Raw genomic sequence first — 112795 nt, 5'->3', positions numbered from 1 at the left:
AGCATATTCAGCGTTTTGCCCAGAGCGATGCGCAGCACAAAGCACCGTTCTGGTATTACCTGCCGTTCCTGATTGCGGGAAGCCTGCCGTGGCTGGCGCTGCTGCCCGGCGCGTTTCGCCTCGGCTGGAATGACAGACAAAACGCCGGGGGTGGGTTCTATCTGCTGGGATGGGTGGTGATGCCGCTGCTGTTCTTCAGCATCGCCAAAGGCAAGCTGCCGACCTATATTCTGCCGTGCTTTGCCCCGCTGGCTATCCTGATGGCGCGCTATGCCTGCCTCGCGGCGGAAAAAGGCGCCAGAGCGTTGCGCATTAACGGCGGGATTAACCTGGCGTTTGGCGTCATCGGCGTGGTGGCGGCGCTGGTGGTCTCTCCGTGGGGACTGTCTAAGCATCCGGTCTGGACGTCGGTTGAATTGTATAAAGTCTTCTGTGCGGTGGTAGCGTTCCTCATCTGGGCCGCGGTAGGCTGGTTTACGTTCAGGCAGAGTCAGCAGCGCTGGTGGCTGGCTGCCTTGTGTCCTGCGGGCCTGGCGTTGCTGATTGGCTTTGCTATTCCTAACCTGGTGGTGGATTCCAAACAGCCGCAGTCGCTGGTCGATACCGTGCGCGAGCCGCTTCAGGACAGCCGATTTGTGCTGGCCAATAACGTTGGCCTGGCCGCTGGTCTGGCGTGGGAGCTAAAGCGTAATGACATCACGCTGTTTGGGCAGAGTGGCGAACTGCGTTACGGGCTGGATTATCCCGATGTGAAAGATCGTTTTGTTGGTAAAGATGATTTCGCGCAGTGGCTGGCGGAGCATCGTCAGCAGGGACGCGTATCACTGGTTATCCTGCTGTCAAAACGCGACGACCTTTCGCGGGCTAATCTGCCAGAGCCGGACAGCGTGTATATCCAGGGCCGTCTGGCCTACCTGCAGTATCTGCCTAAGTGATGACCTGGATCTGGCTGATACTGGCAAGCTTGCTAAGCTGCGCAGGGCAGCTGTGCCAGAAACAAGCCACCCGTCCGGCGAAAGCCGGGCGGCGTGGCGCGCATATCGCGCTGTGGCTTGGTCTCGCACTGCTGGCGCTGGGCAGCGGGATGCTGGTCTGGCTGGTGGTGCTGCAACGCCTGCCTGTTGGCATTGCCTACCCTATGCTGAGCCTCAATTTTGTCTGGGTGACGCTGGCGGCGAAAGCATTGTGGCGTGAGAACGTCGCGTCGCATCACTGGCTGGGGGTTGGGTTCATCATCATTGGGATTGTTATCCTGGGAGGGAGCCTGTGAAAGGGGCATTCTGGACCTTATGCAGCGTGCTGTTAGTCAGCGCCGCGCAGTTGCTGCTGCGAAGCGCTATGCAGGCATTGCCACCCGTCAGCGATATCCTGGCGTTTATTTCTGCACTGTGGCACTTCTCGTCCGGCACCGGCGCGTTGCTGCTGGGATTGATAGGGTATGTGGCCTCGATGGGCTGCTGGTATCTGGCGCTGCATCGAATGGCGCTCAGCAAAGCGTATGCCCTGCTGAGTCTCAGTTATATTCTGGTGTGGGGCGCCGCGATCCTGCTGCCAGGCTGGGGGGAGCGCTTCTCCTGGCACGGGCTGGTGGGTGTCGGGTTTATTATTCTGGGTGTGTTAGTGATTTTTCTGCCCCGAACGCCCCAAAGTGAATAATCGACTCGGTGGTCAGGGTATATGGCGTCGTTGTACAGACGGCCAGGCTCAGCGAGCCTATCTGTAACTGGCTGACCGCGTGTGCCTGCGCCGTGCTATCAATACTGACAATCTGCCAGGCACTGCCGCCACGCTGTTTCACAATCGCTTCTTTCCGTGTCCAGATACGCCAGAACGCGGAAAGTTGCTCCTCCGGCGCTACACGCTCCAGCTCATCGTGTTCTGTCATGCTGAAGACGGCATTGGCCAGAGCCTGCCAGTTTTGTCGGGGCCGAATCACTTCAATATCGCAACCGACTTCGCCTTCATCGCTCATCAGTAAGGCGATATCGTCACCGCTATGGCTCAGGTTAAACCACAGCGGACTCCCCTTCGCAAAGGCCGGTTTTCCTTGCTCGCCGTAAATGATGTCGGGGAGCGGGAGAGGAGATAACGTTCTGGCGAGCAGCGTCCTGCCCGCCAGCCAGGAGGCATGTCGGGCACCCTGAGGTGCTCTGTCTGCGAGCGTTGACGCCAGCGGGTCCGCGCAAAGGGTGGAGATTTTTCCCAGTACAAACTGGTACATAGTTACGCCCAGCGTTTAATGATAATCGAGGTGTTGATGCCGCCAAATGCGAAGTTATTGCTCTGCAGATACTCGCAATCGATCTGGCGTGCTTTTCCCATAATATAATCTAAAGCACCGCATTGCTCATCTGGTTGCTTTAAATTGAGCGTCGGGGCAAACCAGCCTTCACGCATCATCTGCACACTCATCCATGCTTCCAGCGCACCGCAGGCCCCTAACGTGTGGCCAAAATAGCTCTTCAGCGAAGAGACAGGCACCCTGTCGCCAAAGATGGCAGCAGTGGCCAGGCTTTCAGCAATATCACCGCGATCGGTGGCGGTACCATGTGCGGAAATATACCCTATGTCCGTGGCGCTTAAGCCCGCCATCGCCAGCGATTGCTCCATGCAAATCTGCATGGTTTCACGCTGTGGCTGGGTGATATGCGCCGCATCACAGTTGGTGGCAAAGCCCACGATTTCGCCATAGATGGTGGCCCCGCGCGCTTTGGCGTGCTCCAGCTCTTCCAGAATCAGCGTGCCAGCCCCTTCACCGATGACGAGGCCATCGCGCTCTGTATCGAATGGCGACGGCGTGGTTTTCGGTGCGTCGTTGCGCTGGCTGGTGGCGAACAGCGTATCAAATACCGCCGCTTCTGACGGACAAAGCTCCTCGGCGCCCCCGGCAACCATGACGGTTTGATAGCCGTGGCGAATGGCTTCCCAGGCGTAACCAATTGCCTGGCTGCCGGAGGTACAGGCGCTCGACGTGGGAATGACGCGCCCCCGCAGACCAAAGAACAGCCCGGTATTGACCGCAGTGGTATGCGGCATCATCTGCACATAGGTGGTGCCGGTGATGTTATTGGTGTGTTTTTCCATCAGCATGGAGGCGAAGTCGCTGACCGGCCCCGTGCTGCCCGTCGACGATCCATAGGCGATGCCGGTTTGACCCTGCGTCAGCACCGCGTCATCGATCAATCCCGCCTGCTCAAGCGCCAGTTCGGTGGCGCGGGTTGAGAGCAGCGACACGCGGCCCATGGCGCGAATGCGCTTACGGGTATAGTGTGCCGGGAGGGTGAAGTCCTCGATGGGCGCGGCCAGCAGCGTTTGCAGACCGTCATACTCCCGCCACTCATTCATGGTGCGCACGGCGTTTTCGTAGCCGAGCAGACGCTGTGAAATGGTCGGCCAGTTCTCGCCAAAGGCGGTCACGCCACCCATCCCCGTAATCACCACCCGACGCGTCATAACATCCCCCCGTTGATCGAGATCACCTGGCGAGTCACATAGCTTGCCCGGTCCGACATCAGATAGCTCGCCAGCCCGGCCACCTCGTCGGCCTGACCCATACGTTGCATCGGGATCATGGACATGGCCTCTTTCAGCGCGGCCTCTTCCATCTCGATCATGCCGGTATCAATCAGCCCTGGTGCGATGCAGTTGACGGTGATTTTGCGCTTTGCCAGCTCAATGGCCAGGGCTTTGGTGGCACCGATAATACCGGCTTTGGCAGCGCTGTAGTTCACCTGTCCACGGTTGCCCATCACCCCTGAAACGGATGACAGGGTGATAATTCGCCCGCCTTTGCGGGTGCTTATCATCGGCATAATGCAGGGATGAATGACGTTATAAAAACTGTCGAGGTTGGTGTGGATGACGCTGTCCCAGTCCTCTTCGCTGAGCGCCGGAAACGCGCCATCGCGGGCGATCCCGGCATTACTGACCACGCCATACCATGCACCAAACGTACTGATTTCCTGTTCCAGAACCTCGCGGCACTGCTCGCGGTTGCCCACGTCAAACGTCAGTAAACGGCCCGTTCCACCGGCCTGAACAATCTCATCCAGCGTCTCCCTGGCGCCGTCAGCATCACGATGGTAATGCACGCCCACGGTGAAACCGTCAGCCGCAAGCTGACGGGCGATTGCGCGGCCAATGCCTTTGCTGGCCCCGGTGACCAGTACGGAACGTGTCATGATGGAGCTCCCTGAATGAAAAGTGAGGTTAATTCGTCCTCGCTGGGCTGGAAGGTATTTACGCGGCCCGTGGCGAGAGGGGCGGTATCTGCCCGGATGATGCATTCAAAGCTGCCAAAACGTTCATCCTGCATCAGGCGTTCAATGGAAATGATCAACGTGGTACCTGCGCCAAAGCGTCCTGCGCCGCAGACCAGCTCGCGCGCACCCAGCACCATGCCAAGCGCACTGTGGGGCAGGCCTTTCTGCAGACGTTGCCATTCAGACCAGACGCCCACGGTCTGGGCCATCAGTTCCAGCGCAAACCAGCCCGGCAGATCGCCGTCAGCGTTCAGGAAGGGGGCAAGGACACCGTGCCCGTTGACCGTGACGCTGCACACCGCGCCGCTGTCGGTGACACGCTCAACGCGCTCCAGCAGCATCATCGGCGCGTCGTGAGGAAGGTAGTCGCTGGGGGATAAATAACTCATGACACTCTCCCCAGCAGAAGGCTGGCGTTGTTACCGCCGAAGGCGAATGAGTTCGATAAAATCACCGGTTTTTTCAGCGCTACGCTCTTGTGCAGTAGGCCACAGGCAGGCAGCGTATCGTCTGGTGCGTAGCGGGCAAAATCCTGCGGCGGCAGCGGCAGGTCACGGGTCAGGATCAGCCAGCTTAATGCCGCTTCGGTGATCCCCGCCGCGCCAAGCGTATGGCCGGTTAAATGTTTGGTGGAGCTGCACGGTACCCGGTCACCAAAGAGGGCGTTAATCACGCTCGCCTCTATGCGATCGTTGAGAGGGGTGGCGGTGCCGTGCAAATTAATATAACCCACGTCATCGGCCATCATTCCCGCCTCATTCAGCGCCTGGGTAATCGCGCGGATCGCCCCTTCCCCCTGCGGATGTGGGGCAGAGATATGGTAAGCATCGCTCGATTCCCCCGCCCCCAGCAGCGCAACCCGATCCGGTTCGCGGGTCAGCACCATGAGTGCCGCCGCTTCACCAATGGTGATCCCCCGGCGGTCGCGGCCAAACGGTTCGCACTGCGTCGGCGAGAGCGACTCAAGGCTGTTAAAGCCGTTGACCGGCATCCGGCTTAAGCTATCTGCACCGCCAACAATCGCCACGTCCACCAGTCCTGCGTCGATCAGACGCTGTCCGCTGATGATCGCCCTGGCGCTGGAGGAGCAGGCTGTCGAGATGGTATACGCCGGACCGTCCAGCTGCAGCCAGTCGGCCAGGAAGCGGGAGGGGTCACCCAGCTCCTGTTGCGGATACTGCCATTGTGGGCTGGGTTCTCCGTTCAGGGAAAGGCGCACGTACTCATCGCCTTCATCCAGCCCCGAGGTGCTGGTGCCAAGCACCACCGCCACGCAGTCGCGCCCCACGCGCGCAATGGCGGCCTCGACGGTGGGCTGAATCTGTGCCAGCGCCGCCAGCAACAGCTGATTGTTACGGCTGCGATGCGCTGACAGGCTATCCGGTATTGGCGGCAGTTCACCCTCAACACCGCCCAGGATGGCATCGGGCAATCCCTGTAGCCATCCGGCGCGAGGACGCATACCGGGAGCTATCCCGGCGTTCAGGTTTGCCGCGATCTCGTCGGCCGAGTTGCCCAGCGCGTTGACCATGCCAACAGCGGAAATGTAAATCATCTCAGTCACCCAGATATTGAATGGTGATGTGGTATTTAAAAACGTGCTGCTCAATGCTGATCGGCTCGCGCTTACCTTTGCGCTGCAGGTAGACAATCTCGGTCACCAGTTTGCCGTCGGGGTTACGCAGTTCGCGTCGGGTGCCAGTATCGTTTAGCGTCCAGCCTTTCGGCAACTGCGGCTGCCAGGCGCTGAGTGGCCAGTGGCTGAGCATCACATCCGCCAGCACCTGGCTGGCGGGTGGCAACTGCGGCATAACGACAGACTGCTCGGTGTGGATCCCGGTGCCATCATAGGTTGCGAGGAACAGGCGGATCCCCACCGAGGAGAGCCCGGCCAGCGTCACTTTTTGCCCGTCAGCGTTCAGCAGAACCAGCAGCGACTGGGTCTGGCCGTTAAACCGGCCGGTCAGTAACTGCTGTGAGCGGATTGCCGGGGTAATGCCAGGCGGCGGCAGCGTCACCCGGGTTCCCGGCTGAAGCCAGGCCTGCGGGCGCGTCCCTTCAGTATCGGTCGAATGGCTGCAGCCTGCCAGCAGCAGCGTCGCGGCCAGCGCGGCGGCGCGGTAAAAAGCGTTCATTATCGTTTTCTCTCGTTCTTAACCGGCATCGCCAGCGGAGCCAGCAGGAAGGCGGTGAAAATGCCGCTTACCAGCACAATACCGAAGCTGCTGATGGCCTGCGTCGCGCTGAACACCAGCATGCCCAGCGTCAGCAGCGTGGTCATCATCGCCAGGGTGATGGCCAGCATCGACGTCAGCGGCGTGCCGCGCGGGTTACTGAAAAATAGCGTGTAGTTGATGCCAATGCCGAGGACCAGCACCAGCGCCAGCAGTGAAAACAGATTAACCGAATGCCCGGCGACGGCCAGCGCCGCCAGCCCGCAGCTGAGCGACAGCACCGATGGCACCAGGCTGATAAGCCCTTTACGCCAGCCAAGACGGATCATCGCGCCGCAGGCAATCACCGCCAGCGCTACGCACAGTAGCCCCGTCAGCAGGGTGCGGTAGAGGGCAAACAGGCTGTCAAAGCTGGCCTTGCGATCGACCCAGACAACCCCTTTATGGCGGGCGGCCAGCTCGCTGAGTGCCGCGCTGTTTTTGACGCCGTCCACCGGAACGAGTACACCACTTTCGCCGCCTGGCAGGGTCAGCCAGAGCAGACGCCAGCCTTCGCTGGCCGGGCTGGCAAGCCAGGCCTCCACGCTGACAGGCATGGCTGCCAGATTCGGTGAGACGGTGTTAAGCCCCGCATTGTGCAGCACGTTCGTTACCGCAGGCGCGGCGTTGTGCAACAGCGCAAGGTCGCTTTTTTGACGCGCCATCGAGTTCAGCGGCAGGGTTCGCCAGCCTGCAAGCTCACCCATTTTTTGTGCCTGCGCCAGCGCCGGGGTGAAGGCCTCCAGCCGCTCCAGCGTTTGCTGGGCCGACGCGCCGTAAACCACAAACCACTTCTGATCGACGCTCTGGCCGGTCAGGGCGGTAATGGTCTTCTCCTGCGCCAGAATCGCTTTCGGTAGCGCCTGCAGCTGGGCAATATCGTCGTCCACCTTCAGGGTGCTAATCCCTGCGGCGGAAAGGAGCGCCAGCGTGACGGGCAGGCCAACAGCAAGCGTTTTTTTACGTCGCCAGGCGGCCAGCCAGCGCGACATCAAACCCCTGGCCGGAACCGGGCGTACCGGCAAACCGCGGCACAGCCAGGGATGCCAGAAGATCACCGTCAGACAGGAAGCGCTCAGCCCCACGGCGGCAAACAGCGCCATCTGGCGGATCCCAGGGAAGGGGGCCAGCATCATAATCAGGTACGCCACGACGGTCGTCAGGAGTGCCAGCAGCAGGGCATGACGTACTTTGTCCAGGCTTTGCCACGGTGAACTTTCGCTACCGTGCACCATCCGCTCGGTCAGGTAATACAGGGTGTAATCTGCCGAAATTCCGATGATGCTCATGCTCATCACCAGCGTCATCAGGTGCAGCTCGCCAAAAAGCAGCAGGGTGGCGACCGTGCCCGCTAGCGCGCCGATGCTAATGGAGACGGCGCACAGCAGCAGCGGCCTAACGGAGCGAAACGTCGCCACAATCAGCAGGAGCACGCCCAGAAGGGTGGTGACACCGAGTGTTGAGATATCTCGTTTGGCCTGCTGGCTGGCGTAATCGCTGTAAAACACCGTGCCGCGAGACAACAGCCGCGCCTGCGGATAGTGCGCTTTGAGCTTCACCTCCAGCGCCTTAAGGGTGGTCACCAGCCGGTGGGTTTGCTGCATATCAAAGGAGGAACCGGCCAGCTCGCCGTGCAGCAGATACCAGGTGTTTCCGGCTTCATCCTGCGTCACCAGCCAGCCGTCCATCAGCCGCATTTTCTGGCCGTTTTGCGCCAGCGCGAGCTGCGAGCCGCGCATCAGCATTAGCGGATCGTTTTGCAGCTCCTTGCCGCTCACGCCGGAAAAGGCCGAATAAAGCTGGGATAAAATCCACTGTGCCTGCGCTTCGCCGCCGTTTTGCAGGCGGGCGCGGGTGGCCGGATCAATCAGGCCATTTCGGTGCTGCCAGAAGAATTCTCCCCAGGCTTTTTGACCGGCGGCGTCCATCGGGCCTTTGACCTCACTGAGCGAGCCACTGTTTTGCAGCAGTTCCAGCCATTGCTGCGCCACGCGCGGATCCGGATCTTTGCCTGGGCTGACCAGCCAGACCAGCTGGCGGTCGAGCCGCTGCATAAATCCGTCGTTAAGCGCCGGGGGAATGGCCCCCAGCGTCTGTTTCGGCAACATGGCCAGCACGCTGCTGTTAAGGCGCGCACCGGGCAGCAGCGACAGCAGCACGCCCAGCAGAACCAGGCATAGCGTGGCCCACAGCAGCGCCGGGCGCAGGGATTTACGGTGCGGCAAAGCGTTGGCGTTCGTCATCGGTCAGGCTGGCGGGCGTCAGCTGGTGGCGGCTGAGGGTGATATCTGTGCGATCGCCCTGTTTGTCGTTGAGACGAACGGACTCCAGATACGTTGCACCGCCCAGATCGAGGGTGGCGAAAATCTTGTCCAACGGCGTCGTTTTTGGGGTGAGCACCAGCGACCAGCGGCCTTCTCCCAGGTCTTTAAAATCGATGCGGAAGTTTTCTTCCAGCACCTTGCGGTCGGCCTGGAACAACGCCCGCAGCAGGTGGTTAAACTGGAACATCTGCGGGTTATTCTCGGCGGTAATGGTCTGCGGCGGCTGGCCGTTGATCGCCTGAACCATTCGTTTGTCGTCCAGCAGCAGCGTCATGGGGAACGGGGCTTTTTGATCCCACAGCAGGCCGCTATCGCGGGCGATCAGCATCTCGCCCTGGGAACGCAGCGGCTGCGGCATATCTTTTATCGTGCGAACCTGCTCGAAGTGCGCGCGCACCACAGGTTGCTCTGTGAAGCGCTGCTGCAACTCATCCAGCGTCACGGCGCTGACCAGCGGGCTGAAGATCAGCGCCAGCAAAGGCAACCATTTCATGGCGTCACTCCCATACGTTCAAACAGTATTGCCGGGCTGACAAAGCACATTTCGCGGGTGGCCTCGTCGACCGCCACCTGGATGGTGTAACCGGTCGTGGTCCGTTTACCGGTCTGCGCGTCGAAGATTTGATAGGCAATGCGCAGCCGATTTTCATACTCTTCAATGTGCGCACGTACCCGGATTCGTTGCTCAAACGTCACCGCATCGCGGTACTTCACACGCGTATCGACAACCGGCCAGACGTAGCCCGAGTCCTTCATCTGGCGATAGCCGTAATCGAACTGATTGAGCAGAGCCTCGCGGGCAATCTCAAAGTAACGGAAATAGTTACCGTGCCAGACCACGCCCATCATATCGACGTCGTGGAACGGGACGGTTAACTCAACTTCCGTCGTAAAGCGGGGATCGGTCAGCACCCTTTACTCCTTCTCGGCGATCTCGGGCAACTGCCAGAAATCGAAAAAATTAAACCAGTCGAGCGGCGACAGTAAGGCGTAATGCTCCAGCCGCTGGGCATAGCGATCGACAGTCTGTTGCAGCGCCTGCTGGCGTTCACCGCGAGGCAGGAGCAGCGGGTCGGCAAACGGTTCGCAGTGCAGGGTAAGCTTCCCCTGCTGGCTGAGGGCAAAAATCAGCACCACCGGACAGCGCAAAATAGAGGCCAGGATAAATGGCCCCTGCGGGAACGGCGCGGGCTGGCCCATAAAATCGCTCCAGATCACGCGCCAGCTGCCGCCGCGCTGTGGCGTGACGGCGATCCGGTCGCCCACGATGGCTACCCACTCTCCGCGATCCAGTTTTTCTTTAATCAGGATAGCGGTCTCCGGGCCGATGTCGGTGACGGGCATCAGGTTAATGCCCGCCTGCGGAGCCATCTCTTCCATGATCTGCTTAAAGCGCTGGGCGTTATCGCTAAAGACCAGCGCGTTGATGGTTTTTCCCCCTTCACGCTGGGCCAGCGCCCGGCAGGCTTCCACATCGCCAAGATGCGAAGCCAGCAGCAGTTTGCCCTGAGGGTCGTCCAGCCCCAGCGCCTCGCTGGCGCCCGGCGCAAATACCAGATCGCGATGAAGGTGCATCTCGCCGCGCCAGCTGGCCACTTTGTTCAGCATGGCTTGACCAAAACGCAGGAAGTGGAAAAAGCTGTGCAGCCGGGGTGGCTGAGGGATCTGCCGCTGCGCCATAACCTGCTTAACGCGCCTCAGCCATTGCCGCGATGCGTGACGCGCCGAACGAGCGGTTAGCCAGTAAACGGCCGTGACCGGCCACAGCAGGAGGGTGAAGGCCTTGCGCCCAAGCAGCTGCCAGACGCGTAACATCAGGCGCATTCCCCACAGCCCTTTCACTTCCTGCTGTTGCGCCCAGTGCTGCGGGCGATGGCGCATCAGTAGGGAGGGGATGCGCGGCAGCATTCCCAGGAACAGACGGGTATGCATCAGCGAGATGCGCACGTTATCTTTTAGCGCATCGAAGTGGGATACACCATCTGCCGGGTAGGTGACACGGGTCGGCAGAAAATAGCTCGTATTGCCCTGCCAGTAGAGACGGACCATCACTTCCGTATCAAATTCCATGCGCTTGCCGAGCGACGTCCGGGCGGCAAGCTGCATGACCGGTGCAATCGGGTAGACCCGAAAGCCGCACATGCTGTCTTTCAGCTGCAGGGACAGGGTCTCAATCCAGACCCATACGTGCGTTATCCAGCGTCCGTAGAGGCGCGCGCGTGGAATAGAGTCATCGTAAACGGGCTGACCGGAAATCAGTGCATCAGGGTGACGTTGCGCCAGCGCCAGAAACCGGGGGATATCTTCAATGGCGTGCTGGCCATCGGCGTCCACCTGGATCGCATGGGTGAAGCCGCGCTCAGCGCAGGCTTTCAGCCCCGCCATCACCGCCACTCCTTTGCCGCTGTTTTTCGCCAGACGCAGTAGCGTGACCTGAGGATGCTGCTCCGCTAAGTGTGCAAGGGTGCGGCGCGTGTGTTCTTCACTGCCGTCGTCCACCACCAGGCACGGGAGTTCAAACGGCGCCAGGCGTGCGAGCACCGTTGCCATCATCGCACCGTGGTTGTAGCAGGGGATCAGCACGCAGGGACGGAACGTTACTGACATAGGCGAATCTTCCCGCTGCTGGCGGTATGGCGCTCGCTGCCCGCATGGCGCTGGTAGCTGAAGCTGAGCATCTGACGTGCGGGGTGCCAGTCAAGGACCAGCGTCACCGTGTTGTCCGGCAACAGTGGGGCGGCAAACTTCACATTCTGAATGCTGTGAAAACGGTAGCCCGGTGCCATCAGGGTGATGGCGTAATGCATGACCCAGTCGAGTTGTGCAACGCCCGGGAGCAGCGGCTGGACGGCAAAATGCCCCTTAAACCAGAGCAGGTCAGGATCAAGATAAAGGGTTATCTCCAGATGCTCCGGCTGGGGCTGGTGGCGTTCGATTTCATGAATCTTCATGAAATAGCTCCTGTAACTGCGCAGTCACACGCTTGTTCATGCTGTTGACCGGGATTTCATCGACGATCCGCCAGTAGCGGGGCACGGCAACCGGTTCAAGGCAGGGGCGAAGGGCGCGACGCCAGGCGGATTCCTGAGCATTTCTACCCACGTTATCTCTGTGCAAACGCGCCGCGTCGCTGAGCACCAACAGCACGCCAATGGCCTGGCGTCCACGGCGCGAGACCGCCAGCGCGGCGGCGTCGCAGATGCCGTCCAGCGCCAGTAACCTCTGCTCAATCTCATCGAGCGAAATGCGTTTATCTTCAATTTTGACCACCCGACCCCGGCGTCCAACGATGTTGAACTGCCCGTCAGCCGCGAAGTGCAGGATATCATCCAGCGCTATCCCTTCTGCCTCGTGGATCAGCGGCGACGTCACGCGATCGCCGTGGAACGTCACGCCGGGGAATGGCTGCCAGAGCGTGGTTTCATCCTGACGGTGACGCCAGGCCATGACTCCCGTTTCGGTGCTGCCGTAGATTTCATCGGGCCAGACGTTGAGCCAGCTCTGAAACGCGGTGATGTCTCGCCAGGGCAGTACGCCCCCTGCGGAGAAGAGCAGGGCAATGGGAGGCGGCGTCAGTGCCGTATCCAGCCGCTTGAGGAACGCCGGGCTGCTGATGAAAAGATAGCGTTTGTCGTGGGACAGGGCTGAGAGCTGCTCGGCATAGTTGAGCAGACGGGCATGTACTGATAGACCGAGCGCCATGGGTAAGACGACGCGAAACGTCAGGCCATACAGGTGATGCAACACCACGGATGCCACGACGCTACAGCCCGTCAGTCGTTCGCCAAACCGGTCAGCGAGTAAACGGGCTTCCCGATCCAGGCTAATAACCGGCTTAATCACCCGCTGCGGCACGCCGGTAGAGCCAGAGGTAAAAAGCTCGATCACGCGCGTATCGTCAATGGCAGGCAGGGGGGAAAAGTCGTTGTTTGTTCGCGGCGTGGAAGCCACCAACCGCTGCCGCCCCGAGAAGTCGAGCGTTGTGTCACTCAGGACGCCGCTGAACATGGCCCGCTGTTCGTTAAGCTGCGCAGCCCGGCTGTGGCCGGGGAGCACGGGCGTTTTACCCGCATGAAGCGTCGCCAGCAGGGCGACGATAAAAAGATAGCCGTTTTCAAAACAGAGCGCCCAGCGCTCGCCTTCCTCCTGACGCAGCATGTCGACCAGCCGCGTGACATCGTGGCGCAGGTCGCCGAGGGTCCAGACGCGTTCGTCGAGCCAGGCGATCGGTGCCTCATCAGGACGCGGGGCATTTAGCCACTGGCTAAGAGGAAGGGGTTTACTCATCGTTCTCTCTTTTCATCACCCGCTGGCGCACCAGCCACTCGGAGGCCATCAGCGTTCCCATCAGGATGTAGGCAATTATCCCGTTCCACAACGTCCACAGGCGCATGTCGGCGTACAACACGGTAAACAGCGCGATTGCCCCGTTGCCGATAAAAAAGCCGCACCAGACTTGAGTGACCTTGCGCGTGTAACGCACCCCGGCAGGAGACAAGTGGGGCTCGCGTATCCGCGCCAGCCGTTCAACCATCGGCATGGATGTCCACAGCGAGCCCCCAAAGACCACCAGCATCACCAGATTGACGACCACCGGATAAAACAGTACCCACTGGTGAGCGTGCAGAAGCGCGCTCGCAACGCACAGAACCACCCCGGCCAGCGTCACGCTCAGGAAAACGTAGCGCAGGGGACCGCTATGTTGGCGCGCCTGATATAAACGCAGCAGCAACACCAGCGCCATCACGGGCAGTATCCACTGTAAATTGTGGCTTGCAAGGCCATAGCCAATCAAAAAAGGCCATGCCAGCAGCATCAGGCCCGTCAGTATCGGGATGAGCGGAATGGCAGGCACGTCAGGCTTCGCGCTGGAGTTGTTCCACAACGTCCACGATGTCCTGAACGGTGCGCACCGCTTTGAAGGTCTCAGGCTTAATTTTATGGCCCGTCTTCTTCTGCAGGTTAACCACCATATCTACGGCATCTATGCTGTCGAGATCCAGGTCTTCATAAAGCCGGGCCTCCGGCGTAATGTCCTCAGGGGCGAGTTCAAAAAGTTTAATAAGAAGCGCAGAGACTTCCTGATAAATCGTTTCTTGTTCTGTCATAGCGGGTCATTCTCAGGCGCGTTGTTGATGGATAAAAGCGGCGAGCGTGGCAACGGAATAGAAGTGCTGACGCATCTCGTCGCTTTCGGCAGAAAGCACTACGCCGTACTGATTTTTCACAGCCAGCCCCAGCTCCAGGGCATCAATGGAGTCCAGACCCAGTCCGTCGCCAAACAGCGGAGCGTCGGTATCGATATCCTCTGGGGTAAGTTCTTCCAGATTCAGCGTAGAGATAATGAGATTCTTAATTTCAAGATAGAGCGCTTGCATCTTTTATTCCTGACAAAGATTGAAGACCGGATATTAATTGCTGCTGCATATGCCGGTTTAACTGCCTTGCCGCCAGCGCAGGTTCATGCTGGCTTGCATCGTAAAAATCATGAATGTTGATGCGTTCGCGTACATCCACGGTAAAAACAGGTTTTTTGGGCGGCACATTGTACCAGCGACTCTGTTTATCCAGCATGCGTTCGCTACAGTGGATCACCACCACGCGCAGGGATCGGTTGCAACGAACGGCGATATTCGCCGCCCCCCGTTGCAGGGTAATGGCTTCACCTGCGCGGGTGCGGGTGCCTTCCGGAAAGATAAGCAGGGTATCCCCCTGTGCCAGACGCTGCTGGCTGGCACGAAGCAGCGTTTCTGCTTCGCTGTTGATCAGGTAGTCGGCTGCACGGATCACGCCGCTGACGAAGGGGTTACGCAGCAACGCGCTTTTCACCAGACAGTCGGTTTCGTTCATGACCGAAGCGAGAATCACATAGTCCAGCAGCGAAGGATGGTTCGCTATCACCAGGCAGCCGCGCTCGGCGCGCAATACGTCCAGGTTGGTGAAACGGTAATCCAGCACGCCGGTTCCGCGAACGACCGCCAGAAACAGCCGAAAACTGGCTGAAATACTGCGTCGCGCCAGTCGGCGGCGTTTCGCGCGATCGCGCTGGAAAACCAGCAGCAGGTTAAACCAGACCAGCGACAGCAGCAGTCCGCCGAGGCCAAACAGCGCGAAGCAGAATCCGGTCATCAGCATGCGCCATAACCGATTGATACGGGACAGGAACCGGCTCATTAGCGTGTCCACTGCCACTGCAAACGCTCGCCCGCAAGGGTAAATCGCTGCGCGTCGCTCAGATAATGTCGCAGGAACTGAAGGCTTTGCGGCAACGCCGGCTCTTCACCTGCGCTTGCGCCCCGGGTTTCACAGCAGAGCGTGTCTCCGGCTTCAATTACCAGCGCAAGGGCGTAAGGCCAGACAGGCATCTGCGGCGGAAGTCCGGTTTGATAAAACTCAGGCAGTTCGCCGTCAAAATCTACCAGCAAAATGCGGGAGTAGCCCGCATGGAGCAAACTCAACACTTCGCACAAACTTTGCTGGAAAGTGTCTATACCGGCAGAAACCGAGGATGAAACAATTGGCTGACCCGCGGTAATAGTGAGGTTGCCGACCGCGGCATTGTGGACGGACATCGCAAAATCGGTGGGAGAGACGGGTTGCTCCGTCGCCAGCGCTTGCAGAATACGATAGTTGCGTTCAAGTTCGCCATGGCGACTGCTGTAGACCACGGCATCAATACGATGTTTGCGAAGCATCGCAAGACCGATATCGACGGCCAGCTTACTGCCAGAATTGAGACGGCGGGCAGTCATCATCGGCAGGTCAGTCAGTTTTGCAAGCGGCGCGGCGGGATCGATGGCTTCAGACTGGCGCGACCATGCCTGCCATGCATCGGCATCGCTGAGTCCTGGCGCTCTTGCCTGCCAGTCGATAATAGAGAGTGTGAATTTCATCTAAGCGCGTCCGCGATAAACCTGTTTCTGTGATGTTTTCTTCGCAAGCGCGATGTTGCAGCGTACATCGTACAGTGTTGTCGCAGGCTTGCGAATAACGTTACTCCTAAAAATTTCCCTTAGAGTAATGCTCCGTTCTACCCCAGATGCTTAACCCGGAAGCCGGCTTTTTGGTCGCCCTGGCCCAAGCAGAATGGCCAGCTTGCTGCCGCCTTTGGTGGTCTCCATCCAGATCTTACACACGCTGGTCAGGGGGACTGAGAGCAGCATCCCGACCGGGCCCAGGAGCCATCCCCAAACCAGTAAGGATAAAAACACCACCAGCGTCGACATACCCAGCCGGTGCCCCATCATGCGCGGCTCAAGAATATTGCCCAGCACCATGTGCACCACGAGGAACAGCGCGCCGACTAACATGCATTCGTAGAAACTATTAAACAAAAATGCCTGAATCATCGGCGGTACGGCAGAGAGCACCGCGCCAATATTGGGCACGTAGTTCAGCAGAAAGGCCAGTACGCCCCACATCAGCGCGAACTGCACGTCCATCAGCATCAGCCCCAGCCAGACAATGACCCCGGTCCATACGCTCAGGAGCGTTTTCAGCGCCAGATATTTGGAAACGCCCTTCAATGCACGGTGTAAGCCGGCAATGTGAATTTGTGGATTATTCAGCGCAAAGCGCAGCTTATAGGGAACGTGGCGGACTTCGAACAGCATAAACACTACCGTCATCACCAGCAGCAGAATGCTGGCCATCGCACCGGATAGCCCCGTCATCAAGGTGGTGGCGTAGGTCATGACTTTCTCTGAATCCATCCGGCGCAACATCCGTTCGGGTGAGATATGCAGATTAAGGGAAGGCACCATCTCCTGCAGCGCCACGATCTTCCGCGTGAGCTCTTTGTTGTACTGCGGCAGCATCGTGGAGAACTCGCTCAGCGAGGCCGCCAGCACGCCGAAAAGCGCGGTCAGGGCAATCAGCATCACGATGACCACGATGGTGATGGCTACCGGGCGGCTGACGCCCCGGCGTAAAAACCAGGTGACCAGGGGATTAAGCACAATGGCAAAAAAGAGCGCCAGCAGGAGCTGAACAATAATGTCGGCGGCAGCATGGATACCCGCAAGGATAACCACCAGACAGGCGAGTTTTAATAAGATGTGGAGTCCTGCTTTGTCGGACGGATTAGGAGTCATGCGCGTTCCTTAGTGTGATGACTCGGTAAGTGTAGTGCCCGGGCTTCGCTTCGTCTGGATCCGTTAATCTGAAAGTCGGTGCTGATTTTCTTATTGCGCCGTGGTAATAGTGAAACACTGTTGTAAAAAATCCAGGTAGAACCCCATGCCCGAACCTGCCGCTGAACCGGCACTGAGCGGACTGCGCCTTAATCTGCGCATCGTTTCCGTCGTTATTTTCAACTTTGCGAGCTATCTGACCATCGGCCTGCCGCTGGCAGTCTTGCCGGGCTATGTCCATGACGTCATGGGTTACAGTGCCTTCTGGGCGGGGCTGGTGATTAGCCTGCAGTATTTCGCCACGCTCCTCAGCCGCCCGTATGCCGGGCGCTACGCGGACGCGTTCGGTCCAAAAAGCATCGTGGTTGTCGGGTTATGCGGCTGTTTCCTGAGCGGCCTGAGCTACCTGCTGGCTGCCTCAGCCAGCCACTGGCCGCTGGTCAGCCTGGCGCTGCTCTGCCTGGGCCGCGTCATCCTGGGTATCGGGCAAAGTCTGGCGGGAACCGGTTCAACGCTGTGGGGCGTAGGGGTAGTCGGCGCGCCGCACATTGGCCGGGTGATCTCCTGGAACGGTATTGTTACTTACGGCGCGATGGCGCTTGGTGCGCCGCTCGGCGTGGCCTGTTATGCGTTTGGCGGTCTGTATGGGCTGGCTATCACCATTATGGTGGTCGCGCTTCTGGCGATCCTCTTTGCGCTGCCGCGCCCGAAAGTGAAGGCCAGCAAGGGCAAGCCGCTGCCGTTTCGGGCTGTGCTGGGGCGCGTCTGGCCGTACGGTATGGCGCTGGCGCTGGCGACCACCGGCTTCGGAGTCATCGCGACCTTCATTACCCTGTTCTATGACGCCAAAGGCTGGGACGGCGCAGCCTTTGCGCTAACCCTGTTCAGCTGTGCGTTTGTGGGCGCGCGTTTACTTTTCCCTAACGGTATTAACCGTCTGGGTGGGCTGAATGTGGCGATGATCTGCTTTAGTGTCGAGATTGTCGGGCTGCTGTTGACCGGAATAGCCATGGTGCCCTGGGTCGCGAAAGTGGGTGTGTTCCTCGCGGGGGCGGGCTTTTCACTGGTCTTCCCGGCACTGGGCGTGGTGGCGGTAAAAGCCGTGCCGCAGCAGAACCAGGGGGCGGCGCTGGCGACCTATACGGTCTTCATGGATATGTCTTTAGGCATTACCGGCCCGCTGGCGGGGCTGGTGATGGCCTGGGCAGGGGTTCCGGTTATCTATCTTGCCGCGGCGGGCCTGGTGGTTATCGCCTTGATGCTGACATGGCGACTAAAAAAATGGCCTCCGGTGCAGGCACCGGAGGCCACGTCATCATCGTGAAGTCTTACTGGATCACGATGGTGTTAATGATGTTTTCAGCAGCCGTCTGCGCTTTCTGCTGGTTTTCCGCAGGCAGGGTGATCTGCAGGGTCAGCAGTTTGTTATCGACCTTGCCCAGCACCACGGAAGAGTAGGCGGTCTGGCCTTTTGCAGAGATGATGCTGTCCAGCTGCTGCAGCGTGTGGCCTTTCAGCTCGATGGATTTATTGGTGACTACCTGCAGCTGCGGATCGCGGCCGCGCTGCTGATCTTCCAGACGTTTGGACAGTACGGCCAGGTCTTCGCTGGTGTCGTCGCCCACAATCACAATGACCGCTTTCTGCCCGGTTGCGTCGGAGTAAACGTGCATATTGTTCGCCTGGGTGCCCAGCTTGCCGCTCTGGTCAGTCATATCGGCTGGCAGAGAGAAACTGAGTTTGCCATCCATCAGATTCACCGGCTGGCCGGTCGCGTTGCTCTCTGCGGATGCGCCCTGAGCAGGCGTTTTCGTGTCGCTGTTATCACAGGCTGCAAGACCCACAACCAGCAGGCCAATCCCGACATATTTAACCAGATTGCGCATTGACTTCTTCCTTTCGATAAACGGCCATAACGGCTCATTCGTTCATCTTATCACAACTGATAAAGCGAACCCTTAACCAGCATGTAATGCCGTGATTTCAGATTTATCTGCCAGCCTTTTCAGCAGCATATTCAGCATTACGCCGTACATGGGCAGGAAGAAAACAATGCTGATGAGCACCTTGAAGCAGTAGTCCACCAGTGCGATTTCCATCCAGTGTTCGGCCATGAAGGCATCCGGGCTGCGCCAGAAGGCGATGAAGAAGAAGGCCAGCGTATCGCTCACGTTACCGAACAGCGTCGAGGCAGTGGGTGCCATCCACCAGCGATGATTCTGACGCAGGCGGTTAAACACATGCACGTCGAGGATCTGCCCCAGCGCGTAGGCCATAAAGCTCGCCGCGGCGATACGGGCAACAAACAGGTTGAAGTGGGTTAACGCCTCAAAGCCCTGCCAGCTTCCCATATAAAACAGAGAGGAAACCACGTACGAGATGAACAGCGCCGGAAGCATGACCGCAAAAATAATGCGGCGGGCCAGCGGTGCACCAAAGATACGTACGGTTAAATCCGTGGCGAGGAAAATAAACGGAAAACTGAACGCGCCCCAGGTGGTGTGAAAACCAAAAATGGAGATGGGGAGCTGCACCAGATAGTTACTGGAGGTAATCACCAGCAGGTGAAAAAGGGAAAGCCAGAACAACGCCTTTACGCGCTGCGATTCAGAAAACTGCGTCATATTGTGACCTTTTTATACGTTGGGGTGAGGGAACCCAATAAAAACCGCAGCATGATACTGCTTTGGCAGGACATTGCAATGGTTAGTTTTTACGCAATCGTTAACCTGGTTTGCATTGACTGCAACGGGGCGTAAACTACAGCCGTTTTTACCTGACCGAGAAGATCATGACCGACCTGTTTTCCAGCCCAGACCACACCCTTGATGCCCAGGGCCTTCGCTGCCCGGAACCGGTAATGATGGTACGTAAAACCGTGCGCAACATGCAGACCGGTGAAACGCTGCTGATCATCGCCGACGACCCGGCCACCACGCGCGATATTCCCGGTTTTTGTACCTTTATGGAGCATGAGCTGGTGGCTCAGCAGACTGAAGCGCTGCCGTACCGGTATTTGATTCGTAAGGGTTAGTCCTCTGCGGCCTGATGCCCTCACCCCGGCCCTCTCCCACGGGGAGAGGGAGAAAGTCATCCTTTCATCCACGCCCGGATCCCGTCCAGGAACATCTGCGTCGCCATCATCACCAGAATCAGCCCCATCAGGCGTTCCAGGGCGTTCACCCCTTTCTCTCCCAGCAGGCGCAGGAACAGAGACGACTGCAGCAGGATAATAAATGTCCCGCCCCAGGCGATCAGCAGGGCAATCACCAGATGGCTCATCTGATTCGGATACTGATGTGAAAGCAGCATCAGCGTGGCCAGAATGGTCGGCCCGGCGACGAGGGGAATCGCCAGCGGCACAATAAACGGCTCTTCACCCGCAGGCAGGCCGCTGCTGCTGCCTTCCGCGCTCGGGAAAATCATCTTAATGGCGATCAGGAACAGAATAATCCCGCCGGAAATCGAAACGGTTTCGGCGCGCAGGTTCAGGAACGCGAGAATTTTTTCACCCGCAAACAGGAAGATGAACATCACCAGCAGGGCGATAAGCAGCTCGCGGATCATGATCGCCCGGCGGCGCTTTGGCTCGGTGTGCTTCAGCACCGACATGAAGATCGGCAGGTTTCCCAGCGGATCCATTATCAGGATCAATAAAACCGCGGCGGAAATGATTTCACTCATGTAAATTATCCCTGAAACTCTCTATGGTTATTATGATGATTAGCTCTTTTTCTGATTGCCGGGCAATCATCGATTAATTTCGCTTGCGACTTTGGCAGCATTTTGTAATGTGAAGCATATCCCAGTTCAATACTGGCTTGCACAAACAGCACACACCCTCTGCAGGAAAAAAATGCTATGAAAAACGTTGGTTTCATCGGCTGGCGCGGTATGGTCGGCTCTGTACTCATGCAACGCATGGTTGAAGAGCGCGATTTCGACGCTATCCGCCCGGTCTTCTTCTCCACTTCCCAGCTCGGCCAGGCTGCACCGTCCTTTGGTGGTACCACAGGCACGTTGCAGGATGCTTACGATCTGGAAGCGCTGAAGGCACTCGACATTATTGTCACGTGCCAGGGCGGCGATTATACCAACGAAATCTATCCAAAGCTGCGTGAAAGCGGCTGGCAGGGCTACTGGATTGACGCGGCCTCTTCGCTGCGTATGAAAGACGATGCCATCATTATTCTCGACCCGGTTAACCAGGGCGTGATCACCGATGGCCTGAACAACGGCGTGAAAACCTTTGTCGGCGGTAACTGTACCGTCAGCCTGATGCTGATGTCCCTGGGCGGCCTGTTCGCGCAGGACCTGGTGGAGTGGGTCTCCGTGGCGACGTACCAGGCGGCGTCCGGCGGCGGCGCGCGTCACATGCGTGAGCTGCTGACCCAGATGGGCCAGCTGCACCAGAGCGTCGCGACCGAGCTGGCAAACCCGGCGTCCGCGATTCTGGATATCGAGCGTAAAGTCACCCAACTGACCCGCAGCGGCGAACTGCCGGTGGATAACTTCGGCGTACCGCTGGCCGGTGGCCTGATCCCGTGGATCGACAAACAGCTGGATAACGGCCAGACCCGCGAAGAGTGGAAGGGCCAGGCCGAGACCAACAAAATCCTCGCGACCGCGAACACCATTCCGGTTGACGGTCTGTGCGTGCGCATCGGCGCGCTGCGCTGCCACAGCCAGGCCTTCACCATTAAACTGAAAAAAGATGTGTCTATTCCGACCGTGGAAGAGCTGCTGGCCGCGCACAACCCGTGGGCGAAAGTGGTGCCAAACGATCGCGATATCACCATGCGTGAACTGACCCCTGCGGCCGTTACCGGCACGCTGACCACGCCGGTTGGCCGCCTGCGTAAGCTGAACATGGGGCCGGAGTATCTCTCCGCGTTCACCGTCGGTGACCAGCTCTTATGGGGCGCCGCCGAGCCGTTGCGCCGCATGCTGCGCCAGCTAGCGTAATAATTTGTTAACTACAGGGGGGTGATTTTCACCCCCTTTTTTTGCGTACTACATGGAGTAAAACGCATATGTCTTATTTTTATCAGGAGTCGTGTAGAGCGTTGGCTATGCTTTAAGGAAGAGTCATTTCTTACCTGAGGTTAGGACGGGCGACAGGATACCCGTTCAGGTCACATTAAAGTCGTCCCAGGCGCTAAAAAAGGACGACATAAAAAACAGGATGAATACCATGTCCGATCGTGTGGATAGAGACGTGATTAATGCGCTTATTGCGGGTCATTTTGCCGACCCCTTTTCCGTGCTTGGGATGCATCATACTGAGGCTGGTCTGGAAGTTCGGGCATTGTTACCGGATGCCACCGAAGTGTGGGTCATTGAACCCAAAACCGGCCGCAAGGTGGGTAATCTTGAATGCCTTGATTCGCGTGGCTTCTTCTCGGGCGTAATGCCCCGTCGTAAAAACCCCTTTCGTTACCAGCTCGCCGTCATCTGGCACGGTCAGCAAAACCTGATTGACGATCCCTATAGTTTTGGCCCGCTCTTAAAAGAGATGGACGCCTGGCTGCTGTCTGAAGGGACTCATCTGCGACCTTATGAAACGCTGGGTGCCCATGCGGACACGATGGACGGTATCACCGGCACGCGGTTTGCCGTGTGGGCGCCAAATGCCCAGCGTGTCTCCGTTGTCGGACAGTTCAACTACTGGGACGGGCGCCGTCACCCGATGCGTCTGCGCCGCGAAACCGGCATCTGGGAGCTGTTTATCCCTGGGGCGCACCACGGGCAGCTCTATAAATTCGAGATGATCGACGCCCACGGCAAGCTGCGCATTAAAGCCGACCCGTATGCCTTCGAAGCGCAGATGCGTCCTGAAACCGCGTCGCTGATTTGTGGCCTGCCGGAGAAAGTCGTTCAGACGGAGGAGCGCAAACAGGCCAACCGCTTTGATGCGCCGATCTCCGTTTATGAGGTACATCTCGGCTCCTGGCGCCGCCACACCGATAACAATTTCTGGCTCAGCTATCGGGAGCTTGCCGACCAGCTGGTGCCGTATGCCAAATGGATGGGCTTTACTCATCTTGAGCTGCTGCCGGTCAATGAACACCCGTTCGACGGCAGCTGGGGCTATCAGCCCACCGGGCTGTATGCGCCAACGCGCCGCTTCGGCACGCGAGATGACTTCCGCTATTTCATTGATGCCGCACACGCCGCCGGGCTGAACGTGATCCTCGACTGGGTGCCGGGTCATTTTCCGTCGGATGATTTTGCGCTGGCAGAGTTTGATGGCACGAACCTGTACGAGCACAGCGACCCGCGCGAAGGTTATCACCAGGACTGGAATACGCTGATCTACAACTACGGTCGTCGTGAAGTCGCGAACTATCTGGTCGGGAACGCGCTGTACTGGATAGAGCGCTTCGGCATTGATGCCTTGCGCGTTGATGCGGTGGCGTCGATGATTTACCGCGACTACAGCCGCAAAGAGGGCGAGTGGATCCCGAACGAATTTGGCGGCCGTGAAAATCTGGAAGCGATTGAATTCCTGCGTAATACCAACCGCATTATCGGCGAGCAGGTAGACGGTGCCGTGACAATGGCGGAAGAGTCGACCGACTTTGCGGGTGTCTCCCGTCCACCGTCATTAGGCGGCCTGGGGTTCTGGTATAAGTGGAACCTGGGCTGGATGCACGACACGCTCGACTACATGAAACTCGATCCGGTTCACCGCAAGTACCATCACGATAAGCTGACGTTCGGGATGCTCTACAACTACACCGAAAACTTCATGCTGCCGCTCTCGCACGATGAAGTGGTGCACGGCAAGAAATCCATTCTCGACCGCATGCCTGGCGATGCATGGCAGAAGTTTGCCAACCTGCGCGCCTACTACGGCTGGATGTTTGCCTTCCCGGGCAAAAAACTGCTGTTTATGGGCAATGAGTTTGCCCAGGGGCGCGAGTGGAACCACGACGCCAGCCTCGACTGGCATCTGCTGGAAGGGGGCGATAACTGGCACCACGGCGTGCAGCGTCTGGTCCGGGACCTGAACCTGACCTATCGCCATCACAAAGCGCTGCACGAGCTGGACTTCGATCCGTACGGTTTTGAGTGGCTGGTGGTGGATGACCATGAGCGTTCGGTGTTTGTCTTTGTGCGTCGTGACAAAGCGGGTAACGAGATTATCGTCGCCAGCAACTTCACGCCAGTACCGCGCCAGCACTATCGCTTTGGCATTAATCAGCCGGGTAAATGGCGCGAAATCCTGAATACCGATTCCATGCATTACCACGGCAGCAATGCCGGTAACGGTGGTCTGGTACAAAGTGATGCCATCGAAAGCCACGGGCGGCCAAACTCCCTGAGCCTGACGCTGCCGCCGCTTAGCACTATCTGGCTGGTGCGGGAGGGAGAATGACGCAGCTTACGGCAGGTAAACCCGAACCGCTCGGGGCGAGTTTTGACGGAAAGGGGGTGAACTTCACCCTCTTTTCCGCTCACGCTGAGCGGGTAGAACTGTGCGTGTTTGATGGTGAAGGTAACGAACACCGTTACGATTTACCGGCGCGCACGGGGGATACCTGGCACGGTTACCTGGCCGGAGGGCGGCCAGGAATGCACTACGGCTTTCGCGTACAGGGTCCGTGGGACCCCGCGCAGGGTCACTGGTTTAACCCTGCCAGGCTGTTGATTGACCCGTGCGCGCACCGCGTGGACGGTGAATTTAAAGACGACCCGCTATTCCACGTGGGCTACGGCGAGCCCGACCACCGCGACAGCGCGCCCGTCGTGCCAAAAAGCGTGGTGGTGAACGATCTCTACGACTGGGAAGACGATGCCCCACCGCGCACGCCCTGGGGCAACACCGTCATTTATGAAGCTCACGTCAAAGGGCTGACGTACCTGCACCCGTCGATCCCCAAAGAGATGCGCGGCACCTACAAGGCGCTCGGGCATCCGACGATGATTGCCTACCTGAAACACCTCGGCATCACTGCCCTGGAACTGCTGCCCATTGCCCATTTTGCCAGTGAACCTCGTCTGCAGCGGCTGGGGCTGAGCAACTACTGGGGCTACAACCCGCTGGCCATGTTCGCGCTCGAACCCCGCTATGCCGTCCATCCTGAAAAGGCGCGGGACGAGTTTCGCGATGCGGTGAAGGCGCTCCATGCGGCGGGTATTGAGGTCATTCTGGACGTGGTGCTGAACCACAGTGCGGAAAGCGATCTCGACGGCCCGACGCTCTCCATGCGCGGAATTGATAACCGTAGCTATTATTGGATCAGGCAGGATGGCGATTACGAGAACTGGACCGGCTGCGGTAACACGCTCAATCTCAGCCATCCTGCGGTCACGCATTTTGCTTATGAATGCCTGAAATACTGGGTAGAAACGTTCCACGTCGACGGTTTTCGTTTCGACCTGGCACCCGTGATGGGGCGCACGCCAGCGTTTAGCCAGCAGGCGCCGCTGTTTGAGGCGATAAAAAACTGTCCGGTGCTCTCGCAGGTGAAGCTCATCGCGGAGCCGTGGGATATCGGTGAAGGCGGTTATCAGGTCGGGAATTTCCCGCCCCTGTTTGCCGAGTGGAACGATCACTACCGCGATGCCGTGCGTCGCTTCTGGCTGGAACGCAATCTGTCGCTGGGGGAATTTGCCGGACGCTTTGCCGCGTCCAGCGATCTCTTTAAGCGTGACGGTAAACGCCCGTCGGCCACCGTCAATCTGTTAACGGCGCATGACGGTTTTACGCTCCGGGACTGCGTTTGTTTCAATCAGAAACACAATGAGGCAAACGGCGAGGAGAATCGCGATGGCACTAACAATAACCATAGCTTCAATCATGGTATAGAAGGGTTAGGCGGAAGCCTTGACGTTATCGAGCGGCGACGCGCCAGCGTTCATGCGCTGCTGACAACGCTTTTATTGTCGCAGGGCACGCCGATGCTGCTGGCGGGCGACGAGCATGGTCACAGCCAGCACGGTAATAACAATGCATATTGCCAGGACAACACCTTAACCTGGCTCGACTGGGGAGAAGCGAACAGCGGTTTGATCCACTTCACCGCGGCGCTAATCCATCTTCGCCAGCACATCCCCGCGCTGACTGCCGACAGCTGGTGGGAAGAGGGTGACGGAAACGTTCGCTGGCTGAATCAAGACGCGCAACCACTAAGCGCGCAAGAGTGGCAACACGGCGTACCCCGCCTGCAAATCCTGCTTTCGGATAGATGGCTGGTCACGCTGAACGCGACGGATGACGTCGCAGAGATTGTTTTACCTGAAGGGGAATGGCGCGCCGTTCCTCCCTTTGCCGGAGCGGATAATCCGGTAGTAATGGCTGTCTGGCACGGGCCTGCGCACGGAGTGTGCGTATTCCAAAGATGATAAAAAAGGAGTTAGTCATGGTTAGATTAGAGAAGAACGATCCCTTAATGTTGGCTCGCCAGCTACCATTAAAAACGGTTGCCCTGATACTTGCGGGTGGGCGTGGTACCCGTCTGAAAGATTTGACCATCAAGCGCGCCAAACCGGCTGTTCACTTTGGTGGTAAGTTCCGTATTATCGACTTTGCCCTCTCCAACTGCCTGAATTCAGGTATTCGCCGCATTGGCGTCATTACGCAGTATCAGTCGCACACGCTGGTGCAGCACATCCAGCGCGGCTGGTCATTCTTCAGCGAAGAGATGAACGAATTTGTCGATCTCCTTCCTGCTCAGCAGCGCGTTCACGGCGAGAACTGGTACCGCGGGACGGCGGATGCGGTGACGCAGAACCTCGACATCATTCGTCGCTACAGCGCGGAATACATCGTGATCCTCGCCGGGGACCACATCTACAAGCAAGATTACTCCCACATGCTTATCGACCACGTCGAAAAAGGGGCGCGTTGCACCGTGGCGTGTCTGCCGGTGCCCGTTGCTGAAGCGACGGCGTTTGGCGTCATGCACGTGGATGCAGACGACAAAATTATCGACTTCGTTGAAAAACCGGTGAACCCGCCAACTATGCCGGGAGATGACACCAAATCGCTCGCCAGCATGGGGATCTATATCTTTGATGCTGATTATCTTTATGAGTTGCTGGAAGACGACGACAAAGACGAAAACTCCAGCCACGACTTCGGCAAGGACATCATCCCGAAAATCACCAAAGCTGGCATGGCGTATGCACATCCTTTCCCGCTGTCCTGCGTGCAGTCAGACCCGAATGCGGAACCTTACTGGCGCGATGTGGGAACGCTGGAAGCATACTGGAAAGCGAACCTCGACCTGGCCTCCGTCACGCCTGAACTGGACATGTACGACCAGAACTGGCCGATTCGTACCCACATGGAATCGCTTCCGCCGGCTAAATTCGTCCAGGACCGATCCGGCAGCCACGGTATGACGCTGAACTCGCTGGTGTCCGGCGGGTGCATCATTTCAGGCTCGGTGGTGGTGCAGTCGGTGCTTTTCCCCCGCGTGCGGATAAATTCATTCTGTAATATCGATTCGGCAGTCTTACTGCCGGATGTCTGGGTAGGGCGTTCGTGTCGTCTGCGTCGTTGCGTTATCGACCGTGCCTGCGTCATTCCTGAAGGGATGGTCATTGGCGAAAACGCGGAAGAAGACGCGCGTCGTTTCTACCGTTCGGAAGAGGGGATCGTGTTAGTCACACGGGAAATGTTGCGGAAGCTGCAAATCAAACAGGAGCGATGATGCAGGTTTTACACGTATGTTCTGAGATGTTCCCGTTGTTAAAAACGGGCGGTCTGGCAGATGTTCTTGGTGCATTACCGGCAGCGCAAATCGCCGGAGGAGTGGATACCCGAGTCCTGCTGCCCGCCTTCCCGGATATCCGGCGTGGTATTCCCGATGCAAAAGTCGTGACGCGTCGTGAGACCTTCGCCGGACGCATTACCCTGCTGTTTGGACATTACAATGGCGTAGGGATTTACCTGATCGACGCGCCGCACTTATACGACCGGCCGGGCAGCCCGTATCACGATACGAACCTGTTCGCCTATACCGACAACGTGCTGCGCTTTGCGCTGCTTGGCTGGGTTGGTGCAGAAATGGCGACGGGGCTGGATCCGTTCTGGCGCCCGGATGTGGTGCACGCGCACGACTGGCACGCCGGGCTTGCGCCGGCGTATCTTGCCGCGCGCGGCCACCCTGCCAAATCGATCTTTACCGTGCATAACCTGGCGTATCAGGGGATGTACTATGCCCATCACATGAGTGAAATCGATCTGCCATTATCGTTCTATAACATGCATGGGCTGGAGTTTAACGGGCAGATCTCGTTCCTGAAAGCCGGACTCTACTACGCCGATCATATTACCGCCGTAAGCCCAACCTACGCCCGCGAAATTACCCAGCCTGAGTTTGGCTACGGTATGGAAGGGTTGCTGCAACAGCGCCATCGTGAAGGGCGCCTGTCGGGTATTTTGAACGGTGTGGATGAACAGATCTGGAGCCCGGAAACCGATCTCCTGCTGGCAGCACGCTATGGCCGCGATTCCGTGGAAGACAAAGCGGAAAACAAACGCCAGCTGCAGATTGCAATGGGCCTGAAGGTTAACGACAAAGTGCCGCTGTTTGCGGTAGTGAGCCGCCTGACCAGCCAGAAAGGGCTGGATCTGGTGCTGGAGGCGCTGCCCGGTTTACTGGAACAGGGCGGACAATTGGCCCTGCTCGGCGCGGGCGACCCGGTGCTGCAGGAAGGTTTCCTTGCCGCTGCGGCGGAGCATCCGGGGCAGGTGGGCGTGCAGATTGGTTACCACGAGGCATTTTCGCACCGCATTATGGGCGGCGCAGACGTCATCCTGGTGCCAAGCCGTTTCGAACCCTGCGGTCTGACGCAGCTTTACGGCCTGAAATACGGCACCCTGCCGCTGGTACGCCGCACGGGCGGGCTGGCGGATACCGTATCCGATAGCTCTCTGGAAAACCTGGCGGACGGTATCGCCAGCGGGTTTGTCTTTGAGGACAGTAATGCCTGGTCGCTGCTTCGGGCGATTCGGCGTGCTTTCGTCTTGTGGTCCCGTCCATCGCTGTGGCGTTACGTACAACGTCAGGCGATGTCCATGGACTTTAGCTGGCATGTCGCGGCGCAGTCGTACCGCGATCTCTATCAACGCTTGATGTAACGAGGCGAAGTTACTGATATGAACGCTCCATTTAGCTACTCTTCACCCACGCTCAGCGTTGAGGCGTTAAAGCACTCCATCGCCTACAAGCTGATGTTCACCATCGGGAAAGATCCGGTTATTGCCAACAAGCACGAGTGGCTGAACGCCACCCTGTTTGCGGTGCGCGACCGTTTAGTTGAACGCTGGCTGCGCTCAAACCGCGCCCAGCTCTCGCAGGAAACGCGTCAGGTTTACTACCTGTCGATGGAATTTTTGATTGGCCGCACGCTGTCCAATGCGCTGTTGTCGCTCGGTATTTATGAGGACGTCAAAACCGCACTGGAAGAGATGGGGTTAGATTTAGAAGAACTGATCGACGAAGAGAACGACCCGGGCCTCGGCAACGGCGGTCTGGGGCGTCTTGCCGCCTGCTTCCTCGACTCGCTGGCGACGCTGGCGCTGCCGGGCCGCGGCTACGGTATTCGCTACGACTACGGCATGTTCAAACAGAACATTGTCGACGGGCGTCAGAAAGAGTCCCCGGACTACTGGCTGGAGTACGGCAACCCGTGGGAGTTCAAACGTCACAACACGCGTTACAAGGTGCGCTTTGGCGGACGTATCCAGCAGGAAGGCAAAAAATCCCGCTGGGTAGAAACCGAAGAGATCCTGGCCGTGGCCTACGACCAGATTATTCCCGGCTACGATACCGATGCCACCAACACGCTGCGTCTGTGGAGCGCTCAGGCCAGTAGCGAAATTAACCTCGGTAAATTTAACCAGGGTGACTACTTTGCGGCGGTGGAAGATAAAAACCACTCCGAGAACGTGTCCCGCGTGCTGTACCCGGATGACTCGACCTATTCCGGTCGCGAGCTGCGCCTGCGTCAGGAGTATTTCCTCGTCTCCTCGACGATTCAGGATATCCTCAGCCGCCACCATCAGCTGCACAAAACCTACGCCAACCTGGCGGAGAAAACGGCGATCCACCTTAACGACACTCACCCGGTGCTCTCTATTCCAGAGCTGATGCGCCTGCTCATCGACGAGCATAAGTTCAGCTGGGATGACGCATTTGAAGTGACCTGCCAGGTGTTCTCGTATACCAACCACACGCTGATGAGTGAAGCGCTGGAAACGTGGCCGGTGGATATGCTCGGCAAAATCCTGCCGCGCCATCTGCAGATTATCTTTGAGATCAACGACTACTTCCTTAAGACCCTGCAGGAGCAGTACCCGAACGATACCGGTCTGCTGAGCCGCGCCTCCATCATTGATGAGTCGAACGGTCGCCGCGTGCGCATGGCCTGGCTGGCGGTGGTGATTAGCCACAAGGTGAACGGGGTGTCTGAGCTCCACTCGAACCTGATGGTGCAGTCGCTGTTTGCGGACTTTGCGAAGATCTTCCCGACGCGGTTCTGCAACGTGACCAACGGCGTCACGCCGCGCCGCTGGCTGGCGCTGGCCAACCAGCCGCTCTCTGAAGTGCTGGACGAGAATATTGGCCGCACCTGGCGGACCGATTTGAGCCAGTTGAGAGAACTTGAACAACATATTGATTTCCCGACGGTGAATAAAGCCGTGCGGGAAGCCAAGCTGCTGAACAAAAAGCGTCTGGCAGTCTGGCTGGCGATGCACCTCAACGTGGTGGCAAACCCGAAAGCGCTGTTTGATGTTCAGATCAAACGTATTCACGAGTACAAGCGTCAGCTGATGAACGTGCTGCACGTGATCACCCATTACAACCGCATCAAGGCCGATCCAACGGCGGAATGGGTACCGCGCGTGAAGATCTTTGCCGGTAAGGCGGCCTCCGCCTACTACATGGCGAAGCACATCATTCATCTCATCAACGACGTGGCGAAGGTGGTCAATCAGGATCCGGACATTGGCGACAAGCTGAAGGTGGTGTTCATTCCGAACTACAGCGTAAGCCTGGCGCAGCTGATCATCCCGGCGGCGGATCTTTCCGAGCAGATTTCCACGGCAGGTACGGAAGCGTCCGGCACCAGTAACATGAAGTTTGCCCTTAACGGTGCCCTGACCATTGGTACCCTGGACGGGGCGAATGTCGAGATGCTGGAACATGTGGGGGAAGAAAATATCTTTATCTTCGGTAACACGACAGAAGAGGTGGAGGCGCTGCGCAGGAAAGGCTACTCGCCGCGTAAATATTACGAAGAGGATGAAGAGTTACGTCAGGTGCTGACGCAGATCGCGACCGGCGTGTTTAGCCCTGAAGAACCGAGTCGCTATCGCGATCTGGTGGATTCGCTGATTAACTTTGGCGATCACTACCAGGTGCTGGCGGATTATCGCAGCTACGTGGACTGTCAGGATAAGGTGGACGAACTTTACCGTCAGCAGGAGAAGTGGACCAGTGCCGCGATGTATAACATCGCTAATATGGGGTATTTCTCGTCTGACAGGACCATCAAAGAGTATGCCGAGACGATATGGCATATTGATCCGGTAAGGTTGTAAAAACAAAGCCGGGTGGCGGCTACGCCTTACCCGGCCTGGTCGATCCCGTAGGCCCGGTAAGCGGTAGCGCCACCGGGCTTTTTTTCACGTCAAGACGCTAACGACAACTCACGCTTCCCCGCATTCTGCAGCAACCACTGCGCCACGCGAGACTGCTGTTCGGCGTTGAGCCACATCCCTTCTTTGGTACGACGCCAGATAGCATCGTCCAGGCGGCGAACCCATTCGTGTTCGACCAGATAACGCAGCTCGGCTTCGTACAGCTCGTGGCCGAAATGTTCACCCAGATCCGCAATCTCTTTCGCGTCGCCCAGGAACAGCTCGGTATTGCTGCCGTAGGTACGGGCATAGTGGCGTGCCATCCCTTCGGTGATGAACGGGAAGCGACGACGCAGCTTCGCGGCGTAATCATCGCGGTTGTCGCCGATATCTCCGCCGGGCAGTACCGCGCCTTTCGTCCATGCCGGGCCAATGCCTTTGTAGTACGGCGCCAGTTTTTCCAGCGCGTGCTCGGCCAGCTTACGGTAGGTGGTGAGCTTGCCGCCAAATACCGACAGCAGCGGCGCCTGGCCGTCTACGTCATGAATATCAAGCGTGTAATCACGGGTGATGGCCTGCGGTGAATCCGATTCGTCGTCGCACAGCGGACGCACGCCGGAGTAGGTCCAGACCACGTCATCGCGCCCCAGCTGTTTCTTAAAGTGCGCGTTGTACACTTTGAGCAGGTAGTTAACTTCGCTCTCGTCGATCTCGACGTTTTTCGGATCGCCTTTGTACTCCACGTCGGTGGTGCCGATGATCGAGAATTCGTCCATCCACGGGATCACGAACACAATACGTTTGTCTTCGTTTTGCAGAATGTAGGCCTGTTTCTGCGTATGCACGCGCGGCACCACAATATGGCTGCCTTTGATCAGGCGAATGCCGTACGGCGAAGGCAGATGCATGCCGTCGTCAAAGAACTGTTTCACCCACGGACCGGTGGCGTTCACCAGGCCGCGCGCTTTCCAGCTGAATTTTTCGCCGGTATCGATATCTTCCGCTTCGACAATCCACAGGCCGTTTTCACGACGGGCAGCGGTCGCGCGGGTGCGGGTTTTTACCTCGCCACCTTTCTTCTCGACCATCTGCGCATTCGCCAGCACCAGACGCGCATCGTCCACCCAGCAGTCGGAATATTCGAAACCGCGCACGATTTCAGGCTTAAGGACCGATTCTGAGCCAAAACGCAAACCGGTCGAGCCCGGCAGGCTGGTGCGTTTACCCAGATGATCGTACATAAACAGACCGATTCGGATCATCCACGCCGGACGCAGATGCGGGCGATGGGGCAGGCGGAAGCGCATCGGAATAGCCAGATGCGGCGCCATTTTCAACAGCACTTCACGTTCGGCCAGTGCTTCACTGACCAGGCGGAATTCGTAGTGTTCCAGGTAGCGCAGGCCACCGTGAATCAGTTTGGAGCTGGCGGACGACGTCGCACAGGCGAGATCGTTAGCTTCCAGCATCAGTACGGATAAACCGCGTCCTGCGGCATCGACCGCAATACCGGCACCGTTGATGCCACCGCCTATCACAATCAGATCTTTGGTTTCCATAACACCCTCATGCACTTTCGTTAAAGCTCAGAAATGTTCGATATCGCTCATAATAGCAAAGGAACGCGCTTTTGGTAACATCAAAAAAACAATTTAGAGTGATATGGATAACATAATGGCGTTTACCCGCCGCCAGGACGTACACTACGGGGTAAAATAGTGCGGTCTGATGCCCTCACCCCAGCCCTCTCCCACGGGGAGAGGGGGATCCGTTTCCCTCTCCCTCAGGGAGAGGGTAGGGTGAGGGGAAAACGCACCACACCCGAATATAAGATGAGAACACCATGGATCAGTTTGAATGTATTAACGTAGAAGAAGCCCACCAGAAGATGCACCAGGGAAAAGCGGTGCTGGTGGACATCCGCGATCCGCAGAGTTTTGCGATGGGCCACACGCCAGGCGCGTTCCATCTCACCAACGACACGCTGGGCGCGTTTATGCGCGATAACGACTTCGAGACGCCAGTGATGGTCATGTGCTACCACGGCAACAGCAGCAAAGGTGCGGCGCAGTATCTGCTTCAGCAGGGTTACGACACGGTGTACAGCGTCGACGGCGGTTTCGATGCCTGGCATCGTCATTTCCCGGCAGAAGTGGAATACGCTTTTGAGCGCTGATCCCGCTATACTGTCCCCTTTTGTGTGGAAATAAGCGACCGCTGCCCATGTTGATGATCACCTCTTTTACCAACCCGCGCGTTGCCCAGGCGTTTGTCGACTATATGGCGACGCAGGGCGTTATCCTGACCATCCAGCAACATCATCAGACTGACGTCTGGCTGGCCGACGAGAGCCAGGCCGGGCGGGTAAACCAGGAGCTGGCGCGTTTTCTTGAGAACCCCGGCGACCCTCGCTATCTGGCGGCAAGCTGGCAGTCCGGCCAGACGGACACCGGGCTGCACTACAGCCGTTTTCCTTTCCTTGCCACCATCCGCGAACGCGCAGGCCCGTTTACGCTGCTGTTGATGGCCGCCTGCATCATCGTCTTCATTATCATGAACGTGGTGGGCGACCAGAGCGTGATGATTGCCCTGGCGTGGCCGTATGACCCGTCTCTAGAGTTTGACGTCTGGCGCTACTTTACCCACGCGCTGATGCACTTCTCGGTGATGCATATCCTCTTTAACCTGCTCTGGTGGTGGTATCTCGGCGGTGCCGTTGAGAAGCGTCTGGGGAGCGGCAAGCTGATCGTTATCACCATTATTAGCGCCCTGCTGAGCGGCTACGTGCAGCACAAATTTAGCGGCCCGTGGTTTGGCGGGTTGTCCGGTGTCGTGTATGCCCTGATGGGCTATGTCTGGCTTCGCGGTGAGCGTGACCCGGAAAGCGGCATCTATCTGCAGCGCGGATTAATAACCTTTGCGTTAATATGGCTAATTGCCGGATGGTTTGATCTGTTTGGTATGTCTATCGCCAATGGTGCACACGTCACCGGGCTGGCCATCGGGCTGGCGATGGCCTTTGCCGACACGCTCCATGCGCGAAAACGAACATAATTCTCAGGGATAATTGATGAAACAAACACAACGCCATGACGCCATTATCGAACTGGTCAAAAAACAGGGATACGTCAGCACCGAAGAGCTGGTGGAGCAGTTTGCCGTCAGTCCACAAACCATCCGTCGTGACCTGAACGACCTGGCCGATCAAAACCGCATTCTGCGTCACCACGGCGGCGCGGCCCTGCCGTCCAGTTCGGTCAACACCTCCTGGCATGACCGTAAAGCCACGCAGACGGCAGAGAAAGAGCGCATTGCCCGCAAGGTTGCCAGCCAGATCCCAAACGGGGCGACGCTGTTTATTGATATCGGCACCACGCCGGAAGCGGTCGCCCATGCGCTGCTGAATCACGAGAACCTGCGCGTGGTCACCAACAACCTGAACGTGGCCAATACCCTGATGCAGAAAGACGATTTTCGCATCATCCTCGCGGGCGGAGAACTGCGCAGCCGCGACGGCGGGATTATCGGCGAAGCGACCCTCGATTTTATCTCTCAGTTCCGCCTCGACTTTGGCATTCTGGGGATCAGCGGCATCGACAGCGACGGCTCGCTACTGGAGTTTGATTATCACGAGGTGCGCACCAAGCGCGCGATTATTGAAAACTCGCGCCACGTGATGCTGGTCGTGGATCACTCGAAGTTTGGCCGTAACGCGATGGTCAATATGGGCAGCATCAGCATGGTGGATGCGGTCTATACCGACGTGATGCCGCCGGCAGGCGTCATGCAGGTAATTAAGGATAATAATTTGCAGTTAGAGTTGTGTTGAGACGCCTTTCTCCCTCTCCCTGTGGGAGAGGGCCGGGGTGAGGGCATCAGGCCGCACAAAACCTAAACGCCATACCCCATCATCTTCAACAGCTGCTGCGCATGCTGCACCGCATCCTGACGATGCGCCACGCCCAGCTTCTGATACAGGTTGCGGATATGCGTTTTGATGGTGGTCGCCGCCACCGCCAGCTCGCCGGCAATCTGCTCATTGCTGTAGCCCGAATAGATCAGCCCCAGAACCTGCCACTCGCGCTGGGTGAGCGGGCTGGTGCGGATAAGTTCTGGCACTTCCGGATGGTTCAGCAGACGTTCAACGAAGTTCTCATCGAAATGCGCAAACTTGTGGCGATGGTGCTGGTTAATCTCGCGCAGAATGCGCTGGGCGCGATGCTGATCAAGCTCCGGCAGCGTATTGAGCTGAATAAGCTGACGCAGCTGCTGGGCCATCACTTCACCTTCAATCACAAAGTGGCTGATAAACCCGGTGCGGTTAGCCAGCTGTAGCGCTTCCAGCAGCACGCGCTGCGCGTCGTTTTTACGGCCCGCCTGCCAGTAGAGCTGGTTAAGCAGCAGCAGGTTGCGGTTCAGGTCGCTCATCAGGCGCAGGCTGCGCGCGTTCTCGTTCAGCTCTTCCAGTACAATCTCTGCGGGTTCTAAATCACCGAGCAGGATCTGCGCGCGGGCAATGTTGCGCCACTGGCTCTGCAGGAAGTGGTTGTTGGCAAATTCCGGCTTTGGCGTCTGACGCAGCCAGTTGGCGGCGGATTTTTTGTCGCCGGTCATCTGCCAGTAAATCACCCGGACCTTATCGGCGTTCGATACCCAGTCGCTATGATACTGACCGTTGCCGAGCAGGTTTTCCAGGCGGTTAAGATGGTTGCGGGCGTTATCGAGATCGCCGCGCGCCAGCGAGCACTGCACCAGCAGCGCCAGACACTGCAGCTGCTGCTGCGGCTGGAAACCGGAGAGGACGTTCACACCCTGACGGGCGCAGCTTTCGGCTTCATCCAGACGCGACCAGGCCCACAGTAGCTGAGCGCGAATACGCAGCAGGAACTCGTGCATCGGCAGCTGTTCAAGGTGTTGTTCACGAATCAGCTGGAACGCTTTTTCCTGGTTTTCCCAGGCGGCCTGCAGGAAGCCCTGAGCGAACAAAATTTCGCTTTGCTGGATCAGGCTCCACAGCGCGTAGTGCCAGACATCATGGCGACGCGCCATCTGTTCGGTTTGTTGCATCAGCGACAGGGAGCGCGTTAGCTCGCCTTTGCAGTGCAGTACTTCGCCGTGTACCGACGTGGCAACGATCCGGCTGTAGAAGTTGGCCAGCGGCAGTTCATCCAGTGCGACCATCGCCAGGCGTTCAGCCTCGTCCGGGTCGCCGTCGTTAATCGCCACCTGAGCCCGCAGGGCGTTGAATTCACCGTGCAGGGGCGTATCCATGTTGCTTTCCATCTCCTGCTCCGCGCGGGCCAGCAGAGTGTTCACTTCGCTGTAGCGATGCTGGCTCTGCATGAGCCAGGCCTGAAGCAGGACCAGGCGCGGGTTCTCCAGCAGGCTTTCCCACGGCAGCGCTTTCAGGGACTCTTCAAGCAGCGTCAGCTCGCTGTGGTTAAACAGGCCCCAGGCATGGTTGAGAAGGATATCGCGCAGCATGCTGGCGTCACCGGCGGCCAGCGCGTGGTGAATGGCCTCGCTTGGGAAGCCCTGTGCCATCCAGCTTTGGGCGGCAGCGCGGTGAATTTCCGGCAGTTCAACCGCCAGTTCCCACTGGCAACGCTGGCGCAGGAAGCTGCCAAACAGCGGGTGATAGCTAAACCACTCGCCGGGGTCGTCCATGCGCGTCAGGAAGAGGCCCTGACGTTCAATCTCTTCGAGCTGTAGCTGACCGTTTTCACACCCCGTCACGCGCACGATCAGCGCATCGTTCATGGAACGCAGTAGCGAGCTTTTCAGCAGGAAATTACGGGTCGACGGATCGACGCTGTCCAGCACCTCATCCACCAGGTAATCCGAAAGGTGGCTGGCGTTGATGCCAGCCAGGCGGCGCGCAGACTGATGTGCCGGGCTGTTGTTTTGCCGGGCAGAGAGGGCGATGAGCTGCAGCGCCGTGGCCCAGCCGGCGACGTCATCGCACAGACGGCTGCTTTCGGCGGCCTCAATCGGTGATGTCAGGCGGCAGTCAAAGAACTGCTTCGCTTCCTGGTGGGTAAAGGCCAGCTGCTGGCTGCCCACTTCAAGAAGCTGGTCGCGCACGCGCAGGTTGGCAATACCCAGCTGCGGCAGGTTGCGGGACAGCACCACTAAAGTCAGGTTTTCCGGCTGATGGCGCAGGAAGAAACGCATCGATTCATGAATAACCGGGTTAGTGATGAGATGGTAATCATCAATCACCACGTAAAGCGGGCGATGCCATTCGGCCAGTTCAATAAACAGCTGAGAGAAAAGGGAGGACAGGCTGGCGTACTGGCGCTTTTGCACCATCACCTCACTGGCGACGCAGTGTCCATTGGTTGCCTGCTGAATAGCGGCAATCAGATAGCTGGCAAAGCGCTCCTGCTGGTTATCGCCCTCATCAAGAGAGTACCAGCCAAGATCGCTCTTACCTGCGGCCCATTGCGAAATGAGCGTTGTTTTTCCATAACCTGCAGGGCTCGTAACCAGCGCCAGTCGGAAATTATGCGCGCCGGAAAGTTTAGCCAACAGACGCTCGCGGACCACGGTATGGTCAAGGCGAACCGGGCGACTTAATTTTGACGGAATCAACATAGGTTTCACTTCACTGTGGGGAACGAGAGATTTTATTTTTTTTGCGCTTCGTAATTAATGGATATAAGTTCGGCCAATAAGTTAACTATTGCAAGTTATGTCTGGGTTTTATGGCGCTGAATTTGCACTCTGTCACAAAACATTCCCATAATGGCGGAACTTTCCCAAAAAGGCTTACATGCCGCGTGGCTGCTGGCTTGTCAGGATGCATTGCCGTTGCGCTGTAACTGGTTTCAGAAAGGTATAGTGACGTCAAATTTAATAAAGTTTGGGTAATGTTATGCGAGCTTAATAGTCCTGTAAGGTATTGCTTAATTGCAGATATATTACTCTACGTAAGTAATTATTTCCCGGTGGTTTAATTTCCCTCGAAACTGCATTTCATTTCTTTGACATTCTACGCGGTTACTTTTTTATCTTCAGGGCACACTCCAGCTATGCTCTTAGAGTGGCCTCGATCACACTTTTCTGCTCATCCCCGCTACTCCTCCCTGTCTAATCCCCTGCGGGAGGAGGAAGAGGGGAAATGAGCCAGGCACACTAGCGCCAACTTGTGTTTTCTTTCTAAAGGATGCCGATCCCCTATGTCACAGCCTACCTTCAACAAAGCTCAATTCCAGGCTGCCCTGACGCGTCAGTGGCAGCGTTTTGGCCTTCATGCTGCAAACGAAATGACGCCTCACCAGTGGTGGCAGGCAGTGAGCGGTGCGCTCGCAGAGCAACTGGATGCTCAACCTCTGGCAAAACCGGTAAAAGGTCAGCGCCATGTAAACTACATTTCGATGGAATTCCTGATTGGCCGTCTGACGGGCAACAACCTGTTGAACCTTGGCTGGTATCAGGAGGTGGGGGACGTGCTGAAAGAGCACGACATTAACCTGACCGACCTGCTGGAAGAAGAGATTGACCCGGCGCTGGGCAACGGTGGTCTGGGGCGTCTGGCGGCCTGTTTCCTTGACTCCATGGCGACCGTCGGCCAGTCGGCGATTGGCTATGGCCTGAACTATCAGTACGGTCTGTTCCGTCAGTCATTTGCCGATGGTCATCAGATGGAAGCGCCGGACGACTGGCACCGCAATACCTACCCGTGGTTCCGCCATAACGCGCAGCTGGATGTGCAGGTAGGCATTGGCGGGAAAGTCACGAAGCAGGGCCTCTGGGAACCGGCGTTCACCATCACTGGCGAAGCCTGGGACCTGCCGGTACTCGGCTACCGTAACGGCGTGGCGCAGCCGCTGCGCCTGTGGCAGGCGAAGCACGCGCATCCGTTTAACCTGACCAAATTCAACGACGGCGATTTCCTGCGCGCCGAGCAGCAGGGTATCGACGCCGAGAAGCTGACGAAAGTGCTCTACCCGAACGACAACCACCTGGCGGGTAAAAAACTGCGTCTGATGCAGCAGTACTTCCAGTGCGCCTGCTCCGTGGCGGACATTCTGCGTCGCCATCACCTGGCGGGCCGTAAGCTGGCACAGCTGCCTGACTTCGAAGTGATTCAGCTCAACGACACGCACCCAACCATTGCCATCCCTGAACTGCTGCGCGTGCTGATCGACGAGCACCAGCTGAGCTGGGATGACGCCTGGGCGATCACCAGCCGCACCTTCGCTTACACTAACCACACCCTGATGCCAGAAGCGTTGGAGTGCTGGGATGAGAAGCTGGTGAAAACGCTGCTGCCGCGCCACATGCAGATCATCAACAAGATTAACGACCAGTTTAAAACGCTGGTGGATAAAACCTGGCCGGGCAACAAAGCGGTCTGGGCGAAGCTGGCGGTGGTGCATGACAAGCAGGTACGCATGGCGAACATGTGCGTGGTGAGCGGCTTTGCGGTGAATGGCGTGGCGGCGCTGCACTCGGATCTGGTGGTGAAAGATCTCTTCCCGGAATACCACCAGCTGTGGCCGACCAAATTCCACAACGTGACCAACGGCATTACGCCGCGTCGCTGGATCAAGCAGTGCAACCCGCTGCTGGCCGGTCTGCTGGACAAAACGCTGAAGAAAGAGTGGGCCAACGATCTGGACCAGCTGATCAACCTGGAAAAATACGCTGATGACGCGAAGTTCCGCGAGCAGTACCGCGCCATCAAACGGGAAAACAAAGTTCATCTGGCGGCGTTTGTGAAAGCGCGTACCGGGATTGAGATCAACCCGAATGCGATTTTCGATATTCAGATCAAGCGTCTGCACGAGTACAAACGCCAGCACCTGAACCTGCTGCACATTCTGGCGCTGTACAAAGAGATCCGTGAGAACCCGCAGGCCGACCGCGTGCCGCGCGTGTTCCTGTTCGGCGCGAAAGCGGCACCGGGCTATTACCTGGCGAAAAACATTATCCTCGCCATTAATAAAGTGGCGGCGGCGATCAACAACGATCCGAAGGTTGGCGACAAGCTGAAGGTGGTATTCCTGCCGGATTACTGCGTCTCTGCGGCTGAAATGCTGATCCCGGCGGCGGATATCTCCGAGCAGATCTCGACCGCAGGGAAAGAAGCGTCCGGTACCGGCAACATGAAGCTGGCGCTGAACGGTGCCCTGACCGTCGGTACGCTCGACGGGGCCAACGTCGAAATCGCCGAGAAGGTGGGGGAAGAGAATATCTTTATCTTCGGCCACACCGTGGAAGAGGTGAAAGCCATTAAGGCCAAAGGCTACGATCCGGTGAAATGGCGTAAGAAAGACAAAGTGCTCGATGCGGTACTGAAAGAGCTGGAAAGCGGTAAATACAGCGACGGCGACAAGCACGCGTTTGACCAGATGCTGCACAGCATGGACAAACACGGCGGTGACCCGTATCTGGTGATGGCAGATTTCACGGCCTATGTGGAAGCGCAAAAACAGGTCGACGTGCTGTATCGCGACCAGGACGCGTGGACCCGGGCGTGCATTCTGAACACCGCCCGCTGCGGCATGTTCAGCTCTGACCGTTCAATCCGTGATTATCAGGCCCGTATCTGGCAGGCAAAACGCTAAGGAAGCGCGATGGAGAGTAAACGTCTGGACAGCGCCGCGCAGGCGGCGGGGATCAGCCTCAGTTACATTAATGCTCACGGCAAACCGCAGTCTATTGGCGCCGACACCAAAAGACGTTTGCTGGACGCCATGCACAAAACCGACGCGAAAGCGTCGGCTGCACCAGTCCCGAACGTGAAGGTTTTCACCTCGGGTAAAAAGATGCCGCTGGCGGTGGAGGGGCGCGGCGAGTTTAGCTGGCTGCTCACCACCGAAGACGGCCAGCAGCACAAAGGCCACGCCACCGGCGGCAAAACCCTTAACCTTCCGGCGAAACTGCCGGAGGGCTACCACACCTTAACGCTCACCCAGGATGACCAGCGTTTCCATTGTCGGGTGATCGTCGCGCCAAAACGCTGCTATGAGCCGCAGGCGTTGCTTGAGGGCAAAAAGCTGTGGGGTGCCTGCGTACAGCTCTATACCCTGCGTTCCGACAGCAACTGGGGCATCGGCGATTTTGGCGATCTGCAGAAAATGCTGGCCTCTGTGGGGGAGCGCGGCGGTGCGTTTATCGGACTCAACCCGATCCACGCGCTCTATCCGGCCAACCCGGAGAGCGCCAGCCCGTATAGCCCCTCATCCCGCCGCTGGCTGAACGTGATTTACATCGACGTTAATGCGTTAGACGACTTCAAAAACAGCAAAGAGGCACAGGCGTGGTGGAAACTCAGCACCACGCAGCAGGCCCTGAAGCAGGCGCGCGACGCGGACTGGGTGGACTATTCTACCGTCACGGCGCTGAAAATGGCCGCGCTGCGTCTGGCGTGGAAAGGCTTTTCGCAGCGCAATGACGAGCAGATGGCCGCGTTCCGCCAGTTTGTCACTCAGGAGGGCGAGAGCCTGTACTGGCAGGCGGCATTTGATGCGCTGCATGCGTATCAGGTGAAAGAGGACGAAATGCGCTGGGGCTGGCCGGTCTGGCCGGAAGCGTATCAATCCGTCGACACCCCTGAAGTGAAGGCATTCTGTAAAAAATACGCGGATGAAGTGGATTTCTACCTGTGGCTACAGTGGCTGGCGTACAGCCAGTTTGCCGCCTGCTGGCAGGTGAGCCAGGGCTATAAAATGCCTATCGGCCTGTATCGCGACCTGGCCGTCGGTGTGGCAGAGGGCGGTGCGGAAACCTGGTGCGACCGTGAACTCTACTGCCTGAAAGCCTCCGTCGGCGCGCCACCGGACATTCTTGGCCCGCTCGGCCAGAACTGGGGCCTGCCGCCGATGGATCCGCACGTGATGGCGGCGCGCGCGTACGAGCCGTTTATCGACCTGCTGCGCGCCAACATGCAGAACTGCGGTGCGCTGCGTATCGACCACGTGATGTCCGTGCTGCGCCTGTGGTGGATCCCGTACGGTGAAACGGCGGATCACGGGGCGTACGTGCAGTATCCGGTTGACGATCTGCTGTCGATCCTGGCGCTGGAAAGCAAGCGTCATCAGTGCATGGTGATCGGCGAAGATCTCGGTACCGTGCCGGTGGAAATTGTCAGCAAGCTCCGCGACAGCGGCGTTTACTCCTATAAAGTGCTCTATTTTGAAAACGACCATGAGAAAACCTTCCGCGCGCCGAAAGCGTACCCTGAACAGTCAATGGCAGTCGCGACGACGCATGACCTTCCTACGCTTCGTGGCTATTGGGAAAGCGGCGATCTGACCCTTGGCAAAACGCTGGGTCTGTATCCTGATGAAGAGGTCCTGCGCGGTCTGTATCAGGATCGCGAGCTCTCCAAACAAGGGCTGCTGGATGCGCTGCACAAGCAGGGTTGTCTGCCGAAACGGGCCGGGCACAAGGCATCGCTGATGTCCATGACCTCCACGCTCAACCGCGGTTTGCAGCGTTACATTGCCGACAGCAACAGCGCCCTGCTGGGTCTGCAGCCGGAAGACTGGATTGATATGGCGGAGCCGGTGAACATTCCGGGCACCAGCTATCAGTACAAGAACTGGCGTCGCAAGCTCTCCACAACCCTTGAGAAGATGTTTGCCGATGACGGGGTGAACAGGCTGATTAAGGATTTGGACAAGCGCAGAAGAGCAGTGGGTAAGAAGCGGTAGTTTCACCCTCACCCTAACCCTCTCCCAGAGGGAGAGGGAATAGATTGTAGGCCGGGTAAGCGTCAGCGCCACCCGGCTTTTTTACATCAAACCACCATATTCAACAGCAGCACCCCGACCAGACCGCACACCGAAATAATGGTTTCCAGCGCGGACCAGGACTTGATGGTTTCACCGATCGTCAGGTTGAAGTACTCCTTGAACAGCCAGAAGCCCGGATCGTTTACGTGAGAGAAAATCACGCTACCGGAACCGACGGCGATAACCATCAGCTCAGGGCTCACACCCGTGGTCGCAATCAGCGGGGCAACGATACCGCCTGCGGTGATCGCCGCAACGGTCGCAGAACCCAGCGCAATACGCAGAACCGCGGCGATAGACCAGGCCATCAGAAGCGGTGACACGTTGGTTTCATGCATCATGGCAGCGATGTATTTATCCACGCCGCTGTCGACCAGAACCTGCTTGAACGCACCGCCACCGCCGATGATCAGGAGCATCATGGCAATGATTTTGATGGACGAGGTCAGCGTGTCGTTGATCTGATCCATGGAGCGGCCACGGTTCAGACCGAAGGTGAACATCGCGATCAGGACCGCAATCAGGGTGGCCATCACCGGGTCACCCAGGAACTCGGCAACGGACAGGAACGGATGACCTTTCGGCAGGATCATCTCCGCCACGGCGCGCATCGCCATCAGAATTACCGGTACCAGAGAGGTCCAGACGCTGACGCCAAAGCCAGGCATCTCTTCTTCGGTGAAGGTTTTCGCGCTGTACAGACCTTCCGGGATAGGCTTATCAATGCCTTTCAGGAAGCGGGCATAAACGGGGCCTGCCAGGATTACGGTTGGGATCGCCAGAATCGTACCGAACAGCAGGGTTTTACCCATATCTGCATGGAAGATAGTCGCGATAGCGGTTGGGCCCGGGTGCGGCGGCAGGAAGCCGTGGGTAACGGACAGCGCCGCAGCCATTGGCACACCCACGAACAGCAGCGGGATGTTGGCCGCGGCGGCGATGGTGAATACCAGCGGCAGCATCAGCACGAAGCCCACTTCATAGAACAGCGCAAAACCGACGGTAAAACCGGTTAATACCACCGCCCACTGAATGTTCTTCTTGCCAAATTTTTCGATAAGCGTGGTGGCAATGCGCTGGGCACCACCGCAGTCCGCCAGCATTTTGCCGAGCATGGCGCCGAAGCCCATGATCAACGCCAGGCTGCCGAGCGTGCCGCCGACACCGGCTTTAATCGAGCTGATGACTTTCACCAGCGGCATCCCTTGCATCAGACCGACTGCAAGTGCCACCAGAACCAGAGCGATAAATCCGTTCATTTTGAAACGGATCATCAAGAGCAGTAATAACACAACACCGATAGCAACGATGACTAATGGCATGATTTACCTGGCCTTTGAATTGTTATGGGTAACGTCATTGTTTCAACGACAAATTCCGATTGTCCCAACTGGGAACAGAGTGTTAACGGCACTCATACTGATGCCTTCGAAACCATTAAGTTTAGTCGGCTGTTATAAGGATGCTGAGTGCCCACGAGAATGATACGGGTAACATGACGCGATTGAGAATCACCCTGGGAGGCTAAATTTGAATTATGAGACGCAGGTCAACATATAGAGGGGGAGCGGGGGGAAAACAAAAGCCGGGTGGCGGCTTCGCCTTACCCGGCCTACGATTCGGATGCAGTAACTGTTTTGTAGGCCCGGTAAGCGCAGCGCCACCGGGCAATACAGACGGGCACTGAATTAGTAGTAAGAGTGCTCGCCGCGCTGGTGTTCAGTCAGGTCGCGCACGCCTTTCAGTTCCGGGAACTCGTTCAGCAGCTGCTTCTCGATCCCTTCTTTCAGGGTCACGTCGACCATGGAACAGCCGTTACAGCCGCCGCCGAACTGCAGGATCGCCAGACCGTCGTCGGTGATTTCCATCAGGGAAACACGACCGCCGTGGCCAGCCAGCTGCGGGTTGATCTGGGATTGCAGCAGATATTCAACGCGTTCCATCAGCGGGGCATCGTCAGACACTTTACGCATTTTCGCGTTTGGTGCTTTCAGGGTCAGCTGAGAACCCAGCTGATCGGTGACGAAGTCGATCTCCGCATCTTCAAGATAAGGTGCGCTCAGCTCATCAACGTAGGCGGTGAGCTGTTCAAATTTAAGGGCAGTGTCAGTTGCTTCCACGGCGTCCGGAGGACAATAAGAAACACCACATTCTGCATTCGGAGTGCCTGGGTTAATCACAAACACGCGGATCTGCGTCCCTTCTTCCTGATTTGCCAGCAGTTTGGCAAAGTGCGCTTGTGCAGAATCGGAAATACGGATCATAGCTTTGGCCTAATAGTTGACTAAATTACCTGGGTATAATCATACGCCCATTGAAGAAGGGCTACAAGGTACGGCACAGACACCATACCTGAACCGACGCGGCGCCGCTTCGCAAAAGCAGTCGGGAAAGTTCAGCAACGGTACTGCCTGTGGTGACGACATCATCCACAATCGCGATATGGAGACCGTCGACCGGCAATTCAAGGCGAAAGGCATTTTTGAGGTTTCTTTTGCGAAGCCGGGCGCTGAGCTGATGCTGGATGGCGGTGGCGTGAACACGCGTGAGCGCGCTGGCGTCATACCGACAGCCGAGCCACCGGGCGAGGGGGCGGCAGATCAGATCGCTCTGGTTATAGCCGCGTCGCCAGTGCCGGCGTCGGAATAAGGGCACATTCACCACCCTGTCGATTTTCGGCAACCCACGATGACGACGCGCCTGCAAAACCGCCAGCAAGAGCAGGCGGGCAAGGGGCCGTGCCAGCGAACTCTGGCCGGAAAACTTCAGCGCGTGAATGAGCCTGCTCAGCGGCGGAACATAATCATCCACGGCGACAAGCGCGCTCCATGGCGGGGATTTTTTCAGGCAACGGCCGCAGGGCAGAACGGGGTTTGTTGCCGGTAAACCACACTGTGGGCAGGTCGCGATTCGCCCTACAAGCGATCGCGTGCAGACGGAGCAGACGCCCCATCCGCTGAGTGCAAGTGGCATTTGGCATAGCCAGCACGAGCCGGGCACTGTTAGCATGTGCAACCTCCATGTGAAAAGAGAGAACAGTAACTGATGAAGACGCTGTGGTGGCAGACTGCAGGGACAGGAAATTGCCATCTTGTGCTGCTGCACGGATGGGGCCTGAATGCAGAAGTATGGCATTGCATAAGTGAGGAACTTGCCTCGCATTTCACGCTGCATCTGGTGGATTTACCCGGTTTTGGCCGCAGCCGCGGTTTTGGGGTGATGTCGCTTGATGAGATGGCCCGGCAGGTTCTGGACGCTGCGCCGCAAAATGCTATCTGGCTCGGCTGGAGCCTGGGCGGGCTGGTGGCGAGCCAGATTGCCCTGTCGCAGCCCGAACGCGTGAGGGCGCTGGTGACCGTGGCTTCATCGCCATGCTTTAGTGCGCAAGAGGCGTGGCCAGGCATAAAACCTGACGTGCTGGCGAGCTTCCAGCAACAGCTGAGCGAAGATTTCCAGCGGACCGTAGAGCGGTTCCTCGCCCTGCAGACGATGGGCACGGAAACGGCGCGTCAGGATGCCAGAACGCTGAAACAGACCGTGCTTTCCCTGCCGATGCCGGACGTGGAGGTGCTTAACGGTGGGCTGGAGATCCTGAAAACGGTTGACCTGCGTGAGCCGCTGACCGCGCTGGCAATGCCGCATCTGCGCATCTATGGGTACCTCGATGGCCTTGTGCCGCGCAAAGTGGTTCCGCTCCTGGATGCACTCTGGCCGGACAGCGAATCGCAGGTCATTGCCAAAGCCGCGCATGCCCCGTTCATCTCTCATCCGGTCGAATTTTGTTCAGCGCTCATTGCGTTAAGTCAACGTTTCGACTGATTATTTTCCATCCAGCCTGGAAAAAGTAACACACCGCAACCATACTCCAGTTGTCGTTGCGGTTGTTCTGCCTACGATAATCAAAACAACAATCCTATGGAGAGTCAGGCTATGAAACTTGTTACAGGTATTGTCACTTCTCTGGTTATTGGGTCACTTTCATTTGGCGTCTTTGCGGCAAAAGAGCTGGAAAAAGATAAAGTTGCCGGAATGAATCTGACCAAAGTTGGTGAGATTTCTACGTCTGACACCACCGCGCCGATGGACGCAAGAAGAGAGCTGTCGAAGAAAGCGGATGAGCTGGGTGGGACGTACTATGTCGTCACCAGTGCTGAAAAGCAGACCAAAAACGTGCGCGCAACGGCGGACGTCTATAAGTAATACGATAAAGCCGGGCATCACTGCCCGGCTTTATTAGCGCAGTGCCCACCACTCCCTGAGGCAGGCTTTTCCTTCCGGACAGCTTTTACAACTGCCGGAGAGGCAACCGTCCGCGTCTTCCTGAATCCGCACGGCTTTCCCCATGGCTTCAAGCCTTTCCAGCATGGCATCGATCATCGGCTGCGGCGTATGCAGGCTGAGGCTCAGCTGTTTCGCCTCCATCCGCCCCTGTAGCGCCAGCAGGTCTCGAACCTGAATCAACGATGCCATTGCGTACTCCTTAGTGACAGTCGCCCGCCGGGCTGCTGCAGCAGGTCGCGGCGGTTTTACGATTAGCCAGCAGGTCGATATCGACGCGGCTGCGCGCGCGCCGTAACAGGCCGAGAACGATCGCGTTAAACAGAACCACCGCGAGGATGCAGACCAGGCTGTAGCGCGGGTGCTGGCTGAAGTTAACGGTCTGATAAAAGAGCGTCGCCAGCGAGTAGGCAATGTTTAACCCCCACAGGATGGAGAAGCCCATCCAGCCGCGGCTGGACTCGCGGGCAATCGCCCCCATCACGGAGATGCAAGGAATGTAGAGCAGAACAAAGATGAGGTAGCTATAGGCCGCGGACGCGCTGCCAAATTTCTCGCTCATCACGCCCATGGCTCCCGTTGCCATTTCGCCGTCGCCTTTGCTCGCTTCAATTGGGTTGGCCAGCACGCTCAGGCTGAAGGTGTCTTTCAGGCTCTGCCAGGTTTCCTCTACGGCACCCAGCAGTTCATGACCGAGATGAAACTCTGCCGGATTAAACTCCTGCTCCTGAATGTTCTCTGCGGTGTAGAGCGTGTTCAGCGTGCCGACAACGACCTCTTTTGCCATTGCACCAGTAAACAGCCCGACGGTTGCCTGCCAGTTATCCTCATGCACGCCAATCGGTTTGAAGACCGGCGTGATGACGCGGCTGACGGAGGCGAGGGCCGAGTCGTTGATGTTATCTGCCGCCTGCCCGCTGAGGGTAAAGCTGTTCAGCGCGCTCAGGAAAATACTGACGATGACAATCACCTTACCGGCGCGTAGCACAAAGCCTTTCAGGCGCTGCCAGGTCTGGATCGCCAGGCTTTTCAGGTGCGGCACGTGGTACACCGGGAGCTCCATCACAAACGGTGAGGCCTCACCGCGCATGATCGTATGTTTCAGCATTAAGCCGGTCAGGATTGCCATCACGATGCCCAGCACATACAGCGAGAAGACTGCCAGCGCGCCCTGCTGACCAAAGAAGGCTGCCGCAAAGACGGCAAAGATCGCCAGACGGGCACCGCAGGACATGAACGGCGCCATCATGATGGTCATCAGACGTTCACGCGGCGCATCAAGGGTGCGCGCACCCATCACCGACGGGACGTTACAGCCAAAGCCGACAATCAGCGGAACGAAGGATTTACCCGGCAGGCCCAGCGCCTGCATCAGACGATCCATCACGAACGCGGCGCGCGCCATGTAACCGGAGTCTTCCAGGAACGAGAGGAACAGATACATCATGCCGATCTGCGGCACCAGCGGCAGAACGGTGTTGATACCGCCGCCGATCCCCTGCGCGAGGAAGATGGTTAGCCATTCCGGGAAGTGCAGGGTGTAACCCACCCACTGAATACCGTGTACGAAGACCGCGACGGAACCCGCATCGAAAATGGGCTGGAGTGCGCCACCGATGTTAATGGCGAGCAGGAACATCACGTACATCACCAGCAGGAAAACGGGCAAGCCGAGGAAGCGGTTTAGCACAACCTTATCTACCGCCGCCGTAAAGCGGCTGGGTTCCGCAGTGAGGGCGTTACTGACAACGTCGCAGATCGAGGCGATGGCCTGGTAACGCGCATCGGCGATGTGCAGCGCCGGGTCGTCCAGCTCGTCGCTAAGACGGGCCACCGTCACGTCCAGTTTATCAGCCGCATGTCCGGCGTAAGCGCGGCTGTAGATATCCCCTTCCAGCATCTGCAGGCCGAGCCACAGCCGCTGTTTCGCAGGCATGCTGTTGTCCATCTCCTGCGCCAGCATATTGGCTTCGCGCAGGAGGGGCTTCGCGTAATGCACCAGCTCAACGTCGCGATTGCCCGCGTGACGGTCAATGGCCAGCTTGAGTGCATCAATACCGCGAGCGCGCGTCGAAACCAGCGGAACGACTGGGCACCCGAGACGTGCGGAGAGGGCATCGACATCGATGCGCAGCTTTTGTTTCTCCGCAATGTCGAGCATGTTGAGCGCCACGATGCAGGGGATCCCCAGCTCCAGCAGCTGCAGCGTCAGATAAAGGTTACGCTCGAGGTTCGAGGCATCGACCACGTTGATCAGCAGGTCCGCGTCGCCGCCAAGAATATAGTGACAGGCAATTTGCTCATCGAGCGAGGTTTGTGACGAAATGGTGGTTAAGGAATAGGTGCCGGGAAGGTCAACCAGCGTGACCTGGTTGTCGGTTGTTGTGAACTGGCCTTCTTTACGCTCAACCGTCACGCCCGCCCAGTTACCCACGCGCTGGCGTGCCCCCGTAAGCTGGTTAAAAAGCGTAGTCTTGCCGGAATTAGGATTGCCAATTAAGCCAATAGTTAACTTTTTCATTTTTTAGACTCACTGAAACCGCTGGCTTGTTATCGGGATAAAGCTTCGACTTCTATTAATGCGAGGTCTTTCTTACGCAGTACCAGATTCACGCGTCGGGTTTCGATGTGAACCGGATCGCCTAACGGCGCCACGCGTACCACCTGGAATGACGAGCCGGGCAGCATGCCCAGTGACAGCAGCTTCTGCCGATAGGCAGGGCTAATTTCGCGGGTAAAACCGGTAATCTTCCATGCACTGTCTGGAGTGAATTGCATAATGCCTGATTCCACGAAAGGTTAAATTATCTACTATGGGATGATAATGAGAATAGTTTTTATCAGCAATATTAAAACTGTGACGGAATGTTGTTTGCGGTATTAATTTACGGCCTGTTTGACCTTGCTCAATATTTGCTGAAATGACGGGAAAACGAAATGGGGGTATTTGTTAACGGGGTGATAACTAGTGGTTTAAATATGGCTACATCCTATTTATTTTAATTCCCTGCGGCCTGCTTGCCGGGCGGCACTGCGTTTGCCCGGCCTACAAAACCGCAGGCCCGGTAAGCGCAGCGCCACCGGGCATTTACAACCTTAGCGTTTCTTACCCATTGCGGCTGCCAGCGCATCCATCATCGCGCTGTTACCTGCAGGCTGGGCATCACGTCCGCGCGGTTTTGCGGCTTTAGCGGCAGGACGCTGTTGCTCGCGACCGCCACCGTTAGCGCCGCGGCGCGCGTTGGTTTCACCCGGCTGCTCGTCCAGACGCATGGTCAGGGCGATACGCTTACGCTGCAGATCCACTTCCAGCACTTTGACCTTCACGATGTCGCCCGCTTTGACCACGGTGTGTGGATCTTCAACGAACTTATCGGCAAGGGATGAAATATGCACCAGACCATCCTGATGTACGCCGATATCCACGAATGCGCCAAAGTTGGTAACGTTCGTCACCGCGCCTTCCAGCACCATGCCCGGCAGCAGATCGTTCATGGTCTCGATGCCGTCGGCAAAGGTCGCCGTTTTGAACTCAGGACGCGGATCGCGGCCCGGTTTTTCCAGCTCTTTGATAATGTCGGTGACGGTTGGCACACCAAATTTGTCGTCGGTGAAATCAACGGCTTTCAGGTTGCGCAAGGCGCTGTTGTCGCCCATCAGGTCTTTCAGCGCCTGCTGGGTCGCGGCCAGAATGCGTTCCACCACAGGGTACGCTTCAGGGTGAACGGTGGAGGCATCCAGCGGGTTATCGCCGTGGTTGATGCGCAGGAAGCCCGCACACTGCTCAAAGGCTTTTGGCCCCAGGCGGCTCACCTTCAGCAGCTGCTGACGGTTCTGGAACTGGCCGTTCTCATCACGCCAGGCGACGATGTTCTGCGCCATCATGCGGGTTAGGCCCGCTACGCGGGTCAGCAAAGGAACGGAAGCGGTATTGAGGTCAACGCCGACGGCGTTTACACAGTCTTCCACGACCGCATCCAGCTTGCGCGCCAGCTGAGTCTGGCTCACGTCGTGCTGATACTGGCCCACACCGATAGATTTCGGGTCGATTTTCACCAGTTCCGCCAGCGGATCCTGCAGGCGGCGAGCGATAGAGACCGCACCGCGCAGAGAAACGTCCAGGTCCGGGAATTCCTGGGCCGCCAGTTCAGATGCGGAATAAACGGATGCCCCGGCTTCGCTGACGATCACTTTCTGGGCCGTCACTTTCGGGAACTGTTTCTGCACGTCGAGGTAGAAACGTTCGGTTTCGCGGGACGCCGTACCGTTGCCGATGGCGACCAGCTCCACGTTGTACTTCTCGCACAGCGCGGCCACCACGACGGCCGCTTTGGCTGCCTGGCCGGTGTGCGGATAGATGGTGTCGGTAGCAACCAGTTTGCCGGTGCCGGCAACCACGGCCACTTTCACGCCGGTGCGCAGACCCGGATCGAGACCCATGGTCGCGCGCAAGCCGGCAGGGGCGGCCATCAGCAGGTCGTGCAGGTTACGGGCGAAAACGTTAATCGCTTCATCTTCGGCGCGCTCGCGCACGGTGCCCATCAGCTCGGTTTCAAGGTGCATCAGCACCTTGATGCGCCAGGTCCAGCTCACCACGCCTTTACGCCAGCTGTCTGCCGGGGCGTTGTTCAGGCGCAGGCCGAGATGGTCGATGATGATCTGCTCGCAGTGGCTCTCTTTCGGCGGCTCGTCAAACTGCGGGTCGGCGTTCAGGGAGAGCTGCAGCACGCCTTCGTTGCGGCCGCGGAACATCGCCAGCGCGCGGTGAGAAGGGGTGGTAGAAATCGGTTCGTGGTGATCGAAGTAGTCGCGGAATTTCGCCCCTTCTTCCTCTTTACCCGCGACGACGGTAGAGACGATGTGGGCATTCTTCCACAGGTAATCACGCACTTTGGCGAGCAGGGCAGCGTCTTCGGCGAAGCGCTCCATCAGAATGTAGCGTGCGCCATCGAGTGCGGCCTTGGTGTCCGCGACGCCTTTATCGGCATCGACAAATTTGGCGGCTTCGGTTTCCGGATCGTGTGACGGCTCGTTCCACAGCAGGTCTGCCAGCGGCTCGAGACCCGCTTCAATCGCAATCTGCCCGCGCGTGCGGCGCTTCGGCTTGTACGGCAGATAGAGGTCTTCGAGTTCGGTTTTGCTCAGGGTGCCGTTAATGGCGCTTTCCAGCTCGCCGGTCAGTTTGCCCTGTTCGCCGATGGATTTGAGGATCGCCTGACGACGTTCTTCCAGTTCGCGCAGATAACCCAGACGGGTCTCAAGGTTACGCAGCTGCGTGTCATCCAGACCGCCGGTGACTTCCTTACGATAGCGCGCAATAAACGGCACGGTGTTCCCTTCATCAAGCAGGCGAACGGCAGCTTCTACCTGTTCGGCTCTGGCCTGAATATCACCCGCAATAATGCGGCAGAGCGAATCTTTCATCATGGCTTTATCATCTGTTGAGTCAAAAAATCAGGGGATAGTTATACGGGCTGACACGGCAAAATGCCAGCCGGGGAGGGCGCTCTCAGACTATTTTACGTAGACGATCTCATTGACGTACCAGCTGGCTTCACCGGCGGGGGTCTGAACGACGGCCAGGTCGCCCACCTCCTTTTTCAGCAGCGCGCGGGCCATCGGGGAGTCGATGGAGATGTAATCCTTACGACCAAAAATTTCATCGTAGCCGACAATGCGAAAACGCAGGGTGTCACCGTTATCGTTTTCAATCTCAACCCATGCGCCGAAGAACACTTTGCCCTCCTGCTGCGGGGAGTAATCGACAATTTTAAGGTTCTCAAGACATTTGGTCAGATAGCGTACCCGGCGGTCAATCTCACGCAGGCGTTTTTTGTTGTACTGGTAGTCAGCATTTTCGCTGCGATCGCCCAGGCTCGCCGCCCAGGTAACCTTTTTGGTCACTTCAGGACGCTCTTCGCGCCACAGGTAATCCATCTCTTTTTTGAGTTTTTCGTACCCTTCGCGGGTGATCAGGGGCGTTTTCATGGGGCGACCTTCAGACTCGACATCATTGCAAACCTTGCGCACATTACGTATCAAATAGAATAACAGACAGCGTTAATAATGATTTATGTGATGAAATGTGCAGATAAGCTGCTGTTAAATATGCTTTGTAACAATTTCGACTAGAATTTATACCAGAATTAGCTGGTCGAATACGTGCACTTTTTTAGAATACGCTGTTATTAGACTATCCGAACCTTTGGGAGTACACACAATGCAAGAGAACTACAAAATTCTGGTCGTGGATGACGACATGCGCCTGCGTGCGCTGCTGGAACGTTATCTGACCGAGCAGGGCTTCCAGGTTCGTAGCGTCGCGAACGCTGAGCAGATGGATCGTCTGCTGACCCGTGAATCTTTCCACCTGATGGTTCTCGACCTGATGCTGCCTGGCGAAGACGGGCTCTCTATCTGTCGCCGTCTGCGTAGCCAGAGCAACCCGATGCCGATCATCATGGTGACGGCGAAGGGCGAGGAAGTTGACCGTATCGTAGGCCTCGAAATCGGCGCGGATGACTATATTCCAAAACCGTTTAACCCGCGTGAACTGCTGGCGCGTATTCGCGCCGTGCTGCGTCGTCAGGCGAACGAACTGCCTGGCGCACCGTCGCAGGAAGAAGCCGTTATCGCATTCGGTAAGTTCAAGCTGAACCTCGGCACCCGCGAGATGTTCCGTGAAGACGAGCCAATGCCGCTCACCAGCGGCGAGTTCGCGGTACTGAAAGCGCTGGTGAGCCACCCGCGCGAACCGCTTTCCCGTGACAAGCTGATGAACCTGGCGCGTGGTCGCGAATACTCCGCAATGGAACGTTCCATCGACGTGCAGATCTCCCGTCTGCGCCGCATGGTGGAAGAAGATCCGGCGCATCCTCGTTATATTCAGACCGTTTGGGGTCTGGGCTACGTGTTTGTCCCGGACGGCTCTAAAGCATGAGGCGAATGCGCTTCTCGCCGCGAAGCTCGTTTGCCCGCACCCTGTTACTGATCGTCACCTTGCTGTTTGTCAGCCTGGTGACGACCTACCTGGTCGTGCTGAACTTTGCGATTTTGCCTAGCCTCCAGCAGTTTAATAAGGTCCTGGCATACGAAGTCCGTATGCTGATGACCGATAAACTGCAGCTGGAGGACGGCACGCAGTTAGTGGTTCCTCCGGCGTTTCGCCGTGAAATCTACCGTGAGCTGGGCATTTCCCTCTACTCCAATGAAGCGGCGGAAGATGCGGGTCTGCGCTGGGCGCAGCATTACGAATTCCTCAGCCAGCAGATGGCGCAGCAGCTGGGCGGCCCGACGGAAGTGCGCGTTGAGGTCAACAAAAGTTCGCCTGTTGTCTGGCTGAAAACCTGGCTGTCACCCAATATCTGGGTCCGCGTCCCGCTGACCGAAATCCATCAGGGCGACTTCTCGCCGCTGTTCCGCTATACCCTGGCGATTATGCTGCTGGCGATAGGCGGTGCCTGGCTGTTTATCCGTATACAGAACCGACCGCTGGTCGACCTGGAACACGCTGCGCTGCAGGTCGGTAAAGGAATTATTCCTCCTCCGCTGCGTGAGTATGGCGCCTCGGAGGTCCGTTCGGTGACGCGTGCGTTTAACCATATGGCGGCCGGCGTGAAGCAGCTGGCGGACGACCGTACGCTCCTGATGGCGGGGGTGAGCCATGACCTGCGTACGCCGCTAACGCGTATTCGTCTGGCGACGGAGATGATGGGGGAAGAGGACGGTTATCTCGCCGAGTCCATTAACAAGGACATCGAAGAGTGTAACGCCATCATCGAGCAGTTTATTGACTACCTGCGCACCGGGCAGGAGATGCCGATGGAGATGGCCGATCTGAACGCGGTGTTAGGAGAAGTAGTGGCCGCGGAAAGTGGCTATGAACGTGAAATTGATACTGACCTTCAGGTGGGTGAGATTCAGGTGCGCATGCACCCGCTCTCCATTAAGCGCGCGGTGGCTAACATGGTGGTCAACGCGGCGCGCTACGGTAATGGCTGGATTAAGGTCAGCAGCGGGTCTGAACTCAACCGCGCCTGGTTCCAGGTGGAAGACGATGGCCCGGGGATTAAGCCGGAGCAGCGTAAGCATCTGTTCCAGCCGTTTGTGCGAGGCGACAGCGCGCGCAGCACCAGCGGTACAGGCTTGGGCCTGGCAATTGTGCAGCGTATTGTTGATAACCATAACGGGTTGCTGGAGATTGGTACCAGCGAGCGGGGCGGTTTGAGCATTCGCGCCTGGTTGCCGGTGCCGGTCACGCGGGGACAGGTGAAAGAGAGTTAATCGGGGTGCGGCCTGATGCCCTCACCCCGGCCCTCTCCCACCGGGAGAGGGAGAAAACATTAAAAAAGGCAACTTTCGTTGCCTTTTTGCTTTTACCTACAGCTTCGGTCCCGCACTCACCAGCGCTTCACCTGCCGGGGTATCGGTATACTTCTCAAAGTTTTCAATAAACAGCTTCGCCAGCGATTCCGCTTTCTCACGCCACTGCTCCGGCGAACCGTACGTATTGCGCGGGTCGAGGATATGCGTATCCACGCCCGGCAGCGACGTTGGGATGGCCAGGTCAAACATCGGCAGCGTGAAGGTTTCGGCGTCGTCCAGAGAACCATTCAGAATGGCGTCGATAATGGCGCGGGTATCTTTGATGGAGATACGTTTGCCGGTGCCGTTCCAGCCGGTGTTTACCAGGTATGCCTGCGCACCGGATGCCTGCATGCGTTTCACCAGCACTTCAGCGTACTGCGTCGGGTGCAGCGACAGGAAGGCCGCGCCAAAGCAGGCGGAGAAGGTCGGGGTTGGCTCCGTCACGCCGCGCTCGGTACCGGCCAGCTTGGCGGTGAAACCGGAGAGGAAGTGGTACTGCGTCTGGCTGGCGGTCAGGCGAGACACCGGAGGCAGCACGCCGAAGGCATCCGCCGTCAGGAAAATGACCTTCGTGGCATGGCCCGCTTTTGACACCGGCTTGACGATATTGTCGATGTGGTAGATCGGGTAAGAGACGCGGGTGTTTTCCGTTTTCGACGCATCGTCGAAGTCGATGGAGCCGTCGGCACGCACGGTGACGTTTTCCAGCAGCGCATCGCGACGGATGGCGTGGAAGATATCCGGCTCGGCCTCTTCGGACAGGCGAATGGTCTTCGCGTAGCAGCCGCCTTCAAAGTTGAATACACCGTCGTCATCCCAGCCGTGTTCGTCATCGCCAATCAGACGACGTTTCGGATCGGTAGACAGCGTCGTTTTCCCGGTGCCGGAAAGACCAAAGAACACCGCCACATCGCCTTTTTCACCGACGTTCGCCGAGCAGTGCATGGAGGCGATGCCCCGCAGCGGCAGCAGGTAGTTCATAACGGAGAACATCCCTTTCTTCATTTCGCCACCGTACCAGGTACCGCCGATCAGCTGGATACGCTCGGTCAGGTTGAAGGCAACAAAGTTTTCGGAGTTCAGACCCTGCTCTTTCCACTGTGGGTTCGTGCATTTCGCGCCGTTCATCACGATGAAATCAGGGTTGAAATCCTGCAGCTCTTCGTCGGTTGGGCGAATGAACATGTTTTTCACGAAATGCGCCTGCCAGGCGACTTCGGTAATAAAGCGTACGGAAAGACGGGTGTCGGCGTTAGCGCCGCAGAAAGCGTCGACAATGAACAGACGCTTGCCGGAAAGTTGATGGGTGACGAGCCCTTTCAGGTGCTGCCAGGTTTCCGGAGAGAGCGGTTTGTTGTCGTTCTTCCCTTTGCCCTTGTCAGCCCACCACAGCGTATCGCGGGTGGTTTCGTCTCGGACGATATACTTATCTTTCGGCGAACGACCGGTAAAAATACCGGTATCGACGGCGATAGCACCAAGATCTGTCAACACACCACGCTCATATCCTTCCAGTGCTGGATTGAGCTCTTCCTGATACAGCGTATCGTAGTCGGGGTTGTAGACGATTTCCTGGACGTCGTGAATACCATAAGCCTTGAGATTTTGCGGGGTTAAACCAGTAACACGCATATCACTGCTCCTTAGCCAATATGTACTGCCTGAAATTGTAGGGTTTTTCTGAGGTTGTTAACCGCGACGGGGCTCATAGATTTACGCATCTGGACAAAACCCTTACTAACGGAAAACGCTGCGACTCCAGTCACAGTGCAGGCGGATTATCGCAGGAATCGCTTTTTGGTTGGGGAAAATGTTCCGAAAAGGTTAAAGGCTGGTGATTTTATCGGAAAGAATGTGAATGTAATCGCATACACGTAAGAAAATTACGTAAGAGTTACATTGTGAAAACGATTCAGCTTGGGGCCGTTGTTTCATCCTCTCCCTAACCCTCTCCCACAGGGAGAGGGTTAGGGATAAGGGTAACGGTCAGAGGTGATTAGTGAACCTGCGGATCCGCCGGGGAGGCGTTGTTGCGGATCTCCGCGATATCCATCGAATTGAACACGTAGTGCGTACCGCAGTAGTCACAGTGCATATCAATTTCGCCGTCTTCCGCCATGATGCTGTCGATCTCTTCGTCTGGCAGGGTTTTCAGTGCGCCAGCGCAGCGCTCGCGTGAGCAGGTGCACTTAAACTCCACGGACTGTGGGTCGTAGACGGTCACTTCTTCTTCGTGATACAGACGCCACAGCACGTCGGTCGCCGACAGGTTGAACAACTCTTCCGCTTTGATGGTTTCGGTAAGCGTTGCCAGGTGCTCGAAATCATTGGTCTGTGCGTCCTGCGCAGGCAGTACCTGCAGCAGCATACCGCCCGCAGCAGGTTGGCCATCCACTTCACCGGTGCGGATAAACAGACGCGTTGGCAGCTGTTCAGAACGCATGAAGTAATCTTCCAGACAGGCGGCCAGGGTATCGCCTTCCAGACCCACCACGCCCTGATAGCGTTCACCTTCCTCCGGGGAGATGGTGATCACCAGGTAGCCATTACCCACCAGCGTTTTGAGGTCTGCATTCTCAGGCACGTCGCCCTGAACGCGCGCCACGCCGCGCATTTGCTGCTGGTTATTGCCGTTGATAACCGCCAGCGTCATCGGCCCGTCACCCTGCAGCTGCACGGTGATATCACCAGCAAATTTCAGCGTCGCCGTTAGCAGGCTGGTGGCAACCAGCAGTTCGCCCAACAGGGTCTTCACCGGCAGCGGGTAGTTGTGGTTTTCCAGAATCTGTTTCCAGGTTTCGGATACGGTGACCAGTTCGCCACGCACGGCGAATTGTTCAAACAGATAGCGGTGTAATTGGTCGTGTTGGGCCATAATAGTCTCTCGTGCAGGTGAGGCTTAGTCAGTCTCACCGTGTTTAAATTTCATCAGATCGCGGCGCTCTTTTTTATCCGGTCGCCGGTCCGGGTGGGGCATGGTCAGCGCGTTCATTTTGCGCGCCAGCGCGGTCTTCTCGCGCTTTTCAATGCTTTCCGCCGTCTCTTCATAAAGCTGTACGGCTTCTGCTGCAGGCCGTCGTTGTTCGGTAATGGCTTTGATCACTACCGTACGTTCATCGTTGCCCTGACGCAGCGTTAAGATGGCATTCAGTTCGACCAGCTTGCTCGGTTTGCTGCGCTGGCCGTTGTAATGCACTTTTCCGCCGTCAACCATCTCGCGGGCAAGGGCGCGTGTTTTATAAAAACGCGCTGCCCACAGCCATTTATCCAGTCTTACCCCGTCTGAGGGTTTTTCTTTCATGGCGTCTCCTTCACGGTCAGTGAGGGGATCATCTGGCGATAGTCGTTCAGTCCCGGATGGCGCAGATAGCTTTTTTCAGCCAGGCCAGAGTCAGGATTGGTGACGCCCAGACAATAGCGAATGCCAAACGTTGCCGCGGAATCCAGAATGGGCTCACTGTCATCAATGAACAGCGTGCGTTCTGGCTGCAAACCCGTCTCTTCCTTCACCGCATGCCACAAACGCTGATCCTCTTTCGGATAACCAAATGTGTGGGTGGAAAGTAATAAATCAAGGTGCGACGCAAGCCCCGTATGCTCCAGCTTCACGGCCAGGTTATGTGGATGCGCGTTGGTCAGCAAAATGCGGCGCTTACCGCTCGCTTTCAGCGCATCCAGGAACGGAACCGTATCCTCGCGTAAAACGGCACGTGGACCCTGGGCGGTGGTCATAGCACAAATATCCAGACCGAGGCGCTCGCTCCAGTAGTCAAGACAGTACCAGTTTAGCGTATGTTGCACGGCGCTATATTGCGAACGAATGAATGCCTGCGCTTCTGCCGGGGAGATCCCCTGTTGCTCGCTATAGGTTTCAGGAACCAGCTTTTGCCAGAAATAGTTATCAAAGGCGAGATCGAGCAGCGTGCCGTCCATGTCCAGCAGAACGGTATCGACCTCCTGCCAGGCGATATCAAGATGCATAAGGGGGAACTCCAGCCAGAAGAAACGTGCGCGACAGGGTAGCACATCTTGTCGCGCAACGACGTTATCAGATCAGGCTCTCAGAGGAGGGGATCAGCTTAGGATTGAGGCAGTTTTCGTAATATTGCTGGATCTCGGCAAGCCGTGTGCGTGAGCGATGATAGCGGCGCAGAGCCATAAAACCGTTCCAGAAAATGGCGGTCAGCATCGCGATCATCAGCAGTGAGGTGCCGATATAACGCCACAAACCTGCGCTATCCGGCATCCGGTGCAGGCCGATATGGCGGGTGCCGTTGGCGTCGGTATAAATACTCGTGACAATCCCTTCGGCGCTGAACGGCGTTTGCATTAGCATTTGTGCCAGACGCTGGAATTGGCTCCACTGCTCCTGAGCCGGGTAGTCATAAAGCGCAACCTGCGGGTAAGGCTGATCGACCAGGTCGCTGCCTTCATCGCTGACAATCACAAATCCGCCCGGTGCCGGGCTGTTCAGTGCCTGAGCCGCACGGGTGGTTTCGCGCATCATGAACGGCGATGTCGAGGTGGCGACCAGGTTATCCAGCGATTCAGCGCTAACCGGGCGCAGCAGCACGTTAACGCCATCCAGGTGTCCCGCCTCGGCGCGTTTCACCAGCGAGTCCCAGTCTTTACTGTTCCCCAGGTTTACCAGCGCGTTTTTAAGACGTATGCATTCGTCCTGCGAGGAGCAGAGATCCTGTGTTTTCAGGACGATGTCACCAAAATCATCCAGCAGGACCATACCTGATTTCTGAATGGCTGACCGTAGCGCAGGGCTGACACGCGAATCATCGTCCGGTTTCGGGTGCAGTTGGCGGTTCACCGTCTGGGTAAGGGCCGTGGCTTTATTGACCACTTCGGATTCCGGCAGCGGCAGCGGCGGTGCATCGTTCCAGATAATTTGCGAGCAATCGAACGGCATGAACGGCGAGTTCTGGCGCGTGTTCCACGCCCCTGGGGTGTGAATATTGCACATCCCGGTTCCCTTCAGGCGCAGCGTGTCCCCCACGCGCACACCGGCTTCATCCAGCTTGTTGACGCTGGTCGCTTCAATGGTTTGCGCCCCCTTGATCCACGACAGAGTGAATTTGATGGGCATATCCAGCGGCACGAAAAGCAGCAGCATGATAAAGACCAGCGCGGCGCCTCCGGCAATGACCGTACTGCGTAGCCAGTGCTGAAGGGGGAAGTTTTTCACTTCATCATGCAGGGATAAGAAGCGCCCCTGACGCACAACGTGGCGGTCAAGGTAGATATCAATATCGGTTTTCTGACCTAAGTCCTGCGCAATCCACGGTTGCCAGTGGCGCGGGTAGATAAGGTCGATAATACCGAGCGAGATATTGTTGAGATGTTCCTGATCGTTTTCGCCAAACAGGCCCCAGCGCTTTGGCGTACCGCGCAGACAGTGGATCTCACGCAGCGAGGTTTTGGCCGGCGGAGCAAAGAGTCCCCAAAGCCCGCCTGCCAGCAGCAGCACTGCACCACCGGCCAGCCAGGGGACGAACACATCCGGCGTCAGCAGGCAGATAAAAAAGAGCAGGAAGGCGGCGACGATCAGAACGGCTTCACGAATGCCGTCCGGGCGGCTCAGGGCGTATTCTTCATGCGTCTCCTGGCGAATGTTCAGCAGTTCTATCTGCTCTGTCTCTTCACCACGAATGGAGGCCTGTGTCGAACTTGCGCGCTCAAGCGCAAAACGCGGAGCTTCCTGAAGGTACTCATTCAGCGTGTGTCTGTTAAGCGAGATAACCAGGGGCAACGAATCGGTGTGAATCAGCTCAACGCTGTTTTCGTCATTAATGTATTGCTCCCATGACGGAGGCAGATGCACTTCGACGGAATCAAGGTAATAGCGCCATTTGTTGGGGTCGTCGGTGGTGATGCCGTAGCGCGTGATGGAGCGCGTTACGCAGAGTACGGTATCACTTTGCGCATTAAGCTTTAGCGCGACAGGCGCAGCGGTGGCTCCCGTCGGCCCAGGGGTTAACTGAGAACGGTTCAGAATTTCGAGATAGTTTTCAACCGCATCACGCTCATCTTGCGTGAGTTTACGCGTGGTCGCACCCGCAAATGCATTTAAAAAGGGCAGACGGTAACGGCGCTGTACGCGACGCCTGTACATCCACCCTGCAACCAATGCGCCGGCCAGCATAGCAGCGAGAACAATCAAAATGGTGCTCATGCTTTCCCCATCTTACTTATCTTACAGGTGTAGTCAGTAGCACCTTTACATTGAATGAGAGTCTGTGGTTGGCTATCGGCAAGTATGGAGTCGAACTTGAGCATTCTGAAGCGCATCCCAGTGACCGGTGATGATAGCAAAGCCTGTTATGGCGCGATATCAGCAAATTCCTGGAAACATTTCAACCTCTTGACATTTGTTTTGAATTGAGGATTGATCCCTGCTACGTTGCATAAATGTAAATAAAGAACGATTGACATTGCCGAAACCGTGCGGCATATCGCACAATAACGCCAGTTCTCACTGCTAAGACCCATCACGATGAGCAAACCACTACAAAAACCCACCATTCTGAATGTTGAAACTGTCGCCAAATCGCGCCTGTTTAATGTCGAAAGTGTGGACCTGGAGTTCAGCAACGGTGTGCGTCGCGTTTATGAACGTATGCGCCCCTCTTCGCGCGAAGCGGTGATGATTGTTCCGATTGTCGACGATCATCTGATTTTGATCCGCGAATACGCTGTGGGAACGGAATCTTACGAGCTTGGGTTCTCGAAAGGACTTATCGACCCGGGTGAAACCGTCTTTGAAGCAGCAAACCGCGAGCTGAAAGAAGAGGTGGGTTTTGGTGCGAATGAGCTTTCGTTCCTGAAAAAACTGAGCATGGCACCGTCCTATTTTTCCAGCAAAATGAATATTGTGGTGGCTGAAGATCTCTACCCTGAATCGCTGGAAGGAGATGAGCCGGAGCCGCTGCCGCAGGTTCGCTGGCCGTTAGCGCATCTGATGGATCTGCTGGAAGACCCTGACTTTAATGAAGCTCGCAACGTGAGCGCGCTGTTCCTGGTACGGGAGTGGCTGAAGGGACAAGGGCGACTGTAGGCCATAAAAAAGCCGGGTGGCGGCTTCGCCTGACCCGGCCTACAATTCTTTGCCCGGTTTTTACCGGGCATTTTTATGCTTAGAACAGCTCGTGCGTTTCGCCGTTATCAATAATCTCTGTACCCACCTCATGCACCGCCTGTGTGGTCGGCTGCGTGCCCTCGATGAAATACTCTTCGCGGCTATTACCGCCGTTGGCGAGCTGACCCGTGCTGCGGTCGATATTGACCGTCACCACGCCTGGCGGCGGTGTTAGCGGCTGCTCCGGCACGCCTTCAAGAACGGATTTCATGTAGGCATCCCAGGCCGGTTGCGCACTTTTCGCTCCGCCTTCGTAGCCGGAAATCTGATCTTTAATCGCGCCAGACGCCGTTGTACGACCTAAATCACGGCGATGATCGTCGAAACCGATCCACACTGACGTTACCACGCCCGGACCGTAACCGGAGAACCACGCGTCTTTCGAACTGTTGGTTGTCCCCGTTTTACCGCCGATATCATGGCGCTGCAAATCACGTCCTGCGCGCCAGCCGGTACCCTGCCAGCCTGGTTCACCGAAGATGTTGGTGTTCAGCGCGCTCTTAATCAGGAACGACAGCGGCGTGTTGATCACATGTGGGGCATACTCCGGCACGCCGGTCTGCGCCACCAGCGACTGGTTAGCCTGCTCCAGCTGCGGCTGTGGCACGACGGTATTCGGCTGCTCCTGAGATACGGCGACGTCTTCCATGTCCTTGTTTTCAAGCACGTCGGATTTCGGCGTATTGCCATAAATGACCGGAATATCGCAGTCAGGACAGGCAATTTTCGGCTTCGCCTCGAACAGCACGCCGGCCTGATCGTTCTCGATCTTGCTGATGAAGTACGGGTCAATCAGGAAGCCGCCGTTGGCCATCACCGAGTATCCACGCGCGACCTGAAGCGGCGTAAAGGAGGCTGAGCCTAACGCCAGCGATTCGGTGCGAACGATGTTCTGCGCCGGGAAACCGAAGCGTTGCAGATACTCTGCGGCATAGTCGACGCCCATCGCGCGCATGGCCCGCACCATCACCACGTTTTTCGACTGTCCCAGGCCCTGACGAAGACGAATAGGGCCAGCATATTCTGCAGGGGAGTTCTTCGGCTGCCAGTCGGAACCGGCACCGGCATCCCAGCGGGAAATTGGCACGTCGTTAAGGATGCTGGCAAGGGTCAATCCCTTATCCATCGCCGCCGTGTAGAGGAACGGTTTGATATTGGAACCGACCTGACGCAGCGCCTGGGTGGCGCGGTTAAATTTGCTCTGGTTGAAATCGAATCCACCGACCAGAGCCAGTACTGCGCCGTTCTGTGGATTGATAGAAACCAGCGCCGAGTTGACGTCCGGCACCTGTGCCAGCCACCACGCTTCGCCTACCTTGCGCACCCAGATTTGCTGCCCGGTTTGTACCGCATCGGTCACTTTACGCGGTGTTGGACCTTGCAGCGTATCCGAGCGGTACGGACGCGCCCAGCGGATACCGTCCATACGCAGGGAGACGGAGGTACCGTCCGCGAGCGTCGCAACGGCTTCCTGAGGATCGGCCTGCGTCACCACGGCAGGAAGGAGCGGACCATAGGTTGGCAGCGCCTTCAGCGTACCGGTGATTTTTTTGCTATCCCACGCGCTTTCGCCCACTTTCCAAAGCACGTTTGACGGGCCGCGATAGCCGTGACGCATATCGTAGTCCATCACGTTGTTGCGCACCGCTTCCTGAGCCGCCTGCTGCACCTTGCGGGTGACGGTGGTGTAAACGCGGTAGCCATCTTCATAGGCCTTATCGCCATAGCGGTTCACCATCTCCTGGCGAACCATTTCGGTCAGATAAGGGGCTGAGAAGGCAATCTCAGGGGCATGGTAGTTGGCGTCAATGACATCGTTGCGCGCCTGGTCGTACTCGCTCTGGCTGATGTAGCCTTCGCTCAGCATGCGTGACAGGACGACGTTACGACGCGCGGTGGCGCGATTGAGCGAGTAGAGCGGGTTAAACGTGGACGGCGCTTTCGGCAGACCGGCGATGGTTGCCATTTCGCTTAAGGTGAGCTGCTCAACAGGCTTACCGAAGTACACCTGCGCCGCAGCCCCCACGCCATAGGCACGATAGCCCAGGTAGATTTTATTGAGGTACAGCTCAAGGATCTCGTCTTTGCTCAGCAACTGCTCAATACGGATCGCAAGGAACACCTCTTTGATCTTACGAGTCAGCGTCTTTTCAGGGCTGAGGAAGAAGTTACGCGCCAGCTGCTGCGTAATGGTACTCGCCCCCTGGGAGGCATGACCAGAGAACAGCGCAATGCTCGCGGCACGGAAAATCCCCACCGGATCGACACCGTGGTGCTCGTAAAAACGGCTGTCCTCAGTGGCGATAAAGGCTTTCACCATAACAGGTGGAATTTGGTTTAAGGTCAGCGGGATACGACGCTTCTCGCCATACTGCGCCATCAGCTCGCCATCGGCGCTATAGACCTGCATCGGGATCTGGAGGCGCACATCGCGAAGCGTGGCGACATCAGGTAGCTGTGGCTCAATATATTTGTATAAACCGTAAATCGAGCCTGCTCCCAGCAGAATGCAACAGACTGCAAGGATGAATAAATACTTTACGAACTTCACCGGAGATTTCCCATTTGGTTTCACTTGGGCAGTTTCTAAACAATCGCGCGGTAGTATAAAGGCAAGCCTGATGCATTGATATAGCCGTCAGGTCGACGGGCGATAAGGAGATCGTGAAGCATGGCTTTCAAAACATGGCAAACCGGCGTTCATATTCAACAGGATAGGGTGCTGATCGTCGCGCTGGTTCGGGAGAGTTCGGGCTGGTGCTTGCGCCGCTGGTGGGCAATTCCTCTGGCCGAAGGCATCATTCGTGACGGCAAGATTTGTCGGCCAGAACAGCTGGTTGATGCGTTACGTGACTGGCGGAAAACGTTGCCGCACTTCCACCGGGTGTTTCTCTCTTTCCCGGCAGCGCGCACCCTGCAACGGTCGCTTCCCCGCCCGGCCATTGCGCTGCGCGACAGCGAGCAGCTCTCGTGGCTTGGCGCGACGCTCTCTCGCGAACTGGAGGTGCCTGCAGATACGCTCTGTTTTGATTACGCGCAGGATACTTTCAGCAACACCTTTCACGTCACTGCGGCACAAAACAATGAGATCGAAACCCTTCTGGCGCTGGCGAACACGCTGCGTTTGCGGCTGGTGACCATTACCCCTGACGCCAGTGCACTGAAGAATCTTCTTCCTGCCGTCGCGCCGGCGCAGTGCGTCGCCTGGCGGGACGATCGGCAGTGGCTATGGGCGATGCGCCACCAGTGGGGGCGCCGAGTTGTCGCAGAAGCAGAAAACGCAGCTGAGCTGTCGGCGCTGCTGGCACTGGGTCCGGATGACATCGCGCTGTTTGATAGCCGGCGTGACCCATGGGAAACCCTGGAGCGCCGCCATGCTCCATTACCGGAATGTGGCGCTGATTATACCGTTGCGCTGGCGCTGGCTATGAGTCAGGTGCCCGAATGAACATCACGAACTTTCTACCGTGGCGACAGCAGCGGCGCGCGCGATGCCTGCGCTTCTGGGGGGCGATGTTTGTCGGTACGGCGCTGGTGATGCTCATGGTCGTTTTTTGCCTGCGGATGACCTATCTCATGCGGCTGCACGCCCTGCAAACCGATCTGGCGGGAATGCAGTCCGTGCAGCACGTGCTGGCTTCTCGTCAGAGACTCGGTGCACAAACGCAGATGCCTGCGCGTCAACAACGCCTGTGGCAACCGGTGCTGGAGTCACTTTCCAGCGCCATTCCTGCACAGGTCTGGCTGACAGAACTGCGCTATCAGCCGCCTGCGCTGATGTTGACCGGGTATGCCACAACCCTGCCGGCCCTGGCTGCCCTGCGTGATGCGCTTGGACAAATTGCCGGTTTTACACCCGGGACGGCGGATGAGCTTCGGCAAGACAGCCAGGGGCGCTGGGTGTTCACCTTTCATCTCAAAAGCGAGGGATAACGCGTGAATACCTTGTTTGAACGCTGGTGTGAGTGTCGTTGCTGGCATCGGGCACTTTTCTGGTGTCTGGGAAGCCTCCTGACAGGACTGGCTATGTGGGGCACCTTGCTAAGACCGGTAGACAGACAGTGTGGTGAACGACAAAGCCAGCTGATCCAGGGCGTAAGGGCAAACGCAGCGTTATGGCCTGCCGTGAGTCAGATGCCGTCTCGCCCGAAAACTGAGCAAGTACGTGTGTTGACGCCGTTTTCCCCGCTTGATTTTCAGGATGGTGACACGACGCTGGTTCACTGGAAGCCTTTGACGAACGGAGGCGAACTGGCGCTGGAGGTTGAGTGGCCAGCGATCCCGGGGCTTTTTTCCCGGCTGGCACAGCGGGATGTGCAGGTCGCGGCTTTCGCTATTTCGCCACAAGGTAAGGTGTTACGCCTGCGGCTGGAGCTGAATCATGCGAAATAGCGCGCGATATTTGCTGGTGTGCTCAGTGTTGCTCTTGACCGGTATGCGCGATCCGTTTCGCCCGCCGGACGATCCTTGCGCCATTGGCGAACTGGCGCAGTGGCATTATCGCGGCATGGTGGGAGGACGCCAGGCTATCGGCATCTTACAGGATGGGCAAAAGCGCTGGCACCGGCTGAAAGCGAACGAACGCTTCCCGGCGGGCTGGCAGATAACAGCCATCAATGAATCTGAGCTGGTTGTTGATGTGGGTGATACCTGTGAGCCCGTCCAATGGACGTGGCAACGAGAAGGAACGGATAAGAATGAATTTACGGATAATGCTGTTGCTGCTGGCGTTCAGCCAACCGCTGTGGGCCGCCGCACCAAAGCCGGTCACGCTGGTGGTGGATAATGTCCCTGTGGTTCAGGTCCTGCAGGCGTTGGTCGCGCAGGAGAGCCGTAATCTGGTGGTATCGCCTGATGTCAGCGGCACGCTTTCTCTCAACCTGACGCGGGTTCCCTGGCGGCAAGCGTTACAGACTGTTGTCTCCAGCGCCGGACTCGTTTTGCGAGAGGAGGGGGGTATTTTTTATGTGCATACCGCGGCGTGGCAGCGTGAACAGCAGGAACGTTCTGAACAGGAGCGGACGCGTCGCCAGCTTGATGCACCGCTGGTCTCACAGAGCATCTCTTTTTCCTATGCCGATGCTGGAGAGCTGCAAAAAGCCGCAGAAAAACTCCTGAGCCCAAAGGGGAGTTTATCCGTCGACAAACGTACCAACCGCCTGCTGATTCGGGATAACCAGACGGTGGTGGAGACGCTCCAGCGCTGGGCCGCTCAGATGGATATTCCCGTCGAGCAGGTAGAGCTGGCGGCGCACATCGTGACCATGACGGAAAAAAGCCTGCGCGAGCTGGGGGTGAAGTGGAATCTCGCCGACGCCACTGACGCGGGCAGGGTCGGTCAGCTCACGACGCTTGGCAGCGATCTTTCTGTGGCCAACGCCACCAGCCACGTGGGTTTTAATATCGGGCGAATCAACGGTCGGCTGTTGGATCTGGAGCTGTCTGCGCTGGAGCAAAAGCAGCAGGTCGACATCATCGCCAGCCCGCGACTGCTGGCCTCGCATATGCAACCGGCCAGTATCAAGCAGGGCAGTGAAATCCCGTATCAGGTCTCAAGCGGTGATAGCGGCGCAACCTCCGTTGAGTTCAAAGAGGCGGTATTGGGGATGGAGGTGACACCGGTGGTGTTGCCGGGGGGACGCGTGCGCCTGAAATTACACATCAGCGAAAATATGCCAGGACAGGTCCTGCAGCAGGCTGACGGCGAAACGCTGGCTATCGACAAACAGGAGATAGAAACGCAGGTTGAGGTAAAAAGTGGAGAAACGCTGGCGTTGGGCGGAATTTTTTCGCAGAAGAACAAAACCGGCAGTGACAGCGTGCCCGGGCTGGGTAGCATCCCCTGGATTGGGGCGCTTTTTCGCCATGATGGGAAAGACAACGAACGACGTGAGTTAGTCGTGTTTATCACACCACGCCTGGTCGGTATTCACTGATGGGTGACGATCCCCGCAATGATTTTGCATTCAGTTTGTTGCAGATGTTTGACGTGGGGCATGAATTAGCATACAAGGAGTACCGATTTGAGTTGGACTTACGTCTTATTACCTTATGCGCCCGGCGTGGTAATTTAATCAGTTGCCAAACAAGCCGGAGTATTGAGATAATTTTTAGTCTGACTCTCGCTCTATTGCATATGAGGTTTCAGTTCATGTCCTGCTACGCTGGGTGTCTGCGAAGCGGGGATTACCATTAACGAATAGTCTTAGTAGTACCGATAAAATGGCAGAGAAACGCAATATCTTTCTGGTTGGGCCTATGGGTGCCGGCAAAAGCACTATTGGGCGTCAGTTAGCTCAACAACTCAATATGGAATTTTACGATTCTGATCAAGAGATTGAGAAACGAACCGGAGCTGATGTGGGCTGGGTTTTCGACGTAGAAGGCGAAGAAGGTTTCCGTGACCGAGAAGAAAAAGTGATCAACGAACTCACGGAAAAACAGGGCATCGTTCTGGCAACAGGCGGCGGTTCTGTGAAATCTCGCGAAACCCGCAACCGTCTCTCCGCCCGTGGCGTAGTGGTCTATCTTGAGACGACCATTGAGAAACAGCTGGCACGTACGCAGCGCGATAAAAAGCGCCCGCTGCTGCAGGTTGAAACGCCACCACGCGAAGTTCTGGAAGCGTTGGCCGATGAACGCAATCCGCTGTATGAAGAGATTGCCGATGTGACCATTCGTACTGACGATCAGAGCGCTAAAGTGGTTGCAAACCAGATTATTCATATGCTGGAAAGCAACTGATTCTGGCTTAATATACACTCGCCTGCGGGTAAAGCATTAAAGGTGGATGTCGCGTCATGGAGAGGATTACAGTTACTCTCGGGGAACGTAGTTACCCGATCACCATCGCGGCTGGTTTGTTTAACGATCCAGCTCCCTTTTTACCACTGAAAGCGGGTGATCAGGCGATGCTGGTCACCAATGAGACGCTGGCTCCGCTTTATCTCGACCGTGTACGCCACCTGCTTGAGCAGGCGGGCGTTAAAGTCGACAGTGTGATTCTCCCCGATGGCGAGCAGTATAAAAGCCTGACGGTACTGGATACCGTCTTTACCGCATTGCTGCAAAAACCGCACGGTCGCGATACAACACTGCTTGCCCTGGGCGGCGGTGTTGTGGGCGATCTGACCGGCTTTGCGGCCGCAAGCTATCAACGTGGCGTCCGCTTTATTCAAATCCCGACCACGTTACTGTCTCAGGTCGACTCCTCTGTGGGTGGCAAGACGGCAGTCAACCATCCGCTCGGTAAAAACATGATTGGCGCGTTCTACCAGCCCGCATCGGTGGTGGTGGATCTCGACTGTCTGAAAACCCTGCCGAAGCGCGAGCTGGCTTCTGGTCTGGCGGAAGTGATCAAATACGGCATTATTCTGGATGGCGAGTTCTTTAACTGGCTTGAAGAGAATATGGATGCGTTGTTGCGTCTTGATGAGGCTAAACTGGCATACTGCATTCGTCGTTGTTGTGAGCTTAAAGCAGAAGTTGTCGCAGCAGACGAGCGTGAAACGGGCTTACGTGCTTTACTGAATCTTGGGCATACGTTTGGTCACGCGATTGAAGCCGAAATGGGTTACGGTAACTGGCTGCACGGCGAAGCCGTCGCGGCTGGAATGGTAATGGCTGCCCGCACCTCTGAACGTCTTGGGCAGTTCAAACCGGAAGAGACGGCACGCATCATTGCGCTGCTTGAGCGTGCAGGTTTGCCGGTGACCGGGCCGCAGGAGATGTCGGCGCAAGCGTATTTACCCCACATGATGCGCGATAAAAAAGTATTGGCAGGTGAGATGCGTCTTGTACTCCCGCTTGCAATAGGGAAGAGTGAAGTGCGCGGCGGAGTGCCGCACGATGTCGTTCTTGGCGCTATCGCTGATTGTCAGCAGGCGTAACAACTAGAAAGGTCAGGCCACTGTTGCAGGTGGTCGTTTAGCTTCAGGTGAAATGCAAAGTCGTTGGCATAAGCCTTTGAGTGGGGTGTTAAATGGATGAATTCAAACCAGAAGACGAGCTGAAACCCGATCCCAGCGATCGTCGTACTGGTCGTTCTCGTCAATCTTCAGAACGTGATAACGAGCCGCAGATCAACTTTGACGATGTTGATCTGGATGCAGACGATCGTCGCCCTTCGCGCAGCCGCAACGCGCACGATGAGCGAGAAGAAGAGGATTATGAGTCCGAAGAAGATTCAATGGACGAACAGCCTGTAGAGCGTCGCCCGCGTAAACGTAAAAAAGCCGCTGCGCCAAAACCGGCTTCCCGCCAGTACATCATGATGGGCCTTGGCGTTTTGGTGCTTGTGCTGCTGATTGTCGGCATTGGCTCCGCGCTAAAAGCACCGTCAACGAACTCAACCGAGCAAACCGCTTCCGCTGAGAAGAGCATTAACCTTTCCGGTAACGATGCGTCCAATCAGGCGAATGGCGCACAGCCTGCACCGGGTACCACCTCCGCTGAGCAGACCGCTGGTAACACAACAACGCCGCAGGATGTTTCTCTGCCGCCCGTTTCTTCTACCCCTGCTCAGGGCCAGGCACCTGCTACGCCTGAAGGCCAGCAGCGCGTAGAAGTTCAGGGAGACCTGAACAATGCGCTGACGCAGCCGCAGAACCAGCAGCAGGTTGATAACGTCGTGGTTAATTCTACGCTGCCAACTGAACCTGCAACCGTTGCCCCGATTCGCGGTGGTAGCGCTCAGCCGCAAGCGGCCGCGACGGAAACCAAACCGCGCCAGACGCAGACTGCGACACGTCCTGAACGTAAGCAGGCGGTGATCGAGCTTAAGCGTGAAACCAAACCTCAGGCAGTGGTAAAAGCGCCTGAAGTGAAAGCCGTACCGGCACAGCCGAAACACACTGAAACGGCTGCGGTGAGCGAGCCTGCTAAAGCGCCAGTCACGCAGACTGCGCCGAAAGCAACGGCGACCACCACGGCACCAACTGCCACAGCTGCGCCTGCAGCAACCGCCCCTGCTGCGACGGCAACAGCGTCCAACAGCGCGGCAGGTAAAACTGCAGGTAACGTCGGTTCGCTGAAGGCTGCGCCATCCAGCAACTACACGCTGCAGCTGAGCAGTTCGTCTAACTATGACAACCTCAACAGCTGGGCGAAGAAATCAAATCTGAAAAACTATGTTGTTTATCAGACGACCCGTAACGGTCAGCCGTGGTATGTGCTGGTTAGCGGTGTGTATTCTTCCAAAGATGAAGCAAAGCGTGCCGTGGCGGCGCTGCCTGCTGATGTTCAGGCAAAAAACCCATGGGCTAAACCTATTCATCAGGTTCAGGCCGATCTGAAGTAATGTTTAAAGCGCAGGATGCTGTCGGAGCTTTCTCCACAGCCGGAGAAGGTGTAATCAGTTAGTCAGCATGAAAAAAAATCGCGCTTTTCTGAAATGGGCAGGGGGGAAATACCCCCTGCTCGATGATATTAAAAAACACCTGCCGAAAGGCGAGTGTCTTATCGAGCCTTTCGTGGGTGCGGGATCGGTGTTTCTGAACACCGATTTTTCTCGTTATATCCTGGCGGATATCAACAGCGACCTTATCAGCCTCTATAACATCGTTAAACATCGCACCGATGAGTATGTCGCAGAGGCGCGTAAACTGTTTACGTCTGAGAACAATAACCCGGACGTTTACTACCAGTTCCGTGCGGAGTTTAACCAGAGCCAGGATCCGTTCCGCAGGGCGCTGCTGTTCCTCTATCTCAACCGACATGGTTACAACGGCCTGTGCCGTTATAATCTTCGTGGGGAATTTAACGTGCCTTTTGGCCGCTATAAACGCCCGTATTTCCCACATGACGAGCTGTATCACTTTGCCGAAAAAGCACAGCATGCCGAGTTTCACTGCCTCTCCTATGAAGAGTGTATGGAACTGGCAGGCGTAAACTCGGTGGTTTACTGTGACCCCCCTTACGCGCCGCTGTCTGCGACGGCGAATTTCACCGCCTATCACACCAACAGCTTCAGCCCGGCCGAACAGGCCCGTCTGGCGGAGATGGCGGAAAAGCTGGTCAGCAAAAGAATTCCGGTGTTAATTTCAAATCACGATACCCCTGATACGCGCGAATGGTACAAAGCCGCGAAGCATTTTCAGGTTAAAGTGCGGCGTAGCATTAGCAGCAACGGCGGCACACGTAAAAAGGTGGACGAACTTCTGGCTCTTTATCGCCCCTGAGCCGTTTTGCCCGCCGGTAAACACATTTCAAGGAGATGCGGATGAAACAGTTTTTGATTGCTCCCTCAATTCTGTCGGCCGATTTTGCCCGCCTGGGTGAAGACACCGCTAAAGCTCTCGCGGCTGGCGCTGATGTCGTCCATTTCGACGTTATGGATAACCACTACGTCCCCAATCTGACCATTGGTCCAATGGTGCTTAAGGCGCTGCGCAACTACGGCATTACCGCCCCGATTGACGTCCATCTGATGGTTAAACCTGTCGATCGTATCGTGCCAGATTTCGCCGCGGCGGGCGCCAGCATCATCACCTTCCATCCGGAAGCTTCTGAACATGTGGATCGTACCCTGCAGCTGATCAAAGAGAACGGCTGCAAGGCGGGTCTGGTGTTTAACCCGGCAACGCCGCTGAGCTATCTCGACTATGTCATGGACAAGCTGGACGTGATTCTGCTGATGTCCGTTAACCCCGGCTTTGGCGGTCAGTCGTTCATTCCTCACACGCTGGATAAGCTGCGTGAAGTACGCCGTCGTATTGATGAGTCAGGTTACGATATTCGTCTGGAAGTGGACGGCGGTGTGAAAGTGAATAACATTGGTGAAATTGCGGCAGCGGGCGCGGATATGTTCGTTGCAGGTTCGGCGATTTTCGACCAACCAGATTACAAAAAAGTCATTGATGAAATGCGCCGTGAGCTGGCGAAGGTAAGTCATGGATAAATTGCAGGCAATTCGGGGTGTGGCATTCGACCTCGACGGCACGCTGGTTGACAGTGCGCCGGGCTTAACGAGTGCCGTCGACCAGGCACTGTATGCCCTTGAACTCCCCGTTGCGGGCGAAGAACGTGTCGTCACGTGGATTGGCAACGGCGCCGATGTCCTGATGGAGCGCGCGTTGACGTGGGCGCGTCATGAGCGAGCGTCACAGCGTTCCGCCCAGGGTAAACCGAGCGTCGATGGTGCCGATATCCCGCAGGAAGAGCAGCAGCGCATTCTGCGTAAACTGTTCGATCGTTTCTATGAAGAGACCGTCGAGGAGGGCAGTTTCCTCTTCCCGGACGTCCTGGAGACGCTGAGCACGCTGCACGCGAAAGGTATTCCGCTGGGGCTGGTGACCAACAAACCGACGCCGTTTGTTGCACCGCTGCTTGAAGCGCTGGATATCGCGAAGTACTTCTCCGTGATTGTGGGCGGCGACGATGTGCAAAACAAAAAGCCGCATCCGGAACCGCTGCTGCTGGTGGCAGGAAAATTATCCTTAACACCTGCGGAGCTGCTCTTTGTCGGTGATTCGCGCAATGATATTCTGGCTGCCCGAGCGGCTGGGTGTCCTTCCGTCGGATTAACCTATGGCTACAACTACGGTGAGGCCATCACGCTAAGTGAGCCGGATGTTGTGTTCGACCACTTCAAAGATTTGTTGCCCGCACTCGGGCTTTCGCACAGTGAACATCAGGAATTGAATAATGACTAAGCCCATCGTTTTTAGTGGCGCACAGCCTTCAGGTGAATTGACCATTGGTAACTACATGGGTGCGTTACGTCAGTGGGTCAGCATGCAGGATGACTACCATTGCATTTACTGCATCGTCGATCTCCATGCGATTACCGCCCGTCAGGATCCTGAGAAGCTGCGTAAAGCCACGCTGGACACCCTCGCCCTGTATCTGGCCTGTGGGATCGATCCTGAGAAGAGCACCATTTTTGTTCAGTCCCATGTGCCAGAGCATGCACAGCTGGGCTGGGCGCTGAACTGCTACACCTATTTCGGTGAACTGAGCCGCATGACCCAGTTCAAGGATAAATCCGCTCGCTACTCTGAAAACATCAACGCCGGTCTGTTTGACTATCCGGTTCTGATGGCGGCGGACATCCTGCTGTACCAGACTAACCAGGTGCCGGTGGGTGAAGACCAGAAGCAGCATCTGGAGCTGAGCCGCGATATTGCCCAGCGCTTCAACGCGATTTACGGTGATGTGTTTAAAGTGCCAGAGCCGTTTATTCCAAAATCCGGTGCGCGCGTGATGTCGCTGCTGGAGCCGACCAAGAAGATGTCCAAGTCTGACGATAACCGCAACAACGTTATCGGTCTGCTGGAAGACCCGAAATCGGTGGTTAAAAAGCTCAAGCGCGCAGTGACTGACTCCGACGAGCCGCCTGTGGTGCGCTACGACGTGCAGAACAAAGCGGGCGTCTCCAACCTGCTGGATATTCTCTCCGGTGTTACCGGACAGAGCATTCCTGAGCTGGAGCAGCACTTCGAAGGGAAGATGTACGGCCACCTGAAAGGTGAAGTGGCAGATGCCGTTTCCGGCATGCTGACCGAGCTGCAGGAGCGCTACAACCGCTATCGTAACGACGAAGCCTTCCTGCAGAAAGTGATGAAAGAGGGCGCGGAAAAAGCCAGCGCGCGCGCGTCCGAAACCCTGAAAGCGGTGTACGAAGCGATTGGGTTTGTGGGTAAACCTTAAGCCTGCTTTGCCGGGTGGCGCTGACGCTTACCCGGCCTACGGGATCGTGTAGGTCGGGTAAGGCGGAGCCGCCACCCGACTAAAAGCCACCCTCTCCAAAACTAAAAAAACCGGGAAAGCCCCGGTTTTTTTACGCCTGAAAATCGCTTACTGCTGCGCCGCCGGGCCGCAACCACCGATTATCTTCGAGATGGAGATCGCCGGGTGCAGCAGGTAGTCGTAGCTGCAGTTATTTTTGGTGTTCTGTACGTGACCGGTGCAGGCCGTCAGAGTGGATAACAGGCCGACCAGAACGGCGGCTTTTGCCAGTTTAAACATACGCATTCCTTGTCTTAAAAACGAAAATTGGATGTAACTCAAGGGAATAAAGGGAAAATTTCCACTTCGGGGCGGTATGTTAACGACAGCGGTAAGAGGGGAGTAGTCCGCTTAAGGACTACTCCGGAAAGGAAGAGTATGCGTTAGTGATTCGAGAACCAGTTGAGTTTATCGCGCAGTTCAACCACACGGCCAACCACAATCAGCGCCGGGCTTTCGACCTGCTGTGCCAGTTCGCCTAACTGTGTCAGTACCCCATCCACCACGCGCTGCGTAATGGCGGTACCGTTTTCGATCAGCGCGACGGGCATATCTGCCGCCATGCCGTGCTCCAGCAGCTTCGCCTGGATCGTGGCAGCCTGATTCAGCCCCATGTAGAACACCAGCGTCTGCTTTTCGGCTGCCAGGTTATGCCAGTCCAGCTCGCTGCCGGTCTTCAGGTGGCCCGTCACCAGACGCACGCTCTGGGCGTAATCCCGGTGGGTCAGTGGAATGCCAGAGTAAGCTGAGCAGCCGGATGCCGCCGTAATCCCTGGCACCACGGAGAAGGGAATACCCGCGTTACACAGGGTTTCCAGCTCTTCGCCCCCGCGACCAAAGATAAACGGATCGCCCCCTTTCAGGCGCACCACGCGTTTTCCCTTTTGCGCCTCGCGCAGCAGGATCTGGTTAATCTCTTCCTGCGGTACGCAGTGGTAGCCCGCACGTTTGCCGACGAAGACGCGGTCGGCATCACGGCGTACCAGGTTCATGATGTCATCAGAGACCAGACGATCGTAAACCACAATATCCGCCTGCTGGATCTGCTGTAGACCTTTCAGGGTCAGCAAGCCCGCATCGCCAGGGCCTGCGCCCACCAGCACCACTTCGCCGCGATGATCCAGCGGTTCAGAGAGTAACTGCGCCGTTGTCTCTTCAATCGCTTTACTGTCCTGATTCGCCAGCGACTGCGCCAGCCTGTCGTTCACGAAGAATTTTTCCCAGAAGCGGCGACGCTCGCCCACGGTGGAGAAAGTTTGCTTCACGCGGGTACGAAGCTGCCCGGCGTAATGGGCTATCTGACCAAGATGCTGGGGCAGCACGGCCTCCAGCTTTTCCCGCAGCAGGCGCGCCAGAACGGGCGAACGACCACCGGACGACACCGCGATCATCAGCGGTGAACGGTCGATAATCGACGGCATGATAAAGCTGGCTTCTTTCGGTGCATCCACCACGTTACAGAAGATCCGGCGCGTTTCGCAGGCATCGCTGACGCGCTGGTTCACTACATCGTCATCCGTCGCGGCAATGGTCAGCCAGCAGGTATCCAGCAGGGATTCATTAAACTCCCCCTGTTCCAGCGTAAGCATCCCTTCCTGCGCCCAGACGTCAAACTGTGGGGCGAAGTCGAGGGCGTTGACGGTGAGTCGGGCGCCAGCCTCTAACAGCAGGCGCGCTTTGCGTTCAGCCACGTCGCCGCCGCCCACGAGTAGGCAGTCGCGGTTGCGTAATTGACAAAAAATCGGCAGGTGATCCACGACGTTACCTCGCAGCATTCATGGAGGGGGTAATAATTGACGTCAGGATAACAGCAGGAATCGTACAGAACATACGGTTTTTCCTGCCGTTACCCATAAGGGGTCATAAGCTTTTAGTATTGAAAAGGCGGGGGATTAGCCTTTCAGCTGCACCTTGCCGTCCTTCACGCGGGCGTCGTAGTGCTTCACGGAGACATTTTCATCTTCCATGCAGCGTCCGTCAGTTAAGCTGAAGCGCTGCTTTTTCAGCGGGCTGGCAACCCACAGTTCACCCTGATGCTCGGCAATCAGTCCACGGGAGAGCACGCTGGCCTCGAAGAACGGGTCGATGTTGCTGATGGCAAAGACCTGTTCATCGTGGCGAGGGCGGAAAATCGCAACCTGCTCGCTGCCCAGCAGCGCGCACACGCCGGTTGCGGGGATAATGTCGTTAATATCGCAAATGTTTATCCACTGGCTCATGCGTTTTCCTCCACCAGCGTGACCGGAATACGTTCATACGGCGTTGCTGGACGATGCTGTTCACGCTCCGGCACAACCTGTACGTTCGGGTCGCGCTGGGTGCTGTTGATAAAGTGTTTGAAGCGAGTTTGTGCCGCCGGGGTATTAACGGTTTCAGTCCACTCGCAAATCACCGCCTCGCGCAGGCGCGCCATCTCGGCTTCCAGATGTTCGTTCAGGCCCAGCTTGTCGTCGATGATGACCGATTTCAGGTAGTCGATGCCACCTTCCAGGTTATCCAGCCAGGAGGCGGTACGGGTTAACTTATCGGCGGTACGGATGTAGAACATCATGAAGCGGTCGAGATACTGAATCAGCGTATCGCGATCCAGATCCGCCGCCAGCAGGTCCGCATGGCGTGGTTTCATCCCGCCGTTGCCGCAGACGTACAGGTTCCAGCCTTTTTCGGTGGCGATAATCCCCACGTCTTTACCCTGTGCTTCCGCACATTCACGGGTACATCCGGAAACGCCGAACTTCATTTTGTGCGGCGTACGGATGCCTTTGTAGCGGTTTTCCAGCTCCACGCCGAAGCCCACGCTGTCGCCGACGCCGTAGCGGCACCAGGTGCTGCCCACGCAGGTTTTCGCCATACGCAGCGCTTTGGCGTATGCGTGGCCGGTTTCGAAGCCGGCTTCAATCAGCTGACGCCAGATTTCAGGCAGATCGTCTTTCTGCGCGCCAAACAGGCCGATGCGCTGGGAGCCGGTGATTTTGGTGTACAGGTTAAATTCACGTGCGATACGGCCCACCGCAACCAGTCCTTCCGGCGTAATTTCGCCGCCGGCAGAGCGTGGAATAACGGAGTAGGTGCCGTCTTTCTGAATGTTTGCCAGGAAGTTGTCGTTAGTGTCCTGCAGCGGCGTATGCTCGGGTTTGAGCACGTATTCGTTCCAGCAGGAGGCCAGCAGTGAACCGACGGTCGGTTTACACACTTCGCAGCCGTAGCCCTGGCCGTGTTTTGCCAGCAGTTCATCGAAGGACTTAATCCCTTCCACGCGGATCAGGTGGTAAAGCTCCTGGCGAGAGTACGCAAAGTGCTCGCACAGGTTGTTATTCACTTCGATGCCCTGTTTCGCCAGCTCGGCGTTCAGCACCTGAGTAACCAGAGGAATACAGCCGCCGCAGCCGGTACCGGCTTTGGTTTCCGCTTTCAGCGCCGCAACGGTGTGGCAGCCTTTGTTGATGGCTGAAATCAGCATGCCTTTGGTGACGTCGAAGCAGGAGCAAATCTGCGCGCTGTCCGGCAGTTTATCCACGCCGATAGAGGGCTTACCGCTGGACGCGTGCGCCGGCAGGATAAGCGCGTCCGGGTTTTCCGGCAGTTCGATGGCGTTCAGCACCAGCTGCAGCAGGTTACCGTAATCGCTGGTGTCGCCCACCAGCACCGCCCCAAGCAGGGTCTTATTATCCTGGCTGACGATCAGGCGCTTATACACTTCTTTGCTTTCGTCGAGATAAACGTAGCTGCGAGCGCCAGGCGTGCGGCCATGCGCATCGCCAATACCGCCAACGTCCACGCCCAGCAGCTTCAGCTTGGCGCTCAGGTCCGCGCCTTCGAAGGCGTTTTCAGTGCCAAGGATATGGTCCACGGCGACCTGCGCCATTTTGTAACCCGGCGCCACCAGACCATACACGCGGTTGTTCCAGCTGGCGCATTCGCCGATAGCGTAGATATCCGGATCTGAGGTCTGGCAGGTGTCGTTGATCATGATCCCGCCGCGCTGAGCGACGGCCAGACCGCACTGGGTCGCCAGCTTGTCGCGTGGGCGGATCCCGGTGGAGAAGACGATAAAGTCCACTTCCAGCTCGCTGCCGTCGGCGAAGCGCATGGTTTTACGCGCTTCAGTCCCTTCCTGCACGATCTCTTTGGTGTTCTTGCTGGTGTGAACCTTCACGCCCATGCTTTCGATTTTACGGCGCAGCTGGTCACCACCCATGTGGTCCAGCTGTTCGGCCATCAGCATTGGGGCAAATTCGATGACGTGGGTTTCAACGCCGAGGTTTTTCAGTGCGCCAGCCGCTTCCAGGCCCAGCAGGCCGCCGCCAACCACCGCGCCGCGCTTGCTGCGACGGGCGCAGGATTCGATAGCGTTGAGATCTTCAATGGTACGGTAGACGAAGCAATCCTGAGTGTCCGAGCCTTTAATCGGTGGGATCCACGGATAGGAGCCCGTCGCCATGATCAGCTTGTCGTAAAAAACCGTACGGCCAGCGCTGGAGTGGATCACTTTTTCCTGACGGTTGATGGTGATAGCGCGTTCGCCCACCAGCACTTTTACGCCATGCTTCTCGTAGAAACCTTCACGCACCAGAGAGAGCTCTTCGGCGGTATGATGGGAGAAGTAGGAAGACAAGTGCACACGGTCGTACGCCTTGCGGGGTTCTTCACAGAACACGGTAATATCGAACTGCTCAGCATCGGCTTTATCGAGAAGATCCTCAATAAAGCGGTGGCCGACCATGCCGTTACCGATGATAGCGAGTCTGACTTTGCTCATTATTGCCTCGATTTCTTTTCTATTACTGCCTACCTTAACGATTCAGCAGGGGCGCTTATTGATGCAAATCAAATACGTCTTCGCCTACTCCTTAGGTGGTATATGACTGATTTGTCAGGATTTTTATAAGTGGCGGAAATAGCAGGCTTTTCGTGTTCGTTGAATTTGTGTACAAATCAGGGGCGGTTTTGCAAAAATCGATACGCCTGAATATCAGCTGCATTTTTTAGGGGAAAGGTATGTCTACAACACCGTTATGGCTTATTCAGAATGTTCGTTTACCGGGTCGGGAAGGGCTGTGGCAGCTTGCCATTGAGAACGGGCGATTTGGTGACATTACCCCAATGGACGACACCCATGCCGAAAGTTATGAAGTACTGAATGCGCGCGGTGGGCTGGCTATTCCCCCGTTCATCGAGCCGCATATCCATCTTGATACCACCCAGACGGCGGGCGAGCCGAACTGGAACCAGTCCGGAACGCTGTTTGAGGGCATTGAGCGTTGGGCGGAGCGCAAGGCGCTACTCAGCCATGACGATGTGAAAGCGCGCGCCTGGAAAACGCTGAAGTGGCAAATTGCCAACGGCATTCAGTTTGTCCGCACCCATGTGGATGTCTCCGACCCTACGCTTACAGCCCTGAAGGCGATGCTGGAGGTGAAGCAGGAGGTTGCGCCGTGGGTGACGCTGCAAATCGTCGCGTTCCCGCAGGAAGGTATTCTCTCTTACCCGAACGGTGCGGCGCTGCTGGAAGAGGCGTTAAAGCTGGGGGCCGACGTGGTGGGGGCGATCCCGCACTTCGAGTTCACCCGCGAGTATGGCGTTCAGTCGCTGCATATCGCTTTTGATCTGGCGAAGAAATATGACCGTCCGCTGGATATCCACTGCGATGAAATTGACGACGAACAGTCGCGGTTTGTCGAGACGGTGGCAACGCTGGCGTATGAGGCCGGTATTGGCGAACGGGTTACGGCCAGCCACACCACCGCCATGCACTCCTATAACGGCGCGTACACCTCGCGGCTTTTCCGCCTGCTGAAGATGTCGGGGATTAACTTTGTCGCTAACCCTTTGGTGAATATTCACCTGCAGGGGCGCTTTGACGACTATCCGAAGCGTCGCGGCATCACCCGGGTGAAAGAGCTGCAGGAAGCAGGTATTAACGTCTGCTTTGGTCATGACGATGTTTTTGATCCCTGGTACCCGCTTGGCACCGGCAACATGCTGCAGGTGCTGCATATGGGGCTGCATGTCTGTCAGATGATGGGCTATCCGCAAATCGACAGCGGCCTGAATCTGATAACCCATAACAGCGCCCGTACTTTCGGCCTGAGTGATTACGGTATTGAAACGGGAAACCCGGCGAATCTGATTATTCTGCCTGCGGAGAGCGGGTTTGAGGCGGTGCGCTGTCAGGTGCCGGTGCGCTGGTCCATTCGACAGGGGCGCGTGATTGCCACAACCCAACTGGCACAGACGTGGATCCAGATGGATATCGGGGGAGAAGAGGTGAGCTTTGCCAGAAACAGCCCCTCTGCCGAGCGCAAAGGGGCGTAGGGTTTAGTGAGACGCTGCTGCCGCGTTGTGCTGGCGGTGGCGGGTCACGAAGCCCAGAGCGAAGCACATAATAAACACCACGGCATACAGACCGTTCGCGGTGTGCAGAGCGGCCAGCGGGCCGCTGTGAGCGACGATCGGGCCCGTGACCACGAAGGTCAGCATGGTGCCGATGGTGCCGCAGGTCAGGACGAAGTTAACCAGCTTCGGCGAGGCCACTTTGGTCTGCAGAGAGCCCAGGGTAATGATCGAGGTGTAGATCGCGCTGGAGAAGAAGCCCAGGGTCAGAATGAACCACTGCATATGTTCCGGCGAACCATTGATGAACAGATACATCAGCACGGTTGCCAGACCTGCCAGCACGGTCAGAATACGCTGAAGGTCGAAGAAGCGCAGGATAAAGCTAAACGCCCACATGCCGAACATGTAAGACATCCAGAAATCGCTCACCAGTTTACCCGCGTCGTTCAGGCTCATGCCCAGGCCCTTGGCGTATTCCGGTACCCAGGAGATAAAGCCCAGCTGGCCCAGGATGTAACACAGGGCGGCGATGGAGAGGAACAGCACGCCAATGCCCCATTTCTCTTTCGCGACGGGTTCTGCGGTAGTCTGCGCTTTTTTGCCCAGCACCGGGAAGTCGCAGCCGAAGGTCAGAATAAAGATCGCCACGTAGACCAGACCGATGCAGGCATACACCCAGTACCACTCAATGCTGCGGGCCAGCAGAACCGCGGCCACCATCGGAAAAATCATTCCGGCCATGCTGAAGAAGGAGTCGGTAAACAGCAGGCGCGCGCCGCGCTGGCGGCCTTCATACATGTGGGTAATCAGGAATGTACCGATCGACATGGTGATCCCGCTGACCAGACCGAGCACAAACATGGCGGCGGAGAACAGGGCGATGCTGTGACTCAGCATCAGCCCCGCTACGGCGGCGAGCATCAGCACAAAGCCGAAACGCAGCTGCGTTTTCAGCGGCACGATTTCCATCAGCCAGGCATTCAGGAAGATGGAGATCAGGATCCCCGCGTTGAGGAAGGTGAAGGTGTTACTCATGCTGGAAACGGGCAGCTGGAAGTAGTCTGCGATATTTCCCATCACCATCCCGGTGACGATCACCAACGCGCCGGTCAGGGCGTAGGAGAAGAAGCTGATCCATGTGAGCTTGATGCGATTGCTGTTAGTCATGTCTGGCCTGTTCAAAAAAAGAAAAGCGCCCATCGGGCGCTGAGAGCGGGCAGATTTTAGACATTAAAGTGATCTATTCATATCTTTTAAGAGAAATTAGAACTTCATTGCAGTTTTTTATGTGATCGTTATCACATAAAAGCCGCCATAACCAATCGTTTGCGTGGTTACAACTGTTTCAATTTCGTAAAATTAGGTAAAAGGCTGGTCTCCGTTCATACTGCTCTTTAGAATCAAGCCATTCGCTTTTTATACTGCGCTTTGTTAAGGAATTCTCATGCTCAAATCAACACTGGCGGCTGTCGCAGCTGTGTTTGCTCTTTCTGCCGTTTCTCCTGCTGCGCTGGCAGCAAAAGGGGACCCTCACGTTCTGCTGACCACCTCCGCCGGGAACATTGAGCTGGAACTGAATAGCCAGAAAGCTCCGGTTTCTGTGAAAAACTTCCTCGACTACGTGAACAGTGGTTTCTATAACAACACCACCTTCCACCGCGTGATCCCAGGCTTTATGGTGCAGGGCGGCGGCTTTAACGAGCAGATGCAGCAAAAACAGCCGAACCCGCCTATTAAAAACGAAGCGGACAACGGCCTGCTGAACAAGCGCGGCACTATCTCAATGGCGCGTACCGCAGACAAAGATAGCGCGACCAGCCAGTTCTTCCTCAACGTGGCGGATAACGCCTTCCTCGACCACGGTCAGCGTGACTTTGGCTATGCGGTCTTCGGTAAAATTGTGAAAGGGATGGACGTGGCTGATAAGATTTCTCAGGTGCCTACCCATGATGTCGGTCCGTACCAGAATGTGCCGTCAAAACCTGTCGTGATCCTCTCTGCAAAAGTTCTGCCATAACCTTCTTCAACACGGGCAATGCTCGCCCGTGTTTTGACCCTCCCTGCGAAAGCGCGTTTTGCTGCTTATACTTGTGGCAAACGGACTATTCAGGGAGGCGTTAAGTGAAAAAACTCACCGACAAGCAAAAATCCCGTCTCTGGGAGCAGCAGCGTAACGTCAATCTACAGGCCAGTTGTCTCCTTGAAAAAGGTAATGGTCCCTCAGAACCCCATATTGAGACACTGGAGCTTGGGCCTTCCGCGCCCGGGTTACCCCATCTGTGCCTTATTCATCGCCATTTGTATTGCAGTGAAATGAAGCGGGCAGGCGAGTTCCGAACCGATGATATTTTTAAAGGTGATATTCCGTTCTGCCATTTCGAATACATCGAGAAGATGGGCAACGAGCTGATGGCGGCGCTGGAAAGTGATAAGTATCTGGTTGGCCTTCAGAAAGAGGCTTTTATTGACAGAATTAGCCACTATTACTGTGAAATCAATATGCTGCACCCTTTTATGCGCGGCAACGGTATTGCCCAACGCGTTTTCTTTGAGCAGCTGGCACTCCACGCGGGTTACTCACTGGACTGGCGCGATATCGATCCCGAGCTGTGGGTGGCCGCTAACCGAAGTGGCGCAACGGGAGATTTAACCGCGTTAAACGCTATCTTTGCCAAAGTTGTGAGCGAAGCGCGGGAATCTGAGTAGAATAGGGCGGCATTTTTTTCGGGAGCCGCCATGATTCTGCTGATTGATAACTACGATTCCTTCACCTGGAACCTTTACCAGTATTTTTGTGAACTGGGTGCTGAGGTGGTTGTCCGCCGCAATGACGAGATCGATCTCGCCGATATTGAGACGCTGGCTCCGCAGAAAATGGTGATTTCACCGGGGCCGTGTACGCCGTCAGAATCGGGTATTTCTCTTGACGTTATCCGACATTATGCCGGCAAGCTACCGATCCTGGGCGTTTGCCTGGGCCATCAGGCGATTGCCCAGGCGTTTGGTGCCACCATCGTGCGCGCTGCGAAAGTGATGCACGGTAAAACCTCTCCGATCGCTCACGCCGGTACCGGGGTATTCACGGGTCTCAATAATCCTTTGACCGTGACGCGATACCATTCGCTGGTGATTGACCCACCGACGTTGCCTGACTGTTTTGACGTGACCGCCTGGAGCGATACGCAGGAGATCATGGGGATTCGTCACCGAGTATGGGATCTCGAAGGCGTGCAATTCCATCCGGAAAGTATTCTCAGCGAACAGGGGCACGCGCTGCTGGCAAATTTCCTCAATCGCTGAATATCTGTTGCCTTGCTGTGATTTTTTATGCATATTTTGTGATTATATTTTCACAATCAATGTGACATAAAATGGATGGGCATGACATGGCAACTGAACAACCAGCAATTACCCGCGCGACATTCGATGAAGTGATTCTGCCGATTTATGCACCGGCTGAGTTTATCCCGGTGAAGGGGAAAGGCAGCCGCGTATGGGATCAGCAGGGTAAAGAGTACGTGGACTTCGCGGGCGGTATTGCGGTAACGGCGCTGGGCCATTGCCATCCTGCGCTGGTGGAGGCGCTGAAAACCCAGGGCGAAACCCTGTGGCACACCAGCAACGTGTTCACCAACGAACCGGCGCTGCGTCTTGGCCGCAAGATCATTGATGCCACGTTTGCCGAGCGCGTGCTGTTTATGAACTCCGGCACCGAAGCCAACGAAACCGCCTTTAAGCTGGCGCGCTACTACGCCACCACGCGCCACAGCCCGTACAAAACCAAAATTATCGCCTTCCATAATGCCTTCCATGGGCGCTCATTCTTTACCGTCTCCGTTGGCGGTCAGCCGAAGTATTCCGACGGTTTTGGCCCGAAACCGGCAGACATTGTCCACGTGCCGTTTAACGATCTGCATGCGGTGAAAGCGGTGATGGACGATCACACTTGCGCGGTGGTGGTTGAGCCTATTCAGGGTGAAGGCGGCGTGACCGCGGCAACGCCGGAATTCCTGAAAGGGCTGCGCGAGCTGTGCGACGAGCATCAGGCGCTGCTGGTCTTTGATGAAGTGCAGAGCGGGATGGGGCGCACCGGGGATCTGTTTGCCTACATGCACTACGGCGTGACGCCAGATATTCTGACCAGCGCCAAAGCGCTCGGCGGCGGTTTCCCGGTGAGTGCGGTACTGACCACTCAGGATATCGCTTCGGCGTTCCACGTGGGGTCGCATGGTTCTACCTATGGCGGTAACCCGTTGGCCTGCGCCATTGCCGGTGCGGCATTCGACATCATCAATACGCCGGCGGTGCTGAACGGTGTGAACGCAAAGCGCGAGCTGTTTGTGAAGCATTTGCAGCAGATCGATGACCAGTTCGACGTGTTCAGCGAGATCCGCGGCATGGGCCTGTTGATTGGTGCCGAGCTGAAGCCACAGTACAAAGGTCGCGCGCGCGATTTCCTGCACGCCGCCGCCCACGAAGGGGTGATGGTATTGAATGCGGGACCGGACGTGATGCGTTTTGCGCCATCGCTGGTGGTGGAAGACAAAGACATTGAAGAAGGATTAACCTGCTTTGCCGCGGCGGTCGCGAAGATCGTTAAAGGCTAATACTCGGTTCGCTTCAACCGGCGGGTTAGCCAAATCCCGTGATGCGGACGCTGACGCCATGCCACCGACGAAATGGTGTGCATGGTGTTCAGATGCCCCAGAATGCGCTGTAAATGTTGCTCCAGGGTGCTCATAGGCCCGTGGGTTAACGTCTCCGGCGCTTCCAGAATATTCGAATCTCCCGACTCACCCGGCGAGTCATATTCCAGACGCTGCTGACAGCGCTGCAACGCAATCTCACACGACTGCAGGTAACGTTGCGCCAGGTCTGGCGTCAGCATCGTGTGCTCGCGCGCCAGCGTGGTCATGGCGTTAATATGCTCGACGATAAACTGGCTGTGGGTCACCCAGAGCTTCATGTCCGCCAGATAGTGCGAGTTAAAGCCCGGCTCCTGCATTGCCTGGTTGAGCGAGTTGAACAGGGCGTTGTGCGCCTGGTTGACCTTCATCCGCTGATAAGCCAGCGGGGAGGGCTGCGGGTCGTCGCTCAGGATCAGGCGAATGGCCTGCTGGTCGGCCTCCAGCGCGTCGTGAGCGTTCTGCCTGAGCAGCCCGCTTTGCCACTGCGGCCACAGCCAGACCATGCCGCCAAAGGCAATCAGGCAGCCGATCAGGGTATCAATCAGCCTGGCGACAATAAACTGTTCGCCATTGAGCGTGAGCAGCTGCAGTGTGTATACCGCCGTCACCGTGAAGCCCACCATCGCCCAGCCGTAGTTTTTGCGGATAATCAGGTAGCTCACCAGCGTAATCGCCAGCATCCCTGCCAGGGTATAACCTTCCGGCACGTGGAAGTGCAGCGTCACGCCCGCAATAATCAGCCCCGCCATCGTTCCGCCGGCCCGATGCAGAATACGCACCCGCGTAGCGCCGTAACCGTTCTGGGTGACAAACAGCACGGTCATTAAGATCCAGTAAGGTTTTGGCAGATGCAGCGCCATGCCCATCAGGCTGGCGGTACTGAGCATAACGCTAATTCTGGCGGCGTTGCGCAGAGCGGAAGATTTCAGAGAAAGATAGCTTCTGAGAGCGGGCAATAACGGAAGCCGCTTTTGCTTATCCGCCATCAGATCGCGGGGGTAAAGCGGGCGCTGCGTACGCAGCACGCGGGCGATGCGGCTGAAGTGCCAGGCGGCAAACTGGCCGACCGGGTTATCCGGATGCTGACGCGCAATTTTCTCCAGTGCGCCGAGCTGTTTTTCCATGTTAAAGCGCGTGGGGTAGCGGTGGTAGAGAATATCGTCAGCCAGGACCCGCAGGCGCGCCGACACGGTCTGCGCGTTCCAGCGGATCACCGCTTCGGCGTGGCTGCGCTCGACCAGCTTTTGCACCTCTTGCGGGTGGTGAAGGCTAACGGAGATATGCTCCTGCAGATCCAGCCCAACCTGGAAGGTGCGCAGCAGCCGTTTGTATTCGTGGTTCTTGTTGGCGGCGAGCATATGCAGCTGCTGATAGCACTGGCTTATCAGATCCACCACCTTTTGCTGGCGCGTCAGCAGCGGCGGCAAGGATTTTTCCGGATCGGTATGCTGGGTGAGCAGGGTGTATTTGGCTTCGCAGTAATCCGCCAGCTGCACATAGAGCAGGCTCAGGGATTCACGCAGCGGCTGTTCGCGCCACAGCCAGAACCAAAACCAGTTGAACAGCCCGTACCACAGCGTTCCCAGGGCGTAGATCAGCAGCGGCTCCCACACCGGCATATTTCCGGCGAGGCTAAGCGTGAAAATGGCCGCAATCAATGAGGCGGGAAGCAGGCGGGCATGCAGCGAGCTGATTTCGGCCGTGACGCCGAGGGTCATGGCCAGCACGGTCAGGATCAGCGGCAGCGGAATATCCCGGGCAAGCAGAAGCTGCACGGCGAGGCTACAGCCCGCAAACAGGCAGCCGCCAATAATCAGGCGTTTGAAAAAGCGCTTATGCGGCGTGTCCAGACCGGCAATGTTGCAGCAGGCAGGGACGAGAGAAAACAGCAGGCCTTGCTGAAGATGTCCGAGGATCAGGCCTACGGCCACAGGAAGACACAACACCAGCGTTTGTCGCAGTGCGTAGTTAACTTCCGGGTGATAGATCAGCCTGCGCCACATGGGGAGTAGAGACAAAAACGGCGTGACACCTTGTGGTGGCACGCCGTTTAAGCGGAATTAACGCGTTCCGTAGACCACGATGGTTTTACCGTGGGCGGAGATCAGGTTTTGATCTTCCAGCATTTTCAGGATACGGCCTACTGTCTCACGGGAACAACCAACGATCTGACCAATTTCCTGACGGGTAATTTTAATTTGCATGCCGTCCGGGTGGGTCATTGCGTCTGGCTGTTTCGCCAGGTTCAGCAGGGTCTGCGCAATACGGCCGGTCACGTCCAGGAAGGCGAGGTTACCCACTTTCTCTGAGGTGACCTGCAGACGGCGCGCCATCTGGGAAGAAAGACGCATCAGGATGTCAGGGTTAACCTGAATCAGCTGACGGAACTTCTTGTAAGAAATTTCAGCCACTTCACATGCTGTCTTTGCACGAACCCAGGCGCTACGTTCCTGGCCCTCTTCAAACAGGCCCAGTTCACCGATGAAATCGCCCTGGTTCAGATAAGAAAGGATCATTTCTTTCCCTTCTTCATCTTTGATCAGCACTGCCACCGAGCCTTTAACGATGTAATACAACGTTTCCGCTTTTTCACCCTGGTGAATCAGCGTGCTCTTCGATGGGTACTTATGAATGTGGCAATGAGACAAGAACCATTCGAGAGTCGGGTCTGTTTGCGGTTTGCCAAGCACCATGCGCTGTTATCCTCTGTTATAAGCTGTCACCAGAGTCATCAGATGCATCCGGACTCTGGGGTTGCAATCGAATTCTTACCCATACCCTGGGAAGTCGGCTACCGTAACGTTTCGCAGCCAGTAAAGTTTGATGTCCTCTGCATACACGTGTAACGTCAATGTATTACTGTAGCATCCTGAGTGTTTTAGCATAGCTTTCGCCGCGTGTCTCCTGGTGTCTCGCTTCAGCATGATGCAGGTCGCCTTCCATTGCGAGAAATGTAACGCACGCGTAATCTGTCACCAAAAATGCAACGTTGGAGTTCAAAAATATGCAAGCGCGCGTTAAGTGGGTTGAAGGTTTAACGTTCCTGGGCGAGTCCGCGTCAGGACACCAGATTTTGATGGATGGTAACTCCGGCGACAAAGCACCAAGCCCAATGGAAATGGTGCTGATGGCAGCAGGTGGATGCAGTGCGATTGACGTAGTGTCGATTTTGCAAAAAGGTCGTCATGACGTGACAGATTGCGAGGTTAAACTCACCTCAGAACGTCGCGAAGAGGCGCCACGCCTGTTCACCCACATTAATCTGCACTTTGTTGTCACCGGTAAAGAACTGAAAGACGCGGCGGTCTCGCGTGCGGTGGACCTGTCTGCGGAGAAGTACTGCTCTGTGGCGTTAATGCTGGAGAAAGCGGTAAAAATTACCCATTCGTATGAAGTGATCGAGGCTTAATCTTTTGGCGGGTGGCGCTGCGCTTACCCGTCCTACGGATTGTTGGCCCGGTAAGCGTAGCGCCACCGGGCAAAACGGATTATGCGATCTGCTTCCCTTCCATCAACCGCTCCACCAGCGGCGTCATGATTAATTCCATCGCCAGCACCATTTTCCCGCCCGGCACCACCAACGTATTCATGTGCGAAATAAATGAGCCCTGCAGCATCGCCAGCAGCCAGGGGTAATCGATACCTTCAAGATTGCGGAAATGGATCACCACAAAGCTCTCATCCAGGGACGGTATCGTTTTGGCGGCGAACGGGTTGGAGGTGTCCACCGTCGGCACGCGCTGGAAGTTAATGTGCGTGCGGGAGAATTGCGGCGTTAAGTAATTGATGTAGTCTTCCATTGAACGAACGACGGAATCCATCACCGCCTCGCGCGAGTGGCCGCGCTCGCTCATGTCACGCGTCAGCTTCTGGATCCACTCCAGGTTAACGATAGGGACCACCCCGACCAGCAGATCCACGTGGCGCGCCACGTCGTGTTGAGGCGTGACCACGCCGCCGTGTAATCCTTCGTAAAACAGCACATCGGTGGGTTCCGGCAGCGGCTGCCAGGGGGTGAAGGTGCCCGGCACCTGATTCCAGGGCACGGCTTCATCATAGGTATGCAGATACTTGCGGGACTGCCCTTTGCCGCTCTTACCGTATTCCAGAAAGGTTTGTTCCAGCAGGCCGAAGTCATTGGCTTCCGGGCCGAAGTAGCTGATGTGTTTACCCAGATCGCGCGCCTTACGGATGGCCATGTCCATCTCCGGACGTGTGTAGCGGTGAAAGCTGTCGCCTTCGACCTCCGCCGCACGGAGATTCAGCTGGGCGAAAATCTTGCGAAATGCGAGGCTGGTGGTGGTGGTTCCCGCACCACTCGACCCCGTAACGGCAATAACCGGATGTCTGGCAGACATAGCAACTCCCTGACTGAAAAGGTTGGAAGATCAGCCGTGAAACGCGTTGCGGGGCATGATATTGACCGTCTCATGCAGTTCTGACCACACCAGCAATACGTCGCCGCTTTTCAGCTGGCGCTTTACATCGTTGACCTTTTGCTCAAGCGAGCGTTCCTGTTCACCATAATCGGTGCCTTCGCGTAATACAAAGCTTTCAATCAGATTATCGAGCGTTTCGGGAGCCAGATCCTGCCAGGGAATAATCATTTTGCACCGTCCAGATAAGGGGTTAGCCAGTCAGGAATACGCGTCTCAAGCCACATTTTCGGGCGACGCAGCGTACCGCCGATAAACCCGACGTGGCCGCCGTGCTCCGTCAACTGATAGTGAACGTTGTCGGGCAGGAATTCCTGAGCGGGGATCGAGTGATGATCCATAAAAGGGTCATCTTTGGCATGAATGATAAGCGTCGGTTGCGCGATCTTGCTGAGCAGCGGCATGGCGCTGCACTGACGATAATAGTCAATCGCATCGGCGAAGCCGTGAATTTTCGCAGTGATCAGATCGTCGAACTCGCGAATACGGCGCACCTTTTTCAGCTGGCGCAGGCTGACCGGAAGGGTATCAGGATAGGCCTTCAGCTTACGCGCCGCGTTGGCCTTCAGCAGGTTGAGCAAGTAGCGCTGATAGACGCGGGAAAAGCCTTTCTCCATGTGGTAGCTGCACTGCTCCAGCATAAACGGCGCGGAGACAATCACTGCGGCATCCAGCGGTACGCTTTCGCCCTCTTTCGCCAGCAGACAGGCCAGCATATTTCCGCCCAGCGAATAGCCCACGGCAGCGGTGGGAACTGTGCCAAAGTTTTCACGCAGCCAGTGTAAAAACCACGTTCCGTCTTCGGTTTCACCCGAGTGATAGATGCGTTTCTGACGATTGGGTTCGCCGCTACAGCCACGAAAATGCATCACCACGCCGAGCCAGCCGCGGGCTTTTGCCGCCTCAATTAACCCATGCGCATAGGGGCTGTGCAGGCTGCCTTCCAGGCCGTGAAAGACCACCAGACGCGGCTTATGGCGGGCCTGCTCCGGTGCTTCGCTCCAGGCGAGATCCAGAAAGTCACCGTCTGGCAGGTCAAGGCGTTGCCAGTGCGGGGTGAACTGAACCTTGCGGCGGATCAGTCGCGGCAGCATGGTCTGCAAATGGCGATTGGCGACGCCGCGCATAGGCACGAACTCAGTGCTGTCTTCGGCTGCAATGTCGAAGTCTGATGGAATGATTTGGGTCATAAGCGCGATGCTGATTCTTGTCGGAAATTAACGATACTTTCCGAATTGTACCCCGTTTAGCCTGGTTTTCCGAAACATGAACTGATCCCGATCACAAATCTTTACCTTGATTATTACTCTCAGGCTAATGATTCCGCTCTACGCTTAATTGATGCCTTTCTCACCAGAGCGCACACTTTACTCAACGTTAAGCAAATCAAAATGATTAGCTGAATCAGGAGGTTAATAATGTTATCTGGGCAAACACCCACCCGGCAATGGAACACCCGACGTAGCGAAAAAGCACGTCGTCTGGCGTCCGTACCGGTGCAGGGCAAGGTACTGCCGACCGGCGATCTTGTCGCCATGCTGGAGAAGCTGATCGCACCGGGCGACAAAGTCGTTCTGGAAGGCAACAACCAGAAGCAGGCAGATTTCCTTTCCCGCTCCCTCGCTGAAGTGAACCCGCAAATTGTCCACGACCTGCATATGATCATGCCGAGCGTCGGCCGCAGCGAGCATCTGGATATCTTCGAGAAAGGCATCGCCCGCAAGCTGGACTTCTCCTTCTCCGGAACGCAAAGCCTTCGTATTTCGCAGCTGCTGGAAGACGGTCAGCTCGAAATCGGTGCGATTCACACCTACATCGAACTTTACTCACGCCTCTACGTCGACCTTTCGCCAAACGTGGCGCTGATTGCCGGTTTTAAAGCCGACCGCAAAGGCAACCTCTACACCGGAGCGAGCACCGAAGATACCCCGGCGCTGGTCGAGGCTGCCGCGTTCCACGACGGGATCGTCATCGCGCAGGTGAACGAGCTGGTGGACGACGAGTGCGACCTGCCGCGCGTGGATATTCCTGGCTCCTGGATCGACTACGTGGTGGTGGCGGACAAACCGTTCTTTATCGAACCGCTGTTTACCCGCGACCCGCGCCTGATTAAACAGGAACACATCCTGATGGCGATGATGGCTATCAAGGGCATCTACGCAGAACACCAGGTGCAGTCCCTGAACCATGGGATCGGCTTTAACACCGCGGCAATTGAGCTGCTGCTGCCTACCTACGGCGAACAGCTCGGCCTGAAAGGCAAAATCTGTAAGCACTGGACGCTGAACCCGCATCCGACGCTGATCCCGGCCATTGAAAGCGGCTGGGTAGAAAGCGTGCACTGCTTCGGCGGCGAGCTGGGGATGGAAGAGTACATCCGCGCCCGTCCGGACGTGTTCTTTACCGGTGCCGACGGCTCCATGCGTTCCAACCGCGCCTTCTGCCAGCTGGCAGGTCAGTACGCGGTGGATATGTTCATCGGCTCTACGCTGCAGGTTGACGGTTACGCCAACTCCTCAACCGTGACGCGCGGTCGTCTTTCCGGCTTCGGCGGTGCGCCAAACATGGGTCATGACCCGCATGGTCGTCGTCACGCTACTCCGGCCTGGCTGAACATGATCACCGAGCCTGACCCGATGCAGCGCGGTAAAAAACTCGTCGTGCAGATGGTGGAAACCTTCCAGGCGGGCGTGAAGCCGACCTTCGTGGAAAAACTCGATGCCGTTGACGTGGCGAAAGCCTCCGGCATGCCGCTGGCACCGGTGATGATTTACGGCGATGACGTGACGCACGTGCTGACGGAAGAGGGGATTGCCTACCTCTACCGGGCGAAAGATCTGGAAGAGCGCCGCGCCATGGTTGCGGCCGTTGCAGGGATCACCGATATCGGCCTGGGCGTGGACGCCAAACGCGTGGCGGAACTGCGCCAGAGCGGCAAAGTGGTCTACCCGGAAGATATGGGGATTCGCCGCACCGACGCCACCCGCTCTCTGCTGGCGGCAGGCAGCGTGTCAGACCTCGTGGAGTGGTCCGGCGGTCTCTACAACCCACCTGCGAAATTCCGGAGCTGGTAATGAAACTTCTGCCCCAGATTCAGGTTGAAGGCGGTGCCGAATGGCTGGCGCGAACCGCCACGCAGTGTCTGATCGACGAAGCACGTTTAAGCCCGAAACCCGGTCTGGTGGACAGTCGGGGGAACGGCGCGCACCACGATTTATCCCTTGCGCTGATGGAGCGCTCCGCGCGCAGCCTGACCCCCACGTTTCAGGCGCTGGCGCAGCAAAGCTGGCAGCGTCCGGCAGACATTGCGCTCAGGCAAACCGTCGGGCGGCTCGGCCGCGAAGGCGAGCAGCAAATGATGGCCGCAACCGGGGGCGTAAACACCCATCGCGGCGCGATTTGGGCGCTGGGATTGCTGGTCAGCGCGGTGTCGATGCTGGGCGGAGATGCCAGGGCGCAAGACGTCGCCAGCACCGCCGCGCAGCTGGCGAAACTCCCGGACGATGCGGCGCCGAAGGTGTTCAGCAAAGGCCTGCGTGCCACGCACCGTTATCGCGTGCCGGGCGCCCGCGAAGAGGCTCAGCAGGCGTTCCCGCACGTTATGCAGCGCGCATTGCCGCAGCTTCGCCTCAGCCGTCTCAACGGCAGCAGTGAAGCGCAGGCCAGGCTCGACGCGCTGATGGCAATCATGACGTCGCTCACCGATACCTGCGTGCTGTCGCGCGCCGGAATGGAGGGGCTGGACGCCATGCAGGAAGGTGCCCGTGCGGTACTGAATGCGGGAGGCTGTGCAACCCTCGCGGGTCAGCAGGCGCTGGCGAACTTAGACCGTCAGATGCTGGCACTTAATGCCTCCCCGGGCGGTGCTGCCGACCTGCTTGCCGCCACGCTGTTTCTTGACCGCGTCGAATCGCCTTACTCAAAGCATTAAGAGGATGTTATGGAAAAAATTACATTGACCGTGCCAGCCAGCCGCGCGTTAAGCGGCAGGGCACTGGCAGGGGTAGTCGGCTCCGGGGATATGGAGGTGCTCTTCACCGCCGAACCGGGCCAGACGTTAACCATTGATATCACCACCTCAGTCGACAACAGCCGTGGTCGCTGGGAGGCGCTATTCAACCGCCTGCAAACCGTCAGCAGCCTGCCGGCAGGAAAGCTGACCATTCATGATTTCGGCGCGACGCCGGGCGTGGCCCGCATTCGTATCGAACAGGTTTTTGAGGGGGTGAGCCATGCGTGATGACAGCAGCTTTATCGAATTAAAAGCGCGCCAGCGCGCGCAGGCCCTGCTCGACGAGGGCAGCTACCGCGAACTGCTGGATCCGTTTGAAGGCATTATCTCTCCGTGGCTTGGGCCGCAGGGTATTGTCCCGCAGGCTGATGACGGCATGGTGGTGGCGAAAGGCACGATCAACGGTCAGCCAGCCGTTGTCGTGGCGATTGAAGGCGCATTTCAGGGCGGCAGCATGGGCGAAGTGTCCGGCGCCAAAATGGCCGCAGCGCTGGAGCTGGCGGCGGAAGATAACCGCAACGGCATTCCGACTCAGGCTGTGCTGTGCCTCGAAACCGGCGGCGTGCGTCTGCAGGAGGCGAACCTCGGCCTGGCCGCGATTGCTGATATCCACGCCGCGATTGTTGACCTGCGTCGCTACACGCCGGTTGTCGGGATTGTGGCCGGAACCGTGGGCTGCTTCGGCGGTATGTCCATCGCCGCCGCGCTGTGCAGCTACCTGATTGTGACCCGCGAAGCGCGTCTCGGCCTGAACGGCCCGCAGGTTATCGAGCAGGAAGCGGGCATTGAAGAGTACGACTCTCGCGACCGTCCGTTTATCTGGAGCATGACCGGCGGCGAAGTGCGCTACCAAAGCGGGCTGGTGGATGCGCTGGTCGGTGACGGTATCAACGCGGTGAAACAGGCGATGAACGAGGCGATAGCCAAAGGCGTTCCGGCGAAACATCGCACCGATAACTATGACGATTACCTGAACCGTCTGACGAATTTCGACACCCGCAAACAGGCCGATGCCGAACAAATTAACGCGCTTTTTGCCCGGGAGGTGAAATGATGACTCACTCAATTAGTCGTGGCGAAATCTGGCTGGACATCCTCGCCCCGAATGCAAAACGTGTGGAAGGGTTATGCCCGTCCGTGCAGGCGGCAGACGGTGAACTTAACGGCGAAGCGGTGCGCTTTGTTGCGGTAGTTCCGGACGCCAATAACCATTTCCCACGCGCGGTGAAAGGTGAAGTCGGTCTGCTGGAAGGCTGGACGCTGGCGAAAGTCGTCAGTGAAACCGTAGCAGCGGATGCCGATAAAGCCGTTAAGCGCCCGATTGTGGCGGTAATTGACGTCCCAAGCCAGGCCTATGGCCGTCGTGAAGAAGCGTTTGGTATTCATCAGGCGCTGGCCGGTGCGGCGGCAGCCTATGCGAACGCGCGCCTGGCCGGACATCCGGTGATTGGCCTGATCGTCGGCAAGGCGATGTCCGGCGCGTTTCTGGCACACGGCTACCAGGCCAACCGCCTGATCGCCTTTAACGACAAAGGTGTGCTGATCCACGCCATGGGTAAAGAGTCCGCCGCACGCATTACGCTGCGTACCGTCGAGGCGCTGGAAAAACTGGCGGCGACCATTCCACCTATGGCGTATGACATCAGCAACTACGCCACGCTGGGGCTGCTCTCCAGCCTGCTGGACATCGGCAACCCGGATGCCCCATCCGATAACGATCTGGTGCAGGTGAAAACCACCCTGCAACAGGCCATCAGTGACGCTCGTCAGGACACCACGTTGAAAAATCGTCTGGGTGCTGACAACCGCCGCAGCTCAGCTCTCGTACGCGAACGTATGCGAGCCAGCTGGTAAGTAAAAAAAAGACCTGCCAGATGCATCCCCCCGTGGGCGCGCCCGCTGCGCCCGCGTGGGAGCCTGCATCCTGAAAAATAATAATCATCGCGCCAGTGCTAAAACTTTTTTTACTACAGGTGATTTATGACTTACGTAATTGTTCATGCTCTTGCACCGATTTTCGTCATCATGCTGCTGGGATTCTGGGCCGGTAAGGCAAAGATGGTCGATAACAAAAACGTTTCCCTGCTCAATATTTTCGTGATGGATTTTGCACTGCCTGCCGCGCTGTTTAGCGCCACCGTGCAAACGCCGTGGACCGGCATTGTGGCTCAGTCACCGCTGATTCTGGTGCTGACTCTGGCGATGTGGATAACCTATGCGGCCATCTACTTCCTCGCCACTCAAGTCTTTAAGAAATCCCCGCAGGATGCGGCCGTGCTGACCCTGACGGTGGCGTTGCCGAACTATGCGGCGCTTGGTCTGCCAATCCTGGGCAGCGTGCTGGGTGAAGGATCTTCCACGTCTCTGTCCGTCGCGGTCTCTATTGCCTGCGGCTCAGTGCTGATGACGCCGTTCTGCCTGCTGATCCTGGAGCGTGAAAAAGCGCGCGCAGAAGGCAATAGTTCCGGCTCAACGCTTTCCATGCTGCCGGTGCTGATGTGGCGTTCCATTAAAAAACCGATCGTGATGGGGCCGCTGCTGGGTGTGATTTTGTCCGCCATCGGCATCAAAATGCCGGAACTGGTACTCGCAGCGATTAAACCGCTGGGGCTCGCCGCGACCGCTGCGGCGCTGTTCCTGACCGGGGTGATCCTCTCTGCCCGTAAGCTGCAGATCAACACCATGGTGATTACCTCGACCATTGCCAAGCTGCTGATTCAGCCAGCGATTGCCTGGGGTATCGTGCTGATCTTCGGTCTGCACGGCTCCGTCGCCATTACCGCCATCCTGATGATTGCGCTTTCTGCGGGCTTCTTCGGTGTGGTGTTCGGTAACCGCTTTGGCGTGCAGTCGCCGGATGCTGAAGCCGTGCTGCTGTTAAGCTCCGTACTGTGTATCCTGTCGCTGCCGCTGTTTATTTCGCTGACTTCAGGAATGTAATCATGACCACAACATTACGCCCACACGACCTAATCTGGCTTACCGCGCGTGACGCGCTGGAAGGGATCGCCGAATCCTGGGTGGATGCCGTCTGGCATACCGGCCTGCCGGTAGTGGTGCGGCGTGATGTTGATAGCGACGGCCGCATCCCCGTTGGCGTGCGCGGCCTGCGTCGCGACCAACGTGCGGCCGGATGGGTGAAGCCCGAAAACGTCCTCCGCGTCGTTTCGCCTGAGGCGCTGAGCGTGACGGCCGATCTGCTGCGCTCGCCGTTCGTGACTCAGCCACCGGTTCAGGTGGCGTTACAGCTTGCTCAGCAGTCGTGGCCGTGGACGTGGGGCATTACCGGCAGCACCGGCTATGCGCTGGCGACCGGCATTCCGGTGATACATGCCGACAGCGATCTTGACCTGCTGATCCGCGCCCCTGAGCCGATTTCGCCTGATGCTTTTACCGCATGGCAGTCGCAGTTGAACCGCGCACTGTGCCGGGCGGATACGCAGGTCGATACGCCCGAAGGGGGCTTCGCGCTGGCGGAGTGGTTACGCGATGGAAAAACGCTGCTGAAAACCTGCCGCGGACCGCGCCTGGTGGCGGATCCGTGGCACAGGGAGGAGTGATGAAAATACTGTTTACCTTTCCGGGGCAGGGCACGCAGCACGAAGGTATGCTGCAAAATCTGCCGGGAACGACGCTGGCTCAGGCGCGCGAGGTGCTGGGTAGCGAAGCCGATATGCTGGACAGTGCAGCCTCATTAACCCACACCCGCGCGGTTCAGCTTTCGCTGTTGATTTCGGGCGTGGCCTGGGCGCGCGAGCTTGAACGACGCGGCGTGTCGCCTGACATCGTGAGCGGTTTATCGATTGGCGCCTATCCCGCAGCGGTCGTGGCAGGCGCGCTGGAATTTACGGACGCGCTTAAGCTGGTGGCGCTGCGTGGCGATCTGATGGAGCAGGCGTATCCGCACGGCTACGGCCTGACGGCGATTATGGGGCTGACCCTGCCGCAGGTGGAGCAGCTTATCGAGGGTACCGGAACGTATATTGCTAATCTGAATGCCGAAACGCAGATCGTGATTGCCGGAAGCGATGACGGGATGGCACAGGTGGCGGCGCGCGCGCTGGCAAAAGGGGCGAGCAAGGCCAAACGGCTGGCGGTGAGCGTGCCGTCGCACTGCGAACTGCTGGCGGCACCGGCACAAAAGCTGGCGGCGGCGTTTGAGTCCGTCACGCTGGCTCGTCCACGCTGTGCGTACCTGAGCGGCAGCACCGGTCGCGTGTTCTGGCAGCCGGAGAAAATCGCTGACGATCTGGCGATGAATATGGCGCGTACGGTGCGCTGGCAGGAGGCGGTGATATCCGCTAACGAACGCGAAGCCCGGCTGGCGATCGAGATGCCGCCCGGCGGCGTACTGACCTGCCTGACACGGCAGGCAGCATGGGAAGGCGAGACGATTTCACTGGAGCGCAGTGGGGTGGACGTGGCGGTGCATCTGGAAAAACGGCTTCGCGCGTGAGTTTCTAGCCCGGTGGCGCTGCGCTTACCGGGCCTACGGGTTCGGTTGTCTCGTTTTGTATCACGCACTTTCCTGCAGGCTGCGCGCATACATCCGCCCTTCGGCCGCCAGCGCGCGCAGGCTCGGGTCCTGCTCGCGGTTGCGGGCAAAGACGATCGCGATAAGCTGCTGCATCTGGTACGGTTCTGCCAGCTTCAGTAGCTGCACCGAATTCTCGTACACCTTCTTCATCCTGCCCGGCATCAGCGTAAAGCCGACGCCCGCCTGAACCAGGCTGAGCATTGAGAAAATGTCGTTCACCCGCGTAACAATCTCTGGTTCGAATCCGGCAATATGGAACGCTTCCTGGAACCCGGCGTAGGTTGCAAACCCTTCAGCAAGCGCGACAAATTTCTGATCTTTATAATCACGAAGATCCGCTGGCCCCCGGGTATTCAGCGTGGCGGAAGCCGGTGCGGCAAGGAATATGTCGTCATGGAACAGCGGCAGAACCTCAAGGCTGTTGCGGTCAATATCGCTTTCGGAGATGGAGATCAGGATGGCGTCCAGCGACCCGTCGTCCAGCATGTGGAGCAAGGTGTCGTTAGAGCCCATCGTCAGGTCCATTTCCAGATCCGGGCGACGCAGCTTCATGCCCATAATCAGACGCGGTACGGTTTCCAGGGTGAGCGAGTAGAGCGTACCGACGCGCAGCCGACCCTGGCCAATGCCGGCAATTTTACGCGCCTCATCCAACCCGCGCTCCATCACCTGCATCACCTCCTGGCAATACTCCAGCAATGTCCATGCGGAAGGCAGCGCAATCAGGTTGCGCCCCTTGTGGGTAAAGAGCGGGCAGCGCACGTTCTCTTCCAGGGTGTGCAGCGCACGGTGCACGCTGACGCCGCTCAGGCCCAGAGTTTCGGCGGTACGCGCGATATTCCCCTTCTCCATAAACGTCATGAAGATGCTGAGCTTGCGGAACGTAATCTCGCTCGTGATATCGAAACTCATAGCCCTCCCGGAGTGTTATTCAGCCTGCAGCATCGCTTCCAGCTGTTCCTGCGCGTCGAGCCATGACATCTCACACTCTTCAAGGCTCGATTTGGTCTTTGCCTGCGTTTGCAGGCAGTCCGTCAGTTCCGCTTTACGGCTCTGGTCATACAGACCGCTATCGCCGAGCTTCTCCTCAACCGCGGCAAGCGTGGCGTTCAGTTTTTCCATCTCTTTTTCGAGACGGGCAATCTCTTTACGCAGCGGCTGCGTCTGGGTGCGCAGTTCGGCTTCGCGGCGCTTCTGGTCTTTACGCGCCTGCGCGCTGTTGGCGTTATCTTTCGCGGACTCTTCCGGCTGGTTTTCCTGCTTCTGCACGTCCGTCAGCCACTGCTGGTAGTCTTCCAGATCGCCGTCGAACGGTTCGACTTTGCCATCGTGAACTAAGTAGAGATCGTCCGTGGTGGAGCGGATCAGGTGACGATCGTGCGAAACCACAACCAGCGCTCCTTCGAACTCGATCAGCGCTTCAGTCAGTGCCTGACGCATATCGAGATCGAGGTGGTTAGTCGGTTCATCGAGCAGCAGCAGGTTCGGGCGCTGCCAGACGATTAACGCCAGCACCAGGCGGGCTTTTTCGCCGCCGGAGAAACGCTCGGTATTTTCCGTCACCTTATCGCCCTGGAAGCCGAAGCCGCCGAGGTAGTCGCGCAGCTTCTGCTCCATCTCCTGCGGTGCAAGACGTGCAAGGTGCTGAATCGGGGATTCATCCGCGCGTAAAAATTCCAGCTGATGCTGGGCGAAGTAGCCTAGCTTGATGCCCTTCGCCAGCCCGATTTCGCCGCTGACCGGGTTAAGCTCGCCCGCCAGCAGTTTGATCAGCGTGGATTTACCGGCACCGTTGCGCCCCAGCAAACCAATACGTGAACCCGGTACCAGGTTGAGCTTGATGGAGTCGAGAATGATGCGATCGGCATAGCCCGCGCTCACTTTCTCCATCTTCAGCAGCGGGTTCGGCAGGCTTTCCGGCGCGCGGAAGCTGAAATGGAACGGGTTATCCACGTGCGCCGGGGCAATCATCTCCATGCGTTCGAGCATCTTGATGCGGCTCTGGGCCTGCTTCGCTTTTGACGCTTTGGCCTTGAAGCGATCCACAAAGCTTTGCAGGTGCGCCACGCGCTGCTGCTGGCTTTCGTACATGGACTGCTGCTGGGCAAGGCGCGTCGCGCGCTGGCGCTCGAAGGAGCTGTAGTTGCCGGTGTACTCGAACATTGTTTGCTGTTCGATATGAATGATTTTATCTACCACCGGGTCGAGGAAGTCACGGTCGTGGGAGATCAGAATCAGAGTGCCCTGATAGCTCTTAAGCCACTTCTCCAGCCAAATAACCGCATCGAGATCGAGGTGGTTGGTCGGTTCATCGAGCAGCAGCAGGTCAGAGCGGCAGATCAGCGCCTGCGCCAGGTTGAGGCGCATACGCCAGCCGCCGGAGAAGTCGCTGACCGGGCGTTCCAGCTGTTCATTGCTGAAGCCCAGGCCGTGCAGCAGGCTGGAGGCGCGAGAGCGAATGGTCCACGCGTCGATGGCGTCCAGCTTGCCGTGAACGGTGGCGATGGCGTGACCGTCGTTGCGCTCGTTAGCGGCGTTGAGTTCCGCCTCGAGCTTACGGTATTCACGATCGCCGTCGATAACATAGTCGAGAGCCGGTTCGCTCAGGGCCGGCGTCTCCTGGTTCACCCATGCGAGCTGCCAGTTCCCCGGAAAGGTAAAGTTACCGCCATCCGCGCTAATCTCGTTTTTCAGCAGCGCCAGCAGCGTGGATTTACCGCAGCCGTTTTTGCCGACCAGCCCCACTTTTTGGCCTGGATTGATGGTAGCAGTGGCGTTATCCAGCAGGACGCGCACGCCGCGACGAATTTGTAACGAGGAGAAAACAATCATAGAAGCGCCGTATGTTCCGACTATGTTAATTTGTCATTATGATAATGTAAGGTGTGCGCCATTTTCCGCACCGGGCCGCCATGGTAGCCCAAAACAACGACGATACACAAAAACAGAAACAAGACCGGGAGGGGAATGATGTCTCAGACAGCAAAAGTGCTGCTGCTGTATGCCCATCCGGAATCTCAGGACTCGGTGGCGAACCGGGTTCTGCTTAAGCCGGCTACACAGCTCAGCAACGTGACGGTGCACGATCTTTACGCGCACTACCCTGATTTCTTTATCGATATCCCTTACGAGCAGGAACTGCTGCGTCAGCATGACGTGATTGTGTTCCAGCATCCGCTTTATACCTACAGCTGTCCGGCGCTGCTCAAAGAGTGGCTGGACCGTGTGCTGAGCCGGGGCTTTTCCAGCGGAGTGGGGGGCAACCAGCTGGCGGGAAAGTACTGGCGCAGCGTGATCACAACCGGTGAGCCAGAAAGCGCTTACCGCCACGACGGGCTGAATCGTTATCCGATGAGCGACATTCTGCGGCCTTTCGAGCTGACGGCGGCAATGTGTCGTATGCACTGGATGAGCCCGATTATTGTCTACTGGGCCCGGCGTCAGGATCCGAAAGAGCTGGCAAGCCACGCCAGAGCCTACGGTGAATGGCTGGCGTCACCGATTCCGGCAGGAGGTCGTTAATGGAAGGATCGAATTTACTCCTCGCCGGGGTGCTGTTTTTATTTGCAGCCGTCGTCGCGGTGCCGCTTGCTGCACGTATTGGAATAGGTGCAGTGCTGGGTTATCTGCTGGCGGGGATCGCGATTGGCCCCTGGGGGCTGGGATTCATCAGCGATGTGGATGAAATTCTCCATTTCTCCGAGCTGGGCGTGGTGTTCCTGATGTTCATCATCGGCCTGGAGCTGAATCCTTCTAAGCTGTGGCAGCTACGACGCTCTATCTTTGGTGTGGGTGCTGCACAGGTGTTGTTCAGCGCCGCTATCCTGGGCGGCCTGTTAATGCTGACGAGTTTCTCCTGGCAGGCGGCGGTGATAGGCGGAATAGGCCTTGCGATGTCGTCGACGGCGATGGCCCTGCAGCTGATGCGCGACAAAGGGATGAATCGCAATGAAGCCGGTCAACTGGGCTTCTCGGTGCTGTTGTTCCAGGATTTAGCGGTGATCCCGGCTCTGGCGCTGGTGCCGCTACTGGCGGGCTCTGGCGACGATCATTTCGACTGGGCGAAAATTGCCATGAAGGTGCTGGCCTTCGCGGGCATGCTGATTGGCGGACGTTTCCTGTTACGCCCCGTGTTCCGTTTTATTGCCGCCTCGGGCGTGCGCGAGGTCTTTACCGCCGCGACGCTGCTGCTGGTGCTGGGATCGGCGTTGTTTATGGACGCGCTGGGGCTGTCGATGGCGCTCGGGACCTTTATCGCCGGGGTGTTGCTGGCGGAGAGCGAATATCGGCACGAGCTGGAAATTGCCATCGATCCCTTCAAAGGGCTGCTGTTAGGTCTGTTCTTTATTTCGGTGGGGATGGCGCTCAATCTCGGCGTGCTCTATACCCATCTGCTGTGGGTTGTGATGAGCGTTGCCATCCTCGTGGCGGTGAAAACGCTGGTGCTGTACGTCATGGCGCGTATTTACGGCTTGCGCAGTTCAGAACGTATGCAGTTTGCCAGCGTGCTAAGCCAGGGTGGCGAGTTCGCGTTTGTGCTGTTCTCCACCGCCTCCTCCCAGAAGCTGTTTAAAGACGATCAGATGGCGCTTCTGCTGGTGACAGTTACGCTGTCGATGATGACCACACCACTTCTGATGAGGCTGGTGGATAAACTTCTGTCGCGCCGCTTAAACCCGACTGACGATGAAGATGAAGCGCCGTGGGTGGAAGACGATAAGCCGCAGGTGATTGTGGTGGGCTTTGGCCGCTTCGGGCAGGTTATCGGGCGTTTGCTGATGGCGAACAAAATGCGCATCACGGTGCTGGAACGCGATATCAGCGCGGTCAATCTGATGCGTAAATATGGCTATAAGGTTTATTACGGCGACGCGACCCAGCTCGAGCTATTGCGCTCGGCGGGTGCAGAGGCAGCAGAGTCCATCGTGATTACCTGCAACGATCCGGAAGACACGATGAAGCTGGTGGAGCTGTGTCAGCAGCATTTTCCGCATCTGCATATTCTGGCGCGTGCGCGTGGACGTGTTGAAGCTCACGAACTGTTACAGGCGGGTGTGAAACACTTCTCCCGTGAGACATTTTCCAGTGCGCTGGAGCTGGGCCGCAAGGCTTTGATCTCGTTGGGGATGCATCCTCATCAGGCGCAGCGCGCCCAGATGCATTTCCGCCGGCTGGATATGCAAATGTTGCGCGAGCTGATGCCGGTACATACTGATACTGAGCAGATCTCCCGCGTGCGGGAAGCGCGTCGCGAACTGGAGGAAATCTTCCAGCGAGAGATGCAACAGGAACGACGCCAGCTTGATGGCTGGGATGAATTTGAATAAAGGGTAACGAAAGATGGCTGTACGTAAACGCTTTATTGCGGGTGCAAAATGCCCGACCTGCCAGGCGCAAGATACCCTGGCGATGTGGCGGGAAAATAATATTGATGTTGTTGAGTGTGTTAAGTGCGGTCACCAGATGCGCGAAGCCGATAAAGAGGCCCGCGATCATGTACGCAAAGAAGAGCAAGTTATCGGGATTTTTCATCCGGACTAGCGATATGCCCTGAGTTTTTTTAAGCTAAAGGGTACACGGGTGCAGATTTCCGCTACAATCTGCGCCAGCAATTTTCCCACGCTCAGGAGATATCATGAAAGTAGCAAAAGACCTGGTGGTCAGCCTGGCCTATCAGGTACGTACAGAAGACGGTGTGTTGGTTGATGAGTCTCCGGTGAGTGCGCCGCTTGACTACCTGCATGGTCACGGTTCCCTGATTTCTGGCCTGGAAAACGCGCTGGAAGGTCATGAAGTTGGCGACAAATTTGACGTTGCTGTAGGCGCGAACGACGCTTACGGTCAGTATGACGACAACCTGGTTCAGCGCGTTCCTAAAGACGTGTTCATGGGCGTTGACGAACTGCAGGTTGGCATGCGCTTCCTGGCTGAAACTGACCAGGGTCCGGTTCCTGTGGAAATCACCGAAGTGGAAGATGACCACGTCGTGGTTGACGGCAACCACATGCTGGCTGGCCAGAACCTGAAGTTCAACGTAGAAGTTGTTGCGATTCGTGAAGCAACCGAAGAAGAGCTGGCTCATGGCCACGTTCACGGTGCAAACGGCCACGACCATGACCACGATCACGGCCATGACGGCTGCTGCGGTGGTCACGGCCACGATCACGACCATGGTCACGACCACGGTAAAGGTGGTTGCGGTAACGGCGGCTGCGGTTGCCACTAATTCCGTCATGCGGAAAATAAAAAAGCGGGATGATCCCGCTTTTTTTACGCCTCAATAATGAGGTGGGGGTGTCTCTTCAGATTGAGAGGCGATATGCGATGCCTGTGTGGCCTTCACTTTTTCAGTGAGCAGACGCAGCAGATCCCGCAGTTTTGCCATTTCTAGCTCGTGGGCGGTCACCGTTTGGTTAAGCTCTTCGATGGTGATGTCCTGAAAAGCCAGGCGGCTTTCAAGCTCGGCCAGTCTCTCTTCTATCATCGTGTCCTTCATGATTCACCTCGTCTGTTTCTGATTCGCCATAATGGGTCAGCGGCGGCGAAGTTTAACCGAGTTTATCCCTAAGTACAGTATTCATCCCTGAAGCAAGAAACTTATTTAAACAAAAATAGTCTGAAAAGTGGCGAGAATCGGGGGAGTCTGTCTGTAGATTTCTTCCGCAACGATTTATAGTACGTAACTCATTTACGTTTAATGCTGGGGTGAGAGTCCCCAGGCCCTGGAGATATGGATGAAATCACTGTTTAAAGTAACGCTGCTGGCGACGACGATGGCTGTTGCGCTGAACGCGCCGCTGTCATTCGCTGCTGATACTGCTGCGAAGCCTGCTGCCACTGCAGACAGCAAAGCGGCGTTCAAAAATGACGACCAGAAATCCGCCTACGCACTCGGCGCATCTCTGGGTCGTTACATGGAAAACTCTCTGAAAGAACAAGAGAAACTGGGCATCAAACTGGACAAAGCTCAGCTGATCGCGGGTGTTCAGGACGCATTTGCAGATAAGAGCAAGCTGTCTGACCAGGAAATCGAACAGACTCTGCAGGCGTTTGAAGCGCGTGTGAAGGGTGCCGCTCAGACTAAGATGGATGCGGACGCTAAAGACAACGAAGCGAAAGGCAAAGCCTACCGCGATACCTTTGCTAAAGAGAAGGGTGTGAAAACCTCTTCTACTGGCCTGGTGTACAAAGTTGAGAAAGAAGGCACCGGCGATGCGCCTAAAGACAGCGATACCGTTGTTGTGAACTACAAAGGTACGCTGATCGACGGTAAAGAGTTCGATAACTCTTACACCCGTGGTGAGCCGCTCTCTTTCCGTCTTGATGGTGTGATCCCTGGCTGGACTGAAGGCCTGAAAAACATCAAGAAAGGTGGCAAGATCAAGCTGGTTATTCCACCAGACCTGGCGTATGGCAAAACCGGCGTTCCGGGTATCCCTGCCAACTCTACGCTGGTCTTTGACGTAGAGCTGCTGGATATCAAACCAGCACCGAAAGCGGATGCAAAGGCAGACGCGCCGGCTGAAGAAAAAGCAGCGACAGACGCTAAGAAGTAATGTGATAAAAACCGCCGCCTTTAAGGCGGCGGTTTTTTTATTATGGGGCAGATATAATTAACACTGGAAAGCGCTATACACGCTGTATTAATTTAGTTGTCCGTGTAGATAATGAGCCTGCCCTGAAAACCTAACGACAGGCTCCTGAAAAGGAGTGTTTTTTTCATGTCCAGGTCGCTTTTAACCAACGAAACCAGTGAACTTGATTTGCTGGATCAACGTCCTTTTGATCAGACCGACTTCGATATTCTGAAATCCTATGAAGCGGTGGTGGACGGGTTAGCGATGCTCATTGGCTCCCACTGCGAAATCGTATTGCACTCCCTGCAAGATCTGAAGTGTTCCGCCATCCGCATTGCTAATGGTGAGCATACTGGCCGTAAAATTGGTTCGCCAATCACCGACCTTGCATTGCGTATGTTGCATGACATGACCGGCGCGGACAGCAGCGTCTCCAAATGCTATTTCACCCGCGCCAAAAGCGGCGTGCTGATGAAATCAGAAACCATCGCGATTCGAAACCGCGAGCATCGTGTGATTGGACTGTTGTGCATCAACATGAACCTTGATGTGCCATTCTCGCAAATCATGAGCACTTTTATTCCACCAGAAACGCCGGATGTTGGCTCTTCTGTTAACTTTGCCTCCTCCGTTGAAGATCTGGTGACGCAGACGCTTGAGTTTACGATTGAAGAGGTGAATGCCGATCGCAACGTCTCGAACAACGCCAAGAATCGCCAGATTGTGCTTAATCTCTACGAGAAAGGTATTTTTGATATTAAAGACGCCATCAACCAGGTGGCCGATCGTCTGAACATCTCCAAGCACACGGTCTACCTCTACATCCGTCAGTTCAAAAGCGGTGATTTCCTGGGGCAAGACAAGTAATGCGTTTTGCGTTAATGGTGACAGGCCCGGCGTACGGTACTCAGCAGGCCAGCAGCGCGCTGCAGTTTGCATATGCGTTACTGGCGGCCGGACATGAGCTGGTGAGCGTCTTCTTCTATCGGGAAGGGGTGTATAACGCGAACCAGTTTACGTCACCGGCGAGCGATGAGTTTGATCTGGTGCGCGCCTGGCAGGCATTAAACGAAAAGCAGGGCGTAGAACTGCATATCTGCGTCGCGGCGGCACTTCGCCGCGGCGTGACCGATGCAACCGAAGCCGCTCGTCTTGGCTTATCGGGTTCTAACCTGCAGCCTGGTTTTTCGTTGAGTGGCCTGGGGGCACTGGCACAGGCGGCGTTAACCTGCGACAGAGTGGTGCAATTCTGATGAAGCGTGTCGCGTTTGTTTTTTCCTCAGCGCCGCACGGTACTGCGTCCGGCAGAGAAGGGCTGGATGCGCTGCTCGCGACATCAGCGCTGACCGAAGATATCGGCGTCTTCTTTTTGGGGGACGGTGTATTTCAGCTTCTGGCGGGGCAACAGCCTCAGGCCATCCTGGCGCGGGATTACATCGCAACCTTCAAAGTGTTACCGCTTTACGACATCGAAACATGCTATGTCTGTGCCGACTCCCTGGCCGCGCGCGGTTTAAACGAGGCAACGCCTTTCGTGCTGGATGTGACAATGCTGTCTTCTGCGGCACTGCGCGAACACCTTTCCCACTACGACACCGTTCTGACTTTCTGAGGCTGCTATGCTCCATACTCTGAGCCATTCACCGTGGCAATGTGATATCGACGCGTTACTGAGTATGCTGCGCGAAGGTGATGACCTCCTGCTGATTCAGGATGGTGTGCTTGCCGCACTTGAAGGCAGTCGTTTTGTTGAAATCCTCTGCAATGCCCCCATAACAGTCTCTGCGCTGAAGGACGATCTTGATGCGCGGGGTCTTTCTGGTCAAATTTCAGCCAAAATTGACGTGGTTGGCTATAATGATTTCGTCAATCTTACTGTGACGCACGCCAGTCAAATGAACTGGTGATCTGAGATCGCTGTATATTTCTTGACACCTTTTCGACGTAGCCCTAAAATTTCGCGTCCTCATATTGTATGAGGTCGTTTTATTACGTGTTTACGAAGCAAAAGCTAAAACCAGGAGCTATTTAATGGCAACAGTTAACCAGCTGGTACGCAAACCACGCGCACGCAAAGTTGCAAAGAGCAACGTGCCTGCGCTGGAAGCCTGCCCGCAGAAACGTGGTGTATGTACCCGTGTATATACCACCACTCCTAAAAAACCAAACTCCGCACTGCGTAAAGTATGCCGTGTGCGTTTGACTAACGGTTTCGAAGTGACTTCCTACATCGGTGGTGAAGGTCACAACCTGCAGGAACACTCCGTGATCCTGATCCGTGGCGGTCGTGTTAAAGACCTTCCGGGTGTTCGTTACCACACCGTTCGTGGTGCGCTCGACTGCTCAGGTGTTAAAGACCGTAAGCAGGCTCGCTCCAAGTACGGCGTGAAGCGTCCTAAGGCTTAATGGTTCTCCGTTAAGTAAGGCCAAACTGATTTATCTTAATGTCAAACTAAACTCTTTGAGTTTTGGACAATCCTGAATTAACAACGGAGTATTCCCATGCCACGTCGTCGCGTCATTGGTCAGCGTAAAATTCTTCCAGATCCGAAATTCGGATCAGAACTGCTGGCAAAATTTGTAAATATCCTGATGGTAGATGGTAAAAAATCTACTGCAGAAGCAATCGTATACAGCGCGCTTGAGACCCTGGCTCAGCGTTCTGGTAAAAATGAACTGGAAGCTTTCGAAGTCGCTCTCGACAACGTTCGCCCAACTGTAGAAGTTAAGTCCCGCCGCGTTGGTGGTTCTACTTATCAGGTTCCAGTTGAAGTTCGTCCGGTTCGTCGTAATGCTCTGGCAATGCGTTGGATCGTTGAAGCTGCTCGTAAACGCGGTGATAAATCCATGGCTCTGCGTCTGGCGAACGAACTTTCTGATGCTGCAGACAACAAAGGTACTGCAGTTAAGAAACGTGAAGACGTTCACCGTATGGCAGAAGCCAACAAGGCGTTCGCACACTACCGTTGGTAATCCCTTCGGAGTATTAGTCACCAGGCGGGCGCTTCAGAGAAGCCGCCCGCTCTGGGTAACTTAACTGAACGCCTAAAGATATAAACGAGGAATCAAATGGCTCGTACAACACCCATCGCACGCTACCGTAACATCGGTATCAGTGCGCACATCGACGCCGGTAAAACCACTACTACCGAACGTATTCTGTTCTACACCGGTGTAAACCACAAAATCGGTGAAGTTCATGACGGCGCAGCCACCATGGACTGGATGGAACAGGAGCAGGAGCGTGGTATCACTATCACCTCCGCAGCGACTACTGCATTCTGGTCAGGTATGGCTAAGCAGTACGAACCGCATCGCGTAAACATCATCGACACCCCGGGCCACGTTGACTTCACCATCGAAGTAGAACGTTCCATGCGTGTTCTTGACGGCGCGGTAATGGTTTATTGCGCAGTTGGTGGTGTTCAGCCACAGTCTGAGACCGTATGGCGTCAGGCGAACAAATATAAAGTTCCACGCATCGCGTTCGTTAACAAAATGGACCGTATGGGTGCTAACTTCCTGAAAGTTGTTGGTCAGATCAAATCCCGTCTGGGCGCGAACCCTGTTCCGCTGCAGCTGGCAATTGGTGCTGAAGAAGGTTTCACCGGTGTTATCGACTTGGTGAAAATGAAAGCCATCAACTGGAACGATGCAGACCAGGGCGTTACCTTCGAATACGAAGATATCCCGGCTGAAATGCAGGACCTGGCTGACGAATGGCACCAGAACCTGATCGAATCCGCTGCTGAAGCTTCTGAAGAGCTGATGGAGAAATACCTGGGTGGTGAAGAACTGACTGAAGAAGAGATCAAAAAAGCTCTGCGTCAGCGCGTTCTGAACAACGAAATCATCCTGGTAACCTGTGGTTCTGCGTTCAAGAACAAAGGTGTTCAGGCGATGCTGGATGCGGTAGTTGACTACCTGCCATCCCCGGTTGACGTTCCTGCGATCAACGGCATCCTGGACGACGGTAAAGATACGCCGGCTGAGCGTCACGCAAGCGACGAAGAGCCGTTCTCTGCACTGGCGTTCAAAATTGCTACCGACCCATTCGTGGGTAACCTGACCTTCTTCCGCGTTTACTCTGGTGTGGTTAACTCCGGTGACACCATCCTGAACTCCGTGAAAACGGCGCGTGAACGTTTTGGCCGTATCGTACAGATGCACGCTAACAAACGTGAAGAGATCAAAGAAGTTCGTGCGGGCGACATCGCTGCAGCTATCGGTCTGAAAGACGTGACCACTGGTGACACCCTGTGTGACCCGGATCACCCGATCATTCTGGAGCGTATGGAATTCCCTGAGCCGGTAATCTCCATCGCAGTTGAACCAAAAACCAAAGCTGACCAGGAAAAAATGGGTCTGGCTCTGGGCCGTCTGGCGAAAGAAGACCCATCATTCCGCGTATGGACTGATGAAGAATCTAACCAGACCATCATCGCTGGTATGGGTGAACTGCACCTGGACATCATCGTTGACCGTATGAAGCGTGAATTCAACGTTGAAGCGAACGTGGGTAAACCTCAGGTTGCTTACCGCGAAGCGATTCGTGCGAAAGTTACCGATGTTGAAGGTAAACACGCTAAGCAGTCTGGTGGTCGCGGTCAGTACGGTCACGTTGTGATCGACATGTACCCACTGGAGCCGGGCTCTAACCCTAAAGGTTACGAGTTCATCAACGACATCAAAGGTGGTGTAATTCCTGGCGAATACATCCCAGCCGTTGATAAAGGCATTCAGGAACAGCTGAAAGCGGGCCCTCTGGCTGGCTATCCGGTTGTTGACATGGGTGTTCGTCTGCACTTCGGTTCTTACCACGACGTTGACTCCTCTGAACTGGCGTTTAAACTGGCTGCGTCTATTGCCTTTAAAGAAGGCTTTAAGAAAGCAAAACCAGTTCTGCTTGAGCCAATCATGAAGGTTGAAGTAGAAACTCCTGAAGAGAACACCGGTGACGTTATCGGTGACTTGAGCCGTCGTCGCGGTATGCTGCGTGGTCAGGAATCCGAAGTAACTGGCGTTAAGATCCACGCTGAAGTTCCGCTGTCTGAAATGTTCGGATATGCAACTCAGCTGCGTTCTCTGACCAAAGGTCGTGCATCATACACCATGGAATTCCTGAAGTATGATGATGCGCCTAACAACGTTGCTCAGGCCGTTATTGAAGCCCGTGGTAAGTAATCCACAGGATTAAAACCTAAGTCCCGTGCTCTCTCCAGAGGGGAGAGCACTATAGTAAGGAATATAGCCGTGTCTAAAGAAAAATTTGAACGTACAAAACCGCACGTCAACGTTGGTACTATCGGCCACGTTGACCATGGTAAAACTACCCTGACCGCTGCAATCACTACCGTTCTGGCAAAAACCTACGGTGGTTCTGCTCGTGCATTCGACCAGATCGATAACGC

Annotated in this window: 110 protein-coding genes (1 of these 110 cut by a window edge); 60 read left to right on the top strand and 50 right to left on the bottom strand. The window is 56.8% G+C overall.

What is annotated here, in order from left to right:
* The 3 genes in view from arnT to arnF are tightly spaced (each overlapping or abutting the next) and all read left to right on the top strand, a layout consistent with a single transcriptional unit that may run on beyond the window.
* Positions 1-935: the 3' portion of a lipid IV(A) 4-amino-4-deoxy-L-arabinosyltransferase gene (gene arnT, locus E3U32_RS06770; protein WP_134348156.1), read on the top strand. It extends 721 nt beyond the left edge of the window; 935 of the gene's 1656 nt are visible here — the last part of the coding sequence; the start codon falls outside the window, past its left edge; the stop codon is at positions 933-935.
* The gene (gene arnE, locus E3U32_RS06765) at positions 935-1270 is read left to right on the top strand and encodes a 4-amino-4-deoxy-L-arabinose-phosphoundecaprenol flippase subunit ArnE (RefSeq protein ID WP_134348215.1); all 336 of its coding nucleotides are present in this window, start codon (positions 935-937) and stop codon (positions 1268-1270) included. The genes arnT and arnE overlap by 1 nt, the downstream gene beginning before the upstream one ends.
* Positions 1267-1656 carry a 4-amino-4-deoxy-L-arabinose-phosphoundecaprenol flippase subunit ArnF gene (gene arnF / locus E3U32_RS06760; RefSeq protein WP_134348155.1) on the top strand — a complete coding sequence of 130 codons (390 nt, stop codon included), beginning with the start codon at positions 1267-1269 and terminating at the stop codon, positions 1654-1656. Before arnE ends, arnF begins: the two co-directional genes overlap by 4 nt.
* On the opposite strand, the gene acpT is transcribed toward arnF, so the two are convergent.
* The 18 genes from acpT to E3U32_RS06670 all read right to left on the bottom strand — a co-directional run bounded on the left by acpT (position 1604) and on the right by E3U32_RS06670 (position 16892).
* Positions 1604-2221: a 4'-phosphopantetheinyl transferase AcpT gene (acpT, locus tag E3U32_RS06755; protein ID WP_134348154.1), complete on the bottom strand. Its 618-nt coding sequence runs from the start codon at positions 2219-2221 to the stop codon at positions 1604-1606. The genes arnF and acpT overlap by 53 nt on opposite strands.
* A 2-nt stretch (positions 2222-2223) precedes the next feature.
* Complete coding sequence (locus E3U32_RS06750) at positions 2224-3453, bottom strand: beta-ketoacyl-ACP synthase (protein WP_134348153.1); 1230 nt, start codon at positions 3451-3453, stop codon at positions 2224-2226.
* Entirely contained in the window at positions 3450-4181 is a 732-nt protein-coding gene (locus E3U32_RS06745; RefSeq protein ID WP_134348152.1) for a 3-ketoacyl-ACP reductase FabG2, read from the bottom strand. The genes E3U32_RS06750 and E3U32_RS06745 overlap by 4 nt, the downstream gene beginning before the upstream one ends.
* Complete coding sequence (locus E3U32_RS06740; RefSeq protein ID WP_134348151.1) at positions 4178-4651, bottom strand: ApeP family dehydratase; 474 nt, start codon at positions 4649-4651, stop codon at positions 4178-4180. The genes E3U32_RS06745 and E3U32_RS06740 overlap by 4 nt, the downstream gene beginning before the upstream one ends.
* Positions 4648-5817, bottom strand: coding sequence for a beta-ketoacyl-[acyl-carrier-protein] synthase family protein (locus E3U32_RS06735; protein WP_134348150.1), 1170 nt, complete (start codon positions 5815-5817; stop codon positions 4648-4650). The genes E3U32_RS06740 and E3U32_RS06735 overlap by 4 nt, the downstream gene beginning before the upstream one ends.
* A gap of 1 nt (position 5818) precedes the next feature.
* Positions 5819-6397: a DUF3261 domain-containing protein gene (locus E3U32_RS06730; protein ID WP_134348149.1), complete on the bottom strand. Its 579-nt coding sequence runs from the start codon at positions 6395-6397 to the stop codon at positions 5819-5821.
* A complete protein-coding gene (locus tag E3U32_RS06725; protein WP_134348148.1) occupies positions 6397-8718 on the bottom strand; it encodes an MMPL family transporter in 2322 nt (773 codons plus the stop codon). Before E3U32_RS06725 ends, E3U32_RS06730 begins: the two co-directional genes overlap by 1 nt.
* On the bottom strand, positions 8687-9292 hold the full coding sequence (locus E3U32_RS06720) for a LolA family protein (protein ID WP_134348147.1): 606 nt from the start codon (positions 9290-9292) through the stop codon (positions 8687-8689). The genes E3U32_RS06725 and E3U32_RS06720 overlap by 32 nt, the downstream gene beginning before the upstream one ends.
* Complete coding sequence (locus E3U32_RS06715) at positions 9289-9711, bottom strand: acyl-CoA thioesterase (protein ID WP_134348146.1); 423 nt, start codon at positions 9709-9711, stop codon at positions 9289-9291. Before E3U32_RS06715 ends, E3U32_RS06720 begins: the two co-directional genes overlap by 4 nt.
* 3 nt (positions 9712-9714) lie before the next feature.
* Positions 9715-11406, bottom strand: coding sequence for a glycosyltransferase family 2 protein (locus E3U32_RS06710; protein WP_134348145.1), 1692 nt, complete (start codon positions 11404-11406; stop codon positions 9715-9717).
* On the bottom strand, positions 11397-11750 hold the full coding sequence (locus E3U32_RS06705) for an ApeI family dehydratase (protein WP_134348144.1): 354 nt from the start codon (positions 11748-11750) through the stop codon (positions 11397-11399). The genes E3U32_RS06710 and E3U32_RS06705 overlap by 10 nt, the downstream gene beginning before the upstream one ends.
* On the bottom strand, positions 11737-13086 hold the full coding sequence (locus E3U32_RS06700) for an AMP-binding protein (protein ID WP_134348143.1): 1350 nt from the start codon (positions 13084-13086) through the stop codon (positions 11737-11739). Before E3U32_RS06700 ends, E3U32_RS06705 begins: the two co-directional genes overlap by 14 nt.
* On the bottom strand, positions 13079-13684 hold the full coding sequence (locus E3U32_RS06695; RefSeq protein ID WP_134348142.1) for a hypothetical protein: 606 nt from the start codon (positions 13682-13684) through the stop codon (positions 13079-13081). The genes E3U32_RS06700 and E3U32_RS06695 overlap by 8 nt, the downstream gene beginning before the upstream one ends.
* On the bottom strand, positions 13656-13907 hold the full coding sequence (locus tag E3U32_RS06690) for an acyl carrier protein (RefSeq protein WP_134348141.1): 252 nt from the start codon (positions 13905-13907) through the stop codon (positions 13656-13658). Before E3U32_RS06690 ends, E3U32_RS06695 begins: the two co-directional genes overlap by 29 nt.
* A 12-nt stretch (positions 13908-13919) precedes the next feature.
* A complete protein-coding gene (locus E3U32_RS06685) occupies positions 13920-14177 on the bottom strand; it encodes a phosphopantetheine-binding protein (protein ID WP_010436544.1) in 258 nt (85 codons plus the stop codon).
* Complete coding sequence (locus tag E3U32_RS06680) at positions 14158-14973, bottom strand: lysophospholipid acyltransferase family protein (RefSeq protein ID WP_134348140.1); 816 nt, start codon at positions 14971-14973, stop codon at positions 14158-14160. Before E3U32_RS06680 ends, E3U32_RS06685 begins: the two co-directional genes overlap by 20 nt.
* A complete protein-coding gene (locus E3U32_RS06675; protein ID WP_134348139.1) occupies positions 14973-15692 on the bottom strand; it encodes a beta-ketoacyl synthase chain length factor in 720 nt (239 codons plus the stop codon). Before E3U32_RS06675 ends, E3U32_RS06680 begins: the two co-directional genes overlap by 1 nt.
* Positions 15693-15842: 150 nt before the next feature.
* Entirely contained in the window at positions 15843-16892 is a 1050-nt protein-coding gene (locus E3U32_RS06670) for an AI-2E family transporter (RefSeq protein WP_134348138.1), read from the bottom strand.
* A 145-nt stretch (positions 16893-17037) separates the two neighbouring features.
* Between E3U32_RS06670 and E3U32_RS06665 the strand changes: the two genes are divergently transcribed.
* Complete coding sequence (locus tag E3U32_RS06665; protein ID WP_134348137.1) at positions 17038-18255, top strand: MFS transporter; 1218 nt, start codon at positions 17038-17040, stop codon at positions 18253-18255.
* A 4-nt stretch (positions 18256-18259) separates the two neighbouring features.
* On the opposite strand, the gene E3U32_RS06660 is transcribed toward E3U32_RS06665, so the two are convergent.
* Together E3U32_RS06660 and E3U32_RS06655 are read right to left on the bottom strand one after the other, a co-directional pair.
* Positions 18260-18817: a DcrB family lipoprotein gene (locus tag E3U32_RS06660; protein WP_047345722.1), complete on the bottom strand. Its 558-nt coding sequence runs from the start codon at positions 18815-18817 to the stop codon at positions 18260-18262.
* Between the two features lie 72 nt (positions 18818-18889).
* Positions 18890-19555 carry a 7-cyano-7-deazaguanine/7-aminomethyl-7-deazaguanine transporter gene (locus E3U32_RS06655; RefSeq protein ID WP_134348136.1) on the bottom strand — a complete coding sequence of 222 codons (666 nt, stop codon included), beginning with the start codon at positions 19553-19555 and terminating at the stop codon, positions 18890-18892.
* A gap of 167 nt (positions 19556-19722) precedes the next feature.
* Between E3U32_RS06655 and tusA the strand changes: the two genes are divergently transcribed.
* Positions 19723-19965, top strand: coding sequence for a sulfurtransferase TusA (gene tusA, locus E3U32_RS06650; RefSeq protein WP_008503071.1), 243 nt, complete (start codon positions 19723-19725; stop codon positions 19963-19965).
* 56 nt (positions 19966-20021) lie between these two features.
* Here the strand turns inward: tusA and yhgN are convergent, their stop codons facing one another.
* Positions 20022-20615, bottom strand: a complete 594-nt coding sequence (gene yhgN / locus E3U32_RS06645; protein ID WP_003861574.1) for an NAAT family transporter YhgN — start codon at positions 20613-20615, stop codon at positions 20022-20024.
* A 177-nt stretch (positions 20616-20792) separates the two neighbouring features.
* On the opposite strand from yhgN, the gene asd reads away from it, so the two are divergent.
* From asd to glgP, 6 genes are all read left to right on the top strand, one after another.
* Positions 20793-21896 carry an aspartate-semialdehyde dehydrogenase gene (gene asd / locus E3U32_RS06640; protein WP_033146834.1) on the top strand — a complete coding sequence of 368 codons (1104 nt, stop codon included), beginning with the start codon at positions 20793-20795 and terminating at the stop codon, positions 21894-21896.
* Between the two features lie 229 nt (positions 21897-22125).
* Entirely contained in the window at positions 22126-24312 is a 2187-nt protein-coding gene (gene glgB / locus E3U32_RS06635) for a 1,4-alpha-glucan branching enzyme (protein WP_134348135.1), read from the top strand.
* Positions 24309-26282, top strand: a complete 1974-nt coding sequence (gene glgX / locus E3U32_RS06630) for a glycogen debranching protein GlgX (RefSeq protein ID WP_134348134.1) — start codon at positions 24309-24311, stop codon at positions 26280-26282. The genes glgB and glgX overlap by 4 nt, the downstream gene beginning before the upstream one ends.
* Positions 26283-26299: 17 nt before the next feature.
* Complete coding sequence (gene glgC / locus E3U32_RS06625) at positions 26300-27595, top strand: glucose-1-phosphate adenylyltransferase (RefSeq protein WP_134348133.1); 1296 nt, start codon at positions 26300-26302, stop codon at positions 27593-27595.
* Complete coding sequence (gene glgA / locus E3U32_RS06620; protein ID WP_134348214.1) at positions 27595-29028, top strand: glycogen synthase GlgA; 1434 nt, start codon at positions 27595-27597, stop codon at positions 29026-29028. The genes glgC and glgA overlap by 1 nt, the downstream gene beginning before the upstream one ends.
* A gap of 18 nt (positions 29029-29046) precedes the next feature.
* Positions 29047-31494 (top strand): glycogen phosphorylase, encoded by a 2448-nt coding sequence (glgP, locus tag E3U32_RS06615; protein WP_134348132.1) that lies wholly within the window; start codon positions 29047-29049, stop codon positions 31492-31494.
* 89 nt (positions 31495-31583) lie between these two features.
* Here the strand turns inward: glgP and glpD are convergent, their stop codons facing one another.
* Entirely contained in the window at positions 31584-33092 is a 1509-nt protein-coding gene (gene glpD, locus E3U32_RS06610; protein ID WP_134348131.1) for a glycerol-3-phosphate dehydrogenase, read from the bottom strand.
* 284 nt (positions 33093-33376) lie between these two features.
* Here glpD and glpE point away from each other — a divergent pair, with 284 nt between their 5' ends.
* From glpE to E3U32_RS06595, 3 genes are read left to right on the top strand one after another with little or no spacing between them, the layout of a single operon-like run.
* Complete coding sequence (gene glpE, locus E3U32_RS06605; RefSeq protein ID WP_134348130.1) at positions 33377-33709, top strand: thiosulfate sulfurtransferase GlpE; 333 nt, start codon at positions 33377-33379, stop codon at positions 33707-33709.
* A gap of 47 nt (positions 33710-33756) precedes the next feature.
* Entirely contained in the window at positions 33757-34587 is an 831-nt protein-coding gene (glpG, locus tag E3U32_RS06600) for a rhomboid family intramembrane serine protease GlpG (RefSeq protein WP_134348129.1), read from the top strand.
* Positions 34588-34603: 16 nt separating this feature from the next.
* Positions 34604-35362 carry a DeoR/GlpR family transcriptional regulator gene (locus E3U32_RS06595; RefSeq protein ID WP_017384141.1) on the top strand — a complete coding sequence of 253 codons (759 nt, stop codon included), beginning with the start codon at positions 34604-34606 and terminating at the stop codon, positions 35360-35362.
* 62 nt (positions 35363-35424) lie between these two features.
* Here E3U32_RS06595 and malT read toward each other — a convergent pair whose 3' ends face one another.
* A complete protein-coding gene (gene malT, locus E3U32_RS06590) occupies positions 35425-38130 on the bottom strand; it encodes an HTH-type transcriptional regulator MalT (RefSeq protein ID WP_134348128.1) in 2706 nt (901 codons plus the stop codon).
* 584 nt (positions 38131-38714) lie between these two features.
* Between malT and malP the strand changes: the two genes are divergently transcribed.
* Entirely contained in the window at positions 38715-41108 is a 2394-nt protein-coding gene (malP, locus tag E3U32_RS06585; RefSeq protein ID WP_134348127.1) for a maltodextrin phosphorylase, read from the top strand.
* A gap of 9 nt (positions 41109-41117) precedes the next feature.
* A complete protein-coding gene (malQ, locus tag E3U32_RS06580) occupies positions 41118-43199 on the top strand; it encodes a 4-alpha-glucanotransferase (RefSeq protein WP_134348126.1) in 2082 nt (693 codons plus the stop codon).
* An 86-nt stretch (positions 43200-43285) separates the two neighbouring features.
* Here malQ and gntT read toward each other — a convergent pair whose 3' ends face one another.
* The 3 genes from gntT to gntX all read right to left on the bottom strand — a co-directional run bounded on the left by gntT (position 43286) and on the right by gntX (position 46289).
* Positions 43286-44602 (bottom strand): gluconate transporter, encoded by a 1317-nt coding sequence (gene gntT, locus E3U32_RS06575; protein ID WP_047345733.1) that lies wholly within the window; start codon positions 44600-44602, stop codon positions 43286-43288.
* A 366-nt stretch (positions 44603-44968) separates the two neighbouring features.
* Positions 44969-45544 (bottom strand): Fe-S biogenesis protein NfuA, encoded by a 576-nt coding sequence (nfuA, locus tag E3U32_RS06570; protein WP_134348125.1) that lies wholly within the window; start codon positions 45542-45544, stop codon positions 44969-44971.
* Positions 45545-45605: 61 nt separating this feature from the next.
* Positions 45606-46289 (bottom strand): DNA utilization protein GntX, encoded by a 684-nt coding sequence (gene gntX, locus E3U32_RS06565; RefSeq protein WP_134348124.1) that lies wholly within the window; start codon positions 46287-46289, stop codon positions 45606-45608.
* A gap of 36 nt (positions 46290-46325) precedes the next feature.
* On the opposite strand from gntX, the gene bioH reads away from it, so the two are divergent.
* Together bioH and E3U32_RS06555 are read left to right on the top strand one after the other, a co-directional pair.
* Positions 46326-47099 (top strand): pimeloyl-ACP methyl ester esterase BioH, encoded by a 774-nt coding sequence (gene bioH / locus E3U32_RS06560; RefSeq protein WP_134348123.1) that lies wholly within the window; start codon positions 46326-46328, stop codon positions 47097-47099.
* 111 nt (positions 47100-47210) lie between these two features.
* A complete protein-coding gene (locus E3U32_RS06555; protein WP_134348122.1) occupies positions 47211-47480 on the top strand; it encodes a YdgH/BhsA/McbA-like domain containing protein in 270 nt (89 codons plus the stop codon).
* A 33-nt stretch (positions 47481-47513) separates the two neighbouring features.
* Here E3U32_RS06555 and feoC read toward each other — a convergent pair whose 3' ends face one another.
* The 5 genes from feoC to greB all read right to left on the bottom strand — a co-directional run bounded on the left by feoC (position 47514) and on the right by greB (position 53546).
* Positions 47514-47750, bottom strand: a complete 237-nt coding sequence (gene feoC / locus E3U32_RS06550) for a [Fe-S]-dependent transcriptional repressor FeoC (RefSeq protein ID WP_024907906.1) — start codon at positions 47748-47750, stop codon at positions 47514-47516.
* Positions 47751-47760: 10 nt separating this feature from the next.
* The gene (gene feoB / locus E3U32_RS06545) at positions 47761-50079 is read right to left on the bottom strand and encodes a Fe(2+) transporter permease subunit FeoB (RefSeq protein WP_134348121.1); all 2319 of its coding nucleotides are present in this window, start codon (positions 50077-50079) and stop codon (positions 47761-47763) included.
* 29 nt (positions 50080-50108) lie between these two features.
* Positions 50109-50336 carry a ferrous iron transporter A gene (feoA, locus tag E3U32_RS06540; RefSeq protein WP_008503050.1) on the bottom strand — a complete coding sequence of 76 codons (228 nt, stop codon included), beginning with the start codon at positions 50334-50336 and terminating at the stop codon, positions 50109-50111.
* Positions 50337-50654: 318 nt separating this feature from the next.
* Positions 50655-52985, bottom strand: coding sequence for a Tex family protein (locus tag E3U32_RS06535; RefSeq protein WP_134348120.1), 2331 nt, complete (start codon positions 52983-52985; stop codon positions 50655-50657).
* Between the two features lie 87 nt (positions 52986-53072).
* Complete coding sequence (gene greB / locus E3U32_RS06530) at positions 53073-53546, bottom strand: transcription elongation factor GreB (protein ID WP_003861614.1); 474 nt, start codon at positions 53544-53546, stop codon at positions 53073-53075.
* 232 nt (positions 53547-53778) lie between these two features.
* On the opposite strand from greB, the gene ompR reads away from it, so the two are divergent.
* Together ompR and envZ are read left to right on the top strand one after the other, a co-directional pair.
* Positions 53779-54498 (top strand): osmolarity response regulator transcription factor OmpR, encoded by a 720-nt coding sequence (gene ompR / locus E3U32_RS06525; protein ID WP_001157751.1) that lies wholly within the window; start codon positions 53779-53781, stop codon positions 54496-54498.
* On the top strand, positions 54495-55841 hold the full coding sequence (gene envZ, locus E3U32_RS06520; protein WP_134348119.1) for a two-component system sensor histidine kinase EnvZ: 1347 nt from the start codon (positions 54495-54497) through the stop codon (positions 55839-55841). Before ompR ends, envZ begins: the two co-directional genes overlap by 4 nt.
* A gap of 96 nt (positions 55842-55937) precedes the next feature.
* Here envZ and pckA read toward each other — a convergent pair whose 3' ends face one another.
* The 5 genes from pckA to E3U32_RS06495 form a co-directional block, all read right to left on the bottom strand.
* Complete coding sequence (gene pckA, locus E3U32_RS06515) at positions 55938-57557, bottom strand: phosphoenolpyruvate carboxykinase (ATP) (protein ID WP_134348118.1); 1620 nt, start codon at positions 57555-57557, stop codon at positions 55938-55940.
* A gap of 364 nt (positions 57558-57921) precedes the next feature.
* Positions 57922-58800, bottom strand: coding sequence for an Hsp33 family molecular chaperone HslO (gene hslO / locus E3U32_RS06510; RefSeq protein ID WP_023309492.1), 879 nt, complete (start codon positions 58798-58800; stop codon positions 57922-57924).
* A gap of 24 nt (positions 58801-58824) precedes the next feature.
* Entirely contained in the window at positions 58825-59226 is a 402-nt protein-coding gene (gene hslR / locus E3U32_RS06505) for a ribosome-associated heat shock protein Hsp15 (RefSeq protein ID WP_134348117.1), read from the bottom strand.
* A complete protein-coding gene (gene yrfG / locus E3U32_RS06500; protein WP_134348116.1) occupies positions 59223-59906 on the bottom strand; it encodes a GMP/IMP nucleotidase in 684 nt (227 codons plus the stop codon). Before yrfG ends, hslR begins: the two co-directional genes overlap by 4 nt.
* Positions 59907-59973: 67 nt before the next feature.
* A complete protein-coding gene (locus E3U32_RS06495) occupies positions 59974-62109 on the bottom strand; it encodes an intracellular growth attenuator family protein (RefSeq protein ID WP_134348115.1) in 2136 nt (711 codons plus the stop codon).
* A gap of 321 nt (positions 62110-62430) precedes the next feature.
* On the opposite strand from E3U32_RS06495, the gene nudE reads away from it, so the two are divergent.
* The gene (nudE, locus tag E3U32_RS06485; protein ID WP_008503041.1) at positions 62431-62991 is read left to right on the top strand and encodes an ADP compounds hydrolase NudE; all 561 of its coding nucleotides are present in this window, start codon (positions 62431-62433) and stop codon (positions 62989-62991) included.
* Between the two features lie 79 nt (positions 62992-63070).
* Here the strand turns inward: nudE and mrcA are convergent, their stop codons facing one another.
* On the bottom strand, positions 63071-65623 hold the full coding sequence (gene mrcA / locus E3U32_RS06480; RefSeq protein WP_166790912.1) for a peptidoglycan glycosyltransferase/peptidoglycan DD-transpeptidase MrcA: 2553 nt from the start codon (positions 65621-65623) through the stop codon (positions 63071-63073).
* A 120-nt stretch (positions 65624-65743) separates the two neighbouring features.
* Between mrcA and E3U32_RS06475 the strand changes: the two genes are divergently transcribed.
* From E3U32_RS06475 to trpS, 12 genes are all read left to right on the top strand, one after another.
* Positions 65744-66520, top strand: coding sequence for a DNA utilization protein HofM (locus E3U32_RS06475; protein ID WP_134348113.1), 777 nt, complete (start codon positions 65744-65746; stop codon positions 66518-66520).
* Positions 66517-67005: a PilN domain-containing protein gene (locus E3U32_RS06470; RefSeq protein WP_134348112.1), complete on the top strand. Its 489-nt coding sequence runs from the start codon at positions 66517-66519 to the stop codon at positions 67003-67005. Before E3U32_RS06475 ends, E3U32_RS06470 begins: the two co-directional genes overlap by 4 nt.
* A gap of 3 nt (positions 67006-67008) precedes the next feature.
* A complete protein-coding gene (locus tag E3U32_RS23630) occupies positions 67009-67464 on the top strand; it encodes a HofO (protein WP_166790911.1) in 456 nt (151 codons plus the stop codon).
* Positions 67454-67858 (top strand): HofP DNA utilization family protein, encoded by a 405-nt coding sequence (locus tag E3U32_RS06460; protein WP_134348111.1) that lies wholly within the window; start codon positions 67454-67456, stop codon positions 67856-67858. The genes E3U32_RS23630 and E3U32_RS06460 overlap by 11 nt, the downstream gene beginning before the upstream one ends.
* Positions 67785-69008 carry a DNA uptake porin HofQ gene (hofQ, locus tag E3U32_RS06455; RefSeq protein WP_407057621.1) on the top strand — a complete coding sequence of 408 codons (1224 nt, stop codon included), beginning with the start codon at positions 67785-67787 and terminating at the stop codon, positions 69006-69008. Before E3U32_RS06460 ends, hofQ begins: the two co-directional genes overlap by 74 nt.
* Positions 69009-69294: 286 nt before the next feature.
* Positions 69295-69816 (top strand): shikimate kinase AroK, encoded by a 522-nt coding sequence (gene aroK, locus E3U32_RS06445; RefSeq protein WP_003861630.1) that lies wholly within the window; start codon positions 69295-69297, stop codon positions 69814-69816.
* 56 nt (positions 69817-69872) lie between these two features.
* Positions 69873-70961, top strand: coding sequence for a 3-dehydroquinate synthase (gene aroB, locus E3U32_RS06440; protein WP_134348108.1), 1089 nt, complete (start codon positions 69873-69875; stop codon positions 70959-70961).
* Between the two features lie 92 nt (positions 70962-71053).
* Positions 71054-72370: a cell division protein DamX gene (gene damX / locus E3U32_RS06435; protein ID WP_134348107.1), complete on the top strand. Its 1317-nt coding sequence runs from the start codon at positions 71054-71056 to the stop codon at positions 72368-72370.
* Between the two features lie 67 nt (positions 72371-72437).
* Entirely contained in the window at positions 72438-73250 is an 813-nt protein-coding gene (gene dam, locus E3U32_RS06430) for an adenine-specific DNA-methyltransferase (protein ID WP_134348106.1), read from the top strand.
* Positions 73251-73291: 41 nt separating this feature from the next.
* Positions 73292-73969, top strand: coding sequence for a ribulose-phosphate 3-epimerase (gene rpe, locus E3U32_RS06425; protein ID WP_024907923.1), 678 nt, complete (start codon positions 73292-73294; stop codon positions 73967-73969).
* A complete protein-coding gene (gene gph, locus E3U32_RS06420; protein WP_134348105.1) occupies positions 73962-74723 on the top strand; it encodes a phosphoglycolate phosphatase in 762 nt (253 codons plus the stop codon). Before rpe ends, gph begins: the two co-directional genes overlap by 8 nt.
* The gene (trpS, locus tag E3U32_RS06415; RefSeq protein ID WP_023333696.1) at positions 74716-75720 is read left to right on the top strand and encodes a tryptophan--tRNA ligase; all 1005 of its coding nucleotides are present in this window, start codon (positions 74716-74718) and stop codon (positions 75718-75720) included. Before gph ends, trpS begins: the two co-directional genes overlap by 8 nt.
* A gap of 147 nt (positions 75721-75867) precedes the next feature.
* Here trpS and E3U32_RS06410 read toward each other — a convergent pair whose 3' ends face one another.
* The 4 genes from E3U32_RS06410 to nirB all read right to left on the bottom strand — a co-directional run bounded on the left by E3U32_RS06410 (position 75868) and on the right by nirB (position 80557).
* Positions 75868-76038 carry a YhfL family protein gene (locus E3U32_RS06410; protein ID WP_008503029.1) on the bottom strand — a complete coding sequence of 57 codons (171 nt, stop codon included), beginning with the start codon at positions 76036-76038 and terminating at the stop codon, positions 75868-75870.
* Positions 76039-76181: 143 nt separating this feature from the next.
* Complete coding sequence (gene cysG / locus E3U32_RS06405; protein WP_134348104.1) at positions 76182-77555, bottom strand: siroheme synthase CysG; 1374 nt, start codon at positions 77553-77555, stop codon at positions 76182-76184.
* Positions 77556-77690: 135 nt separating this feature from the next.
* Entirely contained in the window at positions 77691-78017 is a 327-nt protein-coding gene (nirD, locus tag E3U32_RS06400; RefSeq protein ID WP_134348103.1) for a nitrite reductase small subunit NirD, read from the bottom strand.
* Positions 78014-80557, bottom strand: coding sequence for a nitrite reductase large subunit NirB (gene nirB / locus E3U32_RS06395; protein WP_134348102.1), 2544 nt, complete (start codon positions 80555-80557; stop codon positions 78014-78016). The genes nirD and nirB overlap by 4 nt, the downstream gene beginning before the upstream one ends.
* Positions 80558-80796: 239 nt before the next feature.
* On the opposite strand from nirB, the gene E3U32_RS06390 reads away from it, so the two are divergent.
* Complete coding sequence (locus E3U32_RS06390) at positions 80797-82113, top strand: cytosine deaminase (protein ID WP_134348101.1); 1317 nt, start codon at positions 80797-80799, stop codon at positions 82111-82113.
* A gap of 3 nt (positions 82114-82116) precedes the next feature.
* Here the strand turns inward: E3U32_RS06390 and tsgA are convergent, their stop codons facing one another.
* Positions 82117-83301, bottom strand: a complete 1185-nt coding sequence (gene tsgA, locus E3U32_RS06385; RefSeq protein WP_134348100.1) for an MFS transporter TsgA — start codon at positions 83299-83301, stop codon at positions 82117-82119.
* 277 nt (positions 83302-83578) lie between these two features.
* On the opposite strand from tsgA, the gene ppiA reads away from it, so the two are divergent.
* The 4 genes from ppiA (at position 83579) to argD (ending at position 86741) form a co-directional block, all read left to right on the top strand.
* Positions 83579-84151 (top strand): peptidylprolyl isomerase A, encoded by a 573-nt coding sequence (gene ppiA / locus E3U32_RS06380; protein WP_023309471.1) that lies wholly within the window; start codon positions 83579-83581, stop codon positions 84149-84151.
* Positions 84152-84255: 104 nt separating this feature from the next.
* Entirely contained in the window at positions 84256-84840 is a 585-nt protein-coding gene (locus E3U32_RS06375; RefSeq protein WP_134348099.1) for a putative adenosine monophosphate-protein transferase Fic, read from the top strand.
* A gap of 30 nt (positions 84841-84870) precedes the next feature.
* Positions 84871-85434 (top strand): aminodeoxychorismate synthase component 2, encoded by a 564-nt coding sequence (gene pabA / locus E3U32_RS06370; RefSeq protein ID WP_134348098.1) that lies wholly within the window; start codon positions 84871-84873, stop codon positions 85432-85434.
* 86 nt (positions 85435-85520) lie between these two features.
* Positions 85521-86741, top strand: coding sequence for a bifunctional acetylornithine/succinyldiaminopimelate transaminase (gene argD, locus E3U32_RS06365; protein ID WP_208527902.1), 1221 nt, complete (start codon positions 85521-85523; stop codon positions 86739-86741).
* Here argD and E3U32_RS06360 read toward each other — a convergent pair.
* The gene (locus tag E3U32_RS06360) at positions 86738-88825 is read right to left on the bottom strand and encodes a YccS/YhfK family putative transporter (protein WP_134348212.1); all 2088 of its coding nucleotides are present in this window, start codon (positions 88823-88825) and stop codon (positions 86738-86740) included. The genes argD and E3U32_RS06360 overlap by 4 nt on opposite strands.
* A gap of 57 nt (positions 88826-88882) precedes the next feature.
* Positions 88883-89515, bottom strand: coding sequence for a cAMP-activated global transcriptional regulator CRP (gene crp, locus E3U32_RS06355; protein WP_000242758.1), 633 nt, complete (start codon positions 89513-89515; stop codon positions 88883-88885).
* 311 nt (positions 89516-89826) lie between these two features.
* On the opposite strand from crp, the gene E3U32_RS06350 reads away from it, so the two are divergent.
* On the top strand, positions 89827-90231 hold the full coding sequence (locus tag E3U32_RS06350) for an OsmC family protein (protein WP_008503018.1): 405 nt from the start codon (positions 89827-89829) through the stop codon (positions 90229-90231).
* A 79-nt stretch (positions 90232-90310) separates the two neighbouring features.
* On the opposite strand, the gene E3U32_RS06345 is transcribed toward E3U32_RS06350, so the two are convergent.
* Genes E3U32_RS06345 through E3U32_RS06335 form a run of 3 tightly spaced genes read right to left on the bottom strand, consistent with a single transcriptional unit; the run spans position 90311 to position 92448 of the window.
* Positions 90311-91180: a phosphoribulokinase gene (locus E3U32_RS06345; RefSeq protein ID WP_134348096.1), complete on the bottom strand. Its 870-nt coding sequence runs from the start codon at positions 91178-91180 to the stop codon at positions 90311-90313.
* A 30-nt stretch (positions 91181-91210) separates the two neighbouring features.
* Entirely contained in the window at positions 91211-91429 is a 219-nt protein-coding gene (locus tag E3U32_RS06340) for a YheU family protein (protein ID WP_063144226.1), read from the bottom strand.
* Positions 91426-92448 carry a hydrolase gene (locus E3U32_RS06335; RefSeq protein ID WP_134348095.1) on the bottom strand — a complete coding sequence of 341 codons (1023 nt, stop codon included), beginning with the start codon at positions 92446-92448 and terminating at the stop codon, positions 91426-91428. The genes E3U32_RS06340 and E3U32_RS06335 overlap by 4 nt, the downstream gene beginning before the upstream one ends.
* Positions 92449-92676: 228 nt before the next feature.
* On the opposite strand from E3U32_RS06335, the gene mdcA reads away from it, so the two are divergent.
* From mdcA to mdcH, 8 genes are all read left to right on the top strand, one after another.
* A complete protein-coding gene (gene mdcA, locus E3U32_RS06330) occupies positions 92677-94332 on the top strand; it encodes a malonate decarboxylase subunit alpha (RefSeq protein WP_010436323.1) in 1656 nt (551 codons plus the stop codon).
* On the top strand, positions 94332-95189 hold the full coding sequence (locus tag E3U32_RS06325) for a triphosphoribosyl-dephospho-CoA synthase (RefSeq protein ID WP_134348094.1): 858 nt from the start codon (positions 94332-94334) through the stop codon (positions 95187-95189). Before mdcA ends, E3U32_RS06325 begins: the two co-directional genes overlap by 1 nt.
* Before the next feature lie 9 nt (positions 95190-95198).
* Complete coding sequence (mdcC, locus tag E3U32_RS06320; RefSeq protein WP_014885504.1) at positions 95199-95498, top strand: malonate decarboxylase acyl carrier protein; 300 nt, start codon at positions 95199-95201, stop codon at positions 95496-95498.
* Positions 95491-96324, top strand: coding sequence for a biotin-independent malonate decarboxylase subunit beta (locus E3U32_RS06315; RefSeq protein WP_134348093.1), 834 nt, complete (start codon positions 95491-95493; stop codon positions 96322-96324). Before mdcC ends, E3U32_RS06315 begins: the two co-directional genes overlap by 8 nt.
* A complete protein-coding gene (gene mdcE, locus E3U32_RS06310) occupies positions 96324-97124 on the top strand; it encodes a biotin-independent malonate decarboxylase subunit gamma (protein WP_134348211.1) in 801 nt (266 codons plus the stop codon). The genes E3U32_RS06315 and mdcE overlap by 1 nt, the downstream gene beginning before the upstream one ends.
* A 126-nt stretch (positions 97125-97250) precedes the next feature.
* Positions 97251-98210, top strand: a complete 960-nt coding sequence (locus E3U32_RS06305) for an AEC family transporter (protein ID WP_134348092.1) — start codon at positions 97251-97253, stop codon at positions 98208-98210.
* A gap of 2 nt (positions 98211-98212) precedes the next feature.
* On the top strand, positions 98213-98830 hold the full coding sequence (locus E3U32_RS06300; protein WP_134348091.1) for a malonate decarboxylase holo-ACP synthase: 618 nt from the start codon (positions 98213-98215) through the stop codon (positions 98828-98830).
* Positions 98830-99726 carry a malonate decarboxylase subunit epsilon gene (gene mdcH / locus E3U32_RS06295; RefSeq protein WP_134348090.1) on the top strand — a complete coding sequence of 299 codons (897 nt, stop codon included), beginning with the start codon at positions 98830-98832 and terminating at the stop codon, positions 99724-99726. Before E3U32_RS06300 ends, mdcH begins: the two co-directional genes overlap by 1 nt.
* A 60-nt stretch (positions 99727-99786) precedes the next feature.
* Here the strand turns inward: mdcH and E3U32_RS06290 are convergent, their stop codons facing one another.
* Both E3U32_RS06290 and E3U32_RS06285 read right to left on the bottom strand, forming a co-directional pair.
* Positions 99787-100719 carry a LysR family transcriptional regulator gene (locus E3U32_RS06290; protein WP_134348089.1) on the bottom strand — a complete coding sequence of 311 codons (933 nt, stop codon included), beginning with the start codon at positions 100717-100719 and terminating at the stop codon, positions 99787-99789.
* Between the two features lie 15 nt (positions 100720-100734).
* Positions 100735-102639 (bottom strand): ABC transporter ATP-binding protein, encoded by a 1905-nt coding sequence (locus E3U32_RS06285; protein WP_134348088.1) that lies wholly within the window; start codon positions 102637-102639, stop codon positions 100735-100737.
* A 138-nt stretch (positions 102640-102777) separates the two neighbouring features.
* Between E3U32_RS06285 and kefG the strand changes: the two genes are divergently transcribed.
* The 4 genes from kefG to slyD all read left to right on the top strand — a co-directional run bounded on the left by kefG (position 102778) and on the right by slyD (position 106033).
* Positions 102778-103329 carry a glutathione-regulated potassium-efflux system ancillary protein KefG gene (gene kefG / locus E3U32_RS06280; RefSeq protein WP_014885493.1) on the top strand — a complete coding sequence of 184 codons (552 nt, stop codon included), beginning with the start codon at positions 102778-102780 and terminating at the stop codon, positions 103327-103329.
* Positions 103329-105134, top strand: coding sequence for a glutathione-regulated potassium-efflux system protein KefB (kefB, locus tag E3U32_RS06275; protein WP_134348087.1), 1806 nt, complete (start codon positions 103329-103331; stop codon positions 105132-105134). Before kefG ends, kefB begins: the two co-directional genes overlap by 1 nt.
* Positions 105135-105147: 13 nt before the next feature.
* Positions 105148-105348 (top strand): YheV family putative zinc ribbon protein, encoded by a 201-nt coding sequence (locus E3U32_RS06270; protein ID WP_010436300.1) that lies wholly within the window; start codon positions 105148-105150, stop codon positions 105346-105348.
* A gap of 94 nt (positions 105349-105442) precedes the next feature.
* A complete protein-coding gene (slyD, locus tag E3U32_RS06265; protein WP_134348086.1) occupies positions 105443-106033 on the top strand; it encodes a peptidylprolyl isomerase in 591 nt (196 codons plus the stop codon).
* Positions 106034-106084: 51 nt separating this feature from the next.
* Here the strand turns inward: slyD and E3U32_RS06260 are convergent, their stop codons facing one another.
* A complete protein-coding gene (locus tag E3U32_RS06260) occupies positions 106085-106303 on the bottom strand; it encodes a protein SlyX (protein WP_047345774.1) in 219 nt (72 codons plus the stop codon).
* Positions 106304-106541: 238 nt separating this feature from the next.
* Here E3U32_RS06260 and fkpA point away from each other — a divergent pair, with 238 nt between their 5' ends.
* The 9 genes from fkpA to E3U32_RS06215 form a co-directional block, all read left to right on the top strand.
* Entirely contained in the window at positions 106542-107363 is an 822-nt protein-coding gene (fkpA, locus tag E3U32_RS06255; protein ID WP_134348085.1) for an FKBP-type peptidyl-prolyl cis-trans isomerase, read from the top strand.
* A gap of 165 nt (positions 107364-107528) precedes the next feature.
* On the top strand, positions 107529-108251 hold the full coding sequence (locus E3U32_RS06250; protein ID WP_003861697.1) for a helix-turn-helix transcriptional regulator: 723 nt from the start codon (positions 107529-107531) through the stop codon (positions 108249-108251).
* On the top strand, positions 108251-108637 hold the full coding sequence (gene tusD, locus E3U32_RS06245) for a sulfurtransferase complex subunit TusD (protein WP_134348084.1): 387 nt from the start codon (positions 108251-108253) through the stop codon (positions 108635-108637). Before E3U32_RS06250 ends, tusD begins: the two co-directional genes overlap by 1 nt.
* Positions 108637-108996: a sulfurtransferase complex subunit TusC gene (gene tusC, locus E3U32_RS06240; protein ID WP_134348083.1), complete on the top strand. Its 360-nt coding sequence runs from the start codon at positions 108637-108639 to the stop codon at positions 108994-108996. Before tusD ends, tusC begins: the two co-directional genes overlap by 1 nt.
* Before the next feature lie 7 nt (positions 108997-109003).
* The gene (gene tusB / locus E3U32_RS06235; protein ID WP_134348082.1) at positions 109004-109291 is read left to right on the top strand and encodes a sulfurtransferase complex subunit TusB; all 288 of its coding nucleotides are present in this window, start codon (positions 109004-109006) and stop codon (positions 109289-109291) included.
* A 124-nt stretch (positions 109292-109415) separates the two neighbouring features.
* A complete protein-coding gene (gene rpsL, locus E3U32_RS06230; RefSeq protein WP_000246815.1) occupies positions 109416-109790 on the top strand; it encodes a 30S ribosomal protein S12 in 375 nt (124 codons plus the stop codon).
* 96 nt (positions 109791-109886) lie between these two features.
* Complete coding sequence (gene rpsG / locus E3U32_RS06225) at positions 109887-110357, top strand: 30S ribosomal protein S7 (protein ID WP_004106370.1); 471 nt, start codon at positions 109887-109889, stop codon at positions 110355-110357.
* A gap of 96 nt (positions 110358-110453) precedes the next feature.
* The gene (gene fusA, locus E3U32_RS06220) at positions 110454-112568 is read left to right on the top strand and encodes an elongation factor G (RefSeq protein ID WP_063144212.1); all 2115 of its coding nucleotides are present in this window, start codon (positions 110454-110456) and stop codon (positions 112566-112568) included.
* Positions 112569-112637: 69 nt separating this feature from the next.
* On the top strand, positions 112638-112795 hold a 158-nt coding region (locus tag E3U32_RS06215; protein WP_227507214.1), incomplete at its 3' end, for a GTP-binding protein.

The sequence above is a fragment of the Lelliottia nimipressuralis genome (genome assembly GCF_004402045.1).
GTDB lineage: Bacteria > Pseudomonadota > Gammaproteobacteria > Enterobacterales > Enterobacteriaceae > Enterobacter > Enterobacter chinensis.
Note: the sequence above shows the minus strand (reverse complement) of the source record. Positions and strands in the feature narration are given on the sequence as shown.

Excerpts from the sequence above, each read along its gene's own strand:
- arnE (WP_134348215.1), top strand. The coding sequence starts at position 935 with ATGACCTGGATCTGGCTGATACTGGCAAGCTTGCTAAGCTGCGCAGGG.
- acpT (WP_134348154.1), bottom strand. The coding sequence starts at position 2,221 with ATGTACCAGTTTGTACTGGGAAAAATCTCCACCCTTTGCGCGGACCCG.
- E3U32_RS06750 (WP_134348153.1), bottom strand. The coding sequence starts at position 3,453 with ATGACGCGTCGGGTGGTGATTACGGGGATGGGTGGCGTGACCGCCTTT.
- E3U32_RS06745 (WP_134348152.1), bottom strand. The coding sequence starts at position 4,181 with ATGACACGTTCCGTACTGGTCACCGGGGCCAGCAAAGGCATTGGCCGC.
- E3U32_RS06740 (WP_134348151.1), bottom strand. The coding sequence starts at position 4,651 with ATGAGTTATTTATCCCCCAGCGACTACCTTCCTCACGACGCGCCGATG.
- E3U32_RS06735 (WP_134348150.1), bottom strand. The coding sequence starts at position 5,817 with ATGATTTACATTTCCGCTGTTGGCATGGTCAACGCGCTGGGCAACTCG.
- E3U32_RS06730 (WP_134348149.1), bottom strand. The coding sequence starts at position 6,397 with ATGAACGCTTTTTACCGCGCCGCCGCGCTGGCCGCGACGCTGCTGCTG.
- E3U32_RS06725 (WP_134348148.1), bottom strand. The coding sequence starts at position 8,718 with ATGACGAACGCCAACGCTTTGCCGCACCGTAAATCCCTGCGCCCGGCG.
- E3U32_RS06720 (WP_134348147.1), bottom strand. The coding sequence starts at position 9,292 with ATGAAATGGTTGCCTTTGCTGGCGCTGATCTTCAGCCCGCTGGTCAGC.
- E3U32_RS06710 (WP_134348145.1), bottom strand. The coding sequence starts at position 11,406 with ATGTCAGTAACGTTCCGTCCCTGCGTGCTGATCCCCTGCTACAACCAC.
- E3U32_RS06705 (WP_134348144.1), bottom strand. The coding sequence starts at position 11,750 with ATGAAGATTCATGAAATCGAACGCCACCAGCCCCAGCCGGAGCATCTG.
- E3U32_RS06700 (WP_134348143.1), bottom strand. The coding sequence starts at position 13,086 with ATGAGTAAACCCCTTCCTCTTAGCCAGTGGCTAAATGCCCCGCGTCCT.
- E3U32_RS06690 (WP_134348141.1), bottom strand. The coding sequence starts at position 13,907 with ATGACAGAACAAGAAACGATTTATCAGGAAGTCTCTGCGCTTCTTATT.
- E3U32_RS06685 (WP_010436544.1), bottom strand. The coding sequence starts at position 14,177 with ATGCAAGCGCTCTATCTTGAAATTAAGAATCTCATTATCTCTACGCTG.
- E3U32_RS06680 (WP_134348140.1), bottom strand. The coding sequence starts at position 14,973 with ATGAGCCGGTTCCTGTCCCGTATCAATCGGTTATGGCGCATGCTGATG.
- E3U32_RS06675 (WP_134348139.1), bottom strand. The coding sequence starts at position 15,692 with ATGAAATTCACACTCTCTATTATCGACTGGCAGGCAAGAGCGCCAGGA.
- E3U32_RS06670 (WP_134348138.1), bottom strand. The coding sequence starts at position 16,892 with ATGACTCCTAATCCGTCCGACAAAGCAGGACTCCACATCTTATTAAAA.
- E3U32_RS06665 (WP_134348137.1), top strand. The coding sequence starts at position 17,038 with ATGCCCGAACCTGCCGCTGAACCGGCACTGAGCGGACTGCGCCTTAAT.
- E3U32_RS06660 (WP_047345722.1), bottom strand. The coding sequence starts at position 18,817 with ATGCGCAATCTGGTTAAATATGTCGGGATTGGCCTGCTGGTTGTGGGT.
- E3U32_RS06655 (WP_134348136.1), bottom strand. The coding sequence starts at position 19,555 with ATGACGCAGTTTTCTGAATCGCAGCGCGTAAAGGCGTTGTTCTGGCTT.
- tusA (WP_008503071.1), top strand. The coding sequence starts at position 19,723 with ATGACCGACCTGTTTTCCAGCCCAGACCACACCCTTGATGCCCAGGGC.
- yhgN (WP_003861574.1), bottom strand. The coding sequence starts at position 20,615 with ATGAGTGAAATCATTTCCGCCGCGGTTTTATTGATCCTGATAATGGAT.
- asd (WP_033146834.1), top strand. The coding sequence starts at position 20,793 with ATGAAAAACGTTGGTTTCATCGGCTGGCGCGGTATGGTCGGCTCTGTA.
- glgB (WP_134348135.1), top strand. The coding sequence starts at position 22,126 with ATGTCCGATCGTGTGGATAGAGACGTGATTAATGCGCTTATTGCGGGT.
- glgX (WP_134348134.1), top strand. The coding sequence starts at position 24,309 with ATGACGCAGCTTACGGCAGGTAAACCCGAACCGCTCGGGGCGAGTTTT.
- glgC (WP_134348133.1), top strand. The coding sequence starts at position 26,300 with ATGGTTAGATTAGAGAAGAACGATCCCTTAATGTTGGCTCGCCAGCTA.
- glgA (WP_134348214.1), top strand. The coding sequence starts at position 27,595 with ATGCAGGTTTTACACGTATGTTCTGAGATGTTCCCGTTGTTAAAAACG.
- glgP (WP_134348132.1), top strand. The coding sequence starts at position 29,047 with ATGAACGCTCCATTTAGCTACTCTTCACCCACGCTCAGCGTTGAGGCG.
- glpD (WP_134348131.1), bottom strand. The coding sequence starts at position 33,092 with ATGGAAACCAAAGATCTGATTGTGATAGGCGGTGGCATCAACGGTGCC.
- glpE (WP_134348130.1), top strand. The coding sequence starts at position 33,377 with ATGGATCAGTTTGAATGTATTAACGTAGAAGAAGCCCACCAGAAGATG.
- glpG (WP_134348129.1), top strand. The coding sequence starts at position 33,757 with ATGTTGATGATCACCTCTTTTACCAACCCGCGCGTTGCCCAGGCGTTT.
- E3U32_RS06595 (WP_017384141.1), top strand. The coding sequence starts at position 34,604 with ATGAAACAAACACAACGCCATGACGCCATTATCGAACTGGTCAAAAAA.
- malT (WP_134348128.1), bottom strand. The coding sequence starts at position 38,130 with ATGTTGATTCCGTCAAAATTAAGTCGCCCGGTTCGCCTTGACCATACC.
- malP (WP_134348127.1), top strand. The coding sequence starts at position 38,715 with ATGTCACAGCCTACCTTCAACAAAGCTCAATTCCAGGCTGCCCTGACG.
- malQ (WP_134348126.1), top strand. The coding sequence starts at position 41,118 with ATGGAGAGTAAACGTCTGGACAGCGCCGCGCAGGCGGCGGGGATCAGC.
- gntT (WP_047345733.1), bottom strand. The coding sequence starts at position 44,602 with ATGCCATTAGTCATCGTTGCTATCGGTGTTGTGTTATTACTGCTCTTG.
- nfuA (WP_134348125.1), bottom strand. The coding sequence starts at position 45,544 with ATGATCCGTATTTCCGATTCTGCACAAGCGCACTTTGCCAAACTGCTG.
- gntX (WP_134348124.1), bottom strand. The coding sequence starts at position 46,289 with ATGCTAACAGTGCCCGGCTCGTGCTGGCTATGCCAAATGCCACTTGCA.
- bioH (WP_134348123.1), top strand. The coding sequence starts at position 46,326 with ATGAAGACGCTGTGGTGGCAGACTGCAGGGACAGGAAATTGCCATCTT.
- E3U32_RS06555 (WP_134348122.1), top strand. The coding sequence starts at position 47,211 with ATGAAACTTGTTACAGGTATTGTCACTTCTCTGGTTATTGGGTCACTT.
- feoC (WP_024907906.1), bottom strand. The coding sequence starts at position 47,750 with ATGGCATCGTTGATTCAGGTTCGAGACCTGCTGGCGCTACAGGGGCGG.
- feoB (WP_134348121.1), bottom strand. The coding sequence starts at position 50,079 with ATGAAAAAGTTAACTATTGGCTTAATTGGCAATCCTAATTCCGGCAAG.
- feoA (WP_008503050.1), bottom strand. The coding sequence starts at position 50,336 with ATGCAATTCACTCCAGACAGTGCATGGAAGATTACCGGTTTTACCCGC.
- E3U32_RS06535 (WP_134348120.1), bottom strand. The coding sequence starts at position 52,985 with ATGATGAAAGATTCGCTCTGCCGCATTATTGCGGGTGATATTCAGGCC.
- greB (WP_003861614.1), bottom strand. The coding sequence starts at position 53,546 with ATGAAAACGCCCCTGATCACCCGCGAAGGGTACGAAAAACTCAAAAAA.
- ompR (WP_001157751.1), top strand. The coding sequence starts at position 53,779 with ATGCAAGAGAACTACAAAATTCTGGTCGTGGATGACGACATGCGCCTG.
- envZ (WP_134348119.1), top strand. The coding sequence starts at position 54,495 with ATGAGGCGAATGCGCTTCTCGCCGCGAAGCTCGTTTGCCCGCACCCTG.
- pckA (WP_134348118.1), bottom strand. The coding sequence starts at position 57,557 with ATGCGTGTTACTGGTTTAACCCCGCAAAATCTCAAGGCTTATGGTATT.
- hslO (WP_023309492.1), bottom strand. The coding sequence starts at position 58,800 with ATGGCCCAACACGACCAATTACACCGCTATCTGTTTGAACAATTCGCC.
- hslR (WP_134348117.1), bottom strand. The coding sequence starts at position 59,226 with ATGAAAGAAAAACCCTCAGACGGGGTAAGACTGGATAAATGGCTGTGG.
- yrfG (WP_134348116.1), bottom strand. The coding sequence starts at position 59,906 with ATGCATCTTGATATCGCCTGGCAGGAGGTCGATACCGTTCTGCTGGAC.
- E3U32_RS06495 (WP_134348115.1), bottom strand. The coding sequence starts at position 62,109 with ATGAGCACCATTTTGATTGTTCTCGCTGCTATGCTGGCCGGCGCATTG.
- nudE (WP_008503041.1), top strand. The coding sequence starts at position 62,431 with ATGAGCAAACCACTACAAAAACCCACCATTCTGAATGTTGAAACTGTC.
- E3U32_RS06475 (WP_134348113.1), top strand. The coding sequence starts at position 65,744 with ATGGCTTTCAAAACATGGCAAACCGGCGTTCATATTCAACAGGATAGG.
- E3U32_RS06470 (WP_134348112.1), top strand. The coding sequence starts at position 66,517 with ATGAACATCACGAACTTTCTACCGTGGCGACAGCAGCGGCGCGCGCGA.
- E3U32_RS06460 (WP_134348111.1), top strand. The coding sequence starts at position 67,454 with ATGCGAAATAGCGCGCGATATTTGCTGGTGTGCTCAGTGTTGCTCTTG.
- hofQ (WP_407057621.1), top strand. The coding sequence starts at position 67,785 with ATGCTGTTGCTGCTGGCGTTCAGCCAACCGCTGTGGGCCGCCGCACCA.
- aroK (WP_003861630.1), top strand. The coding sequence starts at position 69,295 with ATGGCAGAGAAACGCAATATCTTTCTGGTTGGGCCTATGGGTGCCGGC.
- aroB (WP_134348108.1), top strand. The coding sequence starts at position 69,873 with ATGGAGAGGATTACAGTTACTCTCGGGGAACGTAGTTACCCGATCACC.
- damX (WP_134348107.1), top strand. The coding sequence starts at position 71,054 with ATGGATGAATTCAAACCAGAAGACGAGCTGAAACCCGATCCCAGCGAT.
- dam (WP_134348106.1), top strand. The coding sequence starts at position 72,438 with ATGAAAAAAAATCGCGCTTTTCTGAAATGGGCAGGGGGGAAATACCCC.
- rpe (WP_024907923.1), top strand. The coding sequence starts at position 73,292 with ATGAAACAGTTTTTGATTGCTCCCTCAATTCTGTCGGCCGATTTTGCC.
- gph (WP_134348105.1), top strand. The coding sequence starts at position 73,962 with ATGGATAAATTGCAGGCAATTCGGGGTGTGGCATTCGACCTCGACGGC.
- trpS (WP_023333696.1), top strand. The coding sequence starts at position 74,716 with ATGACTAAGCCCATCGTTTTTAGTGGCGCACAGCCTTCAGGTGAATTG.
- E3U32_RS06410 (WP_008503029.1), bottom strand. The coding sequence starts at position 76,038 with ATGTTTAAACTGGCAAAAGCCGCCGTTCTGGTCGGCCTGTTATCCACT.
- nirD (WP_134348103.1), bottom strand. The coding sequence starts at position 78,017 with ATGAGCCAGTGGATAAACATTTGCGATATTAACGACATTATCCCCGCA.
- nirB (WP_134348102.1), bottom strand. The coding sequence starts at position 80,557 with ATGAGCAAAGTCAGACTCGCTATCATCGGTAACGGCATGGTCGGCCAC.
- E3U32_RS06390 (WP_134348101.1), top strand. The coding sequence starts at position 80,797 with ATGTCTACAACACCGTTATGGCTTATTCAGAATGTTCGTTTACCGGGT.
- tsgA (WP_134348100.1), bottom strand. The coding sequence starts at position 83,301 with ATGACTAACAGCAATCGCATCAAGCTCACATGGATCAGCTTCTTCTCC.
- ppiA (WP_023309471.1), top strand. The coding sequence starts at position 83,579 with ATGCTCAAATCAACACTGGCGGCTGTCGCAGCTGTGTTTGCTCTTTCT.
- pabA (WP_134348098.1), top strand. The coding sequence starts at position 84,871 with ATGATTCTGCTGATTGATAACTACGATTCCTTCACCTGGAACCTTTAC.
- argD (WP_208527902.1), top strand. The coding sequence starts at position 85,521 with ATGGCAACTGAACAACCAGCAATTACCCGCGCGACATTCGATGAAGTG.
- E3U32_RS06360 (WP_134348212.1), bottom strand. The coding sequence starts at position 88,825 with ATGTGGCGCAGGCTGATCTATCACCCGGAAGTTAACTACGCACTGCGA.
- crp (WP_000242758.1), bottom strand. The coding sequence starts at position 89,515 with ATGGTGCTTGGCAAACCGCAAACAGACCCGACTCTCGAATGGTTCTTG.
- E3U32_RS06350 (WP_008503018.1), top strand. The coding sequence starts at position 89,827 with ATGCAAGCGCGCGTTAAGTGGGTTGAAGGTTTAACGTTCCTGGGCGAG.
- E3U32_RS06345 (WP_134348096.1), bottom strand. The coding sequence starts at position 91,180 with ATGTCTGCCAGACATCCGGTTATTGCCGTTACGGGGTCGAGTGGTGCG.
- E3U32_RS06340 (WP_063144226.1), bottom strand. The coding sequence starts at position 91,429 with ATGATTATTCCCTGGCAGGATCTGGCTCCCGAAACGCTCGATAATCTG.
- E3U32_RS06335 (WP_134348095.1), bottom strand. The coding sequence starts at position 92,448 with ATGACCCAAATCATTCCATCAGACTTCGACATTGCAGCCGAAGACAGC.
- mdcA (WP_010436323.1), top strand. The coding sequence starts at position 92,677 with ATGTTATCTGGGCAAACACCCACCCGGCAATGGAACACCCGACGTAGC.
- E3U32_RS06325 (WP_134348094.1), top strand. The coding sequence starts at position 94,332 with ATGAAACTTCTGCCCCAGATTCAGGTTGAAGGCGGTGCCGAATGGCTG.
- mdcC (WP_014885504.1), top strand. The coding sequence starts at position 95,199 with ATGGAAAAAATTACATTGACCGTGCCAGCCAGCCGCGCGTTAAGCGGC.
- E3U32_RS06315 (WP_134348093.1), top strand. The coding sequence starts at position 95,491 with ATGCGTGATGACAGCAGCTTTATCGAATTAAAAGCGCGCCAGCGCGCG.
- mdcE (WP_134348211.1), top strand. The coding sequence starts at position 96,324 with ATGACTCACTCAATTAGTCGTGGCGAAATCTGGCTGGACATCCTCGCC.
- E3U32_RS06305 (WP_134348092.1), top strand. The coding sequence starts at position 97,251 with ATGACTTACGTAATTGTTCATGCTCTTGCACCGATTTTCGTCATCATG.
- E3U32_RS06300 (WP_134348091.1), top strand. The coding sequence starts at position 98,213 with ATGACCACAACATTACGCCCACACGACCTAATCTGGCTTACCGCGCGT.
- mdcH (WP_134348090.1), top strand. The coding sequence starts at position 98,830 with ATGAAAATACTGTTTACCTTTCCGGGGCAGGGCACGCAGCACGAAGGT.
- E3U32_RS06290 (WP_134348089.1), bottom strand. The coding sequence starts at position 100,719 with ATGAGTTTCGATATCACGAGCGAGATTACGTTCCGCAAGCTCAGCATC.
- E3U32_RS06285 (WP_134348088.1), bottom strand. The coding sequence starts at position 102,639 with ATGATTGTTTTCTCCTCGTTACAAATTCGTCGCGGCGTGCGCGTCCTG.
- kefG (WP_014885493.1), top strand. The coding sequence starts at position 102,778 with ATGTCTCAGACAGCAAAAGTGCTGCTGCTGTATGCCCATCCGGAATCT.
- kefB (WP_134348087.1), top strand. The coding sequence starts at position 103,329 with ATGGAAGGATCGAATTTACTCCTCGCCGGGGTGCTGTTTTTATTTGCA.
- E3U32_RS06270 (WP_010436300.1), top strand. The coding sequence starts at position 105,148 with ATGGCTGTACGTAAACGCTTTATTGCGGGTGCAAAATGCCCGACCTGC.
- slyD (WP_134348086.1), top strand. The coding sequence starts at position 105,443 with ATGAAAGTAGCAAAAGACCTGGTGGTCAGCCTGGCCTATCAGGTACGT.
- E3U32_RS06260 (WP_047345774.1), bottom strand. The coding sequence starts at position 106,303 with ATGAAGGACACGATGATAGAAGAGAGACTGGCCGAGCTTGAAAGCCGC.
- fkpA (WP_134348085.1), top strand. The coding sequence starts at position 106,542 with ATGAAATCACTGTTTAAAGTAACGCTGCTGGCGACGACGATGGCTGTT.
- E3U32_RS06250 (WP_003861697.1), top strand. The coding sequence starts at position 107,529 with ATGTCCAGGTCGCTTTTAACCAACGAAACCAGTGAACTTGATTTGCTG.
- tusD (WP_134348084.1), top strand. The coding sequence starts at position 108,251 with ATGCGTTTTGCGTTAATGGTGACAGGCCCGGCGTACGGTACTCAGCAG.
- tusC (WP_134348083.1), top strand. The coding sequence starts at position 108,637 with ATGAAGCGTGTCGCGTTTGTTTTTTCCTCAGCGCCGCACGGTACTGCG.
- tusB (WP_134348082.1), top strand. The coding sequence starts at position 109,004 with ATGCTCCATACTCTGAGCCATTCACCGTGGCAATGTGATATCGACGCG.
- rpsL (WP_000246815.1), top strand. The coding sequence starts at position 109,416 with ATGGCAACAGTTAACCAGCTGGTACGCAAACCACGCGCACGCAAAGTT.
- rpsG (WP_004106370.1), top strand. The coding sequence starts at position 109,887 with ATGCCACGTCGTCGCGTCATTGGTCAGCGTAAAATTCTTCCAGATCCG.
- fusA (WP_063144212.1), top strand. The coding sequence starts at position 110,454 with ATGGCTCGTACAACACCCATCGCACGCTACCGTAACATCGGTATCAGT.